The 115025-nt window shown below is 62.2% G+C and carries 101 protein-coding genes and 2 riboswitches (2 of these 103 running past the window's edge); of the genes, 51 read left to right on the plus strand and 50 right to left on the minus strand.

The annotated features are described in order from the left end of the window. Positions 1 to 620: the 3' portion of a nucleoside permease gene (locus ASF66_RS02755; RefSeq protein ID WP_056842622.1), read on the plus strand. 604 nt of this gene lie to the left of the window's left edge; the window shows 620 of its 1224 coding nt (coding positions 605–1224); its start codon lies beyond the left edge, outside the window; the stop codon is at positions 618 to 620. Between the two features lie 17 nt (positions 621 to 637). Here ASF66_RS02755 and ASF66_RS02760 read toward each other — a convergent pair whose 3' ends face one another. The 6 genes from ASF66_RS02760 to ASF66_RS02785 all read right to left on the minus strand — a co-directional run bounded on the left by ASF66_RS02760 (position 638) and on the right by ASF66_RS02785 (position 7727). After that, complete coding sequence (locus tag ASF66_RS02760; RefSeq protein WP_056842623.1) at positions 638 to 2251, minus strand: ABC transporter ATP-binding protein; 1614 nt, start codon at positions 2249 to 2251, stop codon at positions 638 to 640. Next, positions 2244 to 3065, minus strand: a complete 822-nt coding sequence (locus ASF66_RS02765; RefSeq protein WP_056842624.1) for an ABC transporter permease — start codon at positions 3063 to 3065, stop codon at positions 2244 to 2246. Before ASF66_RS02765 ends, ASF66_RS02760 begins: the two co-directional genes overlap by 8 nt. Positions 3066 to 3068: 3 nt before the next feature. Next, positions 3069 to 4064 (minus strand): ABC transporter permease, encoded by a 996-nt coding sequence (locus ASF66_RS02770; RefSeq protein WP_056842625.1) that lies wholly within the window; start codon positions 4062 to 4064, stop codon positions 3069 to 3071. A 5-nt stretch (positions 4065 to 4069) separates the two neighbouring features. Beyond that, complete coding sequence (locus tag ASF66_RS02775) at positions 4070 to 5614, minus strand: ABC transporter substrate-binding protein (protein WP_056842626.1); 1545 nt, start codon at positions 5612 to 5614, stop codon at positions 4070 to 4072. Beyond that, complete coding sequence (locus tag ASF66_RS02780) at positions 5607 to 6533, minus strand: homocysteine S-methyltransferase family protein (protein ID WP_056842627.1); 927 nt, start codon at positions 6531 to 6533, stop codon at positions 5607 to 5609. The genes ASF66_RS02775 and ASF66_RS02780 overlap by 8 nt, the downstream gene beginning before the upstream one ends. A 279-nt stretch (positions 6534 to 6812) precedes the next feature. After that, positions 6813 to 7727, minus strand: coding sequence for a LysR family transcriptional regulator (locus ASF66_RS02785; RefSeq protein WP_056842628.1), 915 nt, complete (start codon positions 7725 to 7727; stop codon positions 6813 to 6815). Between the two features lie 104 nt (positions 7728 to 7831). Between ASF66_RS02785 and ASF66_RS02790 the strand changes: the two genes are divergently transcribed. Then, on the plus strand, positions 7832 to 8710 hold the full coding sequence (locus ASF66_RS02790; RefSeq protein WP_056842629.1) for an MBL fold metallo-hydrolase: 879 nt from the start codon (positions 7832 to 7834) through the stop codon (positions 8708 to 8710). Positions 8711 to 8916: 206 nt separating this feature from the next. Further along, positions 8917 to 9501 (plus strand): AAA family ATPase, encoded by a 585-nt coding sequence (locus ASF66_RS02795; protein ID WP_082484400.1) that lies wholly within the window; start codon positions 8917 to 8919, stop codon positions 9499 to 9501. On the opposite strand, the gene ASF66_RS02800 is transcribed toward ASF66_RS02795, so the two are convergent. After that, the gene (locus ASF66_RS02800) at positions 9496 to 10398 is read right to left on the minus strand and encodes a helix-turn-helix domain-containing protein (protein WP_056842630.1); all 903 of its coding nucleotides are present in this window, start codon (positions 10396 to 10398) and stop codon (positions 9496 to 9498) included. The genes ASF66_RS02795 and ASF66_RS02800 overlap by 6 nt on opposite strands. 305 nt (positions 10399 to 10703) lie before the next feature. Here ASF66_RS02800 and ASF66_RS02805 point away from each other — a divergent pair, with 305 nt between their 5' ends. From ASF66_RS02805 to ASF66_RS02825, 5 genes are all read left to right on the plus strand, one after another. Beyond that, entirely contained in the window at positions 10704 to 12014 is a 1311-nt protein-coding gene (locus tag ASF66_RS02805) for an ABC transporter substrate-binding protein (protein WP_056842631.1), read from the plus strand. A gap of 59 nt (positions 12015 to 12073) precedes the next feature. Continuing rightward, on the plus strand, positions 12074 to 13000 hold the full coding sequence (locus ASF66_RS02810; RefSeq protein ID WP_056842632.1) for a carbohydrate ABC transporter permease: 927 nt from the start codon (positions 12074 to 12076) through the stop codon (positions 12998 to 13000). A 10-nt stretch (positions 13001 to 13010) separates the two neighbouring features. Next, positions 13011 to 13844: a carbohydrate ABC transporter permease gene (locus ASF66_RS02815; RefSeq protein ID WP_056842633.1), complete on the plus strand. Its 834-nt coding sequence runs from the start codon at positions 13011 to 13013 to the stop codon at positions 13842 to 13844. 94 nt (positions 13845 to 13938) lie between these two features. Beyond that, positions 13939 to 15036, plus strand: a complete 1098-nt coding sequence (locus ASF66_RS02820; protein ID WP_056842634.1) for an ABC transporter ATP-binding protein — start codon at positions 13939 to 13941, stop codon at positions 15034 to 15036. Positions 15037 to 15091: 55 nt separating this feature from the next. Then, positions 15092 to 15865, plus strand: a complete 774-nt coding sequence (locus ASF66_RS02825; RefSeq protein ID WP_056842635.1) for an L-iditol 2-dehydrogenase — start codon at positions 15092 to 15094, stop codon at positions 15863 to 15865. A gap of 74 nt (positions 15866 to 15939) precedes the next feature. On the opposite strand, the gene ASF66_RS02830 is transcribed toward ASF66_RS02825, so the two are convergent. Beyond that, positions 15940 to 17040: an HlyD family secretion protein gene (locus ASF66_RS02830; protein WP_056842636.1), complete on the minus strand. Its 1101-nt coding sequence runs from the start codon at positions 17038 to 17040 to the stop codon at positions 15940 to 15942. Continuing rightward, positions 17037 to 18605 (minus strand): hypothetical protein, encoded by a 1569-nt coding sequence (locus tag ASF66_RS22630; protein ID WP_056842637.1) that lies wholly within the window; start codon positions 18603 to 18605, stop codon positions 17037 to 17039. The genes ASF66_RS02830 and ASF66_RS22630 overlap by 4 nt, the downstream gene beginning before the upstream one ends. Before the next feature lie 69 nt (positions 18606 to 18674). Between ASF66_RS22630 and ASF66_RS02840 the strand changes: the two genes are divergently transcribed. The 3 genes from ASF66_RS02840 to dmeF all read left to right on the plus strand — a co-directional run bounded on the left by ASF66_RS02840 (position 18675) and on the right by dmeF (position 22302). After that, positions 18675 to 20963: a beta-glucosidase gene (locus tag ASF66_RS02840; RefSeq protein ID WP_236707038.1), complete on the plus strand. Its 2289-nt coding sequence runs from the start codon at positions 18675 to 18677 to the stop codon at positions 20961 to 20963. Positions 20964 to 21089: 126 nt separating this feature from the next. Next, on the plus strand, positions 21090 to 21365 hold the full coding sequence (locus ASF66_RS02845) for a metal/formaldehyde-sensitive transcriptional repressor (protein ID WP_056842639.1): 276 nt from the start codon (positions 21090 to 21092) through the stop codon (positions 21363 to 21365). A gap of 7 nt (positions 21366 to 21372) precedes the next feature. Continuing rightward, positions 21373 to 22302, plus strand: coding sequence for a CDF family Co(II)/Ni(II) efflux transporter DmeF (gene dmeF / locus ASF66_RS02850; RefSeq protein ID WP_056842640.1), 930 nt, complete (start codon positions 21373 to 21375; stop codon positions 22300 to 22302). A 96-nt stretch (positions 22303 to 22398) separates the two neighbouring features. Here the strand turns inward: dmeF and ASF66_RS02855 are convergent, their stop codons facing one another. From ASF66_RS02855 to ASF66_RS02875, 5 genes are all read right to left on the minus strand, one after another. Then, entirely contained in the window at positions 22399 to 23196 is a 798-nt protein-coding gene (locus tag ASF66_RS02855) for an SDR family oxidoreductase (protein WP_056842641.1), read from the minus strand. A gap of 77 nt (positions 23197 to 23273) precedes the next feature. Beyond that, positions 23274 to 24032 carry an alpha/beta fold hydrolase gene (locus ASF66_RS02860; RefSeq protein ID WP_056842642.1) on the minus strand — a complete coding sequence of 253 codons (759 nt, stop codon included), beginning with the start codon at positions 24030 to 24032 and terminating at the stop codon, positions 23274 to 23276. A 101-nt stretch (positions 24033 to 24133) separates the two neighbouring features. Continuing rightward, on the minus strand, positions 24134 to 26236 hold the full coding sequence (locus ASF66_RS02865) for a putative bifunctional diguanylate cyclase/phosphodiesterase (RefSeq protein ID WP_082484402.1): 2103 nt from the start codon (positions 26234 to 26236) through the stop codon (positions 24134 to 24136). A gap of 289 nt (positions 26237 to 26525) precedes the next feature. Next, positions 26526 to 27620 carry an NADH:flavin oxidoreductase/NADH oxidase gene (locus ASF66_RS02870; protein WP_056842644.1) on the minus strand — a complete coding sequence of 365 codons (1095 nt, stop codon included), beginning with the start codon at positions 27618 to 27620 and terminating at the stop codon, positions 26526 to 26528. 108 nt (positions 27621 to 27728) lie between these two features. Then, positions 27729 to 28700: an AraC family transcriptional regulator gene (locus tag ASF66_RS02875; RefSeq protein WP_082484404.1), complete on the minus strand. Its 972-nt coding sequence runs from the start codon at positions 28698 to 28700 to the stop codon at positions 27729 to 27731. 357 nt (positions 28701 to 29057) lie between these two features. On the opposite strand from ASF66_RS02875, the gene ASF66_RS02880 reads away from it, so the two are divergent. Next, positions 29058 to 30026, plus strand: a complete 969-nt coding sequence (locus ASF66_RS02880) for an XdhC family protein (RefSeq protein WP_056842645.1) — start codon at positions 29058 to 29060, stop codon at positions 30024 to 30026. 86 nt (positions 30027 to 30112) lie between these two features. On the opposite strand, the gene ASF66_RS02885 is transcribed toward ASF66_RS02880, so the two are convergent. Then, positions 30113 to 30751: a hypothetical protein gene (locus tag ASF66_RS02885; protein ID WP_056842646.1), complete on the minus strand. Its 639-nt coding sequence runs from the start codon at positions 30749 to 30751 to the stop codon at positions 30113 to 30115. Between the two features lie 338 nt (positions 30752 to 31089). Between ASF66_RS02885 and ASF66_RS02890 the strand changes: the two genes are divergently transcribed. The 3 genes from ASF66_RS02890 (at position 31090) to ASF66_RS02905 (ending at position 35742) form a co-directional block, all read left to right on the plus strand. Next, positions 31090 to 32046, plus strand: coding sequence for an ABC transporter substrate-binding protein (locus ASF66_RS02890; protein WP_056842647.1), 957 nt, complete (start codon positions 31090 to 31092; stop codon positions 32044 to 32046). 52 nt (positions 32047 to 32098) lie between these two features. After that, positions 32099 to 33424, plus strand: coding sequence for an LLM class flavin-dependent oxidoreductase (locus tag ASF66_RS02895; protein WP_056842648.1), 1326 nt, complete (start codon positions 32099 to 32101; stop codon positions 33422 to 33424). Between the two features lie 737 nt (positions 33425 to 34161). Further along, positions 34162 to 35742, plus strand: a complete 1581-nt coding sequence (locus ASF66_RS02905) for a DUF4041 domain-containing protein (protein WP_056842650.1) — start codon at positions 34162 to 34164, stop codon at positions 35740 to 35742. Between the two features lie 834 nt (positions 35743 to 36576). Here the strand turns inward: ASF66_RS02905 and ASF66_RS22765 are convergent. After that, positions 36577 to 36789 (minus strand): DUF6429 family protein, encoded by a 213-nt coding sequence (locus tag ASF66_RS22765; RefSeq protein ID WP_201782758.1) that lies wholly within the window; start codon positions 36787 to 36789, stop codon positions 36577 to 36579. 231 nt (positions 36790 to 37020) lie between these two features. Beyond that, complete coding sequence (locus tag ASF66_RS02915) at positions 37021 to 37791, minus strand: GntR family transcriptional regulator (RefSeq protein ID WP_056842651.1); 771 nt, start codon at positions 37789 to 37791, stop codon at positions 37021 to 37023. A gap of 69 nt (positions 37792 to 37860) precedes the next feature. Between ASF66_RS02915 and ASF66_RS02920 the strand changes: the two genes are divergently transcribed. The 7 genes from ASF66_RS02920 (at position 37861) to ASF66_RS02950 (ending at position 46783) form a co-directional block, all read left to right on the plus strand. After that, on the plus strand, positions 37861 to 39144 hold the full coding sequence (locus ASF66_RS02920; protein ID WP_056842652.1) for a M20 family metallopeptidase: 1284 nt from the start codon (positions 37861 to 37863) through the stop codon (positions 39142 to 39144). Between the two features lie 93 nt (positions 39145 to 39237). Beyond that, entirely contained in the window at positions 39238 to 40809 is a 1572-nt protein-coding gene (locus ASF66_RS02925) for an ABC transporter substrate-binding protein (RefSeq protein ID WP_056842653.1), read from the plus strand. Positions 40810 to 40824: 15 nt separating this feature from the next. Further along, entirely contained in the window at positions 40825 to 41772 is a 948-nt protein-coding gene (locus tag ASF66_RS02930) for an ABC transporter permease (RefSeq protein WP_056842654.1), read from the plus strand. Continuing rightward, positions 41765 to 42598 carry an ABC transporter permease gene (locus tag ASF66_RS02935; RefSeq protein WP_056842655.1) on the plus strand — a complete coding sequence of 278 codons (834 nt, stop codon included), beginning with the start codon at positions 41765 to 41767 and terminating at the stop codon, positions 42596 to 42598. Before ASF66_RS02930 ends, ASF66_RS02935 begins: the two co-directional genes overlap by 8 nt. Continuing rightward, the gene (locus ASF66_RS02940) at positions 42595 to 44229 is read left to right on the plus strand and encodes a dipeptide ABC transporter ATP-binding protein (protein ID WP_056842656.1); all 1635 of its coding nucleotides are present in this window, start codon (positions 42595 to 42597) and stop codon (positions 44227 to 44229) included. Before ASF66_RS02935 ends, ASF66_RS02940 begins: the two co-directional genes overlap by 4 nt. Continuing rightward, positions 44219 to 45445, plus strand: coding sequence for a M20 family metallopeptidase (locus ASF66_RS02945; RefSeq protein WP_049859651.1), 1227 nt, complete (start codon positions 44219 to 44221; stop codon positions 45443 to 45445). Before ASF66_RS02940 ends, ASF66_RS02945 begins: the two co-directional genes overlap by 11 nt. Before the next feature lie 90 nt (positions 45446 to 45535). Next, positions 45536 to 46783 (plus strand): OprD family porin, encoded by a 1248-nt coding sequence (locus ASF66_RS02950; RefSeq protein WP_236707039.1) that lies wholly within the window; start codon positions 45536 to 45538, stop codon positions 46781 to 46783. A gap of 55 nt (positions 46784 to 46838) precedes the next feature. Here the strand turns inward: ASF66_RS02950 and ASF66_RS02955 are convergent, their stop codons facing one another. The 10 genes from ASF66_RS02955 to ASF66_RS03000 form a co-directional block, all read right to left on the minus strand. Further along, positions 46839 to 47309, minus strand: a complete 471-nt coding sequence (locus ASF66_RS02955) for an Lrp/AsnC family transcriptional regulator (protein WP_056842658.1) — start codon at positions 47307 to 47309, stop codon at positions 46839 to 46841. A gap of 27 nt (positions 47310 to 47336) precedes the next feature. Further along, positions 47337 to 48635: an NAD(P)/FAD-dependent oxidoreductase gene (locus ASF66_RS02960; protein WP_056842659.1), complete on the minus strand. Its 1299-nt coding sequence runs from the start codon at positions 48633 to 48635 to the stop codon at positions 47337 to 47339. A 70-nt stretch (positions 48636 to 48705) separates the two neighbouring features. Continuing rightward, the gene (locus tag ASF66_RS02965) at positions 48706 to 49545 is read right to left on the minus strand and encodes a transporter substrate-binding domain-containing protein (RefSeq protein WP_056842660.1); all 840 of its coding nucleotides are present in this window, start codon (positions 49543 to 49545) and stop codon (positions 48706 to 48708) included. An 87-nt stretch (positions 49546 to 49632) separates the two neighbouring features. Next, positions 49633 to 50403 (minus strand): amino acid ABC transporter ATP-binding protein, encoded by a 771-nt coding sequence (locus ASF66_RS02970; protein ID WP_049859830.1) that lies wholly within the window; start codon positions 50401 to 50403, stop codon positions 49633 to 49635. Positions 50404 to 50457: 54 nt separating this feature from the next. Beyond that, positions 50458 to 51423 (minus strand): amino acid ABC transporter permease, encoded by a 966-nt coding sequence (locus tag ASF66_RS02975; RefSeq protein WP_056842661.1) that lies wholly within the window; start codon positions 51421 to 51423, stop codon positions 50458 to 50460. Between the two features lie 146 nt (positions 51424 to 51569). Then, on the minus strand, positions 51570 to 52616 hold the full coding sequence (locus ASF66_RS02980; protein ID WP_056842662.1) for an AraC family transcriptional regulator: 1047 nt from the start codon (positions 52614 to 52616) through the stop codon (positions 51570 to 51572). A 152-nt stretch (positions 52617 to 52768) separates the two neighbouring features. Next, positions 52769 to 53956 (minus strand): acetyl-CoA C-acyltransferase, encoded by a 1188-nt coding sequence (locus ASF66_RS02985; protein ID WP_056842663.1) that lies wholly within the window; start codon positions 53954 to 53956, stop codon positions 52769 to 52771. Between the two features lie 15 nt (positions 53957 to 53971). Next, on the minus strand, positions 53972 to 54733 hold the full coding sequence (locus tag ASF66_RS02990; RefSeq protein WP_056842664.1) for an SDR family NAD(P)-dependent oxidoreductase: 762 nt from the start codon (positions 54731 to 54733) through the stop codon (positions 53972 to 53974). 15 nt (positions 54734 to 54748) lie between these two features. Continuing rightward, the gene (locus tag ASF66_RS02995) at positions 54749 to 56389 is read right to left on the minus strand and encodes an AMP-binding protein (RefSeq protein ID WP_056842665.1); all 1641 of its coding nucleotides are present in this window, start codon (positions 56387 to 56389) and stop codon (positions 54749 to 54751) included. A 203-nt stretch (positions 56390 to 56592) separates the two neighbouring features. Then, a complete protein-coding gene (locus tag ASF66_RS03000) occupies positions 56593 to 57555 on the minus strand; it encodes a DNA-binding protein (protein ID WP_056842666.1) in 963 nt (320 codons plus the stop codon). A 78-nt stretch (positions 57556 to 57633) separates the two neighbouring features. Between ASF66_RS03000 and ASF66_RS03005 the strand changes: the two genes are divergently transcribed. Continuing rightward, the gene (locus tag ASF66_RS03005; RefSeq protein WP_177331282.1) at positions 57634 to 58728 is read left to right on the plus strand and encodes a site-specific integrase; all 1095 of its coding nucleotides are present in this window, start codon (positions 57634 to 57636) and stop codon (positions 58726 to 58728) included. Between the two features lie 120 nt (positions 58729 to 58848). Then, positions 58849 to 59172, plus strand: coding sequence for an RcnB family protein (locus ASF66_RS03010; protein ID WP_056842668.1), 324 nt, complete (start codon positions 58849 to 58851; stop codon positions 59170 to 59172). 76 nt (positions 59173 to 59248) lie between these two features. Here the strand turns inward: ASF66_RS03010 and ASF66_RS03015 are convergent, their stop codons facing one another. Then, positions 59249 to 59716, minus strand: a complete 468-nt coding sequence (locus ASF66_RS03015) for an Lrp/AsnC family transcriptional regulator (RefSeq protein WP_056842669.1) — start codon at positions 59714 to 59716, stop codon at positions 59249 to 59251. A gap of 184 nt (positions 59717 to 59900) precedes the next feature. Here ASF66_RS03015 and ASF66_RS03020 point away from each other — a divergent pair, with 184 nt between their 5' ends. The 3 genes from ASF66_RS03020 to aroQ all read left to right on the plus strand — a co-directional run bounded on the left by ASF66_RS03020 (position 59901) and on the right by aroQ (position 62338). Beyond that, the gene (locus tag ASF66_RS03020; RefSeq protein ID WP_056842670.1) at positions 59901 to 61043 is read left to right on the plus strand and encodes a cysteine desulfurase family protein; all 1143 of its coding nucleotides are present in this window, start codon (positions 59901 to 59903) and stop codon (positions 61041 to 61043) included. Positions 61044 to 61330: 287 nt separating this feature from the next. Continuing rightward, on the plus strand, positions 61331 to 61672 hold the full coding sequence (locus tag ASF66_RS03025; RefSeq protein ID WP_049859635.1) for a hypothetical protein: 342 nt from the start codon (positions 61331 to 61333) through the stop codon (positions 61670 to 61672). A 213-nt stretch (positions 61673 to 61885) separates the two neighbouring features. Beyond that, on the plus strand, positions 61886 to 62338 hold the full coding sequence (gene aroQ, locus ASF66_RS03030; protein WP_056842671.1) for a type II 3-dehydroquinate dehydratase: 453 nt from the start codon (positions 61886 to 61888) through the stop codon (positions 62336 to 62338). A 254-nt stretch (positions 62339 to 62592) separates the two neighbouring features. On the opposite strand, the gene ASF66_RS03035 is transcribed toward aroQ, so the two are convergent. Then, complete coding sequence (locus tag ASF66_RS03035; protein ID WP_056842672.1) at positions 62593 to 64311, minus strand: thiamine pyrophosphate-dependent enzyme; 1719 nt, start codon at positions 64309 to 64311, stop codon at positions 62593 to 62595. Positions 64312 to 64477: 166 nt separating this feature from the next. Here ASF66_RS03035 and copC point away from each other — a divergent pair, with 166 nt between their 5' ends. Together copC and copD are read left to right on the plus strand one after the other, a co-directional pair. Then, complete coding sequence (gene copC, locus ASF66_RS03040; protein ID WP_056843409.1) at positions 64478 to 64837, plus strand: copper homeostasis periplasmic binding protein CopC; 360 nt, start codon at positions 64478 to 64480, stop codon at positions 64835 to 64837. Positions 64838 to 64839: 2 nt separating this feature from the next. After that, positions 64840 to 65691: a copper homeostasis membrane protein CopD gene (gene copD, locus ASF66_RS03045; protein ID WP_056842673.1), complete on the plus strand. Its 852-nt coding sequence runs from the start codon at positions 64840 to 64842 to the stop codon at positions 65689 to 65691. A gap of 150 nt (positions 65692 to 65841) precedes the next feature. Here copD and ASF66_RS03050 read toward each other — a convergent pair whose 3' ends face one another. Together ASF66_RS03050 and ASF66_RS03055 are read right to left on the minus strand one after the other, a co-directional pair. After that, a complete protein-coding gene (locus ASF66_RS03050) occupies positions 65842 to 66057 on the minus strand; it encodes a TOBE domain-containing protein (RefSeq protein ID WP_043189662.1) in 216 nt (71 codons plus the stop codon). 159 nt (positions 66058 to 66216) lie between these two features. Further along, positions 66217 to 66759, minus strand: coding sequence for a DUF4946 domain-containing protein (locus ASF66_RS03055; RefSeq protein ID WP_049859631.1), 543 nt, complete (start codon positions 66757 to 66759; stop codon positions 66217 to 66219). Positions 66760 to 66864: 105 nt separating this feature from the next. Between ASF66_RS03055 and ASF66_RS03060 the strand changes: the two genes are divergently transcribed. Both ASF66_RS03060 and ASF66_RS03065 read left to right on the plus strand, forming a co-directional pair. Next, a complete protein-coding gene (locus ASF66_RS03060; RefSeq protein WP_056842674.1) occupies positions 66865 to 67887 on the plus strand; it encodes a GlxA family transcriptional regulator in 1023 nt (340 codons plus the stop codon). 77 nt (positions 67888 to 67964) lie between these two features. Next, positions 67965 to 69089 carry a mechanosensitive ion channel family protein gene (locus ASF66_RS03065; protein WP_056842675.1) on the plus strand — a complete coding sequence of 375 codons (1125 nt, stop codon included), beginning with the start codon at positions 67965 to 67967 and terminating at the stop codon, positions 69087 to 69089. A gap of 30 nt (positions 69090 to 69119) precedes the next feature. Here the strand turns inward: ASF66_RS03065 and ASF66_RS03070 are convergent, their stop codons facing one another. After that, positions 69120 to 70943 carry a monovalent cation:proton antiporter-2 (CPA2) family protein gene (locus ASF66_RS03070; protein WP_056842676.1) on the minus strand — a complete coding sequence of 608 codons (1824 nt, stop codon included), beginning with the start codon at positions 70941 to 70943 and terminating at the stop codon, positions 69120 to 69122. Between the two features lie 89 nt (positions 70944 to 71032). Then, positions 71033 to 71254: riboswitch (cobalamin riboswitch) on the plus strand. A 129-nt stretch (positions 71255 to 71383) separates the two neighbouring features. Between ASF66_RS03070 and ASF66_RS03075 the strand changes: the two genes are divergently transcribed. From ASF66_RS03075 to ASF66_RS03095, 5 genes are read left to right on the plus strand one after another with little or no spacing between them, the layout of a single operon-like run. Then, complete coding sequence (locus tag ASF66_RS03075) at positions 71384 to 71575, plus strand: CbtB domain-containing protein (RefSeq protein WP_056842677.1); 192 nt, start codon at positions 71384 to 71386, stop codon at positions 71573 to 71575. A gap of 11 nt (positions 71576 to 71586) precedes the next feature. Next, a complete protein-coding gene (locus ASF66_RS03080; RefSeq protein ID WP_056842678.1) occupies positions 71587 to 72264 on the plus strand; it encodes a CbtA family protein in 678 nt (225 codons plus the stop codon). A gap of 5 nt (positions 72265 to 72269) precedes the next feature. Beyond that, the gene (locus tag ASF66_RS03085; RefSeq protein WP_056842679.1) at positions 72270 to 72695 is read left to right on the plus strand and encodes a cobalamin biosynthesis protein; all 426 of its coding nucleotides are present in this window, start codon (positions 72270 to 72272) and stop codon (positions 72693 to 72695) included. Positions 72696 to 72729: 34 nt separating this feature from the next. Further along, entirely contained in the window at positions 72730 to 73476 is a 747-nt protein-coding gene (gene cobM / locus ASF66_RS03090; protein ID WP_056842680.1) for a precorrin-4 C(11)-methyltransferase, read from the plus strand. Positions 73477 to 73501: 25 nt separating this feature from the next. Beyond that, complete coding sequence (locus ASF66_RS03095; protein WP_082484405.1) at positions 73502 to 74488, plus strand: GlxA family transcriptional regulator; 987 nt, start codon at positions 73502 to 73504, stop codon at positions 74486 to 74488. Between the two features lie 54 nt (positions 74489 to 74542). Here the strand turns inward: ASF66_RS03095 and nfuA are convergent, their stop codons facing one another. Both nfuA and ASF66_RS03105 read right to left on the minus strand, forming a co-directional pair. Next, the gene (gene nfuA, locus ASF66_RS03100; protein ID WP_049859622.1) at positions 74543 to 75127 is read right to left on the minus strand and encodes a Fe-S biogenesis protein NfuA; all 585 of its coding nucleotides are present in this window, start codon (positions 75125 to 75127) and stop codon (positions 74543 to 74545) included. Between the two features lie 77 nt (positions 75128 to 75204). Next, positions 75205 to 76227 (minus strand): acyltransferase family protein, encoded by a 1023-nt coding sequence (locus ASF66_RS03105; protein WP_056842682.1) that lies wholly within the window; start codon positions 76225 to 76227, stop codon positions 75205 to 75207. A gap of 273 nt (positions 76228 to 76500) precedes the next feature. Here ASF66_RS03105 and metH point away from each other — a divergent pair, with 273 nt between their 5' ends. Beyond that, complete coding sequence (gene metH / locus ASF66_RS03110; RefSeq protein ID WP_056842683.1) at positions 76501 to 80193, plus strand: methionine synthase; 3693 nt, start codon at positions 76501 to 76503, stop codon at positions 80191 to 80193. A gap of 220 nt (positions 80194 to 80413) precedes the next feature. Here the strand turns inward: metH and otnC are convergent, their stop codons facing one another. Next, entirely contained in the window at positions 80414 to 81052 is a 639-nt protein-coding gene (gene otnC, locus ASF66_RS03115; RefSeq protein ID WP_056842684.1) for a 3-oxo-tetronate 4-phosphate decarboxylase, read from the minus strand. After that, the gene (gene otnK, locus ASF66_RS03120) at positions 81049 to 82338 is read right to left on the minus strand and encodes a 3-oxo-tetronate kinase (RefSeq protein WP_056842685.1); all 1290 of its coding nucleotides are present in this window, start codon (positions 82336 to 82338) and stop codon (positions 81049 to 81051) included. Before otnK ends, otnC begins: the two co-directional genes overlap by 4 nt. A gap of 241 nt (positions 82339 to 82579) precedes the next feature. Here otnK and ASF66_RS03125 point away from each other — a divergent pair, with 241 nt between their 5' ends. The 5 genes from ASF66_RS03125 to ASF66_RS03145 all read left to right on the plus strand — a co-directional run bounded on the left by ASF66_RS03125 (position 82580) and on the right by ASF66_RS03145 (position 88120). Further along, positions 82580 to 83953, plus strand: coding sequence for a hypothetical protein (locus tag ASF66_RS03125; protein ID WP_056842686.1), 1374 nt, complete (start codon positions 82580 to 82582; stop codon positions 83951 to 83953). Positions 83954 to 84027: 74 nt separating this feature from the next. After that, positions 84028 to 85377 (plus strand): GntT/GntP/DsdX family permease, encoded by a 1350-nt coding sequence (locus ASF66_RS03130; protein WP_056842687.1) that lies wholly within the window; start codon positions 84028 to 84030, stop codon positions 85375 to 85377. A 41-nt stretch (positions 85378 to 85418) separates the two neighbouring features. After that, positions 85419 to 86228: a DeoR/GlpR family DNA-binding transcription regulator gene (locus ASF66_RS03135; RefSeq protein ID WP_056842688.1), complete on the plus strand. Its 810-nt coding sequence runs from the start codon at positions 85419 to 85421 to the stop codon at positions 86226 to 86228. A gap of 83 nt (positions 86229 to 86311) precedes the next feature. Further along, positions 86312 to 86743: a DUF1810 domain-containing protein gene (locus tag ASF66_RS03140; protein ID WP_056843410.1), complete on the plus strand. Its 432-nt coding sequence runs from the start codon at positions 86312 to 86314 to the stop codon at positions 86741 to 86743. Positions 86744 to 86932: 189 nt separating this feature from the next. Further along, positions 86933 to 88120 (plus strand): MFS transporter, encoded by a 1188-nt coding sequence (locus tag ASF66_RS03145; protein WP_056842689.1) that lies wholly within the window; start codon positions 86933 to 86935, stop codon positions 88118 to 88120. Here ASF66_RS03145 and ASF66_RS03150 read toward each other — a convergent pair. Continuing rightward, entirely contained in the window at positions 88114 to 89151 is a 1038-nt protein-coding gene (locus ASF66_RS03150; protein WP_056842690.1) for an alpha/beta hydrolase family protein, read from the minus strand. The two genes, ASF66_RS03145 and ASF66_RS03150, sit on opposite strands and share 7 nt — an antisense overlap. 285 nt (positions 89152 to 89436) lie before the next feature. On the opposite strand from ASF66_RS03150, the gene ASF66_RS03155 reads away from it, so the two are divergent. The 3 genes from ASF66_RS03155 (at position 89437) to ASF66_RS03165 (ending at position 91088) form a co-directional block, all read left to right on the plus strand. Continuing rightward, positions 89437 to 90138, plus strand: coding sequence for an OBAP family protein (locus ASF66_RS03155; protein ID WP_236707058.1), 702 nt, complete (start codon positions 89437 to 89439; stop codon positions 90136 to 90138). Between the two features lie 91 nt (positions 90139 to 90229). After that, complete coding sequence (locus ASF66_RS03160) at positions 90230 to 90451, plus strand: PLD nuclease N-terminal domain-containing protein (RefSeq protein ID WP_049859611.1); 222 nt, start codon at positions 90230 to 90232, stop codon at positions 90449 to 90451. Positions 90452 to 90578: 127 nt separating this feature from the next. After that, on the plus strand, positions 90579 to 91088 hold the full coding sequence (locus tag ASF66_RS03165; RefSeq protein WP_056842692.1) for a DUF4142 domain-containing protein: 510 nt from the start codon (positions 90579 to 90581) through the stop codon (positions 91086 to 91088). Between the two features lie 83 nt (positions 91089 to 91171). On the opposite strand, the gene ASF66_RS03170 is transcribed toward ASF66_RS03165, so the two are convergent. Both ASF66_RS03170 and ASF66_RS03175 read right to left on the minus strand, forming a co-directional pair. Further along, positions 91172 to 91540, minus strand: coding sequence for a DUF1294 domain-containing protein (locus tag ASF66_RS03170; protein WP_236707040.1), 369 nt, complete (start codon positions 91538 to 91540; stop codon positions 91172 to 91174). 61 nt (positions 91541 to 91601) lie between these two features. Further along, entirely contained in the window at positions 91602 to 92432 is an 831-nt protein-coding gene (locus tag ASF66_RS03175; RefSeq protein ID WP_056843411.1) for an undecaprenyl-diphosphate phosphatase, read from the minus strand. A gap of 242 nt (positions 92433 to 92674) precedes the next feature. Between ASF66_RS03175 and pnuC the strand changes: the two genes are divergently transcribed. Then, on the plus strand, positions 92675 to 93238 hold the full coding sequence (gene pnuC, locus ASF66_RS03180; RefSeq protein ID WP_056842694.1) for a nicotinamide riboside transporter PnuC: 564 nt from the start codon (positions 92675 to 92677) through the stop codon (positions 93236 to 93238). Beyond that, entirely contained in the window at positions 93235 to 93762 is a 528-nt protein-coding gene (locus tag ASF66_RS03185; protein WP_056842695.1) for an AAA family ATPase, read from the plus strand. Before pnuC ends, ASF66_RS03185 begins: the two co-directional genes overlap by 4 nt. Positions 93763 to 93769: 7 nt before the next feature. Here the strand turns inward: ASF66_RS03185 and ASF66_RS03190 are convergent, their stop codons facing one another. Further along, positions 93770 to 94699: a sigma 54-interacting transcriptional regulator gene (locus ASF66_RS03190; protein WP_236707041.1), complete on the minus strand. Its 930-nt coding sequence runs from the start codon at positions 94697 to 94699 to the stop codon at positions 93770 to 93772. A 211-nt stretch (positions 94700 to 94910) separates the two neighbouring features. Between ASF66_RS03190 and ASF66_RS03195 the strand changes: the two genes are divergently transcribed. Continuing rightward, entirely contained in the window at positions 94911 to 95603 is a 693-nt protein-coding gene (locus tag ASF66_RS03195; protein ID WP_056842697.1) for a DUF421 domain-containing protein, read from the plus strand. 2 nt (positions 95604 to 95605) lie between these two features. Here ASF66_RS03195 and ASF66_RS03200 read toward each other — a convergent pair whose 3' ends face one another. The 9 genes from ASF66_RS03200 to ASF66_RS03240 all read right to left on the minus strand — a co-directional run bounded on the left by ASF66_RS03200 (position 95606) and on the right by ASF66_RS03240 (position 108280). Next, on the minus strand, positions 95606 to 96172 hold the full coding sequence (locus ASF66_RS03200) for a vWA domain-containing protein (RefSeq protein ID WP_056842698.1): 567 nt from the start codon (positions 96170 to 96172) through the stop codon (positions 95606 to 95608). A gap of 89 nt (positions 96173 to 96261) precedes the next feature. After that, positions 96262 to 97263 carry an ATP-binding protein gene (locus tag ASF66_RS03205; protein ID WP_056842699.1) on the minus strand — a complete coding sequence of 334 codons (1002 nt, stop codon included), beginning with the start codon at positions 97261 to 97263 and terminating at the stop codon, positions 96262 to 96264. Between the two features lie 13 nt (positions 97264 to 97276). Continuing rightward, entirely contained in the window at positions 97277 to 101029 is a 3753-nt protein-coding gene (cobN, locus tag ASF66_RS03210; protein ID WP_056842700.1) for a cobaltochelatase subunit CobN, read from the minus strand. A gap of 3 nt (positions 101030 to 101032) precedes the next feature. Then, positions 101033 to 102097 (minus strand): cobalamin biosynthesis protein CobW, encoded by a 1065-nt coding sequence (cobW, locus tag ASF66_RS03215; RefSeq protein WP_056842701.1) that lies wholly within the window; start codon positions 102095 to 102097, stop codon positions 101033 to 101035. Between the two features lie 89 nt (positions 102098 to 102186). Next, positions 102187 to 102382, minus strand: a riboswitch (cobalamin riboswitch). A 31-nt stretch (positions 102383 to 102413) separates the two neighbouring features. Then, on the minus strand, positions 102414 to 103169 hold the full coding sequence (locus tag ASF66_RS03220; RefSeq protein ID WP_049859600.1) for an ABC transporter ATP-binding protein: 756 nt from the start codon (positions 103167 to 103169) through the stop codon (positions 102414 to 102416). Next, positions 103166 to 104206, minus strand: coding sequence for a FecCD family ABC transporter permease (locus tag ASF66_RS03225; protein ID WP_082484410.1), 1041 nt, complete (start codon positions 104204 to 104206; stop codon positions 103166 to 103168). Before ASF66_RS03225 ends, ASF66_RS03220 begins: the two co-directional genes overlap by 4 nt. After that, positions 104203 to 105231, minus strand: coding sequence for an ABC transporter substrate-binding protein (locus ASF66_RS03230; protein ID WP_056842702.1), 1029 nt, complete (start codon positions 105229 to 105231; stop codon positions 104203 to 104205). The genes ASF66_RS03225 and ASF66_RS03230 overlap by 4 nt, the downstream gene beginning before the upstream one ends. Before the next feature lie 218 nt (positions 105232 to 105449). Then, complete coding sequence (locus ASF66_RS03235) at positions 105450 to 106622, minus strand: HlyD family secretion protein (RefSeq protein WP_056842703.1); 1173 nt, start codon at positions 106620 to 106622, stop codon at positions 105450 to 105452. Beyond that, positions 106619 to 108280, minus strand: coding sequence for an MFS transporter (locus tag ASF66_RS03240; RefSeq protein WP_056842704.1), 1662 nt, complete (start codon positions 108278 to 108280; stop codon positions 106619 to 106621). Before ASF66_RS03240 ends, ASF66_RS03235 begins: the two co-directional genes overlap by 4 nt. A gap of 164 nt (positions 108281 to 108444) precedes the next feature. Here ASF66_RS03240 and ASF66_RS03245 point away from each other — a divergent pair, with 164 nt between their 5' ends. The 3 genes from ASF66_RS03245 (at position 108445) to ASF66_RS03255 (ending at position 113135) form a co-directional block, all read left to right on the plus strand. Next, positions 108445 to 109494: a hypothetical protein gene (locus tag ASF66_RS03245; RefSeq protein ID WP_056842705.1), complete on the plus strand. Its 1050-nt coding sequence runs from the start codon at positions 108445 to 108447 to the stop codon at positions 109492 to 109494. Between the two features lie 126 nt (positions 109495 to 109620). Next, complete coding sequence (locus ASF66_RS03250; protein ID WP_056842706.1) at positions 109621 to 111105, plus strand: ATPase domain-containing protein; 1485 nt, start codon at positions 109621 to 109623, stop codon at positions 111103 to 111105. 2 nt (positions 111106 to 111107) lie between these two features. Then, complete coding sequence (locus tag ASF66_RS03255) at positions 111108 to 113135, plus strand: hybrid sensor histidine kinase/response regulator (RefSeq protein ID WP_056842707.1); 2028 nt, start codon at positions 111108 to 111110, stop codon at positions 113133 to 113135. A gap of 1 nt (position 113136) precedes the next feature. Here ASF66_RS03255 and ASF66_RS03260 read toward each other — a convergent pair whose 3' ends face one another. Continuing rightward, positions 113137 to 115025 carry the 3' portion of a UvrD-helicase domain-containing protein gene (locus tag ASF66_RS03260; RefSeq protein WP_056842708.1) on the minus strand. The gene runs 496 nt beyond the window's last position, so the window shows 1889 of its 2385 coding nt (coding positions 497–2385); the start codon falls outside the window, past its right edge; its stop codon occupies positions 113137 to 113139.

A 115025-nucleotide genomic window follows, 5' to 3' on the forward strand; every position in this document is an offset into this window, starting at 1 on the left:
AGGTATTGGGCCTGGATGCACTCGGGTTGCTGAAGGATCGCAGCTATCTGATTTTCTTCCTAGCCTCGATCCTGATCTGCATACCGCTGGCGTTCTATTATCAGAACGCCAACCCGTTCCTGGCCGAGATCGGTGTCGCCAATCCCACGGCGAAAATGGCGATCGGGCAGGTGTCCGAAGTGCTGTTCATGCTGCTGCTGCCGTTGTTCATCGCCCGTTTCGGCATCAAGATCGCGCTGCTGGTCGGCATGCTCGCCTGGGTGCTGCGCTACGTGTTGTTCGCCTACGGCAGCAGCGGTGAAGCGGTCGCGCTGCTGCTGATCGGTATCGCGCTGCATGGCGTGTGCTACGACTTTTTCTTCGTCTGCGGGCAGATCTACACCGATGCCAAAACCCCCGAGCGCTTTCGCAGCTCGGCACAGGGGCTGATCACGCTGGCCACCTATGGGCTGGGCATGCTGATCGGGTTCTGGGTGGCAGGGAAGGTGACCGACCACTACGCATCGGGAATGCGGCATGACTGGCAGAGTATCTGGCTGTTTCCGGCCGGGTTCGCAGCCGTGGTGCTTATAGGGTTTTGCTTGATGTTCCGGCCCGAGCGGCGCGTGCAGGGGCTATGAACGGCATTAATAAACAGTCACCCGGCCATTTGCATCAGCCAGTCCTGCCGCATCTGCGGCACGGCTTCGACCAGGCGCCGGGTGTAGTCGTCCAGCGGTGCGCTGAGCGCCTCGGCCGTACGGCCGTGCCGAACGATGCGTCCGTCGTGCAGCACGGCGACCTCGTGGGCGATTTCCCTGGCGACGTGCAGGTCATGGGTGATGAACAGATAGGACACGCCCGTTTCACTTTGCAGCCGTCGCAGCAATGCCAACACGTCCAGGGCAACCAGCGGGTCGAGGGCCGAGGTCGGTTCATCGCAGATGATCAGAGCGGGTTCTGCAGCCAGAGCACGGGCGATGCAGACGCGTTGTTTCTGCCCACCGGAAAGGGTGTGCGGAAGTCGCTTCGCAGTGTCCGCAGGCAGGCCGACCTGTTCGAGCAGTTCGGCCACGCGCCGTTGCCGTAGCGGTCGGCTCAGCCTGGTGAATGTCTGCACGGGGCGCTCCAGTTGATCGCCGATGCAGAGTCTGGGGTTGAGTGCGTTGTCTGGAATCTGATGGACCATCTGGATCTGCTGCAGATGTTCACGGGTTCGCCGAGTCAGGGTTGAGGGCAACGGCTTGCCGTTGAGCGTCATCGACCCGCCCACGTCGCCGAGCAGGCCGCAGATGGCTCTGCCCAAGGTCGACTTGCCTGATCCGGATTCACCGATCAGCGCCAGCGTGCGCCCTTGGCAAAGGCTCAATGAGAGGTCGTTGAGCACCGGTCGCTGCCGATAGTTTGCGGTCAGCGAGCGGATGACCAGCAGCTCAGCTGCTGCGGCATCTGTGCTACCCAAGGTGCGACCCGCGCGCCCGGCGCTGAGCAGATCCTGGGTGTAGCCCTGCGCCGGACGCTGGAGGATCTGCTCGGTGGTGCCATGCTCCACACATCGCCCATGACGCAGCACCATGATCTGATCAGCCAGTTGTGCGACCACCGCCAGATCGTGGCTGATATAGATCGCGGCAACACCTGCCTGGCGAATCACCTGAGCGATCGCTTGCAGAATCCCCAGTTGGGTGACGACGTCCAGTGCCGTGGTCGGTTCGTCGAAAACGATCAACTGCGGCGAACTGCACAGGGCCATGGCGATCATCGCCCGCTGCAGTTGCCCGCCCGAGACCTGATGCGGGTAGCGTGAAAAGAACGCCTCAGGCTGCGGCAGCGAGAACTGGGCAAACAGCTCCAGTGCCCGCGCCTTGGCGGTATGTGCGTCCATCAGCCCGTGCAGTTGCGCGGCCTCGATCACCTGGGCTCCGATGGTAAGGGCTGGATTGAACGCCGATCCGGCGGATTGAGCGACGTAGGCAATGCGCTTGCCGCGAATCCGGCGCAGCTCGGGTTCCGACAGGTGCAGAAGGTCGCGCCCTTCGAACAGGATGCGTCCGCCGGCAACTGCCATGCCTTCGCGCAGATGACCGAGCAGGGCCTGCCCGATGGTGGACTTGCCCGCCCCTGATTCGCCAATCAAGCCCAGTACTTCGCCTGCCTCGAGGCTGAAGGAGACGTCGTCGACCAACAGCCGTTCAGGCTCGCCCTTGGCAGCGATTCGCAGCTGCTCGACACGCAACAGCGGCGCCGTTGCAACCGGAGTGAGATCAACCATGGTTGCGCGCTCCCCATTGGCGGGTGTTGGTCCCCAGCAGCCAGTCGGCCAGGCTATTGATGCACAGCGCCAACGCGGCGATCGCCGCGCCGGGTACCAGCGCTGCCCAGACCCCGAACAGCACGCCGTCCTTGTTGTCCCTGGCCAGACCGCCCCAGTCGGCGGTGGGTGGCTGGATACCGAGACCCAGGAACGACAGCGCGGAAAGAAACAGCAGAATGAACACGAACCGCAGGGCGAACTCGGCAATCAGGATCGGCAACGCATTGGGCAGGATCTCCCGCAACAGAATCCAGCCCAGGCGCTCACCGCGCATGCGCGCCACATCGATGAACTCCATGGCGGCGATGTCCACGGCCACGGCGCGGGCCACGCGCAGGATACGGGTGGCCTCCAGCACCCCGAGCACAAGAATGATCACGCCCAGGGTCTTGGGCAGGGTTGCCAGAATGACCAACGCCAGAATCAGCGTGGGTATGGCCATGAGTACATCGTTGACCCGTGAGATCAGTTGATCGAGCCAGCCCCCTGCAGCGCCGGCGATGAAACCCAGCGTCGTGCCACACACGAAGGCCACCACCGCCGCTGCGGCGGTCACCGACAATGACGTGCGCGTACCCCAGATCAACCGTGACAGCAGGTCGCGACCCAGGTTGTCGGTGCCCAGCGGTGCCAGCGCCGACGGCAGGTCCCATGCGGAGCCGATCACCTGATCGGGGGAGTGAGGCGCCAGCCAGGGCGCGAGGAGGGCGACGACCACGAACAGGATCAAGCCGACGATGCCGGGCAGGTGAACGATTCTTGGAGCGGGCATGGACTAGTTTCCGTGGCGTAGACGGGGATTGGTCAACAGCGCAATCACATCGGCGAACAGATTGAGCAGGATGTAGATGGCCGCCAGGACCAACGCACAGCCCTGTACGACAGGCACGTCGCGCTTGGCGATGCTGTCGACCAGGTATTGGCCCAGGCCGGGATACACGAAAACGTTCTCCACGATCACCACACCCACCATCAAATAGGCCAGGTTCAGCACGATGACATTGATGATTGGTCCCCAGGCGTTGGGTAGCACATGGCGCCACAACACCCGCATCGGCGAGAGGCCCTTGAGCACGGCGGTGTCGACATAGCTGCTGCGCTGGGCGCTGAGCAATGCTGCGCGGGTCATGTTGCTCATGTGGCCGAGCACGGCCAGCACCAGCGTGGCACCGGGAAGCACGACCGCCAGCAACCGCTCCGACAACGGCATGCCCAGTTGCACGCTGCTGTTGCTGGGCAGCCAGGCAAGGGTCATGGAGAAGACGAAGATCAGCAGATAACCCGAGAAAAACTCCGGCAAGGCCACGGTCATACGACTGAACAGGTTCAGCAGTCCGTCGATCCAGCCACCGTGAAAGCGGACCGAAACCAGACCCATGAGCAGCGCCAGGGGCACCGCCACCAGCGCCGTACTGCCGGCCAGGAACACGGTGTTCTGCAGCCGTTCCGAGAGCGCGACGGAAATGTTTTCCCGTGAAGTCAGGCTGATGCCGAAATCGCCCTGCAGGATTCCGCCCAGCCAGTGCAGATACCGCCAGCCCGCCGGCTGATCCAGCCCCAGTTGCAGCTTCAGCGCCTGAATGGCCGCAGGGGTCGCGGATTGACCGAGGATCGCGGTGGCGGTATCGCCGGGCAGCAGGTTCAGGCCGATGAAGATCAACAGCGAAGTGGCCAGCAGCATCGCCAGGCCGACCGCCAGCCGTCGCACGATCATGCTCGCCAACACGCTTTGCCCTTCTGCGCCTACGCTAACCGGCAATGTCGCAGGCATGATGGCTATCCTTCCAGCCAGACTTTTTCGGCGGCGCGGTTGCCGCTCAGCGGCACCCCAGGCACCGATTTGAAGCCCTTCACATTGCTGCGCGTGGCCGCCAGCGCGTCGGCGTACAGCGGGATGACTTCACTGCTCTGATCCACCAGCATCAGCTGGATGTCATGGTAGATCTGGCGGCGCTTGTCTTCATCGGTTTCGCCGCGCGCAGCCTTGACCAGTTGATCGAACGCCGGGACCCGCCACGCCGATTCGTTCCACGGCGCATTGCTGGTGAACACCATGGACAGCAGGGCATCGGCAGTGGGCCGCGCGCCCCAGTTGGAGGTGCAGAATGGCTTCTTCAGCCAGGTATCGGTCCAGAAAGCGTCGTTCGGTACGCGTTCGATGGCCAGGGGAATACCGGCTTTCTGCGCCGACTGCTGATACAACTGAGCGGCATCCACCGCCCCCGGAAAACCCGCGTCTGCCGCGTGCAGCGTGAGCGGTCCGGCGAAGCCCGCCTTTTGCCAGTGAAAGCGGGCGCGATCGGGATCGTAGGGACGCTGCGGAATGTCCTTGGCGAAATACCGGTTCGAGGGGAAGACCGGGTTGTCGTTGCCCACCGAGCCATAACCGCCCAGCACCGTGTCGATCAGTTGTTGCCGATCCACGGCGTACTTGAGCGCCAGTCGCCCATCAAGGGAATCGAACGGCGCGACATTGGCCAAACCCGGCAGCGTGAAGATCTGGCTGTCCTTGTCGCGGATCAGCTGGATCGACGGCATCTTTTCGATGCGGCCGACAATGCGTGGGTTGACTCGATTGATGATCTGCACCGAACCGCTGACCAGCGCCGCCACCCTTGCGGTCGAATCATTCATGGCCAGGGTTTCGACCGAATCGACGTGGCCGCGGGAAGGGTTCCAGTGATTGGGGTTGCGCTTGACCAGCATGCGCACGCCTGGCTGGAAGTTTTCCAGGATGAAGGCCCCGGTACCGATGGCTTTTTCGAAAGGTTCGTTTTCGGCAGTGATCACGAAATGGACCGCCGAAAGCAATGCGATGAACTCGACGTTCGGATCTGCCAGCGTGATGGTGACTTCGTGCTCGGCGCTGGCCCGCAGGTCCGTGACCGGCTCCAGATACACCTTGACCGGCGACGACGATTTCTCGTCGCGGTGGTGATTGAGCGACCATACGACGTCCTTTGCGCTCAACGACCGGCCGTCATGGAATTGCACGCCTTTACGGATGTTCAACACCCACTTGCGACCACCGTCGGCGCTGGACCATGATTCGGCGAGTGAAGGAACGATGGCTCCGGTGTCATCGACTTCTACCAGCGCGTTGAACAGCTGGCTGCCGGTGACGTACATCCAGCTTTCGAACCAGAAGGCAGGGTCGAGGCGGTCGGTGGTGGAGGCGTTGTCCAACCCGACCACCAGATGCCCGCCTTTTTTCGGTTCCAGGCTGTCCTGTGCGAAGCCTCGCAAAGGCCAGACAGACGCCATCGCCGCCGTCATGGCCGCCGCGCCGGTGCCCTTGATGAAAGAACGACGATCAAACATGCAAGGCATCCTGTGCAGCGGGGGCAAGGTCAGCGTCGGCCAGGGCGGTCGACAGCGCGTGAATGTGTTCCGGGCCGATGCCACAGCAGCCGCCGACGATACTTGCCCCTTGGGCGACCCACTCCTGAGCCCAACGAAGATAGTTGCCTGGCTCGGTGTCCCGCCGCATCGCACTGAGGCCGACGTTGGCCCCACGTTTCTGATCCGAAGGTTCGAAGGCATTGGCATAGATGCCCAGCGCGGAATTGTTCTGGGCGCTGGCTTCGAGCAGGGCCGCACTCATGACTTCGGGCGGGCTGCAATTGAACAGAATGGCCGCCGCGTTCAGCTGCGTCGCAGCCGCTACGGCTGCAGTGATGCTTTCCCCGGAGCGCAGTTGAGCCTTGCCTTGAGCATTGAGTGCATCATCCAGGGTGAAAGAAAACCAGCGTGGACGTGGGTCATCCTTGAGCAGATCGGCGACCAGGCGGACCTCGGCAATGGAACTCTGGGTCTCGGCCAGCCACAGATCGACCTGATCACTCAAGGCATCGATCAGCACCTGAAGAATCCTGGCCGCCTGCACCGGTTCGAACAGATCCGGTCGATACGAGCCCAGCGCGGGAGGCAGCGAACCCGCAACCCGAACGCTCTGCGCGCTGGCATCGGCCGCATCGCGAGCGATGGCACCCGCCAGGCGCGCCAGGGCCGCACCGTCGCGTTCGAAGCGCGCATCGCCGATGTGAAAGGGCACCACGGCGTAGCTGTTGGTCGTGATGATCTGCGCACCGGCCTCGATGAAAGCGTCGTGGGCCTGTCGCACATATTCCGGTGCCTCGATCAACGCCAGTGCCGACCATTCCGGCTGCCGAAACGGTGCGCCATTGCGCGACAACTCACGGCCCATACCGCCGTCGAGAATTTGAAGCTGTTTGGCCATTGTTGGTATCCGAGATCCAGATAAGAAGTAGGTCGGTCCTGCAGCACTGATAGATGAGTGCTGTATTGACGCGTAGGGCGCCGACACAAAGAGCAGCGATAGTGTGTTGAAGCCGCCGCCATACAAGGCGTGCTTAGATTGAATAGAAATATAAATGCTGCTGCAACTTCCGTGGTGGAATAGCGAGCTGAGTTTTAGCTATATATTGAAGTACTGTTTGTTGGGCAACAGTGATTCAACACTTTGCGATGTAGCGGATCATATTGTCGCTATTAACGATTAGCGTGCGACCACTGCGCTATCCCACGCAGGCTCTTCCGGAAACCGTACGACCAGAAAGTCCAGCATCGCGCGCAATACCGCCGATACGTGCCTGCGAGACGCATACACGGCATGAATGCTCAACGTCATGGGCTGGTAGTCGGGCAGCAGGGCGACCAACTCTCCTTTGCGAACAAGGGGCGCTGCCAGGTAGGTCGGCAACAGTGCAACGCCTGACCCACACAAGGCGGCCTGCAAGGTCGTGACGGAGTCGTTGGTGCTGACATTGCCACTGACCGCAACACTGCTGGGCTCGCCGTTGCGGGTGAAATGCCACAGGCTGCTGCCGTGATAGGAATGCGTCAGGCAGTTATGCAGGGAAAGGTCTTCGATCGTTTTAGGCTCAACGTGGGTTTTCAGGTAGCTGGGCGCGGCGCAGACCACCGAGCGGCAGGTGGTCAGGCGCCGAGCGATGAGGTTGGGGTCGAGCTCGTTGGTGATGCGAATCGCCAGATCCACGCGCTCGTCGACCAGATTGACCGTGCGATCGAGCAGTTGCATGTCGATGCGTACCTTGGGGTAGCGTGCGACGAATTCGGTGATGGCCCCAGTGAGCTGGGCCTGTCCGAACGAGGTGCTGGCCGTGATGCGCAGCAGTCCTTCGGGCTCGTCTTCGGGATGAGTCGCGATCGCCCGCATGTCCTCGGCCAGGTCGAGCATTCGTCGGCACAGTGGCAGCATTTGCGCGCCTACAGCGGTCAGGGTCAGGCGCCGCGTTGTGCGGTGCATGAGCCTGGCGCCTGTCCAGTCCTCGAGCTCGGCCAGAAACCTGGAAATCACCGGCCGTGAGAGCCCGAGCTTATCGGCGGCAGCCGTCTGACTGCCGCAGTCCACGACGGTGACGAAGGCTTGCATCGCCAACAACTTATCCATGATTAGGTCTATTTCCTGAAACAAATATGCAGCAAATCTACTGTTTTTCGAGCGATAAATCTCATCTAACCTCCATCCACCTCAACCTTCGAGATGGAATTTCCATGATCCACTTCATCGCACGACGTGTGTTTGCCAGCCTGATCCTGCTGATGGTCGCAGGGGCGGCTCTGGCCGCAGAACCTCTGCGCGTAGAGGTCTACAATCCGGGCGCAGAGGCGATTTTCCCGGTGTCCTCGGTCCTTGTCACCGGCGAGAAAGAGGCCGTTTTGGTCGACGCACAATTTGCCCGGCTGCAGGCCGAAGAACTGGTCAAACGCATCCACCAGAGCGGGAAAACACTGACTGCCATCTACATCAGTCACGGCGATCCCGATTACTACTTTGGCCTGCAAACCATCACCGAAGCCTTTCCCAAGGCAAAAGTGCTAGCGACCGCGCAGACCGTCGCTCACATCAAGCAAACCAAGGACGGCAAGCTGGCCTATTGGGGTCCCCAAATGGGGGACGGTGCTCCAGGCAAACTCATCGTGCCGCAGGTGCTGGAAGGCAGCCGTCTCGAACTGGAAGGTCGACAGCTGCAGATCATCGGCCTGGACGGCCAGCAACCCGAGCGTACCTTCGTCTGGATACCGTCAACCAAAACGGTACTCGGCGGCGTCGTGCTTTCCAACAACATCCACGTCTGGATGGCCGACACACAAAGTGCGAAATCTCACGCCGACTGGCTGGCCACGCTGGCCCATATCGAAAAACTCCAACCTGTGACCGTCATCCCCGGCCACTTTCTGCCCGGTGAACGCAAGGCAATCGACGCGGCACGTTTCACGGCGGACTACATAAAAACTTTCGATGCCGAAACAGTCAAAGCCAAAAACTCGAGCGCATTGGTCGCGGCGATGAAGGCGCATTATCCGGCGTTGGGCGATGAGTCGTCACTGGAACTCAGCGCCAAGGTCGCCAAGGGGGAGCTGAAGTGGTAGTTGGCGAGCGGACCTATTAGCGCCACAGCAAGTTGACCTGGCTGGGTGTGTTTGGCGAAACAAAGTGTGGTTCAGGTGTTGGATATTGGACAGTAGACAGGCGATGCCTCGCCGATTTGATGGGCGTGAGGACGGCATGTTTTTTGTATACGCTTTCTGTACATTAAAACGCAACGTTGTCCCGCTCATGGGAGGCATCATCTTCAATGACACGAACTTTCGCCCTGTCGAGTCTGGCCCATGTCTGTGCGTTCGGATCCGAGGAGCAATTCCATAACACCAACGGCGGCGGCGCCGGTCTTCCAATGGTTATCAATCCCGATGATTTCCTGGAAACCGAGTCTGGCAGGCAGTTCACGCCGGAAAGGAATCGTTGTGCGTGGAAGCTCGCCTATGCGCGCTTGAACGAAGCGCTGTCGAAAGCGGAAAAAGGCACCCATGTTTATCTGGTGATGGGCGCGCAGGGGGCGGGTAAGTCTCGCTGGGTGTCCGAGAATCATGGCCGGTTGGGTGAGCGGGCAGTCGTGTTCGATGCGGCGCTACCTGCGCAGCGGCACCGGGAAAAGCTACTCGCCATTGCCCGCACGCATCAGGTTCCAGTCATCGCCGTCTTCGTGAAGGCTTCCCTGGAGCTTGCCCGAGCCCGGAATGCCCAACGCACTGCTGACAAGCGCGTTCCCGAGGAAGCCTTGCACAGCGTGTTCCAGATGCTCGAACCCCCTACGCAGGAGGAAGGGTTCGCTTGGGTACAGACCATTGAACAAACCGCAAGCTTGCCCGCGGCGCTATAGAGCGTGCCGCCGAGTGCGCCGATAGTCACTGGGCCTCTGGGCCATTTCGTGGCGAAAGTGGCGATTGAAGTTGGAGACATTTTCGTAGCCTACTTCAAAGCAGATTTCCGCCACGGAGAGCTGGGTCTGAACGAGCAGCCGACACGCGCGCTGGATCCGGAGTTTGCGCATCAGGTCGATGAAACCGTGGCCGGTGATCCGTTTGAAGAAGCGCGAGAAGCCTGCCTCGCTCATGCCGACGCGCGCGGCGATGGTCGAGAGGCGCAGATCGGTTGTGAGCTCGTTGATCAGGTAGTCGAATGCCTGATTGATACGCTGCGAACTGCGTGCGTCCAGTGACGGCGAGTAAAAGGCGCTGGCCAATACTCGTACGTCGCGCTTGGGCGCTCTGGCCAATGTGGACAGCAACTTCAGGAACCCAATCAGCCGCTGCAGCCCCTGAGCCTTACCAATGCCCTCCAGCAAGGCGGCCGCTTGCAAGGCAGTGCTGCCGGTAAATTCGATGCCGCGTCGCGCCTGTGCCAACAGGCCGTTCAGCTCTGAAAGTTCAGGCAGCGAGCCACGCAGGTTGAGCAGGGCGGCGCCATCGAACTGCAGGACCACGTCACGGCCGCAGATGCGTTCACCGGGCGCAACGTCGCCCATCCAGTCATGGGGAAGGTCCGGCCCGATCAGGGCCACATGCCCTGCGCCGAAGGGGCCAATGTAGTCACCCGCCAGAAGCTTGCCGTTGCCTGCTCGGATCAGGTGGATTTCATACTCGGGATGATGGTTCCAGCGGGCGAGCTCGTAGGGGTAGTCGTGCTCATACCAGCGGAAACTCTGGTCAGGGCCAGGCAGGATGACCTCGAGATCGGCGGGCCGATGCTCGAACAGGGCAGCGCGGTTATCAGGCATCGAGTGCCCCTTTTTGTTTGTGGTGCGGATCGGGTATAGCGGCTCCAATTCACGCACCATACGCTGAGTCTGCCCTGAGCAGCTAGTCCCTGCATTGCGCCTGTTCGATAGTTTTTTGATCGCACGCGTCGATGGATAGGACGGTCAAAAAAGTATCGAAATGACGTTCGCCATTCGTTTGAGCGGGAATATGGGGGGTGATCTAATCGGCTCGTACAGCGCTGCGGCCACGGCACGATCCGCGCGGCGATGGTCGACAACAACAATAACAGCTCAGGTCGAATCGGCCTGGAGCGGAGAGCCCCATGAAGATTACCCCTGCGCTAATTCTTTCAGCTGGTCTGTCAGTCGCCTTCGCCAGCCATGCTGCCGAGACCCTGACGATCGCGACGGTCAACAACGGCGACATGATCCGCATGCAGCGGTTGTCGAAAATCTTCGAGCAGCAGAATCCCGATATCAAGCTCAACTGGGTCGTTCTCGAAGAGAACGTGCTGCGCCAGCGCCTGACAACCGACATTGCCACCCAGGGTGGCCAGTTCGACGTATTGACCATCGGCACCTACGAGACGCCACTATGGGGGGCCAAGAACTGGCTGGAGCCCATGCAGAATCTGCCGGCCGACTATGATGTCGATGACATCTTCCCTGCGGTCCGCCAGGGTCTTTCGGTCAACGATACCCTCTACGCGTTGCCGTTCTATGGCGAAAGCACCGTCACCTACTACCGCACCGATCTGTTCAAGGCCGCGGGCTTGACCATGCCGGAGAAACCCACCTGGTCGCAACTGGGTGAATTCGCCGCCAAGCTCAATGATCCGTCCAAGGATCAGTACGGCATGTGCCTGCGAGGCAAAGCTGGCTGGGGTGAAAACATGGCATTGCTCAGCACCATGGCCAACGCCTTCGGGGCGCGCTGGTTCAACGAACAATGGCAGCCCGAACTCAATAGCCCAGAGTGGAAAGCCGCGGCGAATTTCTACGTCGATACGCTGAAGAAATACGGCCCTCCCGGCGTATCCAGCAACGGTTTCAACGAAACGCTGGCGTTGTTCAACAGCGGCAAGTGTGCGATCTGGGTGGATGCCAGCGTGGCGGGTTCGTTCACCACCGACAAGGAGCAGAGCAGGGTGGTCGACAGCGTGGGCTTCGCGCCTGCGCCCACCGAGGTCACCGACAAAGGCTCGTCCTGGTTGTACGCCTGGTCGCTGGCCATTCCCGCCACCTCCAAGCACAAGGCGGCCGCCAAGACGTTCGTCACCTGGGCAACTTCCAAAGCCTATATCCAGTTGGTCACCGAGAAGGATGGCATCACCAACGTTCCGCCTGGCACGCGCCTTTCGACCTACAGTGACGCCTACCTGAAGGCGGCCCCATTCGCCGAAGTCACCTTGCAGATGATGAAGCACGCCGATCCTTCCAACCCGTCAGCCAAGCCGGTGCCGTACGTGGGCATCCAGTACGTGGTGATTCCGGAGTTTCAGTCGATCGGCACCTCCGTGGGCAAGCTGTTCAGTGCAGCGCTGACCGGGCAGATGTCGGTGGATCAGGCGCTGGCATCTGCTCAGTCCACTACCGAACGCGAGATGAAGCGCGCGGGCTCCCCCAAGAAATAATCCGCCCACGACACCCGCCGGCCCGACGCCGGCGGTCACCGCCGCACAGGTAAACGCCCATGAACACGTCCCTCGTTCGAGACCAGTCTTTGGTTTCGGCTCCGTCACGCACGCGCCGGCTACGCAATCCAGGCTGGTTTCTGGTATCGCCCTCGGTTGCACTTCTGCTGCTGTGGATGATCGTCCCGCTGACCATGACGGTTTATTTCTCGGTGATCCGGTTCAACCTGCTCAACCCAGGGGAGAACGAATTCGTCGGCCTCGAGAACTTCACCTATTTCGTCACCGACACGGGCTTTCTGCCCGGCGCCCTGAATACACTGGTCCTGGTGGTCAGCGTGCTGCTGATCAGTGTGGTTCTGGGCGTGTTGATCGCCGCGTTGCTTGAAGCCAGTGAGTTCCTCGGACGTGGCATCGTCAGAGTGCTGCTCATTTCACCGTTTTTCATCATGCCCACGGTGGGGTCGCTGGTTTTCAAGAATCTGATCTTTCATCCCGTTTCCGGCGTACTTGCGGCGGTATGGAAGTTTTTTGGCGCGCAACCGGTCGACTGGCTGGCGCACTATCCGCTCTTCTCGATCATCTTGATCGTCGCGTGGCAATGGCTGCCTTTCGCAATCCTGCTGCTGATGACTGCAATGCAGTCGCTTGATCAGGAACAGAAAGAAGCCGCACGGCTGGATGGCGCTGGCCCCGTGGCGATCTTCTGGCACCTCACGTTGCCCCACCTGGCCCGGCCGATTGCGGTGGTCGTCATGATCGAGACGATATTTTTGCTCTCGGTATTCGCCGAGATCTTCACTACCACCAATGGCGGGCCAGGGTTTGCCTCGACCAACCTGGCGTACTTGATCTACAACCAGGCCCTGGTGCAATTCGATGTGGGAATGGCCTCGGCAGGGGGACTCATAGCGGTGGTGATAGCCAACATCGCGGCGATCGTCCTGGTACGCATGATCGGCAAAAACCTGACCGACAACGCTTGAGGACGACGCCATGATGACACTCAAACAATCCCGGCGGCTGCAAAGCATCGTGCTTGGTACCCTGGCCTGGGCCGCAGCCTTGCTGCTGTTCTTTCCGATTTTCTGGATGGTGCTGACCAGTTTCAAGACCGAGATCGACGCCTTCGCCACGCCGCCGCAGTTCATCTTCACCCCGACGCTGGAGAATTACCTGCACATCCAGGAACGCAGTGACTACTTCCACTTCGCCTGGAATTCGGTACTCATTTCCTTCACCGCCACGGCGTTGTGCATGTTGATCGCGGTTCCGGCGGCCTATTCGATGGCGTTCTACGAGACCAAACGCACCAAGCAGACACTGCTGTGGATGCTGTCGACCAAGATGCTGCCGCCCGTGGGTGTACTGATGCCTATCTACCTGCTGGCCAAAGGCGCTGGTCTGCTGGACTCGCGGCTGGCACTGATCGTGATCTACACCCTGATCAACCTGCCCATCGTGGTCTGGATGGTCTACACGTACTTCAAGGACATCCCGCGGGAAATCCTGGAAGCTGCGAGGTTGGACGGCGCGACGTTGCGGCAGGAAATGGTGCGCGTGCTGCTGCCCATCAGCAAGGGCGGTCTGGCTTCGACCATGCTGCTGTCGTTGATCCTGTGCTGGAACGAGGCGTTTTGGTCGCTCAACCTGACGAGCTCCAGCGCTGCGCCGCTTACCGCCCTCATAGCTTCCTATTCAAGCCCAGAAGGTTTGTTCTGGGCGAAGCTGTCCGCTGTCTCCACCTTGGCCTGCGCGCCGATTCTCATATTCGGCTGGATCAGCCAGAAGCAACTGGTGCGCGGCCTGTCCTTCGGTGCAGTCAAGTGACCCATACATCATTGTGCGACGCCCCCCTGTGGGAGCGGGTTCTACCCGCGAAGACGCCCGCTCGAACACCATCTCCTTCCAAAGGACCACACCCATGGCCACTCTGAAAATAAAGAACCTGAAAAAGGGCTTCGAAGGTCTGCAGATCATCAAGGGCATCGACCTGGAAGTGCACGACCGCGAATTCTTGGTGTTCGTCGGCCCGTCGGGCTGCGGCAAGTCGACCCTGCTGCGTCTGATCGCCGGGCTCGAAGAGGTGAGCAGCGGCACCCTCGAGCTGGACGGCCGCGACATCACCGAAGTACCACCGGCCAAGCGCGACCTGGCGATGGTGTTCCAGACCTACGCCCTGTATCCGCACATGACCGTGCGCAAGAACCTGTCGTTCGCGCTGGACCTGGCGGGTGAGAAGAAGCCCGACGTCGAGCGCAAGGTCGCCGAGGCTGCCCGAATTCTCGAACTCGGAGCGCTGCTCGATCGCAAGCCCAAGCAGCTCTCGGGGGGACAGCGTCAGCGTGTGGCCATCGGGCGGGCCATCGTCCGCAACCCGAAGATCTTCCTGTTCGACGAGCCGCTATCCAACCTCGATGCCGCGCTGCGTGTGCAGACCCGCCTGGAGTTGGCCCGGCTGCACAAGGAACTGCAAGCGACCATGATCTACGTGACCCATGACCAGGTCGAGGCCATGACCCTGGCGACCAAGGTCGTGGTGTTGAACGGCGGGCGGATCGAGCAGATCGGCTCGCCTCTGGAGCTCTACCATCATCCGGCCAACCTGTTCGTCGCAGGCTTTCTCGGAACGCCCAAGATGGGTTTTCTGCAAGCCCGTGTGACGGCCGTTCAGCCCACTGGCGTGGAGGTCGAATTCACTGCCGGCGCCAGGCTGCTGATACCCCGTGCAAGCGGTGCGCTGTCCGTCGGCCAGGCCGTGACCATCGGCATACGACCTGAACATCTGAGCCTGGGCGAGCAAGGCCATGTGCCGGTGACTACAGATGTCACCGAACGTCTGGGCAGTGACACCTTCTGCCACGTCAACATCGCCTTCGGGGAAAGCCTGACGGTACGTGTCCAGGGAGACTGCGAGGTGCCCTACGGCGCTGCGCGTTACCTGACCCTCGATGTTGCCCACTGCCACGTGTTCGATGACAGCGGCCTGGCCGTAGCGCCTGCTGCATCGCGAGCCGCATGAATTCCAACAGGCGCGCTCGTTGAAACCACGCGCCCCGCACCTCAAGGTAGACCTAATGAAACGTCTCGAAGGAAAAAGCGCCCTGATTACCGGTTCGGCACGGGGCATCGGCCGTACATTCGCCCAAGCGTACATTCGCGAAGGTGCCACGGTCGCGATCGCCGACATCGATCTGGAACGTGCCCGGGCGACCGCTGCCGAACTGGGACCGCAGGCGTATGCGGTTGAAATGGATGTCACCGACCAGGCATCCATCGATGCCGCCATGGCGGCGGTGGTCACGCAGGTCGGCAAGCTGGACATCCTGGTGAACAACGCGGCGCTGTTCGATCTGGCGCCGATCACCGAGATCACAAGGGCCAGCTACGACAAGCTGTTTGCCATCAATGTCAGCGGCACGTTGTTCACGCTCCAGGCCGCCGCCAAGCAGATGATCGCGCAGGGGCATGGCGGCAAGATCATCAATATGGCCAGCCAGGCCGGTCGCCGAGGTGAGGCGTTGGTGGGTGTCTACTGCGCGACCAAGGCGGCGGTGATCAGCCTGACCCAGTCGGCAGGACTCAACCTCATCAAAGACAAGATCAACGTCAATGCCATCGCCCCCGGAGTCGTGGACGGCGAGCATTGGGATGGTGTCGATGCCTTGTTCGCCAAGCACGAGAACCGTCCTCTGGGCGAGAAGAAACGCCTGGTTGGCCTCGAAGTTCCCTTCGGCCGAATGGGCACGGCCGAAGACCTGGTCGGGATGGCGGTATTCCTGGCTGGCCCGGAGAGCGATTACATCGTTGCGCAAACCTACAACGTCGACGGTGGCAACTGGATGAGTTGACTGCTGCGCAGGAGCCAGCGTCTGTCCGGGGCCTAATCCTGCGCGCCGAATATCCGGTGCGCATGATCTTAGGGTCATTCGCTGCTATCGGTATCCACCCTTATCTCCACCGACATACCCGGCCGCAGGCGCTCGAACAGCGGCTGATCACGATCGATGGCGATGCGCACGCCCAGGCGCTGGGGCACCTTGACGAAGTTACCGGTGCCGTTGTCGGCGGTCATTGCCGAGAATTCCAGGCCGGTGGCCGGTGCCATCCGCTCAACGATGCCGCTGAACGTCGTGCCGGGGAGGGCATCGACCTCGAAATGCGCGGTCTGGCCGAGGGTGATGCCATGGGTCTGCGCTTCCTTGTAATCGGCAATTACCCAGCGGTCCGTTTCGACCAGGCTGAACAATGCAGTGCCGGCGCCGACGTAGCGGCCGACATGGGATTCGACACGGCCGAGCTGACCGTCGGCCGGCGCCACGATTCGTGTCCTGGAGAGTTGTATCCGGGCCGAGTCCAGCGCCGCTTTGGCCTGCTGCACTTTGGCATTCAACCCCTGTGCCGCCACCTCTTGGGTACGCACGTCGGCGCGCGCCACCTTGATATTGGCCTGCGCTTCGGCAAGCGCGCCTTTGGCACTGCGCAACGCCGCCAGCGCGGTGTCCCTCTCCTGGATGGACACCGCACCTTCCTTGACCAGCGCTTCGCTACGGGCGTAATCCCCTTGGGCGCGAAGCAATTCTGCATTGGCGGTGCCGAGCGCGGCCTGGCGTGCGCTCAAGGTTGCCACGGCGGACGCTTGAGACTGGGCGTTGTTGGCCAGGTCGCTCTTGGCGGCGTCGAGGTCGGCGACCGCCTGCTCGACACTGGCGGCGTAACTGGCAGGGTCGATCTGCGCCAGCAGCTGGCCTTCGTGGACGGTTTCATAGTCCTTGACCAGCACGTTGGTGAGGTGCCCGGAGACCTCCGGAGCCAGAGTCGTGACATAGCCACGCACGTAAGCGTTATCGGTATAGGGACCGTCATCGCTGAAGGGAAAGAAACGCCATATATAAAGCACCAACGTCACCGCCAGCAACGCAACCAGGGCAATTGCACCGAGCTGGATCAGGCTGGGCTTGGCAGGCTTCCAGGTATCGTCGGACGACTCGGACGGTGACGATTCGGAAGGAGAGTCCTTGCTCACGTGGGTTTCCTCTTTGGATGGCGATTGGAGTAGCTGGAATAAGCGGCGGCCGCCAGCACCACCAGTGTGGCGGCCAGTGCAATCACCAATACCAGGCGAAAGCTGTTCAGGTAGCCGATCACACTGGCCTGGCGGCTCACCTCGCTGGTCAGCGTGGAAAGCGCTGACGGATCGACGCGCGGATCGGTTGCGCTCAGGCGATTGGCATAACCGGAGATCGCATAACGTTGCGTTGCGTACTGGACGCTGTTCAGCAGGGCCGAGCCAATCACACTGCCCAGGTTCTGTGTGGCGGCGAAGATCAACACGGTCGGCACCAGTACCTGCGGACCCTGCTTCAGCACTTGCGAGACGCTGTAGAGCAGCGCCGGGCCGACGAACAGCGTGGCACCGAAGCCGATCAGGCACTGGGACACGATCAGATCCTGCGGGCGAACCGAGCCGTTGCTGAAGCACGCCAGCAGCGCGCCCATGGCAATGCAGCCCAGCGCGGCGACCATTTGATACAGCAACGAACGCGGGTTCAACGTCGCCAGCATGATCACGATGCCTGCCAGCATCGCCACGGACACCCAGGCAAACAGGGCATGGTACTGATCGTTGTTGAGGCTGCGCAGTGCGAACAAGCCAGGCACGCTAGTGGTCTGCACGGCCAGCGAGACACGTTCCAGCAGCGCGATACCCATGAACGTGCAGATATGGCGATTGCTCAGCCAGCCGATGTCGATCTCGGGACGCTTGCGGCACGCCTCGACCAGCAAGGCTGCACCGATGGTCAATACAGCGCCCAGCATCAGCTCGCCAACGAATGGTGCGTCGTTCCACCAATAGGTGGACGCGGTAGCCAGCGCACATCCCAACATGACGGCGCCACACGCCACGAACACGCCCGTGATCAGGTCTACCCACTCGAAGGTCTTGATGCGGTAGGTAGGTGGTAGTGGATTCAGGGCCAGGATTACGATCTGCAGGACAGGTATCAGCAGCACCAACAGACGCAGAGTGGTGTTGCCGTCGGCAATGAGGAAGTCGACCGGCACCAGGCGCGCCAGTGGCTGAGCCAACTGGACACAGGCGATGGGCGTCGCCACCGCCAGAATCCGTTTGCTCTGGGGCAGCGCCGACATGAGGTAATAGACACTTGAAGCCACCGCCGTCGAGGTGGCCAGACCGTTCGCAGCGCGGGACAGTATCGCGGTGGTCAGATTGGCGAACAGCACATCCGCCGCCGCGGCCAGCGCGTAGAGCCCAAGGGCGCCGAACAGCATGAGCGGCAACCCGAACTGCTGTCGCCCCTTGATCACGAACAGGTTGCTGCAGGCACCCACGCCGACGAACACCCCGGTGAGCCAGACCATCTCGGCCGAATACGCCGAATAGCCGCCGGCCAGTTGCGCCAGATTTTCGGTGATCAAGCTGTTGCCGAACGTGCCTGACAGGCTCATCAGGAGCGCAACGATTACATAGGCCACCCGACGGCCAAGGGTGTGCAGCGGAAGATAGGGCGCACCGGCAACGTTCGGGCGCTGGTCCTCGGTGAAATGGTAAGCGTGGTCAGTGGACATGCAGGTGGGCTTCGGGAACTTGAACGATCTGAACTTTGGTTCAGCTGAAGCGATTTAGTTCGAGGCGGTGTGGCGGCCGGTGCGCGGCGGAACGTCGCGTGCCTTGAACTGGCTGAAACGGTTCTTCCCGACAGGGGTCACTTTGATAACCGGCAATTCGGAATCCGCCTTATGAAAAGTACACCGCAGAACAGTTTGCACCCTGCCATCTTTGTCGATGCTCAAACCCTGCGTGCGCAGGCTCAGCTTCTGGTCGCCGAAATGAGTGAGGACGAGAAGTTTTCCTGGCTGTCCGGCCCGATGGCCATTCCCGTCGGGGACACGCAGAAGCCTGCAGGTGCCATTGGCTCCGCCGCTTATTACCCAGCCATCCCGCGCCTGGGCATTCCGGCCTTACAGCAGGCTGACGCGAGCCTTGGCATAAGCAACGTCGGTAACGTGCGTCCGGGCGATCACGCCACCGGCTTGCCCAGTTCATTGGCCTTGGGTGCGTCTTTCAACACCCGGTTGGCCTATGAAAGCGGCGCTCTGGTCGGTCGCGAAGCGCGCGCGAAAGGATTCAACGTGCAATTGGCGGGCGGCATCAATCTGATCCGTGAGCCACGCTGCGGCCGAAACTTCGAATACGTTTCCGAGGATCCACTGCTCTCCGGTGTAATGGGAGGCCATTCGGTCGCCGGCATCCAGGCGCAGGGCGTGGTGTCCACGGTGAAGCATTTCATCGCCAACGGGCAGGAGACTGGGCGAGTGATGGTCAGCTCCAATCTGTCGGAGCCTGCCATGCGCGAATCGGACCTTCTTGCGTTCCAGATCGCCATCGAGTTGGGCAACCCCGGCGCGGTGATGCCGGGGTACAACCTGATCAACGGCGACTACGCGTCGGAGAACGAGTTTCTCATCAATCATGTGCTCAAGGGTCAGTGGCGTTACCCAGGCTGGGTGATGTCCGACTGGGGTGCGACCCATTCAACGGTCAAGGCCGCGCTGGCCGGACTCGACGTGCAATCGGGCGCCAACCTGGACGACCAGGAGTATTTCGGCCAGGCCCTGCGCGACGCAGTCAAAGACGGCCGGGTGCCGCAATCGCGTATCGACGACATGGTCACCCGGATCCTCACCAGCCTGCTGGCAGTGGGAATCCTCGATCAGGACGAGACCGAGCCGAAGCCTCAGCCGATCGATTTCAGCGCTCACAAGCTGATCGCACAACGTCAGGCTGAGGAGGGCATCGTACTGCTGAAGAACGATGCAGGGTGGTTGCCGATCCCGCTGAAGCGCAAACGGATACTGGTCGTCGGTGAGCACGCTGACCATGGTGTGCTCTGTGGTGGCGGATCTTCGGCGGTCACGCCGCTGGGCAGCCTTAAGAAGGAAGGCACCACGATCATGGGTGTCGGTGTGGACAAGGTCTATCAACCTGCTCCTTTGGTCGCCGCCATCGCCGAGGAAAGTTCAGCCGAGGAGGTGACCTTCCTCGACGGCAGCGACATCGATCTGGCGGTGTTCGAGGCCGGCCGCAGCGAGGTGGTGATCGTGTTCGCTCAGGAGTGGCGTTCCGAAGGCCTGGATGCCGTAGGCCTCGGTCTGCCGGGTAACCAGGACGCGCTGATTGGCGCGGTCGCAGCGGCAAACAGAGCTACCGTCGTGGTCATTCAATCCGGCGGCCCGGTGCTCATGCCCTGGAAAGATGAGGTGGGTGCGATTCTAGCGGCGTGGTACCCAGGTTCAGGCGCCGCGGCTGCCATCGCCGGAGTGCTGTTCGGCAGGGTCAATCCATCCGGCCATCTGCCGCTGACCTTCCCAGCCAGCGAAGCCCAACTGCCCAGACCCGAGCAGATAGACCCCGAAACCACCACCTCCAACCCCGGTATGCCGCGCAAAGGCGGCATCATCCCGATCGATTACGACATTGAAGGTTCGGACGTCGGCTATCGCTGGTTCGCGCGCGAGCGGCTCAAGCCATTGTTCCCATTCGGGTTTGGGTTGTCCTATACCCAGTATGAGATTTCCGGCCTGAACGTGGCGTACGGGGAGCACATCAAGACATCTGTGCAGGTCATGAACAGCGGCAAGCGGGCGGGCAAGTTGGTCGTCCAGTGCTACGTGGCCAAGCTGGGCGAAGAGGGTTTCGTTCGCAGGCTGGCAGGCTTCGCCAAAGTCGACCTGGATGCCGGGCAGCACAGTATTGCCGAGCTGGAACTGGAGCCTCGGGTGTTCGCCAGGTACCAGGACGGACCTGATGGAGGTTGCTTCAAGATAGGCAAAGGTACTTATCGGGTGTGGGCTGCACAGCATGCCGAGGCAGAGGATGCCTATCAGGATATTGAGCTGGACGAGGACCGTTTCATCGCGCCATGAGGCGTGGCAGCGTTGACACAAACCGCCTTGAACAGGCGGTTTCTGTTGACGTCTATAGACACAGACTTGCGATCACGGATGCCACAGCGCATGATGCCTCCCACTATAGGGTAGGGGGGGTAGGGTATGGCACACACCAAAGCGGCGAAAGAACAGTTGCTCAAACGGGTCAAACGTATCGCCGGCCAGGTCCAGGCCATCGAACGGGCACTCGAGGACGACGCCGAGTGTGCCAAGACCCTTCATTTGGTGGCAGCCACCCGTGGTGCTATGAACGGCTTGCTTGACGTAATCCTCGAGGACCATGCCTGGGAACACGTCGCCAAGCCTGGCTTGAGCGATGAAGAACGAGCCAAAGGCACCGAGGAACTGCTCGAAGCCGTTCGCCGCTATGGGAAATGACATCGCCATGACCAATGCCTCGCTCCAGCACAGCCACAGCCATGACTTCCTCGGCGTTGACCATGATCACAACGCTCGGCGTACGCTATGGGTTGTGGCACTCACCGTGGTCATGATGATCGGCGAAATCGCGGCGGGCTACGTCACCGGTTCGATGGCATTGCTTGCCGACGGCTTCCATATGGCCACCCATGCAGCTGCATTGGGAATATCCGCGGCAGCCTACGGATTTGCACGCAAACATGCGGCCAACGATGCCTTCAGTTTCGGCACGGGCAAGGTAGGGGATCTAGGTGGGTTCGCCTCAGCGCTCGTCCTGGGTCTGGTTTCGGCGGGTATCGGCGTCGAGTCGGTCATGCGCCTGTTCCAACAGACGTCGGTTCAGTTTGGCACCGCGACGCTTATTGCGGTTGTCGGCTTGATCGTCAATATCATCAGTGCGCTACTGCTATCGGCCGGCGGTCACAGCCATGGTCATGGCCATGGTCACGATGATCATCATCACCACGAACCGGCCCATGGTACGGACAACAACCTGCGCTCGGCTTACGTGCACGTCATGGCTGATGCAGTCACGTCGGTGCTGGCCATCGCTGCATTGCTGGCCGGCAAGTTCCTGGGTTGGGTATGGCTTGACCCATTGATCGGTCTGGTAGGTGCCGTGGTCATCGCCCGCTGGGCGTATTCATTGATGAGGGACACCGCGGCTGTCCTGCTGGACAGAACAGACGAGCATGTGGCGAAGGAAATTCGCGAACTGCTGCGGGGCGAAGGTATTGAAATCACCGACCTGCACGTCTGGCGGGTCGGTCCGCAGGCGCGAGCGGCGATTGTCAGCGTGCATGGCGATTGTGGACGCTCCGCAGATGACGTCCGAGCCGCCCTGAAGTCTGTGCATGAGATCAGTCACTTGACGGTCGAATATCGACTGAAGTGACAGCTGCGCTGCGCAGATGTCATCGACTTGAATCCATAGCCCGCATGGCGGGCTACCGGATCCGGTCCTGAACGAAAACCAGCGATTTGACCTCGGTCAGTTCTGCAGCGCCTGCACCGACCCACCGTCGACACGAAGGTTACTGCCGTTGATGAAGGACGCGCGTTCAGACACCAGCAGCGCGATGGCGGCGGCCACTTCTTCTGGCTTGCCACGGCGTTTCTGGACGATGCCAGGACGCTCTTCCTCGAGGAAGCTTTCAATGGCTTCTTCGAAGGACACGCCCAGTTCTTCGGCGCGCTTCTTCATCATCCCATCGGTCATGGGTGTCTCGATGAACGCTGGAGCCACGGTATTGCACAGCACGCCGTGAGCGGCTTCCTTGTAGGACAGGTTCTTGATGAACGCACCCAGCGAGGCCTTGGCAGTGTTGTAGACCGCTTCTTCCCAGTACGGCTGTACGGCGTTTTCGGAGGTGATGCAGACGAAGCGTCCCCAGTTGTGTGTACGCATATCAGGGATGGTTGCTCGAGCGACGCGGACGGCAGAGAAGAAGTCCGTGTTCCAGGCTTCCAGGTAGTCCTCGTCCGAGAGCTCCAGCGGATCACCCTTGGCACCCGTGACGCCCGCAGTGTGCACGACGATGTCAATCTTGCCGAACTTGTCTCGACCAGCCTCGACGACGCGCGCCACTTGATCCTGCTGGGTCATGTCGGCGGCCACGAACACGCTGTCGGCTTTCAACCAGGTGTAAGCCTCTTCCAGCTTCTTCTGATCCATGTCACTCAACACCAGTTGCACGCCTTCTTCGTGCAGCTGTCTGGCAGTCGCCAAGCCAACGCCGCCGCTGGCACCGGTAATGAGTGCAACGCGGCCTTTGATTCCCAGATCCATATTCACCTCGTTCAACGATTATGCCGACATGGCGGCGTTCAAATGCATGTTGCAAACCGGGTGTAGCTAGAAGATGGTCATTTGCTGCACTGTTCCTTCGCGAACGTCAGCATCAACTTCGCCAGCGCCTGAGGCGTCTGCATCGGCATCAGATGACCCGCGTTCGGAATGACTTCCAACGTACTGCGCTCAAAGGCCGCCAGCGTGGTCCGGCGCTGCTCTTCGGGCCCCGGTACCTGCTCATCGAGCTCGCCACAAACCAGTAGCACCGGGTAATCGATCGTCCCCAATCGGGCAGTCCAGTCTTCACGACTGCCGTGATCGACCCAGGCGCGCCAGGCATCGAGGTTCAGCCGCTGGGCATCGGCGATGGCGACTTCGCGAATGTCGTCATGCAGACGCAGCGTGCTGGATTCATCGACGAAGGCTTCAGCCTCGGGACGCGTCTTGGCATAAGCGCGCTGCTGGTCTCGGTCGGCATCGCTCATCGGCTGTGGGCCGGGGGGCGAGGGCGCGACCAGTACAAGCCCGCTCAGGTAGTCGGGCCGGCGTGACGCCAGCACCACGGCGACCTTGCCTGTCATCGAATGACCCACCAACACGCAGTTCGTCAGGCCCAGTTCCCGGATGCATTGATCCACGTGCTCGACCATCGCTTCGACGGTATAGCCCTCGACCTGCGCCGCATCGCCGAATCCCGGCGTGTTGATCGCTATGCACTCATGTTCGCCGTCGAGATAGGGAACGGTAGGAAACCAGGTACGGTGAGACCCGCCCAGGTAATGCATCAGCACGAAGGTGGGCGCCCCGTGGCCTTGTCTGCTGTGTGGAAGCATGGATATGACTCGTGAGGGTTTGCCAATTGAGGGGGGCGAAGAAAGCAAAGTTCAGTCGGATTGCGAGGGCACGCCAGAGCAGGAAAATCAGATACGCATTATCAATGGCTGTCGAGAGCCGACGGTATGTCTATGCTGCCGGCGATGAGTAACGTGGTCATCTGGAGTTCGTTGAGTGGCCGGCTGAACAGATAGCCTTGCCCTTCATGACAGCCACTGCGCTGCAAGAAACCGAGTTCCAGGACATCCTCGATACCCTCCGCCACTACACAGTGCTGCAGGCTCGTGCCCATGGCGAGAATCGCGGCGACCACTGCAGCGTTATCTGAGCGCGAATCAACATGTCGAATGAAGGATTGATCAATCTTCAAGACGTCGAACGGCAGTTGAGTGAGATACGCCAGGCTGGAGTAACCGGTGCCAAAGTCATCCAGCGCCAGACTCAGGCCGGCGCTCTTGAGACTCGCCAATACTCGTCGATTGAAGGGCAGGTCGGACATCAGCACGCTTTCGGTCAACTCAAGTTGCAGCGTACCTTGGGCGATCCCCGTTTCCTGGAGAATCGACTGGATGTCATTCACATAACCGGCGTGCGACAACTCGATCGTCGACACGTTGACGGCAATGCAGACATTTTTCAGCCCCTGCTGCTCCCATCGGCGAATTTGCCGACAGGCCGTCTGTACCACCCAGTTACCGATGGGAATGATCAACCTGCTGTCTTCGGCAATAGCGATGAAGCGTGAAGGGGCGATTATGCCCTCGCGCGGATGTGACCAGCGCAACAAGGCCTCCACCCCAGTTATTTGACCTGTACTCAGATCCACTTTGGGTTGGTAATAGAGCATGAACTGGTCAAGCCGCAGGGCATTGCGCAAGTCAGCTTCGATGGCCTGACGCTCCACAACATTGGCATTCATGGTGGGTCGGAAAAACTGATAGCGATTGCGACCTTTCACTTTGGCATCGTAAAGCGCGGTGTCGGCATGCTTGATCAGGTCTTCAACGTTGGAAGCATCGGTGGGGAAAAAGCTGATACCGATACTGGCGGATATATGAAGCGTACTTTGGTTTATCTGATGCCCCGCGTTGATCGCTTCTAAAATTTTCGTGGCAATGACTTCGACGTTATCGTCCACCTGCAGAGCTGGCAGTAACACCACGAACTCATCGCCGCCCTGACGACTTACGGTATCCGAAGCCCGAACGCTGCGGGTCATGGCGGTCGCCACAGCGAACAGAAGTTGGTCGCCTACCGTATGGCCGAGCGAATCGTTGATGTACTTGAAATTGTCGAGGTCGATAAACATCACGGCCAAGCGCTGATTATCGCGCCGCGCGGTGCGGACGGCCTGTTCCAGACGATCCTGGAACAACACTCGATTGGGCAACCGAGTCAGGTAGTCGTGCTCGGCCAAGTAGGTCATTTTCACTTTCATGGCGCGCGCCTCGGAGACGTCATGAAACACTACCACGGCGCCAGTCAGATCACCCCGATCATCAATGATCGGAGCAGCTGAATCTTCGATATCCACTCGGCTGCCATTACGTTTTATCAGTACCGCCCCCGCACTCAGACCCGCTGCCGAACGCTGCTGCATAGCCAATTGCACAGGATGTAGCTCATCTCCAAGCGGGTCGTTGATATCAATGGACATCACTTTGGTGATGGACTGTCCTTTGGCCTCGGTGCTTGACCAGCCAGTCAGCACTTCCGCAGCCGGATTCATGAAGTCGACGTTGCCGTTGGCATCGGCGCCGATCACGCCATCGCTGATGGCATTGAGCGTGACCTCGGCTCGCACCGCGCGCAGCTCCATTTGCCTGAGCAGGCGAAAGCGCAAGATCAGATCGCGAATCAGCTGGACGCCGATACCCTGTTCTTTCGGCTCAGTGGAGCTGAAACCCTGCGCACCCATAGCGACGAAAGCCTCGGCGGCTATGCGCTGTGCTTCCGTTCCACTCATCAAGATGGGTGTGGCCGACACCAATTCATAAAACGCAGCGAATCTCACGAGATCTCTGAATCGTACGCGGGTCATGCTGACGATAATGAGTTCGACCGAATGCTCTTTCAGGTAGGTGACTACCGACGCGGTATTGTCGAAAAAGCTTATCTGCCAGTCTTCGCCGGCATCGCAAAACTGTTGAAGAAATCGAGTGTTTTCTCGAGCTCCACAAAGAATCACTATCGAGATAGTCATGCATCCTTGCCCTGTGACGATTTCAAAAGCATGAAATCAGAAATGCCTGTGCGGCAGGATACGACGCAGGGTGGGACGCACATTTCAACAACATCTCACCTCCCGAGCTAAATAGATAGGCAATTTCAGATTGAGGCTTGGATGAGCGAGCCTTTCGTATTCTCCATGGCGGGGCGCATCACGGTCACAGACATGACACGTGAGATGATGGTCGCAGCAAACGCCTGATTCATTGAAGTCACGAAAAAAAAGCCCCGATACCAACGGTATCAGGGCTTTCGAACCGCACTCAGGCCGACCAGTTCTGCAGCCAGAACGCATAGGGCGTGGGCAGCACCGCTTCGGGTTTCTCTATCCCCAGCTCCCGAGCAGCATGGAAGGGCCAGTGGGGATTGGCCAGTAGCGTACGAGCAAAGAACACCAGGTCCAGCTTGTGCTCACGGACGAAAGCGTCAGCTTCTTTCGGGTCAGTGATCATCCAGCTCGTCGCAACCAGCAGGCCTGTCTCCAGCCGCACGCGTTCAGCGTACGGGACCATGAAGTTGGGGCCCCAAGGTACCGGATCATTGGCGCTGGTGAGGGCCAGCCCTACGTCGACCAGGTCCAACCCCGCTTCCTTTGCCCACTTCAGAAGCTGCAGGGATTCGGAGAACGACTGATGTGTGTTTTCGCCGAATTCGGTCACGCCCAGGCGCATGGTCAACGGCAGATGTTCTGGCCACACCTCCCGCACCGCTTTCAGGGTTTCGAGCAGAAACCGGGCACGGTTTTCCAACGGACCTCCGTACTGATCCTCACGGACGTTCGATTGCGGTGACAGGAACGTTTGCCCGAGAAAGCCGTGTGCGAAGTGCAGTTCAAGCCACTCGAAACCGGCTTGTCGTGCACGAACGGCCGCGTCGACGAAGTCTTGCTGAGTCACCAGGATCTGTTCCTGAGTCAGTTCCGCCGGTACGTAATCCGAGCCAGGCACATAGGGCAGGGCGCTGGGGGCTACCGGTGTCCATGCCTGCGGATCGGAGCGTTCCAGCGGCGCGCCTCCTTCCCAAGGGGGTGTGCAGCCTGCCTTGCGGCCTGCATGCCCGATCTGAATGCCGGGAACGCTGCCGGCCGCCTTGATCGACGCGGCGACGGCTGCAGAACCGGGTACGTGTTCGTTACTCCACAAGCCCGCATCGCCCGGCGTGATTCGACCTTCGGGGGCTACGGCGGTGGCTTCGACGATCACCAGCCCCGCACCGCCACGTGCCAGCATGGCGTAGTGGGCCTGGTGCCATTCATTGAGCAGTCCATCTCGCGCCTGGTACTGGCACATGGGCGAGGCGACGATACGGTTACGCAGAGTGACGCCTTTTACGGCGAGCGGATCGAAAAGTGAGGCCATGACAGGGGCTCCGATAAAGGGGTGGCCCACGTTAAAAGGAAACACGAAATCGGGCTTGCCCTATCCAGGGTCATGATTGCCTAAAACGATTTATTTCGATTCGTGAACTTATTGAACCCGCATGCGCTTGATATCGCGCTGCGGTGGATGGCCGAACAGGCGGCTGTATTCGCGACTGAATTGGGAAGAACTTTCATAGCCCACCAGACCGCCTGCGCTACTGGCATCGATGTTTTCGCTGTACATCAACTGGCGTGCGGCCTGCAGGCGCAGTTGTTTCTGATACTGCAAGGGGCTCATTCCCGTGACGGTACGAAAGTGCTGGCGGAAAGTGGAAGGGCTCATATGGGCAATGGTCGCCAGATCATCCATGCGCAGCGCCTCGCTGTAATGAAGTTTGAGCCAGGCGACGGCTTTGGCGATGTTCTGGCTGGGCGACCCTGCGCTGACCACATGAAGCATATGAGGCCCGTGAGCGCCGTTCATCAGCCTGATGATAATTTCTTCCTTGATCAACGGCGCCAGCGATTTGAGCAGTTCGGGGTGATCAAACAAGGCAATCAGACGTTCGAGCGCCTCCAGCACCCCGCTGTCCAGGTCATTCACGGACAAGGGTTTGAAGGCTTCGTCCTTGAGCCTCTGCGACAACTGCAGCCGCTCGGCGATTTCGACGACCAGCGCATTCTCGAAGGTCAACATCATGCCTAGAAAAGGCTGTGCAACGCTGGCCTGGATGACATTGGAGATCACCGGCATATCGATGCTGGTGACCATCGATTGCCCCGGCCCATAGGTCATCAACTCTTCGCCCACGATCACCTGTTTGCGCCCTTGCACGGTCAGGCCCAGGCCCAGACCGTAGATACAGTGCAGGGGCATGGTGAGTTTATGGCGGCGGTGCAGCGTGAGTCCGGTTACGGGCGTTTCGTGATCACCGTCGCTGCGTGCCCATCGGCTCAGGGCCTGGGCCAGCCTGCGGGTATCGTTGGCCACGAGCGGCTCGGCATTGCCGGAGGAGCTGCTTTGCAGCTCGATAGAATCGGTGGGGTGTTCACGGTGAGCCACAAGCTCTTCCTCCATGCTTGGTCTGGAAAGAGGCTAAAGAAAGCGCCAGAACGCCCTGATTAACGCAGCTGGCTCAAGAGCATCTAAACGGATCAGGCCCACGTTGCACGACTGGGTTTCATCGACGCCAGTATTGCAGGGCAATCGAGGGGCAAATTGCCTGAACAGACGTCTTTATTGCCTATTCCGAGCATAGACCGCAATAGTAAAGCCCGACCCAAAGAGGTGTCCGCTCAGACCCAAGGTCCCAAGGAATAGGCAAGAACCCGCGCAGATCAGGCAATTCTGCGAGGCGACTCGCCGTCATACTAAACCGGGTAATTACGCCCCATTCACCAGGGGATGTTGCCAACACAGCGGACCGTAACCCCCATGAACAGTCTCGACCTCCAAGTCGTCCAGCACGCCCAGCAATGGCTTGAGCAGGGACAATCTGTGTGCCTGTGTACCGTTCTGTCGACCTATGGCTCCGCGCCACGCGGGCCGGGTGCGATGCTGGTTGCCTTGGCAGATGGGCGTTTCTGCGGATCGCTGTCCGGCGGGTGTGTGGAAGATGACTTCCTCGAACGCCTTGGCCGTAACGAATTCGGGCCTGAAAACCAGGTCGTTCGCTATGGGGAAGGGGGTTTGGCGCCGTCTTTGAAACTACCCTGCGGTGGCGTGCTGGACGTCCTGGTTGAGCAGTTCGTCCCCGGCTGCGAGGCACTCGAGCATTTTTCCCTCATGTTGCAGGCGCTCCAGGGCCAGCAGCGGATCATCCGCACGGTTTCTCTAGACACCCTTGACCGGACACTCGACGTCTGCTCTGCACAGGGTTCGACGGTCGAACTGTCCGAGCGGCAAATCACGATTCGCATCGGCGCAGCGCGGCGGCTATTGATAGCGGGGCTCTCGCCCGTCGCAGAGTTCTGCGCAAGCTTTGCCGTGTCTCTGGGTTATGAAGTGATCGTCTGTGACCCCCGCACCGAGCTGCTTGCTGGCTTTGCCCTTGAAGGGGTCAAGGTCATCGAGCAGCTCCCGGCGACTTTCATCGAAAATGGCGGCTGCCACGCCAGTACCGCCGTCGTCGCGCTGACCCACGATCCCCGCCTGGACGACCTGACGCTACTTGAAGCGGTGAGAACGCCGGCGTTCTACATTGGCGCCATGGGCTCGAAGCGCACCAGCGAGAAACGCCTGGAACGCGTGCGCCGCATCGGCGGCCTGGATGATGAGGCGATCGAGCGGATCAGCGCGCCGGTGGGCTTGCGGCTGGGCAGCAAGACCCCGGCGGAAATTGCCTTGGCCGTGATGGCTGACATTGTTCGGGTGGGTAATGGGGTGGCTCGAGGCGCGCTGTGAGTGTTGAGTGCGATGCCTGGAAATCGGGCGGTATCAGGACTTTTCAGCGGCACTCGCAACCCAGTGGTTCTCTGATCGGGCAATGATCACTGATCAGTCTCCGTCATCTGGGCTTGCAAGTTCAGGTATCGCTGCGCCCGTGTCACGATAAGGTAGTCGATACAGTCGGTCGCCAAATACCTTGCGAGCAGAATTGCCAATCCAAACAGCAATAGCCCGAAAATCCACATGAGAGGCACACTGGTACTGGCCATCAGAGTCATACACCCGACGCCCAACAACAGAGTGAGAAGTGTACTGATACCACCCGTCCAGGCGCTCAATTTATCCAAGGAGGTCACCGACAAGACTGGAGTCTCGCTACCAGGCTGCATCGCCAGAAATTTTGCAAGGCTTCGCAGCTGCATGCGGTTCCACCGCCCAGTTTCATCCAGCTCGAGCAGGTACTCCATCTTCGAGCGGCTAGTGCTGACGCCGGAGGCGATTCGAAACAGCTCAAGCTCCGTAGCGTCATCCAGATATCGAATGAGCCTCGTGTTGGTCGCACCTGATCGAATGTCTCTGAGGTGGGACAAGCGTTTGCGGACGAAGTGCTTATCGTGCCAGTCCATTGCCTTGTTGATGTGAGATAAAATCTTCACAAGCACTGCCAGCGTGGCTGCGGCCGCAACCAAAATGCTGTAACTGCTGTTGAGCAGTGGTTGTAGCTGCTGAATGACGTCCATGTGTTCGCTGCTTCCCTGTTTTGACTGCGCGATTCTATCTCGACTTTGTCAGATGTTCATAAGTTGATCGGCATGGCCAGCAAGGGAATGATGCTGTCCTACCTTCTCTATAAACCTCTATCGCCTGCGCCCGAAAATGCGCACAACGCATCTTTGGTAATAGGATTATGCGCATTGGGTATTTCACCTCTCGCCCGTGCGTCTCTATCTTGTCGCGGCGTCCATAGGAATTCTCCTCTCGAAGCACTGGCAACCTCGCTGCTGACCACACCCTAAATTTCCCGAGACCGTACCCGCGGATCGATCCTCACCGTCCTGAATGGGCTTTGGAGACAACCGTGCGTTACCTGAAGAAACTGGCGATCGGAGTGGCCACGTCCTTGCTCTGCCTCTCGGCGAGCGCGCAGACGCTGGTAGTGGGAGACCAGAGCTATAACGCACAAGCTGTCATGGAAGCGGCAGGCGTGCTGAATGACCTGCCTTACACCCTTGAGTGGAAACAGTTCACTGCAGGGTCGCCCGTTGCGGAGGCCCTGAACGTCGGCAGTCTGGATATCGGCTTGCTCGGTGACGCGCCTGCTCTGTTTCTGGGCGCCCTGGGTGCGCCGATCAAGGTGATTGCGGTAGGTCGCCAGAGCCTTGATGGCGTTGCCATTCTGGTAAGCAAGGACTCACCGATACGCAGTATCGAAGACCTCAAAGGCAAGCGCGCCGCAATCTGGAAAGGATCCTGGAGCCAGCAGTTGCTGTTCACTGCGCTGGACAAGGCGGGCGTTCCGAGAGACTCGCTTGACCTTCGCTATCTCAGCGCCCTGGACGCCTCTCATGCTTTGGATGGCGGCTCAGTGGACGTGATCGCCACCTGGGAACCTTACGTCACCCAACAGGAAAGGCAGGGCGCGCGCATTCTGGCGACGGCAGACGGGCTGATTCCTGCGCAAAGTTTAATTGCCGCCAACGCCAAGGCCATCGATCCCAAGCGTGCGCTGATCAGCGATTTTCTGCAGCGATTGAAGAAGGCTCGCGACTGGACACTGCAAAACCCTGCCAATACGGATGCCTATGCCGACGCCTGGTCAAAGCGCACCCGCGCGGACGCTGACATCTCACGAGCCTGGTTCGCCCGTGCGCGAACCACCGTCGAGCCGCTGGGCCCACAAGCCCCCATCCAGGCCCAGAAGACCGTGGACTTTTTCGCCAGCCTGGGCCTGGTCAAGGCCTACCCGGCGGCGAGTCTGTTCGACGACTCCTTCGCAGCGTCGCTCCAGCCCGTTGTGGCAAAAGCTCAGCCCTGAACCGGCTGACAGCATTCAAGGCTTTTACCTACTCGCAAGGAACACGATCAACATGACGTCACGAAAGCTCAAACTCGGTGCTCTGACAATGGGCTGCGGCGGCCCGGGGCGGCACAACCTCTGGCTCGACCCCGAGTTGCCGGCTGACGCCAGTGTGAACGTCGACTGGTACATCGACATCGCGCAGCAGGCTGAGGCAGCGCTGTTTGACCTGATGTTCATCGTCGACAGCCAGTTCATCACGCCAGGCTCTCCCTCGCACTACCTCAATCGGCTGGAACCCCTGACGCTGCTATCCGCGCTCGCGGTCACCACCCGACATCTGGGGTTGGTGGGCACGCTCACCACTTCCTACAACTCGCCTTACAACGTCGCGCGCCGACTCGCGTCGCTCGACCTGATCAGCAAGGGGCGGGCGGGGTGGAACGTGGTCACCAGTGGCGACGCAGGTACCGCAGGAAATTACAGCCGGGACGAGCATTTCGACTACGACACCCGATACAGCCGGGCTGCAGAACATGTGCAGGTCGTCCAGGGACTGTGGAATTCCTACGAGGAAGATGCCTTCGTACGGGATCGGCAGACTGGACAGTTTCTCGACGCAAGCAAATTGCACGCGCTCAACCACCAGGGTGAACATTTTTCCGTGGTCGGCCCGTTGAACATCCAGCGCTCCCCGCAGGGGCAGCCCGTCATATTCCAGGCAGGCGATTCCGAGCAGGGCCGAGAACTGGGCGCCGCCACCGCCGATGTCGTATTCACCCACGCGGCCAGCATCGAGCAGGGCCAGGCGTTCTATCGTGATATCAAGGGGAGGGCGGAGCGCCTGGGGCGAGATCCCGAGCAGCTGCTGGTCATGCCGGGCGCTGAAATCCATGTAGGCGACACCGACGACCACGCGCGTGAAATCGAGCGGCACTACCATGAGGTCGACCACAGCTTCGAGCTTGCACTCAAGGAGTTCGGTCGCAACTTCGGCTGGCACGACTTCAGCCAATACGATCTTGACGCACCTTTCCCCCAGGAAAGCCTCGAAGCCGCGCGCAGCAGCTTCTTCACGGCCGCCAAGCGGATCGCCAATCAAGCACAAGAAAAAGGATTCACGCTGCGCCAGGCCGTGGAATTCGGCCGGCAGTTGCGGCCGGGTGCATTCGTGGGATCAGCGGAGACGGTCGCTCGAAAGATGGCGGACTGGTTCGAGGCGCGGGCGGTGGATGGCTTTAACATTTACATAGGGCATCCGTCGCAGTTCAAGCGGTTCACTCAGGAGGTTGTTCCGTTGCTGCAAGAGCGGGGGGTGTACCGCACGGCTTACGAGGGGACGACGTTGCGGGAGAGTTTGGGGTTGGGGGTTCCGGGGTTTGTTCGAACAGCCTGACTAGGTGGAGCGGCAAAAAATGGCGCCGGCCGGATTATTTTAACCTAGGCTTTGCGCCTGCAGGTGGCGAGGAAAAACTTAACGCCGTGTCCGGGGTTGGTTGACCACTACAACAAGGCGTTTGTCAGGGGCGCATTGGGGACCGCAGCAAGCATCGGCCAGAGTAGCTAGCTAGCTGAGGCGCTCAAATCTGAGCTGATCATCACCGCCATACATTCGCCTGGTGGTGACGACGGATGCTGCAGCGAATGAAGGGTTGTTACGTTTGGAGGCTTGTGAAGGAGTGATTTCCTGATACCCTTCGCTGATCGTATCGCACTAATAATTGCCAGCCGCTACGAGCGATCTGGCGATTGGCCATGCTCGCTTGTATGCTGAGCCACTTAACTTTGGAAACGGAATCCAAGATGAAATTCAGCGCTCGACTTGTCCTGCTGTCCATCACAGCCATCTCTGGTTATGTACAAACTGCCTATAGCGAAAGCATCCCGGTCACCAAGAGTGCAAAAGGCCAGATCGTTCAAACGGTTGAGACTGAAACCGTTAAGTAGCTTGGTCAGGGTTACCAAATAAGACTTGGGGAAATCCAAGGTGCTCAGCCCTAAGAAGCTGCCCGAGCGCGCTGGTGATCACTAGGCGTTCAATAGGTTATTTGTCGGCCCCCCTTTGAATAAACCATACCCTCAACCAACGTAGTGCTGTAGGAACACTTGTTCCTATAGAAGGGACGATCTCACATGGAACTCATTGCCCTCATTGCCCTCATTGCAGGCATAGCCACAGTCGTGCTTTTGATTAGAAGCACCAAAGCCAATGGCAAGGTAGCTCAACTGACTCTTGAGCTTAATGCGAGGAAAAACGACCTCGACAAAACTGAGGACGAGGTCAGCGAACTTCGGAAACAGCTTCAGCTACGAACCCGGGAGCTTGAACGCTTCAAAGATATCGTTGATGTTGAGGCAGAGGCCGCACGGCTTTCAACTACAGCGAGCTCTGAGCGTAACCGCCTGCTTCAGCTTGCCCAGTCCCGAGTCGATCAGGCCGAGACTCGCTTGGCTAAAGCTATCGCTGACGCCGACAAAATTGTAGCGACCGCGAACGAGCGTGCTCAGGAGATCGCCGGCGATGCTATGGAGGCTATGGGTAAAGCGAAGCAGTATGCCAATGCTGCCAAGGCCATGAAGAACATCATCGAAGGCTATGGTGATGCTTACATTGTCCCTACCTACCACCTCTTGGACGACCTAGCTGAGGAGTTCGGATTCATTGAGGCTGGGCAGAAGCTCAAAGAAGCCCGCGAACTTACCAAGGTTTTGGTGAAGACGGGCAGGGCGGCTAGCTGTGATTACGCCGAAGCGAATCGCCGTGAAACTGCAATTCGATTTGTGGCTGATGCCTTTAACGGCAAAGTTGACTCCATTCTGTCTCGCTCCAAATCAGACAACCACGGCAAGCTTGAGCAGGAAATCCTCGACGCAGCCGCAGTGGTCAACCAGTTGGGCGCTCCTTTCCGAAATGCCCGAGTGAATGATGAGTACCTCAGAGCACGCCTTGAAGAGTTGCGTTGGGGAGTGACCGCCAGGCTTTTGAAGGATCAGGAGCGCGAAGAGCAGCGACAGCTACGCGAACAAATGCGCGAAGAAGAGAAGGCCCGTCGTGAATACGAACGTGCCATTAAAGACGCTGCCAAGGAAGAAACGACACTGCGTAGTGCTTTGGAAAAGGCCCAAGAGCAGGTAGCCGCAGCTAACGCTGCAGAACGCGCCAAGTTTGAAGCTCGCCTAGCTTCGCTCCAAGACCAACTGAAAGCAGCTGAAGAGAAAAACAAACGCGCTCTGTCGATGGCCCAGCAAACGCGGGCAGGCCACGTGTATGTGATCTCCAATACAGGATCGTTCGGAGAGGAGATATTCAAGATTGGTATGACTCGCCGTCTCGAACCACTAGATCGTGTTCGTGAGCTTGGCGACGCCAGCGTCCCATTTGAGTTTGATATACACGCGATGATTTTCAGTGATGATGCGCCAGGCTTGGAAAAGCAGCTGCATCGCCATTTCCTAAGGGAGCAGGTCAACAAAGTGAATCCTCGCAAGGAGTTCTTCCGAATTGACCTACCGTCGATTCGCAAAGAGCTTGAATCACTAAATGTCGAAACTCAGTGGACGATGGTTGCGCAGGCACTCGAATATCGCGAAACCCTGCGGATCGAAGAGCAGATTCGTGAAAACCCAGCGGTCGCTGCTGAGTGGACGCGACATCAGTTGGCAGTCGAAGAAACCATTGCACAGGAAGAAGAGGCAGCGTTGGAGGCTGTGTGAGCAAGCGTTCAGACTCCACAAGGCGGGTATTCGTACCTTCGTGTACATTGCCGAGTTTCTATTTTCAGTTTTCTAATCAACCCAGCTGCGCGTGCAGGCTGCTGTAGCATAAGCACTGATGGCGCTAGTAGAAGGTCATCATTCGCAGCACGGCTGTGACTGAGCGCGCAGGCCGTGAGGCCGAAGGCAGGAGTATTATAGGTGGGTGAAAGCGGCTAGGTGCTGATGGAAATATCTAGCGTGGCATTTGATTTAACATAATATACATTATGCGTAATAAGATAATACGCGATCCGGATGGCAGGGTTGCCCTTGGCCTCCAGGCTTCGTTCCTCCATCAGACGAACCTGATCCTACGGTAACCTCACGCTGATAAGCATCATCAATGCTCGTGTACTCATCGTCCTCTGTGCCAACCGATTCGAAGGAGCATCTGCTCAGCCTCTATCCATCCCACGTCAGGCTCTTGAGTCCTCCGTAGCGTCAAGTACTTCTCGAAAGCTGTTGATCATCCTCGTCAAGATTCACGTCTTGCAGCCGCAGCGCTAAAGCTGCTCGTTGGCTGGCCAGTCAATCATGATTTGGGCATACCGCGTGTTATCACGCTGTCGACGATCGTAGATCTGGGCAACACCCCAGGCGCCTCAAGACCTGATCTATCCACAAACCTGCCAACCGATTAAGGGGTATGCGGTCAGCTATCGGATTCAGATCTCAGATCCGTTGGAGTCCTCAAACCAAACAAGCGGTCGGCTATCTGTCGACCTCTAGCCAGTCCTTCATTCGTCACCCAGATGACTTGTTCTTGTTGACTGGATCACTGATGAACCCATGCTAATGCAGTCGGTTCATGATTTCGAAGTCGAACCCTTTCCATGCATTGCCTGTGTCAGAGCTGTAGGTTGCCAACAGCGCAAGCACGGCATCTTCAATCAGTTCTACCCACACATGCCATATTGACTGGAGATCGGGTTCTGCATTGCCGGCGAGCAATTCACGGCGGCAGAGTTCGTAATCCTCAACCAGCTTAGTGTAGGTATCAACCAATCAGTATTTCAAAATACATGCTTCCATGCCAAAGCTTGCAGCGTACTGACACGAATCAAGCGTACGCCGTTAAAGTGCACCAAAACCCCCTATTACCGCTCCAAGTTCTCCGAAAAACACGATAACTCTACTAAATAAGCATTTAGTAGAGTTACTAGTGAAGCCCGTCCACGAGCTCCACCCGCCCGCCCTGAAGTCACACGCACAGCACGCTTTCCTTCAACGCTTTGATCACCGAATCTCGTTCACATACATGAAGTGCTCCGTGCTCGCGCGCTGGTGCGTGATCATCACTGGCGTTGCCGTCTGGTCGAACGATATGGCGTCGATGATCATCACGGCATGGGGCGCCTCCAGCTTCAGCAGCTTGCAGTCCTCTGCCGTGGCCAGGCCGGCGGTGAGCTGTTCGCGCACCGCCGCTACGCGTATGCCGTAGTGTTCGAGCAAGTGGCGATACAAGAGTTCGGGAAAGGCTTCCGGCCCAGGGAAGTCCGGGACCTTGCTTGCCACTACCGTGAAATGTTCGTGCATGGCGGCAACGCCGGCGATGGTACGCAGTCGATGCAGGCGGTAAACGGGGCTGGCGGGATCGATGAGCAGTTTGTCGGCCTCCTCCGCCGTGGCCTTGCCCGTCTGGTAGTCGAGCAAGGAGGTGCTGGATTTCAGCAGTGCGCCCTCCTTGTTGTGCAGCCGGAAGTACTGGAAGAAATAGCGCAGGTTGTGCAGCGGCGCCCAGCCTGTGACGACGGTACCGGTCTTGCGGCGGCGCATCAGCATGCCTTCTGTCACCAGTTCGGCCAGTGCGCGACGCACGGTGCCTACCGATACGCCGAAGTCTGCGGCCAATGCGTTCTCGCTGGGGATCACCGTGCCACTGGCCCACTCCCCTAGCAGGATCGCCTCTGAGACGCGCCGCTTCACCACTTCATAAAGCGGTGCGCTGTCCTGTTCGCTCAGTCGGGCAAAGCTGGCATCGGCAGCCGGTGCATTGCTGTTGGTCATCGTTTTTCCTTGACGGGCCGTGCGGTGGTGTTTAACTATAAACTATATAGAAATACGGCGAGACTCAAAATGACGATGAATACGGCACTTGAGCAGGCACTCGAATCGATCGAGACGGATCATGATGGGCTGATCGACGATCTGCAACGCATGATCGCCGTCGATACCTGCTTCCCGCCGGGCGCGGGCTACGGCGCCTTCGCCGACTTGATGGAAACCCTGACCGCGCCGCTTGGCTTGCAGGCGACACGGGTTTCGGTACCCGAAGCACTGTGGCAGACCCGCAGCGGCGAGGCCCATGGCGAACGCATCAATCTGATCGCCCGGCATCCCGGAGACCAAGAGGTCTGCAGCCTGTATTTCCATGTCGACACAGTGCCGGCCGGTGACGGCTGGAACCACCCTCCTCTGCAGTTGACCGAAGCTGACGGCAAGCTGATCGGGCGCGGCACGGCCGATATGAAAGGCAGCATTGCCGCCACCTTGAGTGCCTTGCGTGCTGCCGCACGTTTCGACCTGCCGCTGCGCTACTGCCCTTCCCTGCTGCTGTGCACCGATGAGGAAGGCGGTCTTTATCCGGGTATCCGCTACCTGGCCGAACAACGCCTGGTCGAGGGCCATATCCTGAGTTTCAACGGCGGTGCCGCGCCGAGGATCTGGGCTGGGTGCTTTGGCAGTGTCGACCTGAAGATCACGGTCAAGGGTCGCTCTTCGCACTCCGGTGAGCCGGTCGATGCCATCAACGCCATCGAGCAAAGCCTGCCCCTGCTCAATGCCTTGTACGCACTCAAGCAGCAGGTGGAACAGCGTGCATGGCCGATGCCGGCGCCGCCCCATTACAACGGTGCACCTCTGATTTCGCGCATGACCTTGGCCGCGGCCCATGGCGGTAGCAAAGGCTCTACCGTTCCAGCGCAGTTCGAGGTGCTGATCAACCGTCGCTACGCTCCGCAAGAACCCTTCGATCAGGTGCTGGCTGAACTGCACCATTGCATCGACACCGCCATGGCCGCAAGCGCGGCACTTGCGGTGGAAGCTGAAGTGATCGGCCATCTTGCGCCGGTTGCGGACCCGACCGGTCCCCATTGGCCGCGCTGGCAAGCCGCACTGGGCGTGGGTTTCGGTTTCACCGCCGAGCAGTTTCAGTGCTATGGCTCCAGCAGCAGCTCGGATATGGGCTGGGTGCAACAGGCCGGTATCCAGGAGATTTTGTTGGGTGGCCTAATTCGCCCGCACAGTCGTATTCATGCCAGCGACGAATACACGACCCGCGAAGATCTGGTCGCCCTGGCGAAGTCGATCCTGGTCTACCTGGCTGCAGACTTCACCCCTGGGACCGCCGCAACAGGCTGAGCCCAAGCGACCACCGAAGACTGGCATCAAGATCGGTCATCGGCACTTTTTACCTAGCTGCCCCATAATCTCTTTGCTAAGTGAAGTATCGCCATGACTACCGTTTTCCGGCTCAACCGTCGCCGCTTTCTTGCAACCACGGCCATCGTCACCGGCGCTGCCATGCTGCCGTTTTCCAGCACATTGTGGGCCGCCGGCGCCGCGCGCAAGGGCGGTACGTTGCGCATCAGCGTCGACCAGGCGGTGGGCATGCTCAATCCGCTGCTGGCTCGGGTCAATCCCGAGTATCTGCTCAGCGAACTGCTCTACAACGGGCTTACACGCCTGAGTCACGACATGCAGGCCGAGCCCGATCTGGCCACGTCCTGGAGCCACAACGAAGCGCTGACCGAGTGGACCTTCAGCCTGCGCGACAACCTGCTTTTCCACGACGGCAGCCGCTGCACATCCAGGGATGTCGTGGCCAGTCTGCTGGCGATCCTCGATCCCAAGACCGCGTCGCCCGGCCTGCGCAACATCGGCCCGATCAAGTCCGTGGAAGCGGTCGACGAGCTGCACGTCAAGCTGACCACCACCATGCCCTACGCAGACCTGCCCATCAGCCTGGCCTACCCGGACGCCAAGATCGTGCCCGCGGCGATCGTCCAGGGGGATATGGCCCGCCTGACGCGCGAAGCCGTGGGCACAGGGCCGTTCAAGCTGACCTCGTTCGAGCCCGAGCGGCTGGTCGTAGTCACTCGCAACGAACAGTTCCACGACCCCGAGCGTCCGTTTCTGGATCGCGTCGAAATCCGTGTCTATCCCGATCCGACTGCGGAGAGTTCTGCGCTGATGTCCGGCGACATCGATCTCATGCTGTCAGCCCAGGCCACCGAGTTCAGCCGCCTTGGCCAAGCCAGCGGCGTGACCGGACTGCGTGCACCTTCCGGGCAGTTCCTCAACATCAACATGGCCTGCGACCAGAAGCCGTTCAACGACGTGCGGGTACGCCAGGCGCTGTCGCTCTGTGTCGATCGGGCGGCACTGGTGGACTTCGTGGCGGAAGGCTGTGGCACGCCGGGCAACGATACACCGCTCAATGCCGCTTACCGTTACCACGCCGATATCGAACTGCGTCAGGCCGATATCGCCAAGGCCCGGCAGCTGTTGGCCGACGCCGGCTATCCCGATGGCCTGGACATCACCTTGGTGGCCTCCGATAAGCCCTCTACGCGCACCCAGTTGGGCATCGCCGTACGGGAAATGGCCAAACCAGCCGGGTTCAATATCAAGGTCGAGACCATGGCCAACAGTACCTACCTGGACCAGATCTGGAAGAAAGGCAATTTCTACGTCGGTTTCTACAACATGCAACCTTCGGCCGACGCGGTGTTTTCCCTGCTCTACACCTCGGACGCCGCCTGGAACGAGACCCGCTGGAACAACAGCGAATTCGATGCCGCCGTGGCCGGTGCACGGGGCACGGACGATCCGGTCAAGCGTGCGGCGTTGTACGGCACGGCCCAGCGCCTGATGCACGAGCAAGTGCCATCGCTGATCCCGACCTTCTTCGATGTGCTGGCGGCCCGGCGCAACTATGTTCAAGGCTATCGATTGCACCCTCGCGGCGCGGTGTTTCGCCTGGACCAGGCCTGGTTGGATGAAGGCGCCCCGAAGCGCGGATGAATCGAGGGTAACCCTGTGACTGCTGCCTACCTGACCAAGCGTTTGCTTCTGGTCGTCTATACCCTGCTGATCGTTTCGCTGCTGGTGTTCGCCATCACCCAGTTGCTGCCGGCCGATGCCGCAGTGACGCTGCTGGGCCAGAACGCCACGCCTGAAGCGCTCGCCGCCCTGCGCGCCAAGCTCGGGCTGGACCAACCGGCGTGGCTGCAATTCGGCCACTGGCTGATGGCCGTGCTGCAAGGCGATCTGGGCCTGTCGATGCGCAACGGCCAACCGGTGCTGGGTTCATTGCTGGACGCGCTGGGCCGCTCCCTGTTGCTGGCGGGATGTTCCCTGCTGCTGATGCTGGCCGTGGCCATTCCGCTGGGCATCCTTGCTGCCGTACGTCGCGGGCGACCGGTGGACCTGATCATTGCCTTGTTCTCCTACGTCGGCGTGTCGCTGCCCGAGTTCGTCACTGCGACCTTGTTGGTGCTGCTGTTCGCCGATGTCTGGCAACTGCTGCCGGCCACCGGTTACGTGCCGCTTTCGGAAAACTTCGGCGAGGGCCTGCGGCACCTGATCCTGCCCACGCTCACGGTGTCGATGATCATGGTCGCTCACGTGTCGCGGATGGTGCGCTCCGAGATGATCGACGTGCTCGAGACCGACTACATCCGTGCGGCGCGGCTCAAGGGATTGTCGCGGCGCCGGGTGCTGTTGCGTCATGCGCTGCGCAACGGCCTGCTGCCGACCATCACCATCGTCGCGCTGGACGTGGGCTATCTGCTGGGCGGCATCGTCGTGGTGGAAGAAATCTTCAACATTCCAGGCATCGGACGGGAGCTGCTGGTGGCAGTCGCGGCCCGCGATCTGCCGGCCATTCAGGGCGGTGTGCTGATCCTCGCCGCGACCTATTGCGTGGTCAACCTCATCGCGGACCTGACCTATGCCTACCTTGATCGGCGGATTCAATATGCGTGACATCATCTACCGACTGCTGAGCTCGCCGCAGGGTCTGGTGGGCAGCGTGATTCTGCTCCTGGCGATCGTGCTGGTCTGCGCCGGGCCGGCGCTGGCCCCTTACGACCCGGAAGCGATTTCCATTTTGGCCCGGTACAAGGCACCCAGCCTGGTGCATTGGCTGGGGACCGATCAGATGGGGCGCGACATTTTCAGCCGCCTGCTCATCGGAGCCCGCGCGACCATTTCGCTGTCGGTGCTGGCCACCGCGATGGCGATGCTGCTGGGCGCATTGCTCGGCACGGCCAGCGGCTACCTGGGCGGGCGTATCGATGAAGCGCTGATGCGCACGCTGGACGCGGTAATGTCAATCCCCAGCCTGCTGTTCGCGCTGTTGATCGTCAGCACGCTGGGCAAAAGCGACCTCAACGCCGTGCTGGCGATCACCATCGCCTTCGTCCCCGGCATGGCGCGGATCGCGCGCAGCGTTGCCCTCGCCGCTCGCCGTCAGGACTACGTCAGCGCTGCCATTGCCCGCGGCGAATCCACTGCCTACATCGTGGTGCGGGAAATGCTGCCCAACATCGTCGCGCCGATCATCGTCGAGGCAACCATTCGGGTCGCGTTCGCCATCATGTTGTTCGCCACCCTCAGTTTCCTCGGCCTGGGTGCGCAACCGCCGCAGCCGGAATGGGGGCTGATGGTGGCCGAGGCAAGACGTTATTTCTTTCAGGCACCGTGGATGATGCTCATGCCCGGCCTGGCCATCGCCATCATCGCGATCGGTTTCAATCTGCTGGGCGATGGCTTGCGCGATGCCCTCAATCCCAAGGGGCACCGCCAATGACTGCCGTGTTGCAAGTGGCTGACTACAGCCTCGACTATCAACTGCCGGGCGGTCCGCTCCACGTCTTGCAGAACATCGACTTCCAGGTCGGTGCCGGTGAAGTCGTGGGCCTGGTCGGCGAATCCGGTTCGGGCAAGACCACCCTGGGCTTTGCCATCATGCGCTACCTGGCGAGCAACGCTCGCGACGTGGGTGGCAGCATCATTCTGCAAGGTGAAGACCTGCTGCAGATGCCGCAACGCCAAGTGGAGCAGTTGCGCGGAAGACGCCTGGGAATGATCTTCCAGGACCCCAGCGCGTCGCTCAACCCGACCCTGAGCCTGGGCGAGCAGGTAGTGGAAGTGCTGACCCGTCATCGCGACCTGAGCTATCGCGACGCCTGGGCCCTGGGTGAGCAACTGCTCGCCGATGTCGATCTCAAAGACCCGGCGGCAATGATGAAGCGCTTTCCCCACGAGGCTTCCGGCGGTGAAAAACAGCGCGTGCTCATCGCCACCGCGTTCGCCTGTCGCCCGCAATGCCTGATCTTCGACGAGCCAACCACCGCGCTGGACGTGATCAGCTCTGCGCAGATCCTGCAGCTGTTTCGGCGTCTGCGCGAGGAAACCGGCGTGGCCTCGCTGTACATTTCCCACGACCTGGCCCTGGTATCGCGGGTAGCGGATAGGGTCTGCGTCCTGAATCAGGGGCGCATCGTTGAACAGGCGGCCGGTGCGCGGATCTTCAGCGCGCCCAGCGATGCGTACACGCAACGACTGGTAGCCGCCGTGCCGGCTGCGGATAAGCGTCTGCTAAACGAAACCGTAGCGTCGAGTCAGCCGCTGCTGCACGTCAACGGACTCAGCGTGCGTTACGGTCGTCCTGGTTTGCTCGACGGTCTGTTGCGACGTGCCGCCAAGCCTTCCCTGGCTGCCCGAGACATGACCCTGAGCATGGCGCGTGGCGAGATCCTCGGCATCATCGGCGAATCCGGTTCGGGCAAGTCGACCCTGGCCAAGGCTTTGACCGGTCTGACCCCATTCACCGGAAAGGTGCAGTTCGAGGGCGTCGACATTCGTGGCGCCGCCGACATGAGCCGTGACTACCGGCGCAAGGTGCAGATCATCTTTCAGCACCCGGATGCCTCGCTCAATCCGCGCCAGACCATCGGCCAGATTCTCGCTCGCCCGCTGCGGCTCTATGGCCTGCCCGAGGGAGAAACCGAGCGCCAGGCCGTCGCCCGACTGCTGCGTGAGGTGCGCCTGCCCGAGGATTTCGCCGATCGCTTTCCACACGCCCTGTCCGGCGGCCAGAAACAGCGGGTGGCGATCGCCCGCGCCTTCGCGGCGCGACCGGAGTTGGTGATCTGCGACGAGATCACCGCTGCGCTGGACGTGTCTGTGCAGGCCACGGTAATCGAGCTGTTACTGGAGCTGCGCCGCAAGCATGGCACCGCCTACCTGTTCATCACCCATGACCTGAACCTTATCCGCCAGATCGCTCATCGCATCGCCGTGATGTACCGCGGCGATCTGTTGGAAATCCTGCCCGCGCAGGACATGGCCGAAGAGTCCCGACATCCCTACACCCGCGCCCTGCTCCAGGCAGTGCCGCAGCCCCTCACCGAAATGGAGCAACTCGATGACGCCTGATGCGCTGATCCACAGCATCGATGAGGCCTACTGCCTCGACTTTCTTGCGCGCATGGTGCAGCACAAGAGTTACAGCGCCACGGCCGAGGAGCGTCGGCTGGCCGAATACATGGCTGGGCAGATGAGCGAGCTGGGGCTGCACAGCGAGCTGATGCCGGTACCCGGCGAACGCCTCAATGCCATTGGCACCCTCAAGGGTCAGGGCGGTGGTGGCCACAGCCTGTTGTTCAACGGCCATCTGGATACCAACCCGGTCACCGAAGGCTGGACCGTGGACCCGTGGGCCGGCAAGGTCGATGACGAGTTCATCTACGGCATCGGGGTCTCCAACATGAAGGCCGGTGATGCCGCCTACTTCTGCGCGCTGAAAACCTTGATAGACGCCGGGGTCAAGCTCAAGGGCGACGTGATCCTGACCTATGTGGTCGGCGAGCTGCAAGGCGGGATCGGCACCATCGCGGCGATCGAACAAGGCGTGAAAGCCGACTACTTCATCAACTGCGAGCCGACCGACCTGCAGGCAGTGACCCTGCACGTGGGCTCGCTGATGTTCGTCATCGAGCTGACCGGGGACACCCGTCATCTGTCCAAGCGCGAAGAAGCGGTGGACGTCATCACTGCGGCGGTGCAGCTCATTCCGCAGATCAACGGCATCACCTTCAGCGGCGCCCGCACGCCCGAGCACGAACAGGTCAACCGTGGTCACATCGGCGTGGTGCACGGAGCCCTCGGCCGCGACCTCGAAGAATGGCGTCCACCGCAGGTCGCCGATTTCCTGCGCTTGCGTGGCTCGGCCCGCTACACCCCTGGGCAGACCGTCGAGTCGGTGCTCGCCGACCTGCAAGGACTCCTCGATCGCCTGTGCGAACAGTTTCCGGGCCTGCAAGCCAAGCTGATCAACGACAGCGACAACCAGCCGCTGATGCCGCCTTTCGAAGTGGCGCTCGACTCGCCCATCGTCAAGGCCGTGAACGCCGCCTATCAGCAGGTGCGCGGTGAACCGCAGCCCACCGGAATCATCACCCCGCCGGCGTACTTCGGCACCGATGCCGCGCATTTCTATCAGCGCCTGGGTATGCAGGGCGTGGTCTGCGGGCCCGGTGGCAAGTTCAACACCATGCCAGACGAACGTGTTCACAAGCGCGATTACCTGGACATGGTCCGCGTTTACATCCTGGCCATTCTGAGCATCTGCGAAGTGGCCGAAAGCAACTGATTCACCGCTGCAGGGCATGGACGCCCCATAACAATAATCTTGCTTCAAGACTTCGCCATCTGCTGATTATTCTCGATAAGGGTCAACACCATGCGGTCAGCTTTAATGCTTGGCAGTGCGACACTGTGCGCGGTCATTTCCCCTACGGCTTTTGCCGACGACGTGCTCGACAACCCGTTCTTCAAAGACAGCAGCACGCAGGTCATGGCGCGCAACTTCTACTTGAACCGGGATTTCCACAACACCGGCCCGAACGCACAGAGCTATCGCGAAGAGTGGGCCCAGGGCTTCATCGGCACTTTCACCTCGGGCTTCACCCCAGGCACCCTGGGCCTTGGCATAGACGCCATAGGCCTCTATGGCATGAAACTCGACAGCAGCTCGGACCGCATCGGTACTGGCCTGCTGCCCAGCAATGGCCGGCACACGCCGGGGATCGATCGGGCCGAGGACGACTACTCCCGCGCCGCGGCTGCGGTAAAGCTCAAGGTCTCGAACACGGTACTCAAGTACGGCGAAATGACCCTCAATCTGCCGGTCTACTCGACCGGGGACAGTCGCCTCTTGCCCGAGACGACCGAAGGGTTCTACCTGAGCAGCAAGGAAATCGACAACCTGCGCATCGATGTCGCCCACCTCACCTCGCTCAGCACGTACGCGCAAAGTGGCCACAACGCCGGCGTCATGACCCGTGCGGACGTCTATGGCGCCACCTACAACTTCACCCCGGCCTTGACCGGCGCGCTGTATGCCTCGGATGTGCAGGATCTGTGGAAGAAGAGATACGCGGGGTTGAGCTGGGTCAAACCCATCAATGACCAGCAGGCATTTTCCGCCGACTTCCGCTTCTACAACCAGAAGAGCACCGGCGCCGAGCGCGGCGGGGATATCGACAGCAACTCGTTCAGCCTCAAGACCGCCTACAGCTACGGCACGCACAAGCTGACCCTGGCCTATCAGGCCATCACCGGCAAAGGCGGTTATGTCTTCTACACCGACGGCGGCAATACCAACTACATGGCCAACTACGTGCAGTACGCCGAATTCACCCGCGAGGACGAACGTTCGTGGCAGGCACGCTACGACTTCAACTTCGCCGGCCTCGGGGTGCCGGGGCTGGATGTGTTCGCCCGCTACCTGCGTGGCGACAACATCACCCTGGCCAACGGCGCGAGCGGCCAGACCGAATGGGAACGTGACCTGGAGGCAGCCTACACGGTGCAGAGCGGTCCTCTGAAAAACCTGACCTTCCGCCTGCGTCAGGCCACCTACCGCAACTCGTTCAGCGGCGATCTGGATGACGTTCGGTTCATCACGCAATACCCGATCAATCTGTAGGTGACTCTGCCGGCACTCCGCCCGGTGAAATCTCTCGCCGGGCGGAGTGCCTCTGCTACACACTCAACCGACGACTGAACTTGGTCTCCATCACGATATGCGACGCGGTGTGCGCCACGCCCTTGATCATGTTGATCCGGGTCAGCTCGGCATTGAGTTCGCCCAGGGTCCCGGTGGCCAGGTGAATGATGAAGTCCGACTCCCCAGACACCGCGTACACGGCCTGCACCGCGTCGATCTTGCGCAGCGTCGTCATGACATCGGTGTAGCTTTTGTTGGTGCACGAAGTCATGGTGAAGCAGTTGATGGTCGGCTGTATCCGGTCGTGGTCGATGCGCACGCTGTAGCCGGTGATGATGCCAGCTTTCTCCAGCCGCTGGATGCGCTCCTGCACCGAGGAGCGCGACACGCCCAGCTTGCGTGCCAGCGACGCGGTCGGCTCCCGAGCGTTGGCCTGCAGTAGCGCAAGCAACTGGCGATCGTTCTCGGTCAGGTTGAACAGTGTACGGGGTGAGTGTGCATCCATGCCGTATCGACCTTGCGTGAGGAGGCGTTAGCGCGGCCCAGCGCCGGCGTGTCGTTCCTGGAATCTGTCCATCATCTTCAAACCGGTATACACCAATTGCGCCGCCGGTGGGCCGAACGGGCCACCATTCCATTGCAGACCATAGCGATCGAACAGGCGGTAGCGATCCGATTCACCGCAGATGGCCTCGGCGATCACCCGCCCGCCTGCTGGTGCGGTGTTCATACCGTGCCCCCCGAACGAAGCACAGGACCACAGCCCTGGGCCGATTGGGCCGATGTGGGGCATTTTGTGCCGCGCATAGCCCATCAGTCCAGACCATGCCTTGTCGATCCTCAGGCCTCGAAGTTGCGGGTAAACGTCGAGGATATCGGCAGTGAGCAGTTGAGCCAGGCGCTGTTCGTCCTGCAGGTTGTGAGTAGTGATGTGGCCGCCCCACAACAGTCGGTCGCCGTCGACGATACGGTAATAGTCCGAGGCACGACGGGAATCACCGACGGCTTCTGAAGTGCGCACTGCCTGCTGGAGGCGCGCGCCCAGCGGCTCGGTGAGAACCACGTAGGTGGCAATCGGCAGGAAGGCGCGGTGCAGTTTGCCGAACTCAGGGCCGCCGTAGCCGCCGCAGCAGTACACCACGTCAGTGCAATCGACACTGCCGTGGGCGGTTGATACCTGCGAGCGCCCTGCCCGACTGACGACTTCGAGCATGGCGCACTGCTCGTGAATCATCCCGCCCTTATGCTCAATCAACTCGGCCAGGCCAAGGCAGTAGTTCAGTGGGTGGAAATGGAAACCGTGGGTATCACGCAGCCCCTGGTGGTAACGCTGGGTGTTGAGCAGAGTGCGCAAGGTATCGCGGTCGAGGTAGTCGAGGGTAAAGCCAAAATCGCGGTCCATGCGCTCGCTGAAGCGCTTGAGGCTGTCGGCATTGTCGAAGCGGCTGACACTCAGCTTGCCCCGACTGGGCGCGCAGCCGGGCAACTGGTACTGGGCAATGGTCTCGCGCACACTGTTTACGCCCTCCAGGGACAGTCTGAACAAGGCCGCAGCGGTGTCTTTGCCGCAGCGCTGCTCGATGGCCGACAGGCCTTCGGACCAACCCTGCAGCACGAACCCGCCATTGCGACCCGACGCCCCCCAGGCGACCCGCGCCGCTTCCAGCACGACCACGGACTTGCCACGCGACACCAGCTCCCATGCCGTGCTCAGCCCCGCCAGGCCACCGCCCACGATGCACACATCGACGCTAACTTGGCTAGCAAGCGGCGGCCGCACGGGGGCCGCGCGCATGGTCGCGGTGTAATAGTTGTCGATATAGCTGAACATGAAGACCTCGTCCTTCGTCGGGCGTCTACCTTGCGCGTGCCGGGCCAAGGGGGACGTGCAGGGGATTGGTTCACTGCACCTTGGTGAGGTCGGCGCCGTACCATTTTTCGGACAGCTGCTTGAGGGTACCGTCGGCTTTCATCTCTTCGACGATTCTGGTCAGCGCCCCGTTGAAGGCGTCATCGCCCTTGTCAACGGCGATCGCCAGCGGCTCGTAGTAGGCCGGCTTACCCTCGACCTGAACGATCGGGTAGCCGTTCTTGATGGCAGCGGTGATGGTCGGCAGGGCCGACAGGGTTGCGTTCAGACGCACACCGTTGCCCATGCGCAGGTCATCCAGCGGGCCCATGCTGTCGCCGTAGGTTTTCACTTCGCCGGGCTCCACGTCATAGGTAAAGGACGGCACGTCGGGCGCATCGATGGTCAGTCGACGATTGATGTAGTCCTCCGACGTGGTCCCGGCCTCGACGCCGATGATCTTGCCGTTGAGGTCTGCGGTCTTGGTACCGGCCGCGGCCTTGTGCACGGCGAATACATACGGGGTGTAGTAATAGACCGCAGGGAAATCCAGAACCCGGCCGCGCTCGCGGGTCGGAGTCATGGAGCCGACGGAGATGTCCCAGCGGTTCGACCAACGCCCGGCGGTGATGATGCCGTACTCGGGCGTGACGAACGCGACCTTGCTACCGAGTCGCTTGCCGATCTCGGTGGCCACGTCGATATCGAAACCCTGCAGGGCATTGTCCGGCCCGAGAAATGACTGCGGTGGCCAATTGGCTGCCGTGGCCACTTTCATGACCTTGGTCGAGTTGATTCGATCCAGGGTGGCGCCGGCCCAGGCAACTCCGGCCCCGGTCGTGAAAACACCAGCCAGTGCGACAGCGGTGAACAAGCGAGTCAGCGACATCATGGTGAACCTCCAGAGAACAGCGATACGCAGTTGGCGTTGTTGTGGCGTATACAGCGTTTGAAGCCATGTCCGGCCCTGACGGATCACTCAGTGGCTGAGAATCTGCGAGAGAAACTCGCGGGCACGCTCGTGTTGCGGGTTGTCGAAAAAAGCCTGCGGCGAGGCCTCCTCGACGATGCGGCCCTGGTCCATGAAGATGATCCGGTCGGCAACGCGCCGGGCGAAGCCCATTTCATGGGTGACGCAGAGCATGGTGATCCCGTCTTCGGCCAGTTCGCCCATCACGTCGAGCACCTCCTTGACCATTTCCGGATCCAGCGCCGAAGTCGGTTCATCGAAGAGCATGATCCGCGGGCGCATGCACAGCGCCCGTGCAATGGCCACGCGTTGCTGCTGGCCGCCGGACAGCTGGCCGGGGTACTTGTCGGCCTGGTTGCCGATACGTACCCGTTCCAGGTACTCATGGGCCAGAGCGCGGGCTTCGGCATCGCTGAGTCGGCTGACCAAGCGCGGCCCGAGCATGAGGTTGTCTAGTACGCTCAGGTGCGGAAACAGGTTGAACTGCTGAAAGACCATGCCGACCTGGCGGCGTATGCCCGCCACGCACGCCGCGCCGCGGGTCAGCGGGGTATCGCCGATAATCACCTCACCTTGCTGGAAGTCTTCCAGCAGGTTCAGGCAACGGATCAGCGTGGACTTGCCGGAGCCCGACGGCCCGCAGATCACCACGATCTCACCGCTGGCAATGTGCAGATCAATCTCCTTTAGCACATGAAACTCGCCATACCACTTGTTCAGCCGACGCACCCGAACAGCGGCTGAACGGGGGGACGCAGCAGGGACGGTCGATCGATTCATGGCAAGCTCCAGGTTCATAGCGGGCGCCCTTTTCATATCAAGCACTGGCCCGACTCAGCGATGGGCACGGTTGAAGTGCTTTTCCAGGCGGGCCTGGACCGTTTCCAGAACAATCGACAGCAGCCAGTACAGCACCGCCGCAGTGATCAACATCTCCAAATGGCGAAACTCCGCGCGGCCTTGGGTACGCGCCAGGAACATCAACTCCCAGACGCCTATCACCGACACCAGCGAACTGTCCTTGAGCATCGAAATGAACTGGTTCCCGGTGGGCGGGATGATCAGCCGCATGGACTGCGGCAAAATCACCCGCATCATGGTCTGCAGCGGCGACAGGCCTATGGCTCGCGACGCTTCCCATTGCCCTCGGGGAATGCTGCTGATGCCAGCACGGAATATCTCGGTCATGTAGGCGCCGTAGCACAGCGACAGGGCCAAAATACCCGCAGGCACCGCGCCGACCACATAGCCCAGTTGCGGAATGCCCAGGTAGATGAGGTAGATCTGGATCAGCAGCGGCACACCACGAAAAAACGAGGTGTAAAAGCTGGCGATCGCGATGGCGAAGCCGTTGGACGACAGGCGTGCGGTCGCCCCCAGCAGGGCAAGCATGAAAGCGATGGTGATGGAGATCGCCGACACATACACGGTCGTGAATACCCCTTGGGTAATCATGAAGCCGACCTTGGTGGCGATGAATGAATATGAAAGGTCAAAGGTGTCGAAGAACAGCAGGAACATCAGCAGCAGTTCGCACCACACAGTGACGATCTGCGCTCGCAAGGGGAAGCGACCGAGCACGAACAGGTTGAGGACCAGCGTCAGGGTGAAGGTGACCGCCACGGCCACGTCCCTTGCCAGGGGCGCCTGCAGATCCAGCAGTATGGGTGCCATCAGCCGGGCCAGGCCACTCTCGCCGAGGCCGGCGAACAGCGTCACCGCGAAGCACACGGCGGCTACTGTGCCCATGAACACCGGACTGTCGGTGGCGCGGGGCTTGACAATGTGGTCCTTGAACATGGCATGGACACCTTTGTTGTTGTGTTTTCATTATGGGCGCGCAAATCGCCGGACGGCACCCTGCGTTATGGGTCCATTCAACGATAAATTAAGCGGATTTGCCGGCTTTACCCTGACAAATGCAAGAACATACCGGCGGATGATCGTTAGCGGATCGTCTGTTGCGGCATCACGCGCGGCTTGGTGAATTGTGGATCGTCCGCATCGAGAATCAGACTGCGGTAATGCCCGGGACTGGCACCGGTCCACTTGCGAAACGCCTTGTAGAAGGAGCTGGCATCGGCGAAGCCCAGGCGCTCGGCAATGTCTTCGAACGTTGCCTGGGGTTCAGCCAGCCACAGCACCGCACGCTCGCGGCGCACGCTGTCCTTGAGGGCCTGATAGCCGGCGCCCTCCTCGGTCAGGTGTCGGCGCAGCGTGGCTACCGAAACGCCGCAGTGGGCCGCCATCGCTTCGATGGCTGGAAAATCGGCAGCCGGCAGGTTGCGCAGGTGTTGGCGGATCCGCCAGCCAAGGCTGTCGGGATCGCGGTAGCGCACCAGGATGTTCGCCGGGGCGCGGGCCAGGAAACGGCGCAGCTCCGTTGCGCTGCGCCGTACGGGAATGTCGAGGTGTTCGGCGGCGAAGATCAACCGCGTGCGTGGCCGCTCGAAGCGCAGGTTGGGCGAGAACATCACCTGGTAATCACCGACGTATTGGGGCGCAGGGCCGCGCAGCTCCATGGCCAGGATCGGGATGCGCCGGCCAGCCAGCCAGCAGGCGATACCGTGCACGATCATCCAGTAGGTGAAACAGGAAAATGCGCGTTTGGGGTCGGCGCTGCGCTCACGTAGGACGATTTCCGCAAGCGACTGCTGGGTCGCCAGACGGCCGTCGTAGTCGCTGAGCATCAGTGCGAGGAACTCCAGCGCCAGCTTGAGCGCGGCGCCGACGGTCGGCTGCTGCCGGCAGGCCTGGCACAGGAAGGCGAAGCTGCCGCGGCGCAATGGCCGCGCATCCATGGCGAAAAATTCGTCATCCAGCGCCCTGGCCAGTTGCCGCCAGAGCCGGGCGTAACGCTGAACCGGGACCCGGGCCTGATCGTCCAGCAGCAGCCGGTCATCGATGCCCGCCACCTGAAGGATTCGCTCCAGGTCGACATGGCTGTCGCGTACGGCTTCACGCACGAGGTGAATCGAGATCGTGTCGCGCATCGACGGGCTGTCGAGCGGTGTTCGGGTCAGGCTCACTCATCCTCGCTCACCGCTTCTGCGCGAAACGGACCGAATAGGCTGCGGAGCAACCTGCGGTCGTCATTTCTAATCCATCCGTTGGCGCCGAGCAAGCACCCTGACCACCGGCCTCCTCAATAGAGGCATTCGACCGCGATGGCGGTGGCTTCGCCGCCGCCGATACAGATGGCGGCGATGCCGCGGCGCAGGTTGCGTTGCCGCAATGCCGCCAGCAACGTCACCACGATGCGCGCCCCGGACGCGCCGATGGGGTGACCCAGTGCGCAGGCTCCGCCATTGACGTTGACCTTGCTTGCCGGCAGGTCGAGGGCCTGCATGGCGGCCAGGGTGACCACGGCGAAGGCCTCATTGATCTCGAACAGGTCGATGTCTTCCAGCGCCCAGCCGGTGTTTTCCGCCAGCTTGCGAATGGCACCAATGGGCGCCACGGGGAAAAGGTGCGGTGCATCGGCGAAGGCGGCATGCCCGTGAATGACCGCCAGCGGCGCAAGTCCGCGAGCCTGGGCTTCACTGTGGCGCATCAGCAGCAAGGCCGCGGCGCCATCAGAAATCGAGCTTGAATTCGCCGCTGTCACGCTGCCGCCCTCACGAAAGGCCGGTTTCAGTGTGGGGATCTTGTCCGGGTTGGCCTTGGGCGGCTGCTCGTCATCGCTGATCATCTGGGGCTGCTTGTTGCGGATGACCTGCACCGGCACGATCTGCGAGGTGAAACTGCCGTCGCTGATGGCCTGGCGTGCGCGGGTCAGCGAGGCCAGGGCGAATTCATCCTGTGCCTGACGGCTGAAACCGTGCGCCTGGGCGCAGTCCTCGGCAAAGGTGCCCATCAGGCGACCGGGTTCGTAGGCGTCTTCCAGGCCATCGAGGAACATGTGATCGAGTACCCGGCCGTGGCCCATGCGATAACCATCGCGGGCGCGATCCAACAGGTAGGGCGCGTTGGACATGCTCTCCATGCCCCCGGCCACCACCACCCGAGCGCTGCCTGCGAGCAAGGCGTCGTGGCCCAAAAGCATGGCTTGCATGCCCGACCCGCACATCTTGTTCAGGGTGGTGCAAGTCGTGGCATGGGACAGCCCGGCGCCCAGTGCCGCCTGGCGCGCCGGTGCCTGGCCCAGCCCGGCCGGCAGCACGCAGCCGAACAGGACCTGGTCGACGCTGCCGGCATCGATACCGGCGCGCTCGACGGCGGCCGCAATGGCCGCAGCGCCCAGCTGAGGCGCGGTCAGGCTGCGCAGGTCGCCTTGAAAGCCACCCATGGGTGTGCGCACGGCGCTGACGATAACGATCGGATCTTCATTCATCTGTAGTTTCCCTTATTACCTGGCCGCCATGCGCAGGGCGCCGTCGAGACGGATCACTTCGCCATTGAGCATGCTGTTTTCGATGATATGGCGCACCAGAGCGGCATATTCCTCCGGCTTGCCCAGGCGCGGCGGAAAGGGCACGTCGGCGCTCAGCGCAGTGCGCACCTCATCGCTCATCCCGGCCATCATCGGGGTTTCGAAGATGCCCGGCGCAATGGTCATCACCCGAATGCCGTAGCGCGCCAGTTCCCTTGCTGCCGGCAAGGTCAAGCTCGCCACCGCGCCCTTGGATGCGGCATAAGCGGCCTGGCCGACCTGACCGTCGAAGGCGGCCACCGAGGCGGTGTTGATGATCACGCCGCGTTCGCCTTCGGCGTTCGCGGTGCTCTTGGCAATGGCCTCGGCGGCCAGGCGCAGCAGGTTGAAAGTGCCAATCAGATTGATATTGATGATGCGGCTGAAACTGTCCAGCCCGTGGGCGCCCTGCTTGCCGAGGATCTTCTCGCCGGCCACCACGCCGGCGCAATTCACCAGCCCGTGCAGTTCGCCAAAGCTGCTCATGGCCATGTCTACGGCGGCCTGGGCGGCATCGGCCTGAGTGATGTCGGCTACTGCGTAGCCGGCTTCCAGTTCACTGGCCTGCGCCTTGAGCGCCTCGGCGTTGAGGTCCACCAACATCAGGCGTGCGCCTGCACGGGCCAGCATCCGCGCGGTAGCGGCTCCGAGCCCGGACGCAGCGCCACTGACCATGAAAACCTTGTCTTGGATGTGCATGAAACGGTCTCCTCGTCAGGCGCTGGACGCCTGCTGCTTGGCAATTTCCTGATTGCGCAGGATGAAGCGCTGCAATTTTCCGCTGGGGGTTTTGGGTAGCTGTTCGACGAATTCGATCTCGCGCGGGTAGGCATGGGCGGCGAGCCGCTGACGCACGTGCAGGCGAAGGGTTTCGGCCAGCTCGGGGCCGGCCTGAAAACCCGCCTGCAGCACCACGAAGGCCTTGATGACTTCGGTGCGTTCCGGGTCGGGCTTGCCCACCACGGCGGCCTCGACCACCGCCGGATGCTCGATCAAGGCGCTTTCCACATCGAAGGGTCCAACCCGGTAGCCTGAGGTGGTGATGACATCGTCGTTGCGCCCCACGAAACTGATGCTGCCGTCGGCATTAAGCTCGACGGTGTCGCCGCTCAGGTAATACTGGCCTTTGAACGCCTTGGTCGGCATCCCCAGGTAGCCGCCGAACCAGCACAACGGCGACCGCTCGCGGTCTACCGCCAGCACCCCGGGTTGACCGGCCTCCAGTTCATGCAGGTCGGCGTCGAGCACCACGATGCGATGGCCAGGCACGGCAAAACCGGCCGAGCCTTCGTGCACGGGATGATCGAGGCCGTGGTGGTTGCACAGCACCATGCCCAACTCGGTCTGGCCATAGTGATCGTGGACCACGACGCCCAGCTGTTCGGCGAACCAGCGGATCACCTGCGGATTGAGAGGCTCCCCGGCGCTGCTGGCAATGCGGAGTCGCCCGCGCACCCCGGCCGCGAAGCGATCACCAGCAGCGATCAGCATGCGATAGGCCGTTGGCGATCCGGCGAGGTTGGTGACCGCGTACTTGTCGATCACTCGGCAGGTGCTGTCGACCGTAAAGCCGCCGTCGTAGAACAAGGTGGCATGACCCAGGGCCAGCGGGCCGGCCACGGCATAGTAGAGCCCATAGGCCCAACCCGGATCGGCCAGGTTCCAGAACCGATCGTCGCGGCGCAGTTGGACGGCATCGCGCAGATAGCCTTTGAACGCCAGCAATGCGCGCAGCGGCACTTCCAGCGGTTTTGCCGGCCCGGTGGTGCCGGACGTGCACATCAGCATGAAAGGCGCATTGCCATCGAGCATCACGGGCTCGCATTCGCGGCTCTGCCCTTGCAGTGCCGTCCAGAAGTCGTGTTCGCCGGTGCCCGCAATGGTGCAGCCCACGGTCATCACGTGGGGACGGTGATCGAGTTCGTCGAGCTTGGGGCGGTTGTGCTGATCGGTCACCACCCAATTGGCCCCCGAACAATGCAGACGTTGCTCGATGGCCTTGGGACCGAACGCGGTGAACAGCGGCTGATAGACCGCGCCGATGCGCCAGGTACCCAGTATCGCGATCAGCAGTTCGACCGTGCGTGGCATCAGCCCGGCGACGCGATCGCCCGGTTTGACGCCCTGACTGCGCAGGAAATTGCCGAACTGCGATGCATGGACCTGCAGCTGCTCGAAGGTGTACTGCGTGGCAACGCCTTGCTGCGACTCGCAATACAGGGCCACGGCCTGTTCGCCGAGGTGGCGGTCGCAGCATTCGACACAGGCATTGAGCTGATCGAGTGTGCCGTGCAGATCCTGCGCGGCAGTTTGCGGGTAATCGAACCCCTGAGCGGTAGTGAAATAATCGCGCATCACATGACCCTGCTTGTTGTTATGGGATCTGGGTGTTGTGAGATCGTTGTGACCTTGAAGGCACTGGCCGATAGTGATCCGCCTGTGCTTTCGCGACAATGTTTTCAGCGCTCAGGTCATTTGAGCGGTTTAGCCAGTGCGAGCGTTTTCGATCTCGCATTCTCTGAGCACCGTGGCCGTTACGCGCTTGCTGGAAGCCCCCCTCATTCCGTCTTCCGACTCCGCGTCTTGCGCGGCGGCAGGCGCACCAGGGCCAACTGGGCGTCCAGAGTCTCGGCGCGTGCCTGCTGGGCGGCGGCGGTTTGCAATGCTGACGCTTGCGCCGCCTGCGCGGCCTGAAGCTGGGCTTCGAGCTGCTGTCGCGCGTGCTCCCCCTGCTCCACCGCCAATGCCGAGCGTGCTTCACGGGCCGCCGCCTGTAACTGCGCTTCGCCAAGCGCGATTTGCGCGTGCTCCAGACGCTTCTGCAACGCTTCGAGTTGCTTGTGTTGCTCACGGGCCTCGACGCTGCGTGCCCTGAGGTCTTCGCGGGCGCGATCGACCTCTCGGTGCGAGCGCTCTTCGACGCTCCGCACGTAGGCCTCCTGAGCCAGGCGATTGTGCTCGGCTTGCTGCTGTTGCTCACGTAGCGCTTGTTGAAGGGCCGCCAGATCGGCCTGCAACTCGTTGCGCGCCCCCTGTAGCTCGACGCGCTGCTGCTGCAAGTCATCGATCTGTTCCTGACGCTGGGCCAGGAGTTTTTCCAGATCGGCCAAGCGGGTCTCGGCGTTGCCGCGGGCCGTTTCCGCCTCGGCCACCTGGCGGCGAGCCTGGGCAGCGTCGCGGCGGGCTTGTTCCTCGACCTCCGCGACCCGCTCGTACTCGGCAGTCAGCTGCTCACGCTGGGCCGCCAACGAATGTTCGACCACGCCTTGGGCCAACGTGGTTGCCTGCTGCCAGATCGCCACGAACGCCTGGGCCACTTCAGCCGGCAACTCCGGCAACCTGGTTTCCCCGCGCAGCCGCTCGGCCAAGCGCTCCCACCACTGATCCAGCAAGGCGCCGACCCTGGCCGGGCTGCCGCGCCCCAGCTCCAGGCGCACGCGTTCGACGGTTGGCCGCTCCCCTCGGGCCAGCACGGCATCTGCCGCGGCAAATACGTCATTTTCCGGTACGCCTACTGCCATGGCCTGCTCTCCGTTGGATTAGATATGATAATAAAAGATTATCCGACCTTAGAAATTCTAAACTAATAATATAATACGTTGAACGTAATGAATAATACATATGACATTTTAGTAATCGATGCAAAGCCTCTGGACCTGTATTCACTGGCGGAAAGCACCGCTCGTGCGGCCCAGGCTTTTGTTGCTGCGGGCACCGCCGCGAATACGGTACGCAGCTATCGCAGTGCCCTGGCGTACTGGTCCGCGTGGCTGAAGCTGCGTTACGACCAGGTGCTTGGGGATGCTGCAATGCCCGCGGCGGTGGCGGTTCAATTCGTCCTGGACCATCTGGCCCGGCCGCTGGAGGACGGCACGTGGAATTACCTGCTGCCCGAAGCCATCGACACCGCTCTGGTCGAGGCCGGTGCCAAGTCACGGCTGGGTGCCTTGGCCTACAGCACCGTGCAGCATCGTCTGGCGGTGCTGGGCAAGTGGCATCGGGTGAAGGGCTGGGACAGTCCGACCGAGTCGCCAGCGCTCAAGACCCTGTTGCGCAACGCGCAGAAAGCCCAAGCACGCCAAGGCGTAACCGTGCGCAAAAAAACGGCCATGGCCTTGGAGCCGCTGCAGGCCATGCTGGCAATCTGCACCGACGGCCTGCGCGGCACCCGCGATCGCGCCCTGCTGCTGTTGGCCTGGAGTGGCGGTGGTCGGCGCCGTTCCGAAGTGATCGGCCTACAGGTGGGTGATGTGCGGCGTCTGGATGCCGACACTTGGGTCTACAGCCTCGGCGCCACCAAGACCGACACCGGCGGCATGCGACGAGAGAAGCCCCTGCGTGGGCCAGCGGCTCATGCGTTGGCGGAGTGGCTGGCTGCCGCGCCGGCGACCACGGGCCCGCTATTTCGTCGTCTGTACCGCGGCGATAAGGTGGCGAGCCAAGGCCTGGGCGGCGACCAAGTGGCGCGTATCGTCAAGCGTCGGGCTCAGCTTGCAGGTCTGGAGGGGGACTGGGCTGCCCACAGCCTGCGCTCGGGTTTCGTGACCGAAGCGGGCCGGCAGGGTGTGCCGCTGGGTGAGGTGATGGCGATGACCGAGCACCGCAGCGTGGCGACGGTCATGGGTTACTTCCAGGCCGGATCGTTGCTCAACAGCACCGCCACGCAACTGTTGAACAGCAAGGATGAGGAATGAATTCTTGGCAGGTTGTTGAAAGATGGACGGAAACAAAGTCATCAGCGCCGGTCAATAGTCTGTCGCCGCTGACGCTTGCGCGTACCGCGTCGCCCTATTCGAACATCCAGGATAATCATTATGACCACTTCCAAGCTGCTGCCTCGCCTCGCCCTCGCTGCCCTTTGCGCCTTGAGCGTACCTGCCTTCGCAGCCGAAACCGGCGCCAAGGAAGAAAGCGTCACCTTGGACCGTCCAGGCAACGGTGATCATGAAATCAAAGAGGGCGACAAAGTGCCCGACTCCTACAAGCGCAAGGAACTGGCGATCGATCCCGCCAAGCATGGCTTGAAGCAGCCCGACGAGAACGAGCAGTGGGTCGAGATCAAGGACAAGTACGTGCGCGTGAACATTCCCAACGGCACCATCGTCGAAATGATCGACAAGTCTTCGGTCAAGAAGTGAGTTTTTGGCCCCGGCTTGGGTAACTCCAGGCTGGGGCCGTTTGCTTGGGTACGTGGTTCGCGGCAGATGACCGCACCTACGGGCGCTTGGCGTATTGCAGCGGCAAGACCGTGGTCGACTTGATGCGCTCCATCGCGAAGGTCGAGCTGATGTCGGAAATGCCCTCCACCTGAATCAACCGTTTGTACACCGCGTCATAGCCGGCGATGTCCGGTACCACAATACGCAGCATGTAGTCCGTATCCCCCGCCATTCGATAGCACTCCACCACTTCGGGCAGTGCCTCGATGACCCTGTGAAAATCCTCCAGCCATTGCGCGTTGTGCCGTTGCGTACGTAGCTCGGCAAATACCGTTACGGCAACATTCAACTCGCGTGGATCGAGCAGCGCAACCCGCTGGGTGATGACCCCCTGCTGTTCGAGCTTCTGGATGCGACGCCAGCAGGCGGTGGCGCCCAGGCCGATCTGCTCGGCGATGTCAGCCAGCGGACGGGTGCAGTCTGCTTGCAGGATATCGAGGATGGCCATGTCGAACTTGTCCATGAAAATGCGAGCCTGAGTGGGTCTTTATGGGTGACGATCAGTATGCCGGAAAGTATTTCTTCTAAGCCGTCAATCTGGGCAATTATTTTGCGTATATGGCCGGGTGATCCGTACAGATATCAAATTTTTTCACCGCATCCATCGCTAGCATAAGCCGTACGAAATCAGCACTGGTCGAGACGCTATGCCTACCCTCCCCGTATACCTGGATTACGCCGCCACCACGCCCATCGACGATCATGTCATCAGCGCCATGCTGGCCTGTATGGGGCGCGATGCCGTCTATGGCAACCCCGCCTCCAGCGCCCACGCCTACGGCCAACAAGCGCGCCAGGCGGTTGAACTGGCGCGGCGGCAAGTGGGCGAACTGATCAATGCTCCGGGCGAGGACATCGTCTGGACTTCGGGCGCTACCGAGTCCAACAACCTGGCGATCAAGGGCTGTACCCGTGCGGGCGATCACATTGTCACCAGCGTGCTGGAACACAAGGCGGTCATCGACACCGTGCGCGAGCAACAGGCGGCCGGCTGCGAGGTCACCTGGCTCAGCCCCGACGAACGCGGGCTGATTCAACCACAGGCCGTGGCATCGGCACTGCGACCCAATACGCGTCTGGTGTCGCTGATGTGGGTCAATAACGAGCTGGGCACACTGACCGACGTTGTCGAGATCGCACGAATGGTACAGGCGCACGGCGCGCTGCTGCATGTGGATGCCGCCCAGGCGGCTGGCAAGGTCGAGATCGACCTCGCTCAGGCAGGCATAGATCTGTTGTCCTTGTCTGCACACAAACTTTATGGACCCAAAGGGATCGGCGCCCTCTATGTCGGGCCACGAGCTCGACCGGTACTGCGCGCGCAAATGCATGGGGGTGGCCATGAACAGGGCCTGCGTTCAGGCACGCTGCCGACGCATCAGATCGTCGGCATGGGCGCAGCATTTGCCCAGGCCAGCGCGCAGATGCAGAGCGATAACCGGCAGATCCAGGCACTGTCCCAGCGATTGCGCGAAGGATTGCTGGCGCTGCCAGGCGTATCGCTCAACGGCTGCGCCGAGCATCGGATTCCCCACACGCTCAACGTCTGCATCGACAGCCCGGTCTTTTCCATGCAGGCGGTGGCCGGACGTATCGCGGTGTCTTCGACCTCGGCCTGTAATTCGGCAAGTGCCGCCGCGTCGCACGTGTTGTTGGCACTGGGTTTGAGCCAGGCTCAGGCGCTGAGCAGCTTGCGGGTGAGTCTGGGTCGCTACAGCACGCAGGAAGATGTCGACCGAGCCATCACCGTCATCAACGACGCCCTCCAAGCCCCCGCGCCATTCTGGTGATCCCCGGATCGCATGCATTCATTACGGCCCCGCAATCCCTGTAGCAGCGGCGCAAGCCGCGTCCGGCCTCACCGCGTTCATTCAGGCACACCGCACACACCGCCGACGCGGCTCGCGCCGCTGCTACAGCGGCCGCGTGCGCCTGTAGCAGCGGCGCGAGCCGCGCCAGGCCGCACCGGGTGTAAGCAGGGGGGATCTTGGGTGCTACCGTTCGTCGGAATTGCGGCACCGATCATGGCCATTCGCTGCCCAAATCTGCGTACCGATTCCTATAACGGAGAAATACCATGGTCACTCGCACGATTACTCGTTTTGCCCTCGTCGGCCTGCTGTCTGCCACCAGTATGTATGCGTTGGCCGGTTCGGTGCCTCCAGGCAAGGAAATCAGCCCTTCGTCGCCAACCACCAGCACTGACACCCGCACGGGCAACCAGATGGGCAGTGGTCGTACCAACGACGCCAACAGCAGCAGCGGCACCACCACCTCCGGCACCCCGAATGGCTCGGGCACCTTCAGCAATGGCACCGGCAACAGCAGCGGTAGCGGTGCTGTAGGCAGTGGCACTGGCAACGGCGCCAGCTCCGGCAAGGGCGCAGGCAGCGGCGCGGGTGGCAGCAGCGGTAACTGATTCTACGGCGGCTCGAGCGCATCGTGTTCGAGCCTTCTGCGTTGCCGTGATCGAAGCGGGTGGCTGGGCCAAGATGCGTATCACCGCATCCGCTCAGGCCACCCGTTTTCACATCCATCCCTTTTATCGTTTTTTTGGGTATTCTTCCGGTCTCGATGCCACGGTGCACCCGCCCTGCCCCATGGCCCCATTTACATCCGACCAGGAAGCCCCATGTCCCAGATCATCCTCGTACTTAATGGCCCCAACCTGAACATGCTGGGCTTGCGTGAGCCTGCCGTGTACGGCCACGAAACCCTGGCCGATGTAGAAGCCATGGCGGTGCAGAGCGGCCAGGAATTGGGTCTGAGCATCGAATGTCGACAGACCAACCATGAAGGGCAAATGATCGACTGGATCCATCAGGCCCGCCAGCGCGTGGCCGGCATCGTCATCAACCCAGGTGCGTGGACCCACACCTCGATCGCCATTCACGATGCGTTGATCGCTTGCGAAGTACCGGTGCTGGAAGTGCATATCTCCAACGTCCACCGCCGTGAAGAGTTCCGTCACCACTCCTTCGTCTCGAAAGTGGCGGTCGGCGTCATTGCCGGTTTCGGCACCCACGGCTACAAACTGGCGATCAGTCACTTCGCCAAATTGCTGAACGCCAAGCCCGCCATCTGATCCGGTTTTTTCAGCGCCTTCTGGATCTGTTTTACCTTGCTCGGAACGTCCATAGTCACCTGAACGAAATTTCATGTTCTGGAGGTGTGTTATGGACGGTGTGATCATGTTGACCATCATCACCGCTACGCTCGGCTCGTTCGGCTACGTGATGTACCTGATCCATAAGGAGAGCAAGGAAAACAAATAGCCTGAGAACAAAAAGGCCGCTGCGTTCCCCGCAACGGCCTGGTCTGTACTGCTTGCCACCGCGCTTACTTGATGAAGTTGTCCACCAGCATGTGCGCCACGTCATCGGCGCGCCCGCTGAGCATGGCCTTGGCTGAATACAGGGCCATGTTCGAGACTTGCGAAAGCTCGATCTTGGGCGGCATCACCAGTTCTTCCGGGTTGACCTTGACGTCCAGCAGCGCCGGGCCGGGGTGGCTCAGGAATCGCTGCACGGCCTGCTCCAGGCTCGCCCCGTCCGACACTTGTTCGCCGTAGAAGCCCATCACCTCGGCCAACTTGGCGAAATCGGGGTTGTGCAGGTCGGTGAAGTTGTCCAGCAAGCCTTCGACCTTTTGCTCGATCTGCACGAAGTTCAGTGAACTGTTGTTGAACACCACGACCTTGATCGGCAACTTCTCCTGCACTGCCGTGAGCAGGTCGCCCAGCAGCATGGCCAGGCCTCCGTCGCCAGACAATGATACGACCTGGCGCTGCGGGTAGGCCTTCTGCAGGCCCAACGCCTGTGGCATGGCATTGGCCATGGTGCCGTGCCGCAGGCTGGTGAGCGTGCGACGCTGGCCATTGGTGTTGATATGGCGCAGCACCCAGACCATGGGCGAACCGCCGTCGGCGGTGAACAGCGCATCTTCGCTGGCATGCTTGTCCAGCAGGTGGGTCAGGTACTGCGGATGGATCAGATGCCCGTCGGTATGACGCTGATCGTGGGCCAGGGTCTTGAGGGTCTTCTGACGCACCTTGAGGCAGTCTTCCAGAAAGCTGTGCTCGGTGCGTTCGGCCAGCAAGGGCAGCAGCGCCTTCAGGGTGGGCAAGACATCACCCACCACGCCCAGATCGATGGGATGACGACGCCCCAGGTGGGCGCCCTTGCGATCCACCTGAATGATCTTGGCATTCTGCGGATAGAACTGGCCCCAGGCGAAGTCGGCACCCAGCAACAGCAAGGTGTCGCACTCCATCATGGCGTGGTAGCCGGACTCGACCCCGAACACACCCGTCATGCCCATGTTGTAGGGATTGTCGTACTCGACGAAGTCCTTGGCACGCGAGGTATGCGCGATGGGCGCTTTCAAGCGCTGGGCCAGTTCGATCAATTCGTCGTGGGCGCCTTCGCAGCCAAAGCCGGCATAGATAGCAATCTTCTTGCCCTTGCCCAGCATGTCGGCGATCTCGTTCAGCTCATCCAGACTGGGTTGCAGTACCGGACGCGGCTGATGGACGCTGAAAGGACGATCGTTCTTCACCTCCGCGGAGCTGATGTCCGACGGCAGGATGATCACCGCCACCCCACCTTCATTGAGCGCGGTCTGCGCAGCCAGCGTGGTCACCCGGCGTGCCTGCTCGGGGGTGTACACCTGCTCGCAGAACACCGTGCAACTGCCATAGATGGCCTTGAAGTCCACTTCCTGGGGAAAATCCATGCCCAGTTCGCTGGTCACGATCTGGCTGGCGATCAGCACCATGGGCGCATGGTTGCGCTGGGCTTCGAAGATGCCGTTGATGAAGTGCAAACCGCCTGGTCCGCACGATCCGGCGCAGGCCGTCAGGCGACCGCTGATGAACGACTCGGCGCCAGCGGCAAATGCGGCGGCTTCTTCATGGCGGACGTGCACCCATTCGATTTCGCTGCGCGAAATCGCATCGGTCACGTGATTCAGCGTGTCGCCGACGATGCCGTAGCAGTTGCGCACACCTGCTTCCTGCAAGGTCTGGATCACGATGTCGGCTACTTTCTTGCTGGCCATGAAGGCCTCCTGGTCAGTGAGTCATGCAGCTTAGGCTGGAGCCGGCCTGGGGAGTTCAGCCCGACTGGCGCCTCGCGATGCCTTAGCGCGTCGAAACCGGGCGGCGTTGCCCAACGGTGCGGATCATGCTTTATTGGCGGCCTTTTCATTGTTCAAGGCCCTCGCCATGTCTGCCCGCAAGTTGCTCAGCGCCGCCCTCCTCGTGCTTGTTTCCCCCCTGGCCATGGCCCATGCCCATCTGACCCATCCGGTGCCCGCCGCCGATGCTTCCGTCGCTGCGCCGGCGCAAGTGAGCCTGGGCTTTTCCGAAGCCATCGAAGTGGGCTTCAGCAAGGTCACGCTGACGGCCGCAGGCGGTGAACCGGTCGCCTTGCAACCCTTGGCCAGCGCCGTCGACGATCGCAAGACCCTGGTGGTCAAGCCTACCGCGCCATTGGCGGCCGGGCAGTACACGGTGCACTGGCAGGTGGTGTCGGTGGATACGCACAAAAGCGCCGGCGAGTACCGCTTCACCGTGAGTCCTTGAGCATGAGTGTGTTGATCGTTCTGCGCTTCCTGCATTTCACCAGCCTGATGCTGGTGTTCGGCGCCTGCATGTTCCGCCCGCTGCTGCTCGATCAGCCCGGCCAAAAAGGTCGGCTGCGCAACCTGATCGATCCCCTGGTGTGCCTGTTGGCAGCGCTCGCGCTGATCAGCGGTGTCGCCTGGCTGTTCGCCGTGGCCTTCGAGATGGGCGGTTCGCTGGACATGGCGCTAGTGCGCCGGGTCCTGGGTGAAACCTTTTTCGGCAAGGTCTGGACCCTGCACCTGTTCGCCTGTGTGGCGGTCCTGGTGTGCCTGCGAATCCCTCATCCAAAACTTCAGGTGGTGGCCCGCCCCCTGAGCGCGTTGGCCCTGGCCACGCTGGCACCGGTCGGTCATGCCGCGATGTTCGAAGGCTCGGCGGGCATCTGGCTGGTGATCAACCAGTTGATCCACCTGCTGTGTGTCGGCGCGTGGCTGGGCGGCCTGATGCTGTTGATGTTCGTACTGGCACGCCCCGGCGATCAGGATCTGCGCGTGGTGCTGGGTCGCTTCAGTGGCGTGGGGTGTGTGCTGGTGGCGGGGTTGCTGGTGACCGGGCTGATCAACACTCGGGCGTTGACCGGCTCCTTTCTGCCGGTGCCAAGTGCGTCCGGGTTCGCCACGGTCCTGGCGGTCAAGCTGGCGTTGGTGCTGGCCATGCTCGGCCTGGCTGTGTGGCACCGCCGGCAGTTGGCTCGTGGTCCGGTGGACGTGCAATCGTTCAAGCGCACGGTCACCCTTGAATGGGCCTGCGGACTGGGCGCGGTGGCGGCTGTCGCCCTGCTCGGCACTCTGGCGCCGACGCCGCTGGGGTGAGTCACCTGCGGCGCATACAACCTGCGGCGAATAAAAAAAAAGGGCCGTGCTCCCCTGCAAGAGCACGACCCTCAAGATGCTTTCGGCTTCAAACGTGACAAGACACCACGTGGTCAAACGTGGGGACCGGATCAGTATGCGGGTGAATTGTTACAGTTTGGCGATGGACACTTCGGTGGATTTCACGAAGGCGATGACTTCGCTGCCGATCTGCAATTCCAGCTCGTGCACCGAGCGGGTGGTGATGACCGACGTCACGATGCCGGCTGGCGTCTGCACGTCGATTTCCGAGACCACCGGGCCTTCGATGATTTCCTTCACGGTGCCTTTGAACTGGTTGCGTACGTTGATCGCTTTGATGGTCATGCAGTCATCCTCGTTAGACATTCGGTCGCACCGCAGTGCGTGAAGTAGAGATTGCACCTTCGGCCGAATATTTAAAAAGAATAAATAATGCTTTTTATATGTCTTTTGGAGATATGCCAGACATGGTGCCATGTGCGCGGCTGGCCCCAGCATGTTTGCTTACTCAGACTTGGCAAAGCGTAAACCCTGACGAATCCCCATCACTTCGGCTTCCAGCTGCGGATAACCCACTGCCGAGCCGGCATAGCTGAAGCCGTAGGCCATGCCGGGCTGCACCGCCGCAACCAGGGTCTGCGTGATGGCCAGGGTGCCGTTACGGGTGACCTTGCAGGTGGTCTGCGCTGCGGGCAGGTTGCCCAGCGTCGTCGATTTCACCTTGGTGCACACGCTCTGGTAGCCGGAGCGAGAAAAATTGATCTGGATCGCCTTGCGCATTTCCAGCAACACCGCTTCCAGGTTCACGGCATGGTCCTGGGCCAGGGCGCCACGGGTCATTTCCACAATCATCAGGGGGTCGCCATTGGCGTCGGTCTTGGTCGCGCGCTGGCGGCTGCCGCTGGGCTGGCCCTGGGCGTCGGACGCATCAGGCAGGATCTGCACGTCCCAATCGGCCGGCCAGACGATCACGCTGTCGTCGGCCCAGGCCGGTGCGCCGATCAGCCAGCACAGCAGCAGGCAGTGGGCGTGTCGCAGATAAGGCATTGCAGTTTCCTCCACGGCAAAAGGGCCATCAGTCTCGCAGACCCGCGGGCGCAGCACTACGGTAATATCCGCAGCGATCGATGGCCATTCAGGGAGCAGGTGTCAATGACCCAACGGATCTTCAGCGGCGCCGGGCAAAGCAAGAACCTGCTTTACCTGGCTTCGGCCAACGAGCGCCTGCGCGACGGCACCCAGGCCAGCCTGCGCGTGGGGTTCGTGTTGCTGGAGCATTTTTCCCTGGCAGCCTTCACTGCCAGCCTCGACACCCTGGTCACGGCCAACCTGATCAGCTCGGGCGCCTATGCCATTCGTTCCTACGGGCTGGCGCCCGGGCAGGTCATCAGTGACCTGGGTATCCTGCTGCAGCCGGATGCACCGTTGATGCCTGGCGTGCATGACGAGCTGGATATGCTGATCATCTGTGGGGGGTTTCGCACCCCGCTGCGCGCCTCCGTGTTGCTCAATCGCGTACTTGGCGACTGTGCTCGACGCGGCATCGCCCTGGGCGGTCTGTGGAACGGTGCCTGGTTCCTGGGTCAGGCGGGCCTGCTCGATGGCTATCGCTGCGCGGTGCACCCGGAGAACCGCGCCTCGCTGGCCGAACTCAGCCCGCAGATCACCGTCACTCCCGCCAGCCAGGTCATCGAACGTGACCGCTTCACCGCCGCCAGCCCCAATGGCGGCTTCAACATGATGATGGCGCTGATCCGTGCCCAGCGCGGCGACACGCTGGCCGACGGCGTCGAGCATATCCTTGCCTTCGAAGGGCTGCGCTTTCGCCGCAGCGGCGCGCAGGCTAATGGCAAGCTCAGCCAGCCGCTGCGCAACATCATCGACCTGATGGAGAGCAATCTGGAGGAACCGCTGTCGCTCGACCAACTGGCCGAGTTCGTCGGTCGCTCGCGGCGCCAGATTGACCGATTGTTTCAGGACCAGCTCGGCACTTCCCCCCATCGCTACTACATGGAACTGCGGGTCACCGAAGCACGGCGGCTGCTGCAGCATTCACAGCTGTCGATCATGGAGGTGGCGATCGCCTGCGGGTTCGTTTCCGTCAGCCATTTCAGCAAGTGCTACAGCGGCTATTTCGGCCACTCGCCATCGCGTGAAACCCGCTTGGCAGACTGATCGGCTGCGGGTGACGGGGAACCGTAGCGGCATCTGCCGGTCGACTTCAGTTCATGCCACACGCGAGCCTTCGACCCATGGAATACGCCCTTCCCGACTCCTTGCTCGCCCGCGTGCCGCTGCCCTGGCTGAGCACGCTGATTGCCGCGATCCTGGCGGTATGTGTCGTTCTGCTGATCCGCTGGGTCGGCCTGATCATCCTGCGCCGCGTATCGAAGTCATTCGTCTTGGCCCGGCAGCTCATCCTGCGGGCCGAGCAGCCGACATTGTGGCTGATGCCGCTGATGAGCTTGCAGGCGGTGTGGACCTCGGCGCCCGACGACCTGCTGATGATCAACACCGTGCGCCACCTCAACGGCATGCTGGTGACCGCCTGCCTGACCTGGCTGGGCCTGCGTTGCGTCAAGGCCGTAGCCACCACCATGACCATCAAGCATCCGCTGGACATCGAGGACAACCTGGCGGCGCGGCGGATCCAGACCCAGGTGCGGGTGCTGGTGCAGTGTCTGAACGTGCTGGTGCTGATCTTCGGCATTGCCTTGATCCTGATGACCTTCCCGGCCGTGCGGCAGATCGGCACCAGCCTCTTGGCGTCCGCTGGCCTCGCGGGACTGGCCGCCGGCTTTGCCGCCAAGCCGGTGCTGGGTAACCTGATCGCCGGCCTGCAGATCGCCATTTCCCAGCCGATTCGCATCGATGACGTGGTCATTGTCGAGGGCGAATGGGGGCGCATCGAGGAAATTACCGGCACCTATGTGGTGGTGAAAATCTGGGACGAACGGCGCATGGTGGTGCCGCTGCAATACTTCATCGAAAAGCCCTTCCAGAACTGGACTCGCAGCACGTCGAGCATCATAGGCTCGGTGTTTCTGTGGGTGGATTATTCGGTGCCGCTGGAAGCGCTGCGCGCCGAAACCCGGCGCCTGTGCGAAGAAATCCCGCACCTGTGGGACGGCCGCGTCGAGGTGTTGCAGGTCACCGACACCAGCGACAAGGCGATGCAGTTGCGCATTCTGTTGAGCTCGGTGGATTCGTCGCGCAACTGGGACGCGCGCTGCTATGTACGCGAGCGCTTGATCACCTTCGTCAACAACCGCTACCCCGAATGCCTGCCGCAGCTGCGTGCCGAGATGTCGACGCGCACCCTGCACCCGGCGAACGAGGAAGGCCCGAGCGACGTGGTTCGCCAGCCGCCGGTCTGAGGTTCACCGGCGGCTTTTCAACGCTCAGCGTCAGCGGCGTGGAACATCCTTCGCCGCCGCTTTTTCGTCCTGGCGATCGGACTCGAACAACCGCGCAAGCTCGGCGCGCGCTTCCTGGGCGGTCTGCATGACCTTGGCCTCATCGTCGTAGATCGCGTGCTGGGCCTGCAGCACCTGTTCATCGTGACGTTTGAAGCGGTTGATCCGCGCATCGGCCTGGGATTGGCTCAGACCCAGCCCCACCAACGTGCGCCGGGTTATCTCCAGGCTTGAGTAATAGGTTTCGCGAACCGCCTGCGCGCCGTGGTCGACCAGCCGGTGCACATGCTGGCGGTTACGCGCGCGGGCGATGATCTTCACGTGCGGGTACAGGCGGTGGACCAGTTCGGCGGTCTTGATGTTGATTTCCGGATCGTCGGTGGCGATGACGAAATACTCGGCCTGCTCCACCTTGGCCGCGCGCAGGATCTCGGGGCGCAGCGGGTCGCCGTAGAACACCGGCAGGTGGCCAAAGCTGCGCGAGAACTCGATGGATTCCACCGAGGTGTCCAGGGCCACGAAACTGATCTTCTGTGCACGCAGGATACGCGCCACGATCTGCCCCATCCGACCCATGCCGGCAATCACCACGCGGGGCGCGTCGCTGTCGATCTCGCGGTATTCCTCGGGTACTTCCACTGGCGGCGTCTTGGTCTGCAGCAGCCGTGCGCACAGCAGCAACAGCAAGGGCGTGAGCGCCATGGACAGGGTGATGGTCAGCAGCAGCGTGTCGTACAGGCGCGCATCGAACAGACCCTGCTCGCGGCCGATCTTGAACACCACGAAGGCGAATTCGCCACCGGCGGCCAACACGATGCCCAGGCGCACCGCGCTGAGCCGACCCAGACCACCGGCCAGACGCCCGATCAGCACCAGCAGCGGCAGCTTGATCCCGATCAGCAGGACTGTGAGGCCCAGCACCAGTGCCGGGCTTTCGAGCAGCAGCCCCAAATTGGCGCCCATGCCGACGCTGATGAAGAACAGGCCCAGCAGCAGCCCCTTGAAGGGCTCGATCTGCGATTCCAGTTCGTGCCGGTATTCCGAGTCGGCCAGCAGCAAGCCGGCGAGAAACGCTCCCAGGGCCATGGAAACACCGGCCAGCTCCATCAGCCAGGCGGTACCGATCACCACCAGCAAGGCCGTGGCGGTGGACACCTCCTGCAGACCGGTGCGGGCGACGATGCGAAACACCGGCCGCAACAGATAGCGTCCGCCGATCACCACCACGGCGATGCTGCCCAGTACCCGTAGGCTGTGATCCAGGGTACTGCCCTCGCCGGCATCGCCGCCTCCGCCGGCCAGCAATGGCACCATGGCGATCAGCGGGATCGCGGCAATGTCCTGGAACAGCAGAATGGCGAACGCCAGGCGGCCATGGGGGCTGTTCAGTTCCTTGCGTTCGGCCAGGCTCTGCAACCCGAACGCCGTGGATGACAGCGCCAGCCCCAGGCCCAGGACCACGGCGCTGTTCAACGGCTGCCCGAAGGCCAGCAATGCCACAGCGCCAATGACCACCGCGGTCAACAGCACCTGGGCCAGACCGACGCCGAACACCGCCTTGCGCATGACCCACAGGCGTTTGGGCGACAGCTCCAGGCCAATGATGAACAGCAACAGCACCACGCCGAGTTCGGAGATGTGGCTGACGCTTTGTGGATCGCCCACCCAGCCCAGCACCTGCGGGCCTATGACCACACCAGCGAACAGGTAGCCGAGCACCGCGCCCAGTTGCAGGCGCTTGGCCAGTGGCACGGCGATCACCGCAGCCAGCAGGAACACCACCGCAGCTTGTAGCATGTTGCCTTCTTCGGGCATGGGGAACTCCATTTCGTAGGGAGAAAGCGCGGACCGAGGGCGCATTCTACAGCGCGCGGCGCATTGACGATGCTGCGGCGACATGATTTGCTAGGCGCCATCGTTTGGGTGCCCTTCACAGGGTGAAACGGGAAACCGGTGCGTGCCAGCCTCCAGGAGGGATTGGCACAAGTCCGGTGCTGCCCCCGCAACGGTAAGCGAGAGAAGTGTCAGATCCACTGTGCCCACGGGTATGGGAAGGCGATGCTTTCAAGGTGGGCTTCATGCCGCCCCTCGCAAGCCCGGAGACCGGCCCAGACAATCGTTGATCGACAACCCTGCGGTGGGCGGGCGCTGTTGCGAGCATGGCGCGCCTGCGCCAGGCTTTCTTCGTGCGCGTGCCCGAGCGATGGTGCCACATACCGTGGACCACCGCCGCAGGCACCACATGAGGGAACGCCATGTCTACCACCGCCTTAACCCCCGAACACGCCCTGCCGTCCGCCGGCACCCTGGCGCAGCGCATCGCCTTGGCGGTCGGCACCTTCCTGCTGGGCTGCTGCCTGGTGGGCTTCGCCGGCTTCTCGCACATCGAAGCGGTGCACAACGCCGCTCACGATACTCGGCACAGCGCCGCCTTTCCGTGCCATTGAGGAGCGCCGAGATGATCAGGCACATCGCCCGTACCGCTGGTTTCAGCGGATTGTTGGCCGCCCTGCTGCTGACCTTGCTGCAGAGCCTGTGGGTCTCGCCGCTGATTCTCCAGGGCGAAACCTATGAAACCGCCGCGGCCCAGCACGAGCATGACGAGGTTTCCGCTGCCGGCCACGAACACGCCGAAGCCTGGGAGCCGGAAGACGGCTGGCAGCGCGTGCTGTCGACCGCCGGAGGCAATCTGGTGGTGGCCATGGGGTTCGCTCTGATGCTGGTGGCGTTGTATACGCTGCGCGCCCCTGGGCGCACTGCTCAGGGTCTGTTGTGGGGACTGGGCGGATTCGCCGTGTTCTGTCTGGCGCCGAACCTGGGGCTGCCGCCGGAGCTGCCCGGCACCCAGGCTGCGGACCTGGTGCTGCGCCAGACCTGGTGGATCGGTACCGCGGCCTCCACTGCGGCAGGTCTGGCATTGCTGGTGTTTGGCCGTGGCACGTTGCTCAAGGCCCTGGGACTGGCCATCGTGTTGGTACCGCACCTGATCGGCGCGCCCCAGCCCGAGCATCATTCGAGCCTGGCACCGCAGGCTCTGGAGCAGCAGTTCATCATCGCTTCGCTGGTGACCAACGCCGTGTTCTGGTTGGCCTTGGGGCTGATCAGCGCCTGGTTGTTCCGCCGAGCCGGTAGCTGAAGCCGATGAAAGCGCTGTGGGTCGGGTTCGGCTGTCGTGCGGGGTGCAGCGCGCAAGCGTTGCACGATCTGCTGGAGCAAACCCTGCTCGAACACGACCTGCCCTGGGCTGACGTGCGCGGCATCGCCAGCATTGATATGAAGGCGCACGAACCGGGGCTGGTGGCGCTGGCCGAACGGCTCGGCTTGCCGTTCGCGACCTATGGCGCCGAGACCCTGACGCCTTATCAAGATCGCCTCAGCCATCATTCCGCGCGCTCGTTCGCCGCCACCGGCTGCCTGGGCGTGGCGGAAAGTGCCGCGCTGGCCATGGCCGAGGATCGCACCCAGTGCGCCTCGATGTTGCGCGTCAGCCGACGGCATTCAGCGGTGGCAACCCTCGCCATCGCCTGCGCGGAACGTCACTGCGGCTGCACGCAGCGCCCAACTTGAATATCATTCACCCCTCCGCCCGTCAGGAATACCCATGACCGTTTACTTCATCGGCGCCGGACCGGGTGATCCGGAGCTGATCACCGTCAAGGGTCAGCGTCTGATCCGCCAGTGCCCCGTCATTATCTTCGCCGGTTCGCTGGTGCCCGAAGCCGTGCTCGAAGGACACACTGCGCATCAGGTGCACAACAGCGCCGAGCTGCACCTGCAACAGATCGTCGAGATCATGCGCCAGGCCCACGCCCGTGGCGAGGATGTGGCGCGAGTGCACAGTGGCGATCCCGGGCTGTACGGCGCCATCGGCGAGCAGATCCGTTGCCTGCGCGAGCATGGCATCGACTATCAGATCATTCCGGGCGTTACCGCGACTGCGGCCTGTGCCGCGTTGCTTGGGGTGGAACTGACACTGCCCGACGTTTCGCAAACGGTGATCCTGACTCGCTATGGCGACAAGTCGCCGATGCCTCCGGGAGAAAGCCTGGCCAGTCTGGCCCACCATCGCGCTACACTGGCCATTCATCTAGGGGTAAAGAATCTGGGCAGGATCGTCGCAGAGCTGTTGCCCAGCTATGGCGCTGGGTGCCCGGTCGCGGTGATCCACAAGGCCAGCTGGCCGGATCAGGATTTCGTGCTGGGTACCCTGGCCGATATCCAGGGCAAGGTCGCGACCAAGGACTTTCGTCGCAGCGCGCTCATACTCGTGGGCCATGTGCTGCAAACGGACAGCTTCGCGGACTCCGCGCTGTACCGCGCTGGCCATGCTCACCTGTACCGTTCGTGAATCACCACGCTGCGAGGTCGTTTCCATGAAAGTGATCGCTTGCCTGGTCTACCCCGGCGTGATGAGCCTGGATGTGACCGGCCCGATGCAGGTGTTCGCCTCGGCCAACGTCGAGCTGACGCGCCAGGGGCTGGCGCCCTTCTATGACCTGCAACTGCTGGGCGAAACCCCGGGACCCGTCGCGACCTCGGCCGGGCTCAAACTGCACGCCGATGCCAGCTGGCAGTCAGTGGACTGCTCCACTTTGGATACGGTATTGCTGCCCGGCGGCAGCAGCGATGCCGAACAATGCGCCAACACCGCCCTGCTTGCTTGGCTGCGCGCGGCGGCGCCTCAGGTACGGCGATTGGGCTCGGTGTGTTCGGGCGCATTGATGCTTGCCAGCGCCGGGCTGTTGGACGGCTTGATCGCCACCACCCACTGGGATGATGTCGAGGCGTTGCAGACTTTCGCCAACGTACAGGTTCAGGGCGATCGTCTGCACACCTATGATCCGTCGGACAAGGATGGCCACAGCCACATCTTCACCTCGGCCGGCGTCACGGCCGGCATCGACCTGGCACTGGCCTTGATCGAAGCCGATCTGGGCCGACCACTGGCGCTGGCTGTGGCGCGCCGCCTGGTGCTGTTCCTCAAGCGCTCGGGCGGGCAGACGCAGTTCAGCCCGCACCTGGCACGCATCAACGGGCCGACGTCGAGGCTGACCGAACTGCTGGAATGGATCGCGCACAACCTCAGCGCCGACCTGTCCCTGGAAGCGTTGGCGCAGAAGGCCAACATGACGCCACGCACGCTGTATCGCGTGTTCTTCGCCGAATTGAACATCACCCCGGCGCGACACATCGAGCGGGTCCGACTGGAAGCGGCCAGGGCCATGATTCAGGGTGGGCAGTTGTCGGTGCAGAGTGTGGCGCGGTTGTGCGGCTACGGGCATGTAGAGAATCTGCGCCGCAGCTTTCAGAAAGTGCTCGGGGTCAGTCCCCAGGGGTATGCGCAGCGCTTCGGCCAATAAGGCCGGGCACCGACGCTGCACAGAGGCAGCGAGTCGGTGCTGGCGCCACGCCGATCAGTAGTAGGCGTTTTCTTTCTGAGTGTGGTCGGTCACATCGCGTACGCCCTTGAGCTCGGGGATGCGTTCGAGCAAGGTGCGCTCGATACCGTCTTTCAGTGTCACGTCAGCCTGCCCGCAACCCTGGCAACCACCACCGAACTGCAGCACGGCGATGCCGTCCTCGACCACGTCGATGAGGCTGACCTGGCCGCCATGGCTGGCCAGACCGGGATTGATCTCGGTCTGCAGGTAGTAGTTGATGCGCTCGTTGACGGGGCTGTCGGCGTTGACCATCGGCACCTTGGCGTTGGGTGCCTTGATGGTCAGCTGCCCGCCCATGCGGTCGGTGGCGTAGTCGACCACGGCGTCGTCGAGAAAGGCTTCGCTGACCGCGTCGATCCAGGCGGTGAAGCTCTTCAGGCCCAGGGCGGTGTCTTCCGGCTTCTCTTCACCCGGCTTGCAGTAGGCAATGCACGTCTCTGCGTACTGGGTGCCTGGCTGGGTGATGAACACGCGTATGCCGATACCGGGGGTGTTCTGCTTGCTCAGCAGATCGGCCAGGTAATCGTGCGCAGCGTCGGTAATCGTTATAGCGCTCATAGTGGTTCCTCACAGACTTGCCAGGAGTTTACGCGAATCCGGCGACGCTGACAAAGCCTGACTGTTTTGGTCGGGAATCAGTTGATACGCGCCATCGCATTCGAATCCAGACGTGCGTCGGTCCAATGCTTGACCCGGCGATACAGGCGCTTTTCGATCCACACGTAGCTGGCCCACGACACCAGGGCGATGGTCGGCACACAGAACGCAAACACCCAATACGGGTTCAGGTGCCAGCGCACGCTGGCCAGCCAGCCGCCGTAGAGCACCAGCACATGCACCAGGTACACCGAGTAGGAGCAGTCGCCCAACGCCTTGAGGATGCGGCTGCCACGGAAATGCGGCTCCATGGCCACGCAGGCCAGCACGATCAACGCGCTGGGCAGGCCCCAGTGCAGCAGACGGTCGCTGGAATCCAGGTGATAGATCAGCAACGCCGACACGATGATCACCGCCAGCGGCAGCCACAGGCCCTGGGCGATCCAGCCGCGGCGATAGAGCATGCCGATACCGATGCCGAGCAGGAACTCGTAGATGATGTTGTTCTGGTAAAAGCGGCTGACCACCCCATAACGTCCGAGCACTTCGCTGACCGCCACGAGAGCGGCTGCGACGATCAACGGCCGGTAGCGCTGCGGCACGGTGAACACCAGGGAGAACAACAGGTAGAAGAACATCTCGTAGTTGAGCGTCCAGCCCACGTTCAGCGTCGGGTAGAGGCCGTAGCCGCCCGGGTTTTCCGAGGGGATGAACAGCAGCGACAGAATGAAGTGCGGCAGGTCGATGGCGGCGTGCGGCAGCCATTGCCCCAAACTGACCAGCATCAACCCCATCAGTGCCGTGTACAGCCAATAGGCCGGGACGATGCGAATGATGCGGTTGAGCAGGAAGCGCCCTGCGGGCATCTGCTTGTCCTGGGTCGAGAGGTAGATCACCAGCCCACTGATGACGAAGAAGATGTCGACGCCCACCGCACCCCGGTCAGTGAAGAACTGACCGATGGGGCCTGAGGCATGGAAGTCGAAAAAGATCTGCATGAAGTGATGACAGACCACGATCCAGGCGGCCAGGGCCCGTAGAGCTTGAAGCGAAATCAGCATGCGTACCGCCTTTTGAAACGAGAATTCGCGCCCCTTTTCGGGGCATTCCGGGGGGTGGGACTGCAAAAATCCGGAAAAGGTCGCGCATTTCGTCGATGGCTGGGGTGATGCACTGCTGTTTCACGGTCGATACATAGCCGGTGCTTCAGACAAACAGCAGGTTATCAACATGAGCGAAATTCATGGACATGCCCTTCGTGATCAAATAGCGCACAGGTTTGCTATTATCCGCACCCTGTCACAGTGTCCGAATTTTCTGAAAGAGTGGTTCCCATGTCCGACCGCAGTGCTCGCCTTCAAGCTCTCAAGCAAGCCCTCAAAGAGCGCATCCTGATTCTCGACGGCGGCATGGGCACGATGATCCAGAGCTACAAGCTCGAGGAAGAGGATTACCGCGGTGAGCGCTTTGCCGATTGGCCCAGCGACGTCAAGGGCAACAACGATCTGCTGCTGCTCAGCCGCCCGGACGTGATCGCTGCCATCGAGAAGGCCTATCTGGACGCCGGTGCGGACATTCTGGAAACCAACACCTTCAACGCCACCCAGGTGTCCCAGGCCGACTACGGCATGGAATCGCTGGTGTACGAGCTGAACGTCGAAGGTGCGCGGGTGGCGCGCCAGGTCGCCGATGCCAAGACCCTGGAAACACCGGACAAGCCACGCTTCGTGGCCGGCGTGCTGGGCCCGACCAGCCGCACCTGCTCGCTGTCCCCGGACGTCAACAACCCCGGCTACCGCAACGTCACCTTCGACGAACTGGTGGAGAACTACACCGAAGCCACCAAGGGCCTGATCGAAGGCGGCGCCGACCTGATCCTGATCGAGACCATCTTCGACACGCTCAACGCCAAGGCAGCGATCTTCGCCGTGCAGGGCGTCTACGAAGAGCTGGGCTTCGAGCTGCCGATCATGATCTCCGGGACCATCACCGACGCCTCGGGCCGGACCTTGTCCGGGCAGACCACCGAAGCCTTCTGGAACTCGGTGAGCCATGCCAAGCCCATTTCGGTCGGCCTGAACTGCGCGCTGGGCGCCAGTGAGCTGCGGCCTTACCTGGAAGAGTTGTCGAACAAGGCCGGCACCCATGTGTCCGCCCACCCCAACGCCGGCCTGCCCAATGCCTTCGGCGAATACGACGAACTGCCGTCGGAAACCGCGAAGATCATCGAAGAATTTGCCCAGAGCGGCTTCCTCAATATCGTCGGCGGCTGCTGCGGCACCACGCCCGGGCATATCGAAGCCATCGCCAACGCCGTGGCCGGCTACCCGCCGCGCGCCATTCCGGAGATCCCCAAGGCCTGCCGCCTGTCGGGTCTGGAGCCGTTCACCATCGATCGCCAGTCGTTGTTCGTCAACGTCGGCGAGCGCACCAACATCACCGGTTCGGCGCGCTTCGCCCGGTTGATCCGCGAGGAGAACTACACCGAGGCCCTGGAAGTCGCCCTGCAGCAGGTGGAAGCCGGCGCTCAGGTGATCGACATCAACATGGACGAGGGCATGCTCGACTCGCAGAAGGCCATGGTCACCTTCCTCAACCTGATCGCGGGCGAGCCGGACATCTCCCGGGTGCCGATCATGATCGACTCTTCCAAATGGGAAGTGATCGAAGCCGGGCTCAAGTGCATCCAGGGCAAGGGCATCGTCAACTCGATCAGCATGAAGGAAGGCGTCGACGCGTTCATTCATCACGCCAAGCTGTGCAAGCGCTACGGCGCTGCGGTGGTGGTGATGGCCTTCGACGAGGCCGGCCAGGCCGACACCGAAGCGCGCAAGAAGGAGATCTGCAAGCGCTCCTACGACATCCTGGTGGATCAGGTCGGCTTTCCGCCGGAAGACATCATCTTCGACCCGAACATCTTCGCCGTGGCCACCGGTATCGAGGAGCACAACAACTACGCCGTCGATTTCATCAATGCCTGCGCCTACATCCGCGATGAGCTGCCGTATGCGTTGACCAGCGGCGGCGTGTCCAACGTGTCGTTCTCGTTCCGCGGCAACAACCCGGTGCGAGAGGCGATTCACTCCGTGTTCCTGCTGCATGCCATCCGCAACGGTTTGACCATGGGTATCGTCAACGCCGGCCAGTTGGAGATCTATGACCAGATCCCCACCGAGCTGCGCGAGCGTGTCGAGGATGTGGTCCTCAACCGTACGCCCGAGGGCACCGATGCCCTGCTCGCCATCGCCGACAAGTTCAAGGGCGACGGCAGCGTCAAGGAAGCCGAAACCGAGGAATGGCGTGGCTGGCCGGTCAATCGGCGCCTGGAGCATGCGCTGGTCAAGGGCATCACCACGCACATCGTCGAGGACACCGAGGAGTCGCGGCAGTCGTTCAAGCGGCCGATCGAGGTCATCGAAGGCCCGCTGATGTCTGGCATGAACATCGTTGGCGACCTGTTCGGCTCGGGCAAGATGTTCCTGCCCCAGGTGGTCAAGTCGGCGCGGGTGATGAAGCAGGCCGTGGCCCATCTGATTCCGTTCATCGAGCTGGAAAAAGGCGACAAGCCCGAAGCCAAGGGCAAGATCCTGATGGCGACGGTGAAAGGCGACGTGCACGACATCGGCAAGAACATCGTCGGCGTGGTGCTGGGCTGCAACGGTTACGACATCGTCGACCTGGGTGTGATGGTGCCGGCCGACAAGATCCTTCAGGTCGCCCGTGAGCAGAAGTGCGACATCATCGGCCTGTCCGGCCTGATCACCCCTTCCCTGGACGAGATGGTCCACGTCGCCCGGGAAATGCAGCGCCAGGATTTCCACCTGCCCTTGATGATCGGCGGCGCGACTACGTCCAAGGCGCACACTGCCGTCAAGATCGAACCCAAGTACAGCAACGACGCGGTGATCTACGTTACCGACGCCTCACGCGCGGTGGGGGTTGCCACCCAGTTGCTGTCCAAGGAGCTCAAGCCTGCATTCGTCGAGAAGACCCGCCTGGAGTACATCGACGTTCGCGAACGTACCGCCAACCGCAGCGCACGCACCGAACGTCTGAGCTACGCCCAGGCTGTCGCGGCGAAGGCCAGCTTCGACTGGAGCAGCTACAACCCGGTGCAGCCGACCTTCACCGGCGCCAGGGTGCTGGACGATATCGACCTCAACGTCTTGGCCGACTACATCGACTGGACGCCGTTCTTCATCTCCTGGGACCTGGCCGGGAAGTACCCGCGTATTCTCACCGACGAAGTCGTAGGCGAAGCGGCCACTGCGTTGTTCGAAGATGCCCAAGCGATGCTGCGCAAGCTGATCGACGAGAAGCTGATCCGTGCCCGTGCGGTGTTCGGCTTCTGGCCGGCCAACCAGGTCGAGGATGACGACATCGAAGTCTACGGCGACGACGGCCAGCCGCTGGCGCGTCTGCATCATCTGCGTCAGCAGATCATCAAGACCGATGGCAAGCCGAACTTCTCCCTGGCCGACTTCGTGGCGCCCAGGGACAGCGGAGTGACGGACTACGTGGGCGGCTTCATCACCACGGCAGGCATCGGTGCCGAAGAGGTGGCCAAGGCCTATCAGGACAACGGCGACGACTACAACTCGATCATGGTCAAGGCACTGGCCGACCGCCTGGCCGAGGCCTGCGCCGAGTGGCTGCACCAGCGGGTGCGCAAGGAACACTGGGGTTATGACCCCGAGGAGATCTTGGACAACGAGGCGCTGATCAAGGAGCAATACAAGGGTATCCGCCCTGCCCCAGGCTACCCGGCCTGCCCGGACCACACCGAGAAAGGCACGCTGTTTGACCTGCTCGATCACAACGGGCAGAGCGGCGTGACGCTCACCGAGCACTACGCGATGTTCCCGGCGGCGGCGGTCAGCGGCTGGTATTTCGCTCACCCTCAGGCGCAATACTTTGCCGTGGGCAAGATCGATCGCGACCAGGTGCAGAGCTACACGGCGCGCAAGCAGCAGGATCTAGCCGTCAGCGAGCGCTGGTTGGCGCCGAATCTGGGTTACGACAACTAAGGCATGTACTGTTGCCGATACGGGTTCAGCCTCGGCTGAACCAGTACACCGCTGTTGCCATGACCACCACGATCATGAAGCCTATGGCCCAGGCGTCGACATGGCTGTCGTTTTTGCGGGTTTTCAGGGAGTTGCTCATCGGCATCGTCTCTTGTGATTTTGTTGGACGCTGGTTCCAGTAAAGCCCAACAAAGGCCTTTCCACAAGTAAGGTCAATGCCTCACCAAACGCAACCGAACACCGCCTTGAGTTCTTCGATGGCCGCCTCGCTCAAGGGTGCAGGTCGGGGTTGAGTCATCAGCCACAGCCGTGCGGTTTCCTCCAGTTCTTCCAGTGCATGGCTGGCCTTGGACACAGAGCTTTCCCACATCACCGGGCCCAACCGTTCGAGCATGACCCCCCTCACCTGATCGGCCAGTGCCGCGACTTGTGTGGCGACGTCGGGCGAGCCCGGACGCTGGTACTGGATCAACGGGATGTGCCCCACCTTCATCACCTGATAAGGCGTGAGCGGCGGCAGAATGTCTTGGGCGCTCCACACCCCAGCCAAAGTCAGGGCCACCAGGTGCGTGGAGTGGGTGTGGACCACGCCGTTCACTTCTGGATTACGGTCGTACACCTGGCGATGCAGGGCCAGGGTCTTGGATGGCTTGTCGCCGCTCACCCATTCACCCGCCGTGGTGACCTTGGCGATGGTGTGTGGCTGCAACCTTCCCAGACAGGCATCGGTTGGGGTGATCAGCCAACCGTCGTCGAGGCGCGCACTGATGTTGCCGGCACTGCCGACGGTATACCCACGCTGGAACAGGCTCAGACCCACTTCACAGATTTCTTCGCGCAAGGCGTGTTCGTTTCTCACGAAAAATCTCCCGCCAGGCAAGTCAAGGCCTTGGCAAAAAAGTCCACGCTGCCAAAGTTGCCCGATTTCAGCGTCAGCGCGAGCGCAGTGGTGCCGCCGAAGGCCACGGTGGCCGGCACGCCAGGATCGATCTGACGGCCGATCCGCAAGCCTTTGACCTGCAGCGCCTGTACCACCGAGCCCGACGTTTCGCCACCTGCAATGACGAAGCGGCGCCAGCCTCTGTCCTGCAGCTGTGCCGCGACCTCGCCCAGAGCCTTCTCGATCATGGCGCCAGCCTGCTCCGCACCCAGCTCTCGCTGCACGGCGGCCACCTGCTCGGGACTGCTGGTGGCGTAGATCAGCACCGCTTCGTTTCGATCGGCGAAGGCCTCGGCCTGGGCCACGACCGGCTCGCCACGAGCGATTGCCAGCGGGTCGATGCGAAAAGCCGGGCGACCTGCTTCCAGCCAGGCGGCGACCTGGCTATTGGTGGCCTTGGAGGTACTGCCTGCCAAGACCACGGCGCGGCCTTCGATAATGGGCATGGCAGCGGCGTCGCCCGTGCGCAGCAGGCCCTGGCGGCGGAAGTTTTCCGGGAGGCCCTGGGCCACCCCCGAGCCACCGGTGATCAAGGCGAGGTTCGCGCAGGCACGTCCCAGGGTCTGCAGATCCTCGTCACTCACGGCGTCGGCAATGGCCACATTCACGCCTTCGGCCCGCAGCTCGTCCATACGCATGACGACCGCTGAGGCGCCCTGCCCGACCACGTCGTAGCGCAACAGCCCCACCGCACCGGTGGTTTGCTCGTCCAGCACGCGGACCAGGTTGGCATCTTTCATCGGTGTGAGCGGGTGATGCTGCATGCCGCATTCACTGAGCAGGCTGTCCTGAACGAACAGATGACCACGGAACAAGGTGCGGCCGGTCTCCGGGAACGCCGGACAGGCGATGGTGAAATCGCTGCCGAGGGCTTCCAGGAGTGCCTCGGTGACCGGGCCAATGTTGCCCTCTGCAGTCGAATCGAACGTCGAGCAGTATTTGAAGAAGAACTGTTGGCAGCCACGTTCGCGCAACCACGCCAGCGCCTGCAACGATTCGGCAACGGCGCTGGCCGCCGGCGTGGTACGGGATTTGAGGGCGATGACGATGGCATCCGCCTCCGCGAATTCCGCCAGATCACTGTCTGGCACGCCAATCGATTGCACCGTGCGCATGCCGCCGCGAACCAGGATGTTGGCGAGATCGGTAGCGCCGGTAAAGTCGTCGGCAATGCAGCCGAGCAGTGGGCGATGAACAGCGGTCATGAGTGGCATCTCCTGCACAGGTCACCGTGGCGGGCACGGCGCATGTTAATTATTGGTTCATCTGAGCGATTCAATGACCCAATACTACAAGCGAAAACGATCTTTGTGTTAATCCATGTTAAATAAATTGACCTGAATGTTAAAACCGCACTATCGTGCTGTCACTCGGGAGCTACGAATCCATAACAAATATTGTTCATCCGGTGGTCGCTGCCGATTTTCCCTTCACCGAGGACGAACCATGAATTTCGAATTGCTGTTCGCTGCACAAGCCGATCAGGCCGTACGTTACGCACTTACCGGCGCCAAGGGAGGTTTCTCGCGCACCTTGCTGGCCCAGACCCGGCTGATGCCCAATCTGGTCCCCGCCGTTCTGTGCGACCTGGACGTGCCCGGCCTGCATGGGCTGTGCGTCGAACTGGGCTTTGCCGCAGAACAGCTGCACATCTGCAACGACGCCGCTGCGGTTGCCAGTGCACCGGCCAATGCCATTGTGCTGGTCGCCGACGTCGCCCTGCTGCAGGCAGCCCGCTACGACATTCTGGTGGAAGCCACCGGCAACCCGGCGATTGGCTACCAGGTCGCCCGGCGCGCCATCGAGGACGGTCGTCACGTCGCCATGGTCAGCAAGGAAGCGGACTCGGTTGCCGGTATCGCCCTGTCCCGCCTCGCCGCACAACACGATGTGGTCTACACCACAGCCGACGGCGATCAGCCGGCCAACCTGATCGGCTGGGTCAGTTGGGCGCGTGTGCTCAAGCTGGACATCGTCGCCGCGGGCAAGTCCAGTGAATACGATCTGGTGTTCAACCCCGAGGACGGCAGCATCACCCAGCTTGATACCACCATTTCCGCGCCGGCCATGGGCGAACTGCTGCGTTTGGGCGACGACATTCCCGCTACCCTGGAAGCTCGTCGCGCTGCCCTGAACGGCCTGAAGACGTCCGCTACAGCCGACTATTGCGAAATGTCGGTGGTCGCTACCAATACCGGTCTGGTGCCGGATGTGGAGCTGCTGCACTACCCGATTGCCCGTACCAGCGAACTGGCCGACATCTATGCCCTGCGTGAAGACGGTGGTGTGCTGGGTCGCAGCGGCGTGATCGAGGTGTTCAACGTGCTGCGCCTGCCAGACGAGGCCAGCTTTGCCGGGGGTGTGTTCGTGATCATCCGCACCCACGACAAACCGACCTGGGAATTGCTCGCGCAGAAAGGCCACGTGGTGAGCCGCAACGGACGTTACGCCTGTCTGTACCTGCCCTACCACTTCATGGGCGTGGAAACGCCGATCACCCTGCTCAACGCCGTGCTGCACAAACGAGCTTCGGGCACTGACAAGCCGAGCCAGTCGACCATTCTGGCCGGACGCGCCACGGTCGATGTCGCTGCAGGCACCGTGCTGAAAATGGGTGGCCACCACCACGACGTGACCGGCGTGCAGGCCGTGCTGCTCGGGCGTTCGGATGCCCCCGACGATATCGCTCCGTTGTACCTGGCAGCCCACGCCACCGCCGCACGGAACATCAAGGCGGGCGAGCTGCTGCTGATGGGTGACATCGGGCAGTACAACGATGAATTGCACCGCGCCTGGCAGACCGGCCTGCAATCGGCCTGATCGCACAGCGGCCTTGAGCCGATACCGGTGCCCGACACGGGCACCGACGTCCACTTCACAGGTTCCATAAAAACATGAATAGCGAACTGCTGATTTTCGCGATGGCCGCCGGCGCCATCGTGGTGTTGATCCTGCTCATCACCAAGCTCAAGCTCAACCCGTTCCTGGCCCTGACCCTCACTGCGATCGGCCTTGGCCTGCTCAGTGGTGCGGGCGCCGGCGAGACCATCGACAGCTTCGCCAAAGGCTTCGGCTCAGCGCTGGCCAAGACCGGGCCGGTCATTGGTCTGGGTACGCTGCTGGGCGGCATCCTGCTGGGGTCCGGCGGCGCCGACCGCATCGCCAATGCGTTCATCGGTCAGCGTCCGGTGCAGTACGCGCCCTGGGCGATCTGCGCCGCCGCCTTGCTGATCGGCATGCCACACCTATTCGACGTCAGTTTCATCATGCTGGCGCCATTGGTGTATACGGTGGCCAAACGCACCCATAGCCATCTGCTCTACATCGGTCTGCCGCTCGCCGCGGGCCTGTACGTGTCCCACGGCCTGCTGCCGCCCCACCCCGCGCCGACGCTGGCGGTCGCCGCGTTCCACGCCAACACCGGCCTGACCATCTTCTACGGCTTGTTGATCGCCGTGCCCACCGCGATCATCTGCGGGCCGATCTTCACCCGCCTGATCAGCCCCTGGTTCGGCCCGGCGCCAGACCTCACCGCCGGCCCGGTGGGGGCACGTGAAGTCAGCCCCGATCAAAACCAGGTGTCACTGCTGTCGTCGATCATCGCCGTGCTGCTGCCGCCCGGCCTGATGCTGGTCGTTACCCTGGGCCTGGCCTTCAGCGTCAAAGGCTCGATGGCCTATGCGGTATTCAACGCCTTGAACAACCCGATCCTGTCGTTGTTGATCGCGGTCATCTTTGCCTTCTTCGCCTTGGGCCTGCGCGCCGGGTTCAACCTGGGCCAGGTGCAGAAGATGGCCAGCCAGGGGCTGGCACCTCTGGGCGCGATCGTGATGATCCTGGGTGCCGGCGGCGGCTTCAAGGAAATGCTCACCACCATTCACCTGGATGCACTGATCACTCACCATGCCTCGGGCTGGGCGGTGAATCCACTGATTCTAAGTTGGGGTATCGCGGCGCTGCTGCGCATCTGCGTCGGTTCGGCGACCGTTGCCACCGTCGCCGCCACCGGGATCGTCGCGCCTCTGGCACTGGCCTATCCGGGCCTGTCACCGGAGTTGCTGGTACTGGCCACCGCCTCGGGTGCCGTGATGCTGTCCCACGTCAACGATTCGGGTTTCTGGCTGTTCAAGGAATACTTCCAGCTCAGCGTGGCGCAGACCTTCCGCACCTGGACCCTGATGCTGTGTCTGCAATCGGTGATCGGTTTGCTCGGTGTTCTATTGATCGAAGCGGTGATTCGCTAAGATGGCCGCCTGACTATCTGCCTGCACGCCACGGAGCCTGAATGCCCACCGACGAGGACCTCGCCATCACTGGCGCCGCACCGATGATTCCGGACCAGCGCCGGGAACAGATCCTGCGCCAGTTGCGCAAGCACCAGGTGCTCAGCGTGCACCAGCTTACGGAAATGTTCGACTGCTCGCACATGACTGTGCGCCGCGATATCAGTGTGCTGGAGCAGGAAGGCCGTGCGTATTCGGTGCCTGGCGGTGTGCGCATCGCCAGCCAGTTGCACAGCGAGCCCAGTCACCAGTCCAAGGCGGTCGCCGAACAGCCACAGAAACAGGCCATGGGGGTTCTGGCGGCAGGTTTGCTGCGCAATGACATGACGGTGTATCTGGATGCCGGCACCAGCACGCTGGAGATCGTCCCGCACATCGCCGCTCTGTCGGGCATGACCGTGGTGACCAACGACTTCGGCATCGTGCATGCCCTGGCTGAAGCAGTGCATGTGGATGTCATCCACACCGGCGGCCTGCTGGATCACCCCAATCGTTCCTGCGTCGGGGGCCTGGCGGTGGCGACGTTACGCCAGCTGGCCACCGACATTGCCTTCATGTCCACCAGTTCCTGGGACCTGCAACGGGGCATCACTACCCCTTCGGCGCTCAAGGTCGAGGTCAAGCAGGTGGCGATGCAGGCGGCGTCGCAGCGGGTGCTGATCACCAGCAGCTCCAAGTACGGCACGTTCGGGATGTACAAGATCGCCAGCCTCGAGCAGTTCGATGTGGTCATCAGCGACAGTGAGCTGACCGAGGTGGCCGCCGAGGCCATTCGCAAGCTGGGCGTGGAAGTGCTATTGGCCGAAGGCTGACGGTCTGGTCTGGTCTGGTTGATGGAACTCCGTTGCGCGACCGTGGCCAGAACTGCACACAATCCCTGCGGGATCTACTGGCCATGAACGACACGTTCGATCTGCACCGCTTCATCGACGCCCAGCGCGTCGTGTACCCCGATGTCCTCGAAGAACTGCGCAGTGGCCGCAAACGCAGCCATTGGATGTGGTTCATCTTCCCGCAGCTGGCTGGTCTCGGTCATAGCGAGACGGCGCGCTTCTATGCGATCAGCGGTGCGGCCGAGGCGACGGCTTATCTGAACAATTCATTATTGGGTGCGCGCCTGCTGGAATGCACACGTACGGTGCTGGAGCATTCCGGTCAGAGCGCCAGGGCGATGTTCGGCACCCCCGATGACACGAAGTTGCGCTCGTGCATGACCTTGTTTGCCAGCGTGGCGCCGGAGCAGGTGTGCTTCCAGCAGGTGTTGGATCGGTTTTTCGACGGCGAGAGCGATGCGAAAACCATCGCGTTGCTGGAACAACCCCTGTAGCAACGGCGCGAGCCGCGTCACGAGTCATGCGGTGTGGCTGATCTAACGCGGTGAGGCCGGACGCGGCTTGCGCCGCTGCTACAGGGGTGCGCGTTGTGTCTAGAGGTTGCAAATAATCGATAGCCTGCTTTGCTTTAACCAACGTTCCCTGTGCAAGGGGACCTCAACCGCACGCCTGCGAACGAGCCCATGACCGAGTCTGCCCACCCCGCATCGCCCTCTTCGTCGTCGATCACCCTGCAAATCATCTCCATCGTGTTCTACACGTTCATTGCCTTCATCTCCATCGGACTGCCCATCGCGGTGTTGCCCGGCTACGTGCACGACCAGTTGGGCTTCAGCGCGGTGGCCGCCGGCGTGGTGATCGGCGCGCAGTACCTGGCGACTCTGCTCAGCCGTCCCAGCGCCGGACGCATGGCCGATGCGCTGGGCACCAAGCGCACCATTGTCTACGGCCTGATCGGTATCGGCATCAGCGGGGCGCTGACGTTCGTCTCGGTGTTTCTGCACAGCGTGCCGCAGTGGAGCCTGGGGGTGCTGATCGCCGGGCGTGTGGTCCTCGGCCTGGCGCAGGGCGCCATCGGGGTGGGTACCAGCAGTTGGGGAATCAGCCGCGTCGGCGCCGAACACATGGCCAAGGTGATCTCATGGAACGGCATCGCCTCCTACGGCGCCATCGCCATCGGCGCCCCGCTGGGTGTATTGATGGTGGCCTTCGCCGGGTTCTGGAGCCTGGGCGTTGCACTCATGGCCCTGAGCGCTCTGGGCTTGTGGATGATCCGCGACACACCGGCGTCACCCGTGGTGCGGGGTGAGCGCATGCCGTTCTGGTCCGCCTTCGGCCGGGTTGCGCCCCATGGCATGAGCCTGATGCTGGCTTCGATCGGCTATGGCACCCTCACCACGTTCATCACCCTGTATTACGTGGAGCGCGGCTGGGAAGGCGCGGCCTGGTGCCTGACCGCCTTTGGCATCAGTTTCATCGCGGCTCGCCTGGTGTTCATCAACAGCATCAACCATCTGGGCGGCTCGACCGTGGCGATGGCCTGTATCGCCACCGAAGTGGTCGGGCTGGCCATGCTGTGGCTGGCGCCCTCGACGGTGTTTACCCTGACGGGCGCGGCACTGGCGGGGTTGGGGTTGTCGCTGGTCTATCCAGCCTTGGGCGTGCTGGCCATCCACAAGGTGCCCGGCACCAGCCGGGGCGCGGGCCTGAGTGCGTTCGCTGTCTTCTTCGATTTGGCCTTGGCGATCGCCGGGCCGGTGATGGGCGCGGTGGCTGCCGGGTTTGGCTATGGCTCGATCTTCGCTTTGGCGGCCGGCCTCTCCCTGATCGCCCTGGGGCTGACCGCGTGGCTGTCGCGACAGGATCAGTGATCGGCGGTCTGCAGGCCGGCGCGTGAAGGCCGACCGAGGGTGTGGGTGAAGAACTTGCCCGCCTCGTGAATAAGGTCGCGGTGGATACCTTCGCGGTCCACGCCGTCGGCATCGGTGCACAGCGCCGGCGAGGCGCTGCGCTGTTCGTCCGTGCACGGGGCCATGAACACGAAGTGACCGGCGCCGGGCAGCAGGCGGTAGTCGGTGTTGCCCGGCAGCTTGCGCGCCAGCGCTTCGGCATTCTTGTCTATGGCCACAAGCTGGTCATTGTCGCCGCTGTAGATCAGCGTAGGCAGATGGACTTCGGCCAGGGTCTGGCGGCCGAACATCAGGCTTAACGGCGCCATCAGCAGCAGTGCACGCACCCGTGGGTCGGCCTCGGGGGTCAGGTCATCACGATCGGCTTCCAGTTCCCCGCGGGTCTGGCAGGCATCGGCGTCGTAGGGTCGCTCTTCGCAGTATTTGCGCAGGCGCTGCAGGTCAGGTCGTGCACCGGACAGAATCAAGGCCGTTTCGCCCCCGGCCGAATAACCGATCACACCGACCGCATGGGTGTTCACGAAAGGCGACAACATGGAATCACCCAGCGCCGCGGTGATGGCCTGGGAGATCTGCAGCGGCCGTCCATAGAGATTGCTGAGTTTGCCCAACCGGCTGTGATCCTGGGCATTGTCGCCCGGGTGTACGACCGCTACTACGACGAAGCCCTTGCGGGTCAGCGCGGTGATCAGGTCATGCAGCGCCAGCGGCGTGCCGGTATTGCCGTGGGACAGCATCAACAGCGGGAAGCGACCGATGGCGACTGCCGCATCCTGCTGTGCATCGATGCTGTAGCCGCCCAGACGCGCCGGATGTGTGCGGTCCTGAGTCGGATAGAAGGCATAGGCGTGCATCGGCTGATCGTCGAGCGGGTCGTTGAAGGTCAGCAGGTGATAGCCCACGTTCCAGCGGGCGTGAGGATTCGCTTGAGCCTGCACCGAAAGCAGGCTCAACAGCAGCAGAGAAACGATTACTGCACAACGACGGACCATCGCGGCGCTCTTCCTTGGCAAAACCTCGGGGGTAGGTTCTGACACAGCATAGGATGGGCCAAGTCACACCTCGGTTCCGTGAAATATTGTACAGACGGGCGCGCGACCCTCGCCGAGCTGAACCCTGACTGTGCCGATCACTCTATGAAGTGCCCTGTGTGCCCTGATCGTTCTATCCAGGGCCGCACTTTCCTCACTGAAAAGGACTCCAGCATGAGCACCCGCTCGCTCTTCTCGCCACGCCGCACCGCGCGCACTCCATTGCTGTGCCTGGCCGCCCTGGCCATGGCCGGATGCGCCGGCAACAACAGCGCATCCAAGGTGGACGCGCCCGGCGCGCCGACCACGGCCCTGACCAAAACCCTCGACGCGGGCGCCAATGCGCTGCAGTCACGTCCGCCAATCAACGAGTTGAACGCCTATCTGGACGGCTTTCATTTCTACAACGGACACCCCGGCGCGCAGATGGAAGCCCATCACTACTGCGCGATCCTCAACGAGGAAGTCATCCAGTGCGTCATTTATGACGGCAACGTCAAGGACGCCAAGCTGATGGGCGTTGAATACATCATCAGTGCCCGGCTTTTCGCTCAACTGCCCAAAGCCGAAAAAGCGTTATGGCACAGCCACGTTCACGAAGTGAAGTCTGGCCAGCTGATCGCGCCCGGCATCCCCGCGCCTGCCGAGCATGCCCTGATGGACAAGCTGGTGAACACCTACGGCAAGACCTGGCACACCTGGCACACCGATCTGGACAAGCAGCTGCCGTTGGGCGTGCCGCAACTGATGATGGGCTTCACAGGCGATGGACAGGTCGACCCGGCGCTGGTGCGCGAGCGGGACAAGCGTTTCGGCATCGACAGCGCGGAGAAGAAACGTCAGCGCGCCGACATTCCAACACCCAAGATCGACCCCGGTGCAGACGCATGGAGCAAAGGCCAGATCATCCAGATCCAGGACCCGACCGGCAGTCGACACGCCCATTGAGGCGAAAACGGCACCACCGACCGATCCAGTTGAACTTGCCGAGCACGGTGGCCCTCCCCTGTAGGACCTACGTTGATCAATGAGCCTACACATGGAAACTTCGATTTTCTGGACCGCCGCAGCGGTCATCGTGTTACTGCTCGATCTGTGGGCGCTGGCCAGCGTCTGGAAAAGCACCAAGAGTTCCGGCACTAAGATTGGCTGGACCGTACTGATTTTCATCTTCCCGCTGGTCGGGTTGGCCATCTGGGGCTTCGCCGGACCACGGGGCGTCGCCATTGCCCCGACGTCCGACGAGCACAGCAAGGGCTGAATCGCCATGCGTCGCGTGCATCCAGTGATGGATGCACATCCGATGAAACTGCTGCGTTCCGGCGGCAGTCACTCTTTCACGGCCTGCAACGCTCAGTCCGCTTCATACCCTACACAAGGAATTGACCATGAAATCCAAATTCTACGCCGCTGCCCTCGCCCTGTCCGTCTCGCTCGCCAGCCATGGCGCCTTCGCAGCCTCCGATGATTTCGTCGAGGACGCGTCCGCCAAAGGCGTTGCCGAAGTCGAAGCAGGCAAGCTGGCGCTGGAGAAAGGCACCGCTGCGGACGTGAAGACTTTCGCCGACATGATGGTCAAGGACCACACTGCCGCCAACCAGAAGCTCAAGGCACTGGCCGACAAGAAGAACATCGACGTCTCGGACGATGCCGAACTGCTGGACAAGGCCAAAGCGATGATTCTGGAACTGCGCTCGGCCAAGTCGTTCGACCAGGCCTATGCCAATAACCAGGTCAAGGCGCACGAAGCGACCATCGAGATCTTCGAAGACGAAATCAAGAACGGTGAAGACGCAGAGCTCAAAGCATTCGCCACCGAGACCCTGCCCAAGCTGAAAGCCCACCTGGTAGAGGCCAAGAAGCTGGCCGCTGCCCACGGTGGTTCGGCTGCGCACTAAGTACTCAGCCAACGCGCGCAACACCCGATGCCCCCGCACACTGTGCGGGGGCATTTTTCATGGGGAAAGGCTTAAGGCCAGGGTCAGAACGTAAGGCCCAGGTGCTGCCCGGCAAAGATGACCTGATCGAACCAGAACGCCTGGTGCAGCGCAACGATCAGCCAGAACACCAGTTGGTAGGAAACCTTGCGCGTCTTGTGCCGGAACAGTTGCTGGGCGATGAGTGCGCCTGGCCAGCCGCCCAGCAGTTCGGCGCCGTGCAGCAGTTTTTCCGGGGTCCGCTGGCCCTGCCCTTGGGCCTGGCGCTTGTCGTGCCAGTACAAGCCCACCGTCAGCAGGCTCATCAGTGCATAGATCGCCAGCACCGACGGATGCCCGGCCATCGCCAAACGCAACACGCCGAGAAAAGGCAGCAAGCACAGGACGACGAACACCGTGACTTTCAACGCCACGAACTGTACCGGGCGTTGCTGCCCACCGCGCGGTCGCGCAGACGCCCGACCGGGCGCCGGATCAGCCTTGCGCACTGGACCAATCGATCCAGCCGAACTGCCAGGTCGCCAGGATGATCAGGCCGAAGGCAATGCGGTACCAGGCGAACACGGCGTAGCTGTGGGTAGCGATGAACTTGAGCAGGCCGCGCACCGCGATCATGGCGAAGATGAACGACACCACGAAGCCCAGCGCGAACACCGGGAAGTCGGCCGGCTGAAACAGGTGATGAAACTTGTAACCCGAGTACACCGCGGCACCGACCATGGTCGGCATGGCCAGGAAGAACGAGAACTCGGTGGCGGTCTTGCGCGACAGACCGAACAGCAGGCCGCCGATGATGGTCGAGCCCGAGCGCGAGGTTCCCGGAATCATCGCCAGACACTGTGCGAAACCGACCTTGAGGGCATCGCTCCAGCGCATGTCGTCGACGTGGTGCACACGCACGGCATGTTCGCGCTTCTCGGCCCAGAGCATGATGAAACCACCCAGTACCAGAGCGACCGCCACGGTGATGGGGTTGAACAGGTATTCGTGGATCTTGTCGGCGAAAATCACCCCCAGCACGACCGCCGGCAGGAAGCCGATGAACAGGTTCAGGGTAAAGCGCTGGGCGTTGCGTTGGGTCGGCAAGCCAGTGATCACTTCGAGGATCTTGCGACGGAATTCCCACACCACCGCCAATATCGCACCCAGCTGGATGATGATATTGAAGGCCATGGCCCGTTCGCCGCCGAAACCGATCAGGTCGGCCACGATGATCTGGTGACCGGTGCTGGAAATGGGCAGGAACTCGGTCAAGCCTTCCACGATGCCTAGAATCAGCGCCTGCATGGCGGTCCAAAAATCCATCATTCCCCCAATTGGACCCGCGCCTGGCGTGGTCCTGTCTGTTTAATAGAACTCATTGCCGTCGGGCCCCGCGATGCTAACAGAGCAGCTTGTGCAAATCCGCACGCGAGCGTCGGTGAGTGTTGGTTGAGTTGAAGTTTCATCTTTGCAGCGGGTGTACCGCGCAAGACGCGCGCAGTATCGGCGGCGCAGGTTACAATCCCGGCTTTGCATGCTGTGCATGCACCTGCCTGAGATTGCCCATGTCGCCTTTGGAATTGTTCGCCGCCACGCTGGGCGTGATCGCGGTGTGGTTGACCGTGAAGCAGAATTGGCTGTGCTGGCCGATCGGCCTGGTCATGGTGCTGATCTATTCGTACGTGTTCTACGACTACAAGCTGTACTCCAACATGCTGTTGCAGGTGGTGTACGCCGGCGTCCAGGTGTACGGCTGGTGGCAGTGGACCCGTGGCGATGGGACAGCCGTGGGCCCAGCGGTGACCCGCTTGGCGCTCAAACCTCTTCTGGGTGGGCTGACAATCGGCCTGGTAGCGGGCTTGGCACTGGGCGCGGCGATGGCTACCTGGAGCGATGCCAGCCAGCCGTGGCTGGACGCGTTGCTCACCGGCTTCAGCCTGGTGGCGCAGTGGTGGATGGCCAACAAGCGCGTGCAATGCTGGCCGCTGTGGATCGTGCTGGATGCCATTTTCGTCGGTCTGTTCGTCCATCAGGGCCTGTACCTGACGGCTGCGCTGTATGGCCTGTTCCTGATGCTGGCCGTTCACGGCTGGCACCAGTGGCGCAACAGCGAAGCGGTGTCGCGATGAAAGTGGTTGTGCTGTGCGGGCCGGAGTCGTCGGGCAAGAGCTGGCTGGCCGAACGCATGCGCGTGCGTTTGGGCGCCGTGGTCGTGGGCGAATACGTGCGCCATTTCATCGACCGAGAGCAGCGCGACACCTGCTATGCCGACATCGACACCATCGCCCGTGGTCAGCTGGCCTGGGAGGATGCCGCTCGCCGCAGCCAGCCCGCACTGTTGCTGCTCGACACGCACCTGCTGAGCAACCTGCTGTGGAGCCGCACCCTGTTCGACGACTGCCCGGCGTGGCTTGAGCCAGCGCTGCTGGAGCGCCACTACGATGCCCACCTGTTGCTCTCGCCCGAAGGCGTCGAATGGTCCGCGGACGGCCAGCGCTGCCAGCCTGACCTGGCTCAACGGCAAACCTTTTTTCGGCAAAGCCAGGCGTGGCTGCAGGCCCACGCGCTGCCCTGCACCGTGATCAGCGGTGACTGGCTGGCGCGTGAGGCGCAGGTGCTGGCGAGCATTCGACATGTTCTGGATCAACCCTAGCGTGCGATCAGCGCATGTGATGTTTGTGCAGCAGGCGGTAGAGCGTCGGGCGTGAAACGCCGAGCACCCTGGCCGCCGTGCTCAGGTTGCCGCCGTGGCGCAGCAGTACATCGCCCAGCGCCTGACGCTCGGCCCGGTGCTTGTAGTCGTTCAGCGTGCCCATCGGCGCGGTGACCAGGGTTTCGATACCCAGCCCCAGGTCGATGGCTTCGATCTGATTGCCGGGGGCCAGCGCCTGCGCTTGGCGAATCCGGTTCGCCAGCTCGCGGACGTTGCCCGGCCAGTCGTGCTCACCCATGGCAATAAGCGCCTCTTGACTGAAAGGACGATGACGTCGGCCGTTCTCGCGGCTGTAGCGTTGCGCGAAATGGTTGGCCAGCATGGCCAGGTCGCCATAGCGTTCGCGCAAGGGCACGGCGACGATCTCCAGCACGTTGAGTCGATAGTAGAGGTCTTCGCGCAGTTGTCCCCGGCTCATGGCCACGGTGAGGTCGGTGTCGCTGGTGGCCAGGACCCGAACGTCCACTTCGCCTGAAGCCTTGCGCTGGAGAAAGCGCAGCAATTGCTCCTGAACGTCCAGCGGCAAGTCCTGCACCTGTTGCAGCAGCAAGGTTCCCCGGTCGGCAGCCTGCAGCACGCTGCCGGACAGCGGATGCACATTGCTCTGCCCGCAGCCGGGTGCGAACAACGGCGTCTGGCCCGGACGATGGGCACGGACCTGGCAGTCGAACACGATGAATGGCTGCTGCCTGCGCTGGGACTGCTGGTGCAGCGCACGCGCAATCAGCTGCTTGCCAGTGCCCGCCTCACCGTGGATCAAGACCGGTGAGTCGGTGGCGGCGAATTTGCTGATGAGCTTGTACAGGTCGCGCATGGGCTGACTATCGCCCAACAGTCCGCAAGGCTCGCAGGGGTAGGCATTCGAATTCACAGGCATGGCCTTTCCTTGCATGGACGTGCTCGGGAAAATACATCAAAAACAGCGGGTTGCAACTTACGTCAAAATGGTAACGGAAAATTGACGTTTAACCCCCGCCAAGGCTTCAGCACGGACCCTTGACGCCACATAGGGCGTCAGCGGTACGTCTCGCAGACAGCCAGCACCGCCGGTGTACAATCGGCGCTTTTGGTCAGGCAAAGGATTGGAAATGCAGGCGTTCGATTGGCATCGTGTGCTGCTGGGTGAAGTCAACATGGGCTTTCTCGGCGAGGTGGTCGCTCGCACGCTGATGGCCTATGTGGTGGTCTTCCTGTTCCTGAAGATCGCCGGGCGACGCGGGGTGCGCCAGCTTTCGCTGTTCGAGCTGGTGGTGATCCTGACGCTGGGCTCGGCGGCTGGCGACGTGACCTTCTACGAGGACGTACCCATCCTGCCGGTGCTGGTGGTGTTCGTGGCGATGATCATCTTCTATCGCCTGACCACCTTTCTGACCGAACGCAGCGGTCGCTTCGGCGAATGGCTGGAAGGAAAACCGTTTTTGATCATTCGCGACGGCGTGTTCGAGCTCAAGGCGCTGCAGAGCGGCAACATCACCCACGCCGAGTTCCTGATGGAACTGCGCCTGCGCGGCGTCGAGCACCTGGGGCAGGTGCGCCTGGGCATTCTGGAGGTCAATGGCGATGTCAGCCTGTACTTCCACGAGCGCGAAGACGTCAAGCCGGGGCTGTCGATCCTGCCGCCCGAGCATCGCGTGTCATTGACCAAGGTCGACCGTGAAGACCTGTATGCCTGCGAATACTGCGGTCACCTGGAAACCCTGCGCGATCAGCAGGCAATGCCCTGCCCTCGCTGTGACAATCCTGTATGGAGCAAGGCCCTGAGCAACCCCCGAGCCAGCTGACGCTAGGCCCGTGGTAGATCTTCCAGATGCCGGTACTCGGCGCTCAACGCCGATGCCAGGGTGCGGGCCCGACCCAACCGGATCGGCCCCCGCTCCATGTCTACCAGCAATGCCGGGCACGCCAGTGGCGCCACGCCGTCCAGCGACTTGAGGCGCCCGTCGGTGAACACCAGGCAGCGATGGGCTTCCTCGGGATAGCGGCGCCCGCGTTGCTCCAGCCAGTCACGGGCCTGATCCAGCGCCGCCAGCAGCGGCGTGCCGCCACCGGCGCCCAGCTCCGCGAGCCAGGGTTGCAGGGCTGCCGAGGCTTTGAGGCCGTGGCATTGCCAGATCGGCTCGCTGCCACTGGCGGTCAACAACGCCAGCCGTGCGCGCTGCCGGTAGGCATCGTCGAAGACCTGCGCCAGAACACCCTTGGCCTCGGCCAAAGCGCCGTGCCGGCGGGTCGAGGCAGAGGCGTCGACCAGCACCAGCCACAGTTGCTGCGCCGCGCTGCGCCGTTGCTGCCAGCGCAGGTCATCGCGCTGGCGTGGTCGTCCTTGCAGCAGCGTGGCCGGCCAGTCCACCATACCGGCCGCCGCCGCGCGCGCCGGACCCTGTCGCCCTTGTTCGAGGTGGCCCTTGCCGGGCCGAGCATCCGCTGGGCGCGGACGGATGCTCAGGGCTTTTTTGGCCAGCTCGGTACGCTGCGGCGTTCACCTACCGGAACGGCCTGGGCGGGCATGTCGCCCCACTGGCCCTGACCCGGATCGGACGGTTGCGCGGCGCTCGCAGCGGGCGGCGGCGCTGGCTTCGACTCGGGCTGGCGCGGTGCCTGGCGGCGATGGCGCAGGGCGAACTCGGCCACGGCTTCGACGTCCTCGTCGAGAATCTGCTCAGCCCCTCGCCAGGCGGCGTGGGCCCGTGCCGCGCGCAGCCAGACCAGGTCGGCACGCAGGCCATCCACGCCCTCGGCGAAACAACGGGTGGTGATGGCTTCCAGCGCCTGATCGCACAGCGGGATCGATTCGAGGCGTTCCCGCGCCTGCTGGCAGCGCAGCTGCAGCGCTGACTGGGCTGGGGCCCATTGCTCACAGAAGCCTTGAGGGTCGCTGTCGAAGGCCAGGCGACGGCGGATGATCTGGCCACGTTCGGCGGGCGCCGGCTGACCGTCCAGGGCGATGTTCAAACCGAATCGGTCGAGCAGCTGCGGGCGCAACTCCCCTTCCTCCGGGTTCATGGTGCCGATGAGCACGAATCGCGCGGGATGAGCATGGGAAATACCGTCACGCTCGATGCGGTTGACGCCACTGGCGGCAACGTCCAGCAGCAGGTCGACCAGATGGTCGGCAAGCAGGTTGACCTCATCGACGTACAGCACGCCGCCGTCGGCCTTGGCCAGCACACCGGGCGAAAAGCGTGCACGGCCTTCACCCAACGCGGCTTCCAGATCCAGCGTACCCACCAGGCGGTCTTCACTGGCACCCAGGGGCAATGTCACCAACTGACCATCGGCAAGCAGGTCGGCCAGGCCGCGCGCCAGTGTGCTCTTGGCCATGCCCCGCGGCCCTTCGATCAGCACCCCGCCGATGCGCGGGTCGATGGCGGCCAGGCACAGCGCCAGCTTCAGCGAATCGGCGGCCACCACGGCGGCCAGCGGAAAGTGCACGGTGTCGGTCATTGCAGGGTTCTCTTCAGGCATCTTCTTCGGTATCCAGCAGCAGGTCTTCCACGGCCTGACGGTAGTCACCGGGCTCGGCCCACAGGCCACGTTGCTGAGCCTCGAGCAGGCGTTCGGCCATGTCGCGCAGGGCCGCAGGGTTGTGCTCCTGCAGGAAGCCGCGGGTGTCCGGGTCGAGCAGATAGGCGTCGGTGAGCAAGGCGTACTGATGGTCGTCGATCAGGTGGGTGGTGGCATCGAAGGCAAACAGGTTGTCGACCGTCGCAGCGAGTTCGAAGGCGCCTTTGTAGCCATGTCGCTTGACCCCTTCGATCCACTTGGGATTGGCCGCACGGGCGCGCACCACTCGATTCAGCTCTTCCTTCAGGGTGCGCACGCGTGGCACGTCGGGTTGGCTGTGGTCGCCGTGGTAGCTGGCCGTCGTCTGTCCGCTCAGGGTTTCCACGGCGGCGAGCATGCCGCCCTGGAACTGGTAGTAGTCGTTGGAATCGAGCAGGTCGTGCTCGCGGTTGTCCTGGTTCTGCAGCACCGCCTGGACCTGGCCCAGGCGCCGCGCGAACGGCGCGCGTGCGGCGGTACCTTCGTCATCCGCGCCATAGGCATAGGCACCCCAGTTCAGGTAAGCCTCGGCGAGGTCTTCGCGGGTCTGCCACAGGCGCCCGTCGATGGCACCTTGCACACCGGCGCCATAGGCGCCCGGCTTGGCGCCGAAGATGCGCCAACCCGCCTCGCGGGCGGCCTGCTCGGCCGAGACACCCTCGGCCAGCAACTGCGCCTGTTCAGTACGAACCTTGGCCGCCAGTGGGTTGAGGTCGTCGGGCTCGTCCAGCGCAGCCACCGCCTGCACCGCTGCATCGAACAGGCGCAGCAGGTTGGCGAAGGCATCGCGGAAGAAGCCGGACACCCGCAGGGTCACGTCCACCCGCGGGCGGTCGAGCAGGCTGAGCGGCAGAATCTCGAAATCGTCCACGCGCTGGCTGCCGGTGGCCCACACCGGCCGCACGCCCATCAGGGCCATGGCCTGGGCAATGTCGTCGCCACCGGTGCGCATGGTCGCCGTGCCCCATACCGACAGGCCCAGCTGACGCAAGTGATCACCATGGTCCTGAAGGTGACGCTCCAGGATCAGGTTGGCCGAGGCGAAGCCGATCCGCCAGGCGGTGGTGGTCGGCAGGTTGCGCACGTCCACGGAAAAGAAGTTGCGCCCCGTGGGCAACACGTCGAGACGACCGCGGCTGGGCGCCCCGCTCGGCCCGGCGGGTACGAAGCGGCCGGCTAGGGCGGCGAGCAGCCCGTGCATCTCGGCCGGCCCGCAGGCATCCAGGCGCGGCGCCACGGTGTCGCGCAGGTGACCGAGAATGAGCTGCACGTCATCGAAGCCATCACCCAGTTCAAGCGGGCCGTCCAGCGCGCGTTCGATCAACAGTGCGGCGTACAGCTCTAGCCGTTCGCGGCTGTCGCCGGCACTACGCCACGGTTCGACGGTGAGCTCGGCCAAGGCTGCGGGCCGCGGCCCGCTCCAAGGGGCGCCGAGATCGCAGTCGAGCGGGTCGAAGCCCAGCGCGAAGGCCTTGGCCAAGGCGCGCAGCAGGCTGGCCTGGGCGCCCTGGCCGTTGCCCCGCGGGATGCGCAGCAACGCCAGCAGGGTATCGGCGCGCAGACGGCCCTGGGGCGACTCGCCGAACACGTGCAGACCGTCGCGGATCTGCGACTCCTTCAGATCGCACAGGAAGGTGTCCAGGCGTGGCAGCCAATCCGCCGGCTCGGCCCCTTCGGCCATCTGCAGCTCGTGGTCGATGCGGGTCTCGCGCACCAGCGCCAGAATGTCCTTCTCCAGTGCCTGGGCCCGGCGCGGATCGAGCATCTGTGCGTCGTAGTACTCATCGGCCAGCAGTTCCAGGTCGCGCAGCGGCCCGTAGGTTTCGGCGCGGGTCAGCGGTGGCATCAGGTGGTCGATGATCACCGCCTGGGTGCGGCGCTTGGCCTGGGCGCCCTCGCCCGGATCGTTGACGATGAACGGATAGATGTTGGGCATCGGCCCCAGTATCGCGTCGGGCCAGCACTGCTCGGAAAGGCCCACACCCTTGCCCGGCAACCACTCCAGGTTGCCGTGCTTGCCGACATGGATCAGTGCATCGGCGCCGTAGCTGTGGCGCAGCCAGAAATAGAACGCCAGATAACCATGCGGCGGCACCAGGTCGGGGTCGTGATAGACCGCGCTGACGTCCACCTGGTAGCCACGGGCCGGTTGGATGCCAACGAAGGTCAGGCCCATGCGCAGGCCGGCGATCATCATCCGACCATTGCGGAACATCGGATCGGCTGCCGGCTCGCCCCAGCGTTCGCGGACGGCGGCCTGATTGGCTTCGGGCAGCAAGGCGAACGCGGCCAGGTAATCGTCCAGCGCCATGCTCTGGGCACAGGGACGCAGGTCCAGCTGTTCCAGGTCGTTGGTCACCCCACCGAGCAAGGCATGGATCAAGGCCGTGCCGCTGTCGGGCAGATCGGCGACCGGGTAGCCCTGCTGCTGCATCGCGCGCAGGATGTTCAGCGCCGCCGCCGGGGTATCCAGGCCGACGCCGTTACCGATGCGACCATCGCGGGTCGGGTAGTTCGCCAGCACCAGGGCGACACGCTTGTCGGCATTAGAGAGGCGCGCCAGGGCGGCCCACTTGCGCGCCAGTTCGGCGACGAAATCCATGCGCTCGACATGAGCCCGGTAGCACACCACGTCGCTCTGGCTACGCTCGTTGTGCCGGGCCAGGTCCTTGAAGCTGATGGCGCGACTGATGATGCGTCCGTCCAGCTCCGGCAAGGCAATGTGCATGGCCAGGTCGCGCGCACCCAGGCCCTGGGCGTTTGCCTGCCACAACGCCTGGTTGTCCTGGGCGCAGATGGCCTGTATCACCGGAATGTCACGGCTAAACGGGCGCAGGTGCGGGGTTTCGGGGCTGGACTGGGCGAAGCCGGTGGTGTTGAGGATGATCGCGGCATCCACTTCGTCCATCCACGCCTGGACCTGCTCCAGGCACGCCGCTTCCTTGAGGCTGGCCACGGCAATCGGCAACGGATTGAGCCCGGCCGCCTGCAGCCTGGCACAGAAGGTGTCGACGAAACCGGTGTTGGCCGCCTGCAGGTGGGAGCGATAGAACAGCAACGGCACCACAGGCCAGTGCGCTTGCCACTGCGCCTGCCAGTGGTCCAGGTCGGCGGTCGGTTGCGTCGGATGGTAGATGACCGTGCGCGGCAGGGCCTGGGGCGCTTCGCAGGGTTCAGTGCGTCCGAACCAGGTATTGCCGAGGTAGCCGAACAGGTTGCGCGCGTTTCCCATGCCGCCCTGGCGCAGGTACTGCCACAAGCGGTCGGCCTGTTCGGCAGGCACCGTACAGCGCTCGGCCAGTTCGGGATCGGGGCGGTCGCAGCCCGGTACCAGGATGACCTGCACGCCCTGCTCGGCTAGTTGCATCAACTGCTCGACGCCGTAGCGCCAGTAGCCGATGCCGCCGTGCAGGGAAATCAGGATGACCTTGGCGTGGCGCAACACCTGGTCGACGTAGATGTCGACCGAGGCATGGTTCTGCACCTGCATGGGGTTGGCCAGGCGCAGGCTGGGGTAGTCCGTCGGCAGATGCCCGCTGGCCTCGGCGAGCAGCGCCAGGTGCGAATCACCGCTGCAGAGAATCACCAGTTCGGCAGGCGTCTGGCCAAGGTCGGCGATGCTGTCGTCCGGCACGAAGCCGCCCGGCTGGGTTCTCAGCAGGTGCATGGGTCAGGCTTCCAGGGCCGCGCGCAGTTGCGCTTGCAACGACTGCGCGTCGAGGTCCTGGCCGATCAGCACCAGGCGCGTGCTGCGTGCTTCGTCAGCGGCCCAGGCGCGATCGAAGTGCTTGTCGAAACGCGTGCCCACGCCCTGGATCAGCAGGCGCATCGGTTTGCCCGGAATCGCCGCGAAACCCTTGACCCGCAGGATGCCGTGTTGAACCACGGCGGCGTTGAGCGCCTGCAGCAGCTTGGCCTCCTCAGCCTGGGGCAGCTCGATGGAGATCGAGTCGAAGGCATCGTGGTCGTGATCGTCGTGGTCGTCACCCTCGTGATGGTCATGATGGGTCTTTCGTGCGTCGATGTGCTGCTCCGATTCGGCACCCAGGCCCAGCAGCACCGCCAGGGGCAAGCGACCGCTGCTGGCTTCGACCACCTTGACCGCTGCCGGCAGTTCTTCGGCCACCTCGGCGCGCACGGCGGCCAGGGTCTGGGCATCGATCAGGTCGGCCTTGTTGAGGATGACCAGGTCGGCGCTGGCCAATTGGTCGGCGAACAGCTCGTGCAGCGGCGACTCGTGGTCCAGGTTGGGATCGAGCTTGCGCTGGGCGTCGACCTGGTCGGGGAATGCGGCAAAGGTACCGGCCGCCACTGCCGGGCTGTCGACCACGGTGATCACCGCATCGACCGTGCAGGCGCTGCGAATTTCCGGCCACTGGAAGGCCTGGACCAGCGGCTTGGGCAAGGCCAGCCCGCTGGTTTCGATGAGAATGTGGTCAAGGTCGGCGCGGCGGGCGACCAGCTCGCGCATGACCGGGAAGAATTCTTCCTGAACCGTGCAACACAGGCAGCCGTTGGCCAGCTCGTAGACGCGGCCTTTCGCTTCCTCTTCGCTGCAGCCGATGGTGCACTGCTTGAGGATCTCGCCGTCGATGCCCAGCTCGCCGAATTCGTTGACGATCACGGCAATGCGCCGGCCCTGGGCGTTGTCGAGCATGTGCCGCAGCAAGGTGGTCTTGCCCGAGCCGAGGAAGCCGGTGACGATGGTGACGGGTAGTTTGGACAGCGTTTTCATCGGGTCGCCCTGATTGCGCGGCAGGGCACGAGACGAGCGCCGCTACGGCAGGCGCCGGCATTCGTCACCGGATCACCCCGCCCGGTTGAATAGGAAAGAACGGCGAGGCAGGTCTCCTGGCTCGTGATGCCGGCCCTGCGGGCCGAGGCTGCAGCGCCTTCCCGCGAACGATCGCAGTGGCCTTGGCGCAGCCTTCATCACTTACAGTTGCGGGGGCAGCCGCGGCTTGGACCGCGTTCCCGTCTTAGCTCTGCCGGGCAGAGAACCTCGAACGCGCAAGGCTAACACAGGGCACGGGATGTGTCAGTGACGCGGCTCAGACCCGATAGCGCACGTGCGGTCGACCGTCGGCCAGACTGACTTCGGCGTGCACGCCGTAGACTTCGGCGATCAGGCCCTCGGTCAGGACCTGGGCTGGCGCGCCGCTGGCCACCAGGCGCCCGTCCTTGAGGACCACCAGCACGTCACAGAACATGGCTGCCAGGTTCAGGTCGTGAATCGCCATGACGCAGGTCAGGGGCAGGTCCTGGATCAGATGCAACAGTTCGAGTTGATGCTGGATATCGAGGTGATTGGTCGGCTCGTCGAGCAGCAGTTCGCTGGGCTGCTGGGCCAGGGCGCGGGCGATCTGCACCCGCTGCCGCTCGCCGCCGGACAGGGTGTGCCAGCGCCGCTGCGCGTGGCCGCCCAGGTTGACCTGAGCCAGTGCCTGGGCAATGGCCCGATCGTCTTCGCGCAGCCACGGTGCGAACGGCGAGCGATGGGGCGTACGACCCAGGCGCACGACCTCCTCCACGCGAATGTCCACCTCGGTGCTGGCATGCTGCTCCACCATCGCCACTTGCCGGGCGATGGTGCGCCGCGCCAGGTCGGCCAGCGGCTGATCGTCGAGGCTGACCTGCCCGTGGCTGGGACGGTCCAGCCCGGCCAGCAGGCGCAGCAGCGACGACTTGCCCGAGCCGTTCGGGCCGATCAGCCCGACCAGGCTGCCCGGTGTGATGGCCAGGCTGACGTCGTCGAGAATCAGCAGCCCACCGGCCTTCCAGCTGACGTGGTGCAGGTGCAGGCTCATGCTCGACGCCTCGCTCGGTACAGGATCAAGGCAAACGCCGGGGCGCCGACCAAGGCCGTGACCACGCCGATGGGCAATACCTGGCCTGGCACGATGATGCGCGCGACGATGTCGGCCAGCACCATGAAATTGGCGCCGATCAGCACCGAGGCGAGCAACAGCCGAACATGGCTCGGACCCACCAGAAAGCGGGCAATGTGCGGTACTACCAGACCGACGAAGCCCACCGCACCGACGATGCTGACCAGGGTAGCGGTGATCAGCGCGGTGGTTGCAAACAACACCAGCCGCACCGCCACCACGGGCACGCCCAGGGTCGCGGCGGCGTCTTCACCGAACACGAAGGCATCCAGCGCTCGGGCAAAGTACAAGCACACCAGCAAACCTGCACCCACTACCGCCGCAGCCAGGCCAACATCGGGCCAGCGCACCCCGCCCAGGCTGCCGAGCAACCAGAACATCACGCTGCGGGCCTGTTCGGCATTGGCCGAGGTCGAAACGATATACGCGGTCAGTGCATTGAACAGCTGCGATCCGGCCACCCCGGCGAGAATCACCTGGGCCGGACCGCTGCGGGCACCCGCAGCCAGCAGCAACACCAGGCCGAACGCCAGCGCGGCGCCGAGGAAAGCCCCCAGGGAAATCCCGATCACGCCGCCGCCCAGGCCCAGCAGCATGATCATCACTGCGCCGGTCGAAGCGCCGGCAGAGATGCCCAGCACATAGGGTTCGGCCAGCACGTTGCGCAACAGCGCCTGCAGCACCGCACCACAGATCGCCAGACCGGCGCCACAACAGGCGGCCACCAACGCGCGGCTCAGGCGGTACTCCCAGATGATTCCCTGGACGATACGCGGCACCGCGTAGTCGCCAAGGCCGAGGCCGTTGAGCAATGCCTTGCCGACCGTGCCCAGGTCGATGCCCATCTCCCCTACCGACACCGCGAGGGCGATCGATACGCTCAGCGTGGCCAGCGCCAGCACGGCCAGCAGGCAGCGCCAGATCCAGCCATCTTCACGGGCCAGGCGCTGGATCAAGGGGTGGCCCGTGTACGCTCGAAGCCCGCCGCGATGTCTTCCACCGCGCGCACCACATCCATGGACGGATTCAGCGACTGGGCATCGACGACGATGATGCGGTCGTTGCGTACCGCATCCAGTTCACGGGTCACCGGGTCGCTGCGCAGGAAGGCCAGCTTCTTCTCGACATCGTCGGCCGGATACAGTCGACGTTGCATGCGGGCAACGACGATCACGTCGGGATTGCTGGCGGCGATGCTTTCCCAGCTCACGCCAGGCCACTCCTCGTCGCTGTCGACGATGTTGCGCAAACCCAGCAGACGATTGATGTAGCCCGGCGCGCCGTTCTTGCCGGCTACCCACGGGTCCCCTTCCAGGCGCGTGCTGGAGAACCAGTACACCACTGACAAGGGTTTCTGCCCGATGCGCGCGGCGCGTTCGGTGGCGGCCTGGATGCGCGCCTGCAACTGGGCGGTCAAATGCTCACCGGCAGGCTCGACGTCGAAAATGGTTGCCAGCTCGCGAATTTCCTTGTTCACCAGGTCCATCGAGAACATCTGACTGCGACTGCCGTCGGCATTGGACGTAGCGGTAACCTGCTTGCCGTCGCAGTCGCTGGGCGATACGTAGGACGGGATGCCGAGGCTGGCCAGTTGCTCGGGTTTGGCGACTTCACCGTTGGGGCCGACATGGTAGGTGTACTGCGCGACCACGATGTCGGGCGCAGTATTGGCCACGGCTTCGAAGCTGGGCGCATTGTCGGCCAGGCGCGGCACCTTGGCATTGTCCGCGCGCAGGTGCTCGGGCAGCGGCCCGAACCAGACCCCGGTGCCGACCATGCGCGGTGCCAGGCCCAGTGACAACAGAATCTCCGTGCTCGCCTGGCCCAGGCTGACCGCGCGCTGTGGCGCCGCCTGGATAGTCATCGGCGCTCCACAGTTGGGCAGGGTCAAAGGGTAGTGGGTGGCGGCGAGGCTGGCACCGGCGGCGAACAGACCGACGACAGCGACGCTGGCGTGGGCAAAGACGGCAGAAAAACGCATGGCAACTCCTTGGATGGCGCGTCCAACAGGTTCAGGAAAATCCCAGGGGCAAGGTCTGGCTGACGACATGTAACATGCCGATCACAGTGGCGCGACCGCGCCGGATTCGAACCGGCTTCCTGCACTGGGCGAAGACAAACGGCGCTGACGGTAGGCGACCCGTCGGCAAAGATCAAATGGTTTAGCCCCGACCAGGGGGTTCAACCGCCTTGGCCGCCCTAGGGCGCGCCGTCGCTCGGCGGATCCGTGCGGTCCTGCTCGACCACATAACCGGTGTCGATGCTGACCACGACCGACATGCCGGGCCGCAGACGTTGCGCTGCGGCCTGGTCCGGATCCACGGTGATGCGCACCGGAATCCGCTGGGCGATCTTGACGAAGTTGCCGGTGGCGTTGTCGGCCTGCAACAGGCTGAATTCCGAACCTGTCGCCGGCGATATGCGCTGCACGTGCCCGTGCAGTCGCAGGTGATTGAGCGCGTCGACAGTGAAGGTCACCGGCTGGCCGATGCGCACGTTGGCCATCTGGGTTTCCTTCATGTTGGCCACTACCCACAGCGTGTCGGGGACCAGCGCCATCAACTGCGCACCGGAATTGACGTAGGCGCCCAGGCGCACGCCGATCTGCCCCAACTGGCCGTCGCGCGGCGCTACGATGCGGGTGTTGTCCAGATCGATGCGGGCCAGCTCCACGGCGGCCTCGGCGTTGGTCACGTTGGCTTCCAGCGAGTCGCGGTTGACGATCACCGTCTGCAGGTCTTCGCGTGCGATCGCCAATGCGGCCTTGGCCTGCGCCACCGACGCCAGCGCCTGGGCATTGGCGGCTCGGGTCACATCCAGCTCGCGGCGCGACACCGAGCCATCGCTGATCAGGTCCTGGTTACGGCGCAGGTCCGCGGCGCCCTTGCGGGCCTGCGCTTCACTGTCGACGACCGCCGCCTGGCGCTGAGCGATGGTGGCTTCGGCACTGCGGCGCTGTTGCAGGTTGTTGGCCAGTGCGGTTTTCTGCACCTGCACCTGGGCCAGCGCCTGGTTCAGGCGTTGCCTATAGATGCGGTCGTCCAAACGCACCAACAGGTCGCCAGCCTTGACGAACTGGAAGTCCTGCACCGGCACTTCGTACACATAGCCCGCCAGCTGCGGCCCGATGATCGTCACCTGGCCACGCACCAGCGCGTTCTCGGTGCTTTCGATGTGACTGCTGAACGGTGGCAGCTGCCAGGCGTACAGCACGATCGCCACGCCCACCAGCGCCACGCTGGCGAAGATCAGGCTGGACAGTACCCGCACCCGTCGCGAACGCGGTTCGGTGGCGGCCGGATTGGGCGGTGGGGTCTGGCCTTCGGGCGTGGCGGCGATGGCGTTGGTGGTCGTGGACGTCGGTTCGGTCATGAAGTGCTGGCGCCGCTGGTGGATGCAGTAGGTGTCGCGGCGGTGGTGACCGCCCGGGTAGTGCTCATCAGCCACAGGCTGCGTACGAAGATCCACAGCATGGTCAGTACGGCAATGATGCAGATCAGCATGAAGACATCGTTATAGGCCATGACGTTCGCCTCGCGGGTGGCGGCGGTGGCCAGGGCGCGGGTGCCCAGAGTCGTGCGCAACGCGGGGTCGGCGATGCTGGCCAGGTAGCTGGCGGCGGAGCCGCTGATGCGCGCTTGAACCAGCGGATCCAGCAGTGTCAGGTGCTCGACGATCATGCTTGAGTGGTATTTCTCGCGCACGATCTGGAACGTGCCCAGCAACGCCGCGCCGATCAATCCGCCGAGGTTGTTGCAGATACCGAAGAGGACCGAGAAGCTCACCAGGTTGCGCGGATTGGTCAGCACGTGGCGCATGCCCAGCACCATGGTCGGCCCCAGGAAAAACGTGCCGCCAAAACCCAGCAGGAACTGGCTCAGGTACATGTTGGCCGGACTCGTGAGGTTGCTGGAGAAGCTGTCCATCGCCGAGCCCACGGCCATCAGGGCCAGGGCGATGATCAACGGCATGAACAGATGCTCCGGGTTGATCGTCCAGGCGCTCACGGCCAGCCCGGCCACTGCGCCACAGAGCATCACCACATAGAGGGTGCGCATCTGCTCCTGACCCATGTTCAGCACCTGCAACAGCCCCACCGCCCCTGTGGACTGCTCCGACAGCACCATGCGCGTGAGAATTACCGCCAGGGCCAGGCGGATGGCGACGCCGCTGCCCAGCCAGCGGGTCATCAGCATCGGGTTGCTGCGATTGTGCTCCACGGCCAGCCCACCGAGGATCAGTACGATCGCCCCTGCCGACGCCCAGCCGATCCAGTCCGCCTCCAGCCACCAGTCGATCCGCCCCAGCGACAGCACGGCGCAGAGCAAGGCGATGCCCGTCGCCAGGATGGCGAAAATCAGGAAATCCAGCGGTTCGAAGGTCTTGAAGCGGTCGCCCGGCGGCAGCTTGAGTAGGAACACGCAGCCCAGGGTTAGCAGCGCCATGCCCAGCTCGAACAGATACAGGCCGCGCCATTCGGCGATCTGCAGCAAGTCTTCGGAGAATACCCGAGCCAGGGGCAGCGCCAGTTGCGAGGTGCCCAGGCCCAGCACCAGGGCCTTGAGTCGCCACTTGGCGGGAAAGGCCTGGATCATGTAGTAAAGGCCGAGGGAACTCAGGGCCGCGCCGACCATGCCGTGTGCGGCCCGCACGGCGATGGCCGACGCGAGATCGTTGACGAACAGGTGGCCGAAGGTCACCAGGGCATAGAGCACCAGAAACAGTTCGGTGAAGGTGCGCAGCCCGAATTGCTGGCGAAACTTGACCAGCAGCAGGTTCATCGACACGTTGGCCATCACGTAGGCGGCCGGCAGCCAGGCCATCTCTGCGGCCGTGGCGCCGAGCGCGCCTTGCAGAAATTGCAGGTTCGCCACCACCAGTGAGTTGCCCAGGCCACCGGTGAGGGCCACCAGCAAGCCCACAATGCCGAACGCAAGGCGCTTGGGAGTCGAATGCAAGGGCGTCGAGGGCGAGCCCGGCAGGTTCGGCTTTTCGTGAGGCAGCCAGTCGCGGCTCGTGTAGCGGGACATGCGGTGGCCTTGGCAGGTGGCGAGCGGAACGTTGGAAAGGGTGCGCTAGTAAACCTCACCCATGGGTGGCTTGCCAATGGTCGCCGCCCTGTCGATTTGACTGCGCCTCGGCAGTGACCCAAGCTGAATACCCCGGCCAAGCCTGCGCCTCTTCGGATACCTGCATGTCTAAACGCGTTCGCCTTTCGCTGATCTTGATTGTGTTTTCGCTGCTGGCAGGCCTGTGGTATGCCTTGCGCCCCGCCACCACCACGGCGCCGGCGGCGCCGCAACAAGGCTACAGCAAGGCCCTGAACCAAGCCCGCAACGGTCAACCAGGCGCGGCCCGCGTGCTCTATCAGCAGCTGGCGCGCAGCGATCTTGCACCCGAGCGCCGCGCTGCGCTGTATGCCCAACTGCACAACTACCCCAGCCCGCAGGCGCTCAAACTGGCCAGCGCCGATCTGCACAGCGACGAGGCGCAGGTACGACATGCCGCGATCGATGCGGTAATCGGGCTCGTCCCCGAAAGTCAGCGCAGCGTGCTGCTCGGGCCGTTGCTGGAAGACGAGGACCAAGCAATCCGCTTCCATGCCGCCCGTGGCCTGCTCGGCCTGCCGGTCGATGAGTTGGGGCTGTATTTCGCTCACCTGGACAAGGTGGTGAACGCCTACATCGCCGACCTGCAAGGCCACACCGACGCCGCCGCTCAGCTTGAACTGGCGCGCCTGTATCTGCACGATGCGGCCTACCCGCAGGCAGAGCAGGCACTGACTCGCTACCGCACCTTGGCGCCCGACGACCTTGAAGCCATTGCCGTGCAAGTGGAGCTGCTCGAACGCCAAGGCAAAAGCGACTCGGCCCGCGCCTTGCTGGCTGAGCAGTTGCTCGCCCATCCGCAATCGGCGCTGTTACAGCAGCAACTGGGCCTCTGGCTGATGGTCCATGACGAGGACGAATACGCCCTGCTCGCCCTCGCCCGTGCGGTGGAACTCGCACCGGACAACAACGATTACCGCTACGTGCTGGCCACCAATCTGCACGACCTGCAGCAGATCGAGGCGGCGCAGAAACAGCTGGAAGAGATCCTGCGCCGTGATCCGGCCAACCGCCGCGCTCGGGTGCTGTTGATCCAGTACTGGAAGGAAACCGGGCAGTTGCAGAATGTGCAGATACTGTTGGCCGAACTGGAACAGCAGAACGCCGACGATCCAAGCCTGCAACAGGGCCTGTGAAATCGCCCAGTTCCAATGGCGAATTTCGGTCATGCCACACAGGAACCCCGCTACCGGCACGGTGTCCAGTATCATGCTGTAGCACATTGCGCAACGCAGCCCTTCCCGCTACCCGAGGATACCTTTTTGACGACGGCCAAAGCAGCTACCGGTATTGCCGGGCTGGACGATATTTTGGGCGGAGGTCTGACCCGCAGCCATATCTTCCTTCTGGAAGGCCAGCCGGGCGCAGGCAAGACGACGGTAGCGCTGCAATTTCTCCTCGAAGGCGTTGCGCAGAACGAAACCTGCCTCTATATCACCCTCTCCGAAACCGCCAGGGAGCTGCGCGAAGGCGCCCTTTCCCATGGCTGGGAGCTGGACGAACGGGTCACGGTGTTCGAACTGACCCCACCCGAATTGGTGCTGGACCTGCAACAGCAGCAAAGCCTGCTGTACAGCAGCGACCTGGAGCTGGGCGAAGCGACGCGGCAGATATTCGATGAGGTGGAACGGGTAAAACCCTCCCGGGTGGTGTTGGACAGCCTCTCGGAGGTGCGTCTGCTGGCTCAGGGCTCGCTGCGCTATCGCCGGCAGATCCTGGCCATCAAACACTATTTCGCCCGCTTCCATGCCACGGTGCTGCTGCTCGACGACATGACCAGCGAGCCGCTGGACAAGACGTTGCACAGCATCGCTCACGGCGTGATTCGCCTGGAAGAAACGGCACCCGACTACGGTGCCGAACGGCGCCGTCTGCGCATCATGAAATACCGTGGGCAGAAATACCGCGGTGGCTATCACGACTTCACCATCCAGGCCGACGGTATACACGTGTACCCACGTCTGGTGGCGGCCGAGTTCCGTGCCCGCTACGAACGCAGCCAACTGACCTCGGGCATCGCCGAACTGGACGCGTTGTTGGGCGGCGGTGTCGAGAACGGTTCGAGCACCTTGATCATCGGCCCTGCCGGTACCGGCAAATCCTTGCTGTCCATGGTCTTCGCCGCCGCAGCGGTGGAGCGCGGCGAAAAAGTCGCGCTGTTCATCTTCGACGAAGAACTCAGCCTGCTCTTCGAGCGCATGAAGAACCTGGGCATCGACCTCGAGGCCTACCAGCATAGCGGCCAGATGATCATCCAGCAGGTGGACGCCGCCGAGCAGTCGCCCGGCGAGTTTGCCCACATGGTGCGCACCAGCATCAACCTGCATTCCATCAAGACGGTCGTGATCGACAGCATCAACGGCTACCACGCCGCCATGATGGGCGAAAGCACGCCGGTGCTGCACATCCACGAACTGCTGCTCTACCTTAACCGCCTGGGCGCCTCCACCTTCATGACCGTGGCTCAGCAGGGGCTGGTGGGCGACATGAAAGCGCCGGTGGACATCACCTACCTGGCCGATACGGTCATTCTGTTGCGCTACTTCGAAGCACTGGGCAACGTACGCCGTGCGGTGTCGGTGATCAAGAAACGCTTCGGCAGCCATGAAAACACCATCCGCGAATACAAGATCAGCAGTCAGGGCATGACCGTTGGCGAACCACTGAGCGCGTTCCAAGGGGTGCTGCGCGGCGTACCGACCTACATCGGTGAAGCCCGCCCCCTGCTCGAAGCAGACGATCAGTGAAGATGTCCATACCCACCTCGGAGCAGGTGCTTGTCCTGGCGCCCCTGGGTCGCGATAGTCAGGTTGCCTTGCAGATCCTTGGCCAGGCGGGCATCGAGGGGGCTGCGGTGGCGGATGTCGACGAGCTTTGCACACACCTGCAACGTGAGGGCGCGGGCGTGTGCCTCATCGCCAACGAAGCGCTGTCCGAAGCCCGGATGCAACCGTTGCTGGTCTACCTGAGCCAGCAACCGGCCTGGTCCGACCTGCCGATCGTGCTGATGACCCACCAGCGCGCCGCCGATCAGGCGCAGTCCATGCGCCTCGCGGCACGCCTGGGCAACGTGACCTTCGTGGAGCGCCCGTTCCACCCCATGACGTTGGTCAGCCTTGCCAAGACCGCCATTCGTGGCCGTCGCCGTCAATACGAAGCCCGGGATCGCCTGCTCGACCTGAGCGAAAGCGAACAGCGCTTGCAACATGCCATGAGCGCCGGCCGCCTCGGCGCCTGGGAGCTGACCTGCCACCCGCTGCAGTTGAATTGCTCGAACCGGACCCGCGCCCATTACGGCATCGAGGCCGGCGCTCGCTTCGACTATTCGGACTGGCTGCTGTGCGTCCACCCCAATGATCAAGCGATGATGCAGGAAGCGCTGATCGACAGCCTGCAACTGGGTGCCGATTTCGCCGCGCAATTCCGCAATCGCTGGCCCGACGGTTCGCTGCACTGGGTCGACGTGCGCGCCCGGGCGATCCCTGACGAGAAAGGCCTGATTCAGGCGTTGGTTGGAGTGACCACCGATATCACCGAGCAGAAGGCCGCCGAACAGCAGTTGCGCGAACTCAACGGCAACCTGGAACAGCAGGTCGAAGAACGTACCGCTCAGGTGCGCATCAACGAGGAAGCCCTGCGCCAGGCGCAGAAGATGGAAGCGGTCGGCCAGTTGACCGGGGGCATTGCCCACGACTTCAACAACATGCTCACCGGCATCATCGGCAGTCTGGAACTGATGCGTCGACGCATGAAGCGCGATCAGTTCGACGATCTGCCCAAGCTCATCGATATGGGGATCAGTTCGGCCAACCGCGCGGCGTCGCTGACTCATCGACTGCTGGCGTTTTCCCGCCGTCAGTCTCTGGATTCCAAGCCGGTCCAGGTCAACGAGCTGGTCCGCTCGATGGAAGAGCTGCTGCACCGCAGCCTCAACGAGAGCATCACCTTGCACCTGCGCCTTGACCCGCAACTGTGGATTGCCGAAGCCGACCCGCATCAGCTGGAAAGCGCCCTGCTCAACCTGGTGATCAACGCCCGCGACGCCATGCCGGGGGCTGGCGAGGTGATCGTCGAAACGGCCAATCGTCATCTCGACGAACGCTTCACCTCCGGCCAGCAGAATCTGGAGCCGGGCGACTATATCCTGCTCAGTGTCAGCGATACCGGGCTGGGCATGGACCCCGCCGTGGTCGACCGTGCGTTCGACCCGTTTTTCACCACCAAACCCATTGGCCAGGGCACCGGGCTCGGCCTGTCGATGATCTACGGCTTCAGCAAGCAGTCCCGCGGGCACGTGGCCATCGACAGCACACCCGGCCAGGGCACCACGGTGCAGCTCTACCTACCGCGTTGCTACGCCTCGCAGCTGCCGCACACGCTGGTGCCGGTGATCGAGTCACCCATGGCGCGCAATGGCGAGACGGTACTGATCGTGGAGGACGACAATGCGGTGCGGACCTTGGTCTGCGAAGTGCTGCGCGAGCTGGGTTACGGTTACCTGGAAGCGGCCGACGCCAGTGCCGCACAACCGATTCTGGCGTCCGGGCAGCGCATCGACCTGCTGATCAGCGACGTCGGTCTGCCCGGCATGAATGGCCGGCAACTCGCCGAAGTGGCGCGCACCCTGCGGCCTGGGCTCAAGGTGCTGTTCATCACCGGCTATGCCCAGGATGCGGAAGTGCGTGCCGGTTTCCTCGATGACGGCATGCAGATGATCACCAAGCCGTTCGCCTTCGACGTCCTCACCGCCAAGGTCCGGGAGATGTCCCAGGCCTGATTCAGCGCTTGGGCTTGATCCGCAGGTCGCTGAAGCATGGCAGGCTGGCGTCGACGCGGTCGGAGGCGCGGGCGCCGGGCCTGGTCGCCGTTTCCACGTACCAGTAACAGCTGTGGATGGCTCGGGTGATCCCGACGTAGGCCAGGCGCAGCGCTTCTTCATGCTGAGCGCTGTCGTAGCCGTCCGTCTGCCCCGGTGGCGCCAGACCGGCCAGGGCATACACCTGATTCTTGTAGGGCGAGCGACTGGCGTACTGGCAGTCACCCAGCAGAAACACCGCATCGGCCTGCAGCCCTTTGGCGCTGTGGAAAGTGAGCTGACGCAAGCGACGCTGGTCCACGGGCAGCGCCTGCTCAAGCTGCAACAGGCCCTGGATATGTTCGGCCAGTGCCTGGCGATCACTGTTGCGGCGATACAGCACCAGAATCGAATCGCCGGCCGCATGATGCTCGGTGGCGCGCCGGGCGAGGTCTGCAAGGTCTCGAGTCAGGACGCTGACGGGTACCGGCTCGCGAGTGAACGTCGTACGTGCCTGGGCTTTCTTGCCCGGTATGGCCGGCGCTGATGCGACGACATGTTCGGCGGCGTCGATCACGACCTGATGGCTGCGGTAGTTGTCGATCAGCAGGATGCGCGTGTGCTTGTGGGCACTGAATGTACGATTGAATTGCATGAAGTAGCTGGGCGTACTGCCGCGCCAGCCGTAGATCGATTGCCAGTCGTCACCGACGCACATTAGCGAACTGTGCTGCGCGGCTCGCTCACCGGCCAGAGAAGAACCTCGACGAAGGATTTCGGCAAGGCTTGCTTTCAGCCAGCCGACGATCTGCGCAGAAATGTCCTGGAATTCATCGACCAGCAGATGAGACATGGGGCGCAGGGCTTCATCGGGCAGCTCGCAGACCCTGGAGTCAGAGCCCTCTCCCAACAGCGCGAACATGCGGTTGAACAGCATGATCGGTGGAGTCTGCCGCTGCAGGTGCGCCTCAAGCGCTGGCCAGTAGGTACGTAGTGCGGCAAAGAAGTCCGCTTCGGGGTCATCGGCGTCCCAGGTCATTCGGTCGATGGCATCTACTACCTGCAACCCGAGATTCTCGATGAAGGTTGCGGCGCCCACGAAACAATCGAGCAGTGGCGCTGGAGAAAGCTCGCCGGGGAGCTGGTACTCGAAACCCGGACCGGACAGCGCCTTGCTATTCAATGCGCTCAAAACTTTTTTCGCATCGGCCGGGTTATCCAGCCAAATCAGTGGCTTATCGCAGAAAGCTTGAAACAGGGTGCGCTTGACGGCCCACTCGCCCCAGACCGGTATCTTCGCGCCCGGCCGGGTCAGCTGGGAGTCGGTATTGGCATCGAACCCCAATACAACCCATGTGTCGAGTTTAGCTATGTATCCATGGGTATGGAATGTAAATCCTTTTATATCAATGGTTTGTCGATCTATCTTGATCCCTTTTATAGGCCAAGCGTTCGTTTTGCGCCATTGATCTTCGATCAGGTCACACAGCTCAACATCGCGGGCACTGGCCAGGCTCAGGGCTTTGAGGCGTTTCTGTACATCAGGGTCTTGCGGGTCGAGCTTGCGCAACTGGGCTGCGCCTTTGCGCAGGCTGGCGATATGACTGGCAAATGCAGGATCGCTGGTCATCAGATCGCGATAGCACTCGTTCATCAACTGGCGCTGGGTATCATTGAGACGCAGCTGGAAGGGGTTGGCTTCTTCAGCGCCTGCGCCAGTGGCGCCCAGATTCTCGAAGGCGCGTACGTCGGACAGGCCAGGAAGTGCGTGGACCATGGGCATAACCAGCGAATGGTAGGTTCTGACGACTTCACGCAGATTCTCGAATAGATAGGAAATCTCCCATTTATCAAAGACTTCGCACAACTTCT

It is taken from the genome of Pseudomonas sp. Leaf129, from assembly GCF_001423465.1.
Classification (GTDB): Bacteria; Pseudomonadota; Gammaproteobacteria; order Pseudomonadales; family Pseudomonadaceae; genus Aquipseudomonas; species Aquipseudomonas coleopterorum.

Excerpts from the sequence above, each read along its gene's own strand:
- ASF66_RS02760 (WP_056842623.1), bottom strand. The coding sequence starts at position 2,251 with ATGGTTGATCTCACTCCGGTTGCAACGGCGCCGCTGTTGCGTGTCGAG.
- ASF66_RS02765 (WP_056842624.1), bottom strand. The coding sequence starts at position 3,065 with ATGCCCGCTCCAAGAATCGTTCACCTGCCCGGCATCGTCGGCTTGATC.
- ASF66_RS02770 (WP_056842625.1), bottom strand. The coding sequence starts at position 4,064 with ATGCCTGCGACATTGCCGGTTAGCGTAGGCGCAGAAGGGCAAAGCGTG.
- ASF66_RS02775 (WP_056842626.1), bottom strand. The coding sequence starts at position 5,614 with ATGTTTGATCGTCGTTCTTTCATCAAGGGCACCGGCGCGGCGGCCATG.
- ASF66_RS02780 (WP_056842627.1), bottom strand. The coding sequence starts at position 6,533 with ATGGCCAAACAGCTTCAAATTCTCGACGGCGGTATGGGCCGTGAGTTG.
- ASF66_RS02785 (WP_056842628.1), bottom strand. The coding sequence starts at position 7,727 with ATGGATAAGTTGTTGGCGATGCAAGCCTTCGTCACCGTCGTGGACTGC.
- ASF66_RS02790 (WP_056842629.1), top strand. The coding sequence starts at position 7,832 with ATGATCCACTTCATCGCACGACGTGTGTTTGCCAGCCTGATCCTGCTG.
- ASF66_RS02795 (WP_082484400.1), top strand. The coding sequence starts at position 8,917 with ATGACACGAACTTTCGCCCTGTCGAGTCTGGCCCATGTCTGTGCGTTC.
- ASF66_RS02800 (WP_056842630.1), bottom strand. The coding sequence starts at position 10,398 with ATGCCTGATAACCGCGCTGCCCTGTTCGAGCATCGGCCCGCCGATCTC.
- ASF66_RS02805 (WP_056842631.1), top strand. The coding sequence starts at position 10,704 with ATGAAGATTACCCCTGCGCTAATTCTTTCAGCTGGTCTGTCAGTCGCC.
- ASF66_RS02810 (WP_056842632.1), top strand. The coding sequence starts at position 12,074 with ATGAACACGTCCCTCGTTCGAGACCAGTCTTTGGTTTCGGCTCCGTCA.
- ASF66_RS02815 (WP_056842633.1), top strand. The coding sequence starts at position 13,011 with ATGATGACACTCAAACAATCCCGGCGGCTGCAAAGCATCGTGCTTGGT.
- ASF66_RS02820 (WP_056842634.1), top strand. The coding sequence starts at position 13,939 with ATGGCCACTCTGAAAATAAAGAACCTGAAAAAGGGCTTCGAAGGTCTG.
- ASF66_RS02825 (WP_056842635.1), top strand. The coding sequence starts at position 15,092 with ATGAAACGTCTCGAAGGAAAAAGCGCCCTGATTACCGGTTCGGCACGG.
- ASF66_RS22630 (WP_056842637.1), bottom strand. The coding sequence starts at position 18,605 with ATGTCCACTGACCACGCTTACCATTTCACCGAGGACCAGCGCCCGAAC.
- ASF66_RS02845 (WP_056842639.1), top strand. The coding sequence starts at position 21,090 with ATGGCACACACCAAAGCGGCGAAAGAACAGTTGCTCAAACGGGTCAAA.
- dmeF (WP_056842640.1), top strand. The coding sequence starts at position 21,373 with ATGACCAATGCCTCGCTCCAGCACAGCCACAGCCATGACTTCCTCGGC.
- ASF66_RS02855 (WP_056842641.1), bottom strand. The coding sequence starts at position 23,196 with ATGGATCTGGGAATCAAAGGCCGCGTTGCACTCATTACCGGTGCCAGC.
- ASF66_RS02860 (WP_056842642.1), bottom strand. The coding sequence starts at position 24,032 with ATGCTTCCACACAGCAGACAAGGCCACGGGGCGCCCACCTTCGTGCTG.
- ASF66_RS02865 (WP_082484402.1), bottom strand. The coding sequence starts at position 26,236 with ATGACTATCTCGATAGTGATTCTTTGTGGAGCTCGAGAAAACACTCGA.
- ASF66_RS02870 (WP_056842644.1), bottom strand. The coding sequence starts at position 27,620 with ATGGCCTCACTTTTCGATCCGCTCGCCGTAAAAGGCGTCACTCTGCGT.
- ASF66_RS02875 (WP_082484404.1), bottom strand. The coding sequence starts at position 28,700 with ATGGAGGAAGAGCTTGTGGCTCACCGTGAACACCCCACCGATTCTATC.
- ASF66_RS02880 (WP_056842645.1), top strand. The coding sequence starts at position 29,058 with ATGAACAGTCTCGACCTCCAAGTCGTCCAGCACGCCCAGCAATGGCTT.
- ASF66_RS02885 (WP_056842646.1), bottom strand. The coding sequence starts at position 30,751 with ATGGACGTCATTCAGCAGCTACAACCACTGCTCAACAGCAGTTACAGC.
- ASF66_RS02895 (WP_056842648.1), top strand. The coding sequence starts at position 32,099 with ATGACGTCACGAAAGCTCAAACTCGGTGCTCTGACAATGGGCTGCGGC.
- ASF66_RS02905 (WP_056842650.1), top strand. The coding sequence starts at position 34,162 with ATGGAACTCATTGCCCTCATTGCCCTCATTGCAGGCATAGCCACAGTC.
- ASF66_RS02915 (WP_056842651.1), bottom strand. The coding sequence starts at position 37,791 with ATGACCAACAGCAATGCACCGGCTGCCGATGCCAGCTTTGCCCGACTG.
- ASF66_RS02920 (WP_056842652.1), top strand. The coding sequence starts at position 37,861 with ATGACGATGAATACGGCACTTGAGCAGGCACTCGAATCGATCGAGACG.
- ASF66_RS02925 (WP_056842653.1), top strand. The coding sequence starts at position 39,238 with ATGACTACCGTTTTCCGGCTCAACCGTCGCCGCTTTCTTGCAACCACG.
- ASF66_RS02935 (WP_056842655.1), top strand. The coding sequence starts at position 41,765 with ATGCGTGACATCATCTACCGACTGCTGAGCTCGCCGCAGGGTCTGGTG.
- ASF66_RS02940 (WP_056842656.1), top strand. The coding sequence starts at position 42,595 with ATGACTGCCGTGTTGCAAGTGGCTGACTACAGCCTCGACTATCAACTG.
- ASF66_RS02945 (WP_049859651.1), top strand. The coding sequence starts at position 44,219 with ATGACGCCTGATGCGCTGATCCACAGCATCGATGAGGCCTACTGCCTC.
- ASF66_RS02950 (WP_236707039.1), top strand. The coding sequence starts at position 45,536 with ATGCGGTCAGCTTTAATGCTTGGCAGTGCGACACTGTGCGCGGTCATT.
- ASF66_RS02955 (WP_056842658.1), bottom strand. The coding sequence starts at position 47,309 with ATGGATGCACACTCACCCCGTACACTGTTCAACCTGACCGAGAACGAT.
- ASF66_RS02960 (WP_056842659.1), bottom strand. The coding sequence starts at position 48,635 with ATGTTCAGCTATATCGACAACTATTACACCGCGACCATGCGCGCGGCC.
- ASF66_RS02965 (WP_056842660.1), bottom strand. The coding sequence starts at position 49,545 with ATGATGTCGCTGACTCGCTTGTTCACCGCTGTCGCACTGGCTGGTGTT.
- ASF66_RS02970 (WP_049859830.1), bottom strand. The coding sequence starts at position 50,403 with ATGAATCGATCGACCGTCCCTGCTGCGTCCCCCCGTTCAGCCGCTGTT.
- ASF66_RS02975 (WP_056842661.1), bottom strand. The coding sequence starts at position 51,423 with ATGTTCAAGGACCACATTGTCAAGCCCCGCGCCACCGACAGTCCGGTG.
- ASF66_RS02980 (WP_056842662.1), bottom strand. The coding sequence starts at position 52,616 with ATGCGCGACACGATCTCGATTCACCTCGTGCGTGAAGCCGTACGCGAC.
- ASF66_RS02985 (WP_056842663.1), bottom strand. The coding sequence starts at position 53,956 with ATGAATGAAGATCCGATCGTTATCGTCAGCGCCGTGCGCACACCCATG.
- ASF66_RS02990 (WP_056842664.1), bottom strand. The coding sequence starts at position 54,733 with ATGCACATCCAAGACAAGGTTTTCATGGTCAGTGGCGCTGCGTCCGGG.
- ASF66_RS02995 (WP_056842665.1), bottom strand. The coding sequence starts at position 56,389 with ATGCGCGATTATTTCACTACCGCTCAGGGGTTCGATTACCCGCAAACT.
- ASF66_RS03000 (WP_056842666.1), bottom strand. The coding sequence starts at position 57,555 with ATGGCAGTAGGCGTACCGGAAAATGACGTATTTGCCGCGGCAGATGCC.
- ASF66_RS03010 (WP_056842668.1), top strand. The coding sequence starts at position 58,849 with ATGACCACTTCCAAGCTGCTGCCTCGCCTCGCCCTCGCTGCCCTTTGC.
- ASF66_RS03015 (WP_056842669.1), bottom strand. The coding sequence starts at position 59,716 with ATGGACAAGTTCGACATGGCCATCCTCGATATCCTGCAAGCAGACTGC.
- ASF66_RS03020 (WP_056842670.1), top strand. The coding sequence starts at position 59,901 with ATGCCTACCCTCCCCGTATACCTGGATTACGCCGCCACCACGCCCATC.
- ASF66_RS03025 (WP_049859635.1), top strand. The coding sequence starts at position 61,331 with ATGGTCACTCGCACGATTACTCGTTTTGCCCTCGTCGGCCTGCTGTCT.
- aroQ (WP_056842671.1), top strand. The coding sequence starts at position 61,886 with ATGTCCCAGATCATCCTCGTACTTAATGGCCCCAACCTGAACATGCTG.
- ASF66_RS03035 (WP_056842672.1), bottom strand. The coding sequence starts at position 64,311 with ATGGCCAGCAAGAAAGTAGCCGACATCGTGATCCAGACCTTGCAGGAA.
- copC (WP_056843409.1), top strand. The coding sequence starts at position 64,478 with ATGTCTGCCCGCAAGTTGCTCAGCGCCGCCCTCCTCGTGCTTGTTTCC.
- copD (WP_056842673.1), top strand. The coding sequence starts at position 64,840 with ATGAGTGTGTTGATCGTTCTGCGCTTCCTGCATTTCACCAGCCTGATG.
- ASF66_RS03050 (WP_043189662.1), bottom strand. The coding sequence starts at position 66,057 with ATGACCATCAAAGCGATCAACGTACGCAACCAGTTCAAAGGCACCGTG.
- ASF66_RS03055 (WP_049859631.1), bottom strand. The coding sequence starts at position 66,759 with ATGCCTTATCTGCGACACGCCCACTGCCTGCTGCTGTGCTGGCTGATC.
- ASF66_RS03060 (WP_056842674.1), top strand. The coding sequence starts at position 66,865 with ATGACCCAACGGATCTTCAGCGGCGCCGGGCAAAGCAAGAACCTGCTT.
- ASF66_RS03065 (WP_056842675.1), top strand. The coding sequence starts at position 67,965 with ATGGAATACGCCCTTCCCGACTCCTTGCTCGCCCGCGTGCCGCTGCCC.
- ASF66_RS03070 (WP_056842676.1), bottom strand. The coding sequence starts at position 70,943 with ATGCCCGAAGAAGGCAACATGCTACAAGCTGCGGTGGTGTTCCTGCTG.
- ASF66_RS03075 (WP_056842677.1), top strand. The coding sequence starts at position 71,384 with ATGTCTACCACCGCCTTAACCCCCGAACACGCCCTGCCGTCCGCCGGC.
- ASF66_RS03080 (WP_056842678.1), top strand. The coding sequence starts at position 71,587 with ATGATCAGGCACATCGCCCGTACCGCTGGTTTCAGCGGATTGTTGGCC.
- ASF66_RS03085 (WP_056842679.1), top strand. The coding sequence starts at position 72,270 with ATGAAAGCGCTGTGGGTCGGGTTCGGCTGTCGTGCGGGGTGCAGCGCG.
- cobM (WP_056842680.1), top strand. The coding sequence starts at position 72,730 with ATGACCGTTTACTTCATCGGCGCCGGACCGGGTGATCCGGAGCTGATC.
- ASF66_RS03095 (WP_082484405.1), top strand. The coding sequence starts at position 73,502 with ATGAAAGTGATCGCTTGCCTGGTCTACCCCGGCGTGATGAGCCTGGAT.
- nfuA (WP_049859622.1), bottom strand. The coding sequence starts at position 75,127 with ATGAGCGCTATAACGATTACCGACGCTGCGCACGATTACCTGGCCGAT.
- ASF66_RS03105 (WP_056842682.1), bottom strand. The coding sequence starts at position 76,227 with ATGCTGATTTCGCTTCAAGCTCTACGGGCCCTGGCCGCCTGGATCGTG.
- metH (WP_056842683.1), top strand. The coding sequence starts at position 76,501 with ATGTCCGACCGCAGTGCTCGCCTTCAAGCTCTCAAGCAAGCCCTCAAA.
- otnK (WP_056842685.1), bottom strand. The coding sequence starts at position 82,338 with ATGACCGCTGTTCATCGCCCACTGCTCGGCTGCATTGCCGACGACTTT.
- ASF66_RS03125 (WP_056842686.1), top strand. The coding sequence starts at position 82,580 with ATGAATTTCGAATTGCTGTTCGCTGCACAAGCCGATCAGGCCGTACGT.
- ASF66_RS03130 (WP_056842687.1), top strand. The coding sequence starts at position 84,028 with ATGAATAGCGAACTGCTGATTTTCGCGATGGCCGCCGGCGCCATCGTG.
- ASF66_RS03135 (WP_056842688.1), top strand. The coding sequence starts at position 85,419 with ATGCCCACCGACGAGGACCTCGCCATCACTGGCGCCGCACCGATGATT.
- ASF66_RS03140 (WP_056843410.1), top strand. The coding sequence starts at position 86,312 with ATGAACGACACGTTCGATCTGCACCGCTTCATCGACGCCCAGCGCGTC.
- ASF66_RS03145 (WP_056842689.1), top strand. The coding sequence starts at position 86,933 with ATGACCGAGTCTGCCCACCCCGCATCGCCCTCTTCGTCGTCGATCACC.
- ASF66_RS03150 (WP_056842690.1), bottom strand. The coding sequence starts at position 89,151 with ATGGTCCGTCGTTGTGCAGTAATCGTTTCTCTGCTGCTGTTGAGCCTG.
- ASF66_RS03155 (WP_236707058.1), top strand. The coding sequence starts at position 89,437 with ATGGCCGGATGCGCCGGCAACAACAGCGCATCCAAGGTGGACGCGCCC.
- ASF66_RS03160 (WP_049859611.1), top strand. The coding sequence starts at position 90,230 with ATGGAAACTTCGATTTTCTGGACCGCCGCAGCGGTCATCGTGTTACTG.
- ASF66_RS03165 (WP_056842692.1), top strand. The coding sequence starts at position 90,579 with ATGAAATCCAAATTCTACGCCGCTGCCCTCGCCCTGTCCGTCTCGCTC.
- ASF66_RS03175 (WP_056843411.1), bottom strand. The coding sequence starts at position 92,432 with ATGGATTTTTGGACCGCCATGCAGGCGCTGATTCTAGGCATCGTGGAA.
- pnuC (WP_056842694.1), top strand. The coding sequence starts at position 92,675 with ATGTCGCCTTTGGAATTGTTCGCCGCCACGCTGGGCGTGATCGCGGTG.
- ASF66_RS03185 (WP_056842695.1), top strand. The coding sequence starts at position 93,235 with ATGAAAGTGGTTGTGCTGTGCGGGCCGGAGTCGTCGGGCAAGAGCTGG.
- ASF66_RS03190 (WP_236707041.1), bottom strand. The coding sequence starts at position 94,699 with ATGCCTGTGAATTCGAATGCCTACCCCTGCGAGCCTTGCGGACTGTTG.
- ASF66_RS03195 (WP_056842697.1), top strand. The coding sequence starts at position 94,911 with ATGCAGGCGTTCGATTGGCATCGTGTGCTGCTGGGTGAAGTCAACATG.
- ASF66_RS03200 (WP_056842698.1), bottom strand. The coding sequence starts at position 96,172 with ATGGTGGACTGGCCGGCCACGCTGCTGCAAGGACGACCACGCCAGCGC.
- ASF66_RS03205 (WP_056842699.1), bottom strand. The coding sequence starts at position 97,263 with ATGACCGACACCGTGCACTTTCCGCTGGCCGCCGTGGTGGCCGCCGAT.
- cobN (WP_056842700.1), bottom strand. The coding sequence starts at position 101,029 with ATGCACCTGCTGAGAACCCAGCCGGGCGGCTTCGTGCCGGACGACAGC.
- cobW (WP_056842701.1), bottom strand. The coding sequence starts at position 102,097 with ATGAAAACGCTGTCCAAACTACCCGTCACCATCGTCACCGGCTTCCTC.
- ASF66_RS03220 (WP_049859600.1), bottom strand. The coding sequence starts at position 103,169 with ATGAGCCTGCACCTGCACCACGTCAGCTGGAAGGCCGGTGGGCTGCTG.
- ASF66_RS03230 (WP_056842702.1), bottom strand. The coding sequence starts at position 105,231 with ATGCGTTTTTCTGCCGTCTTTGCCCACGCCAGCGTCGCTGTCGTCGGT.
- ASF66_RS03235 (WP_056842703.1), bottom strand. The coding sequence starts at position 106,622 with ATGACCGAACCGACGTCCACGACCACCAACGCCATCGCCGCCACGCCC.
- ASF66_RS03240 (WP_056842704.1), bottom strand. The coding sequence starts at position 108,280 with ATGTCCCGCTACACGAGCCGCGACTGGCTGCCTCACGAAAAGCCGAAC.
- ASF66_RS03245 (WP_056842705.1), top strand. The coding sequence starts at position 108,445 with ATGTCTAAACGCGTTCGCCTTTCGCTGATCTTGATTGTGTTTTCGCTG.
- ASF66_RS03255 (WP_056842707.1), top strand. The coding sequence starts at position 111,108 with ATGTCCATACCCACCTCGGAGCAGGTGCTTGTCCTGGCGCCCCTGGGT.